Below are 115,343 nucleotides of genomic sequence, written 5' to 3'. Positions count from 1 at the left end.
GAGAATCCGGGATGCCAGAGTGGAGATCAACCCGCAGGTATACGGCAGGATCCGGGATGCGGAGCTCCCGTAAACGGAGCGTGCCCGGCAGCCGAACTCGTCACAAAAAGGTGAAGCAGGTCACATCCCTTCGTAGTGGGGCGCGGGAGCCTCTCCTATAATGAAGATATCCCGATCCTACAAGCGAGGTGGCATCAATGGTACCAATTGTGGAGCCCCGGCGGAAGCCGTTCTGGAAAGTCCTGATTCGAGAACGCCATTTCCTGATTATGCTGCTGCCCGGGGTCCTCTACCTGCTCTTGAACAATTACCTGCCCATGGCCGGCACGGTCATCGCCTTCAAGAGCATGGACTACAGGGGAATCTGGGGCAGCCCGTGGGCAGGCCTGGAGAACTTCGAATTTCTATTCAAGACGACGGATGCCTGGGTCATTACCAGGAACACGATTCTGTACAACCTGCTCTTCATCGTTCTCATTACGACCTTCGCCGTGCTGCTGGCCATCATGCTGAATGAACTCCGGAACCGGTTCGCGGCCAAGGTGTACCAGAGCGTCATGTTTCTCCCCTACTTCCTGTCCATGGTGGTGGTGGCCTATCTGGTCTTCTCCATGCTGAGCGAGGAGTACGGGTTCGTGAACAAGTCTATCCTGGAGCCACTGGGCTATGAAGGAATCTCCTGGTACGGCGAACCGAAGTATTGGCCGTACATTCTTCCGATGGTGCATGTCTGGAAGAACGTGGGGTACTCCAGCGTCATCTACCTGGCCGCCATCATCGGCATCGACCATGAATACTACGAGGCGGCACTGATCGACGGGGCCAGCAAGTGGCAGAGGATTACGAGAGTCACAATTCCGATGATCCGGCCGGTCATCATCATCATGACGCTGCTGGCCGTAGGCCGTATCCTGAATGCCGACTTCGGCTTGTTCTACCAGGTGTCGCTGGATGCGGGGGCGCTGTACCCCACCACCAACGTCATCGATACGTATGTGTACCGGGCGCTGCTTCAATACTCGGATATCGGGATGTCCTCCGCAGCAGGCTTGTACCAGGCGGTCGTCGGATTCTTCCTCGTCCTGACCGTCAATGCGCTGGTGAGAAGATACAGCAAGGAGGACGCCTTATTCTAACGGGACCCCGGTCCATGTGCTAGGAGGTATAGAATGGAAACCTTGACCAATTCCACCCCGGTTACAGCCGCTGCAGCCAAGCGGAAAGGGTACCGCGATCCCCATGCCGTCTCCGGTCCGGCCCACGCGGCCTTGAACGCGGTCTTCATCGTCTACAGCCTGATCTGTCTGCTGCCCATCCTGTTGGTTCTGACCGTTTCCTTCTCCGACGAGAAGTCGGTGGCGATAGACGGCTACCGGCTGATCCCGGAGAAGTTCAGCCTAACGGCGTACCGCTTCGTGTTTAACGACTTCGACAAGGTGCTTCGGGGCTATGAGGTCTCAATCCTGGCCACCGTGATCGGCACGCTGGCCGGACTCCTCATCACTTCCTTGTTCGCTTATCCGCTGGCAAGGCACTCTTTTCGCTACCGGAGATTCTTCTCCTTCTTCATCTTCTTCACGATGATCTTCAACGGCGGACTGGTGCCCTGGTACCTGGTCTACACGAATGTCCTGCATATCAACGACACCCTGCTGGCCTTGATTATCCCGAACCATCTGCTGGGCGCGTTCTACGTCATCATGATGCGGACCTTCTTCCAGCAGACCATCCATCCGTCCATCCTGGAATCCGCCAGCATCGACGGCGCCAGCGAATACCGCATCTACTTCACCGTCGTGCTGCCGCTTTCCCTGCCGGTCCTTGCGACCATCGGCTTATTCTACACCCTGGGGTATTGGAACGATTGGTTCAACAGCCTGGTCTTCATGAACAATGACAAAATGGTCAACCTTCAATATCTGATGTATAAGGTGATGAGGAACCTGCAATTCCTGATCTCCACGTCCTCGGTCTCCAGCTCCGCCTCCGGTGAAATCGCCAAGCTGCCGAACGAAACCGTACGGATGGCCATGGCTATCATCGGAATGGGGCCCATCGTGCTGGCGTATCCGTTCTTCCAGAAGTATTTCGTCAAGGGTCTGACCGTTGGCGCCGTCAAAGGCTAGGCTAATACCGGCTGAAGCCGGATGGCATAGATACCACCATGAAAATGAGGAGGGTTCATCATGACCAAGAATAGAAAGACGCTCATACTCGCCATGATTCCCGCATTGACGCTGTCCCTGGCCTTGGGGGGATGCGGAGATGACGACAAGCCGGAGGCCGTTCCGTCGGGAAGCCCATCGGCGCCTGCAGCCAGCGCGAAGCCGGCAGAGACGAAGAAGGAGCTTCCTCCCTATACCATCAAGATGTTCGTTCCGGGGGGAAGCGTCCAGAAGGATCAGGAGCTGGTCAATCAGGAGGTCAGCAAGTACCTGAAGGACAAGATCAACGCCTCCTTCGAGCTGACGGTCATCGATTGGGGAAGCTGGCAGGACAAGATCAATCTGAAGTTCGCCTCCAACGAGCCCTTCGATCTTCTGTATACCGCCAACTGGGATAACTACAGCACCAAGATTCAGCAGGGCAATATCATCCCCCTGAACGATCTGATCGACAAGTTCGCACCGGAGGCCAAGAAGCAGCTGAACCCGGCCCTGCTGGAGGGCGGCAAGTTCAACGGAAAGAACTACGGCTTCCCGGTGAACAAGGAAGTGGCCAGCCAGTACGGAATCATGCTCCGCAAGGATCTGGTCGACAAGTATAAGATCGATACGGCGAAGATCAAGACATTGGAGGATCTGCCCCCGATCTTCGATATGATCAAGGAGAAGGAGCAGGGGGTAACTCCGCTCATGATGGATAAGGGCAGCACGCTGATCAACCGGTTCTTCGACATCCAGGATTATGAGAGCATGGGCGGACAGTTCGCCAAGGTGAAGAGAGGGGCAGCGGAGATCAAGGCCGTGAACGGACTGACCTCCCCGGAATACAAGATGAGCTTGGACGTAGCGCGCAAATGGTTCCTGGCCGGGTATGTCAACAAGGATGCCGCCACGCTGCAGGATCTGAACGGCGCCCTGAAGGCCGGCAAGGCCTTCTCCTATCTGGAGCAGCTGAAGCCGGGCAAGGACGCCGAGGTCAGCATGGCCACTGGCATCCAATGGGTTCAAGTGGAGCTGACCAAGCCGATCATCTCGACCTCCGACACGACCGGCTCCATGAGCTCCATCTCCCGGACGTCGAAGGATCCGGAGCGGGCGATGATGTTCTTGAATCTGCTGCATACCGACAAGTACTTGGTCAACCTGATCGCCTTCGGCATAGAGGGCAAGCATTACGTGAAGAAGGGGGACAATATCATCGATTTCCCCCCCGGTGTCGACGCCAAGAGCTCCGGCTACAATCTGAACCAGGCCTGGCTGTACGGCAATCAGTTCAATGACTATCTGTGGGCCAGCGAGAATCCGAAGAAGTGGGAGAACTTCAAGAAGTTCAACGATTCCGCTGAGACTTCTAAAGTATTGGGCTTCATCTTCGATCCGGCCAACGTAAAGAGTGAGGCTGCGGCGGGAAACAACGTGTACAAGGAATTTACCCCGGGTCTTCATACCGGATCGGTGGATCCGGACGAGGTGCTGCCGAAGTACATCGAGAAAGCCAAGTCTGTGGGCATCGAAAAGATCATCGCCGAGACCCAGCGCCAGCTGGACGAATGGCAGAAGGCGAATAAGAAATAAGCCGGGAGGCATAAGAAACAGGCGGAGCGGGAGCTTCCGCCTGTTCGGCGTGGGGACGGATCTATAACCCTTACGTCAGGATTCTCCTGTTTCTGCGGCTCCAGGCGTTGGTCAGGGAGAGGACGCCGAAGTAGACCAGCAGTGCGAAGCCTGCTGAACCGAGCATGGACCCGAGCATGGTCAGGCCCATTCCCTCCAGAACCCCCAGCGCCCACTGGCCGCTCAGGAGCATGACCATCATGGAAACGGCCACCTGCACGTAAGGGCGGATGTCCCAGTAGAAGCCGATGGTGCCGGAGATGGAGAAGAAGTCCAGCATCGTCTGAATGACGATGCCGATGCCTAATCCGACGGCGATTCCGACGATCCCCAGCTCGCCGCCTAGGACGAAGATGGCGATCACCTTGAAGATCGTGGTGACGATATAGTTCCATAGGGAGGAGCCCGCCCGGCCGAGCCCGAGGAGAATGGCATGGAGCGGCGCATCAAAATAGTGAAGGAAGAACATAGGCGCCAGGATCTTCAGCAGGATGCCCGCCTCCGGCGCATGGTAGATCAGCGTGGTAAGCGGAGTGGCCCAGACGAACAGAATGACCGTGGCCGGCGCTCCGATCTGAAGCCCCAAGCGCATGGCTTGATCCATCCGCTTGTGCATCAAGAGACTGTTCCGGTTCGCCGCCGCCTCGCTGATGGCGGGTATGAGGGCGGTGGAGAGGGACTGGGTGATGAAGCTCGGCATGAACAAAAGCGGGAAGGCATAGCCGGCCAGCATGCCGAACTGCTTGGTAGCCATGGCGGTGCTGACTCCGGCCGCCGCCAGGCTGGTGGTAATGAGCAGCGGCTGGAAGGCGCTGTACAGCGAGTGAATCACCCCGTGCCCGGTGGTAGGCAGTCCGATGCGAAGCAGCTCTGTTAGAGTCGACTTCCCTCTGCGAAGGGAATGAGCCCACGTTTCGCCGGGCAGCTTGGCTTCACCGCGCAGCTTGTAGCTGATGAGCAGGAAGGTCAGGCTGGAGGCTTCACTGATGACGGAGGCGGCCATGGCGCCGGCAGCGGCATAAGCCAGACCGTGGGGCAGCAGGAGATGCACAAGAGCCAGCACGCAGGCAATCTGTACGGTGTTCTCCAGCACGTCGGAGGCGGCGATGGCCTGCATCCGCTGCTTGCCTCGGAAGTAGCCCTTGAGCACGGCGGATATGGCGACGATGGGGGCAATGGGGGTAATGGCCAGCATGGCGTAATAGGCGCGCTGGTCGCTCAGCAGAATGGAGGCGATCCACTCCGAGCCGAGCAGCGAGACGGTGGTGAGCAGGACGCTCAGGAAACCGGTCACGAGAAGGGAGACGTGCAGAATGCGTCTCACCTTCGCGTGTTCTCCCCGAGCGTCGGCTTCTGCGACCAGCTTGGAGATGGCCACCGGCAGCCCCAGCTCCGTGATCGTGATGACCAGCGGGACCAGCGGGTGGGCCATCATCAAGAGTCCGATTCCTTCCGCGCCCAGCATGCGGGCCACGAACATGCCGCTGATAAACCCGAGAATGCGGTTGACGAACGCGGCGACGGACAAGACGAACGTACCTCTCATGAAGGATTGGGACGGTTGCGGCATCGGCATCATGTCCTCCTGTCGATCAAATACTTCATTGTATTGCCGGACCGGAGAAAACATGCGAACAGGCCTGAAAAAGCAGGATTGGCTCAGGATCTGACCAACAGGACGACGCCGATCATAATGATGGAGATGCTGCCGGCCTTCTGCAGGGTGATGGGGGACTTGGGTACGCCGAACCATCCGAAGTGGTCCACGACGGCCGAGAGAATCACCTGGCCCAGAATCAAGAGCACATAAACGGATAGGCTGCCGATGGAATTGATGGACGTCGTGACGGCCAGCATGATGATGACTCCGAGCAGGGCGGAAGTGCCGATCCAGCCCCAGGTAGGCCCGCTGAGCGACCGGAAATCGCCGCGGAACAGGATGAAGACGAGACTGATGGCCACCTGGACCAAGGAGACGTAGGCAATCATGTTGAACTGGCTGGCCTGCTTGCCGATCATGGTATTGATCGTGGCCTGGGTGGAGCCGAAGGCACCGGCGAGGAAGGCGAGAAGGATGCTGAAGATGTTCATGGGTAGGCTCTCCTTTTGGTTGAAGTCAAGTATGTTGCTCCTGTACCGCGGTGGAGGTGGAGCTTCGAATGACAAGCTCGGGGCGCAGCACGATCCGCTGCTGCACACCTGCCCCTTCGCCCTTCATCTCCTGAAGCAGCGTGCGTACGGCCAGCTTCCCCATATGGGCGATGGGCTGGGCCACGGCCGTCAAGCCGGGGAAGCTGACGGAGGCAAGAAGCGTATTGTCGAAGCTTACCACCGACACGTCCTCCGGAACGCTCAGGTTCAGCTCCCGGGCCGCCTGAATGGCGCTGATCGCCAGAAGATCGTTGCAGGCGAACAAGGCGGAGGGACGGTTCCGGGAGGACAGCAGCTGGACAGCCTGCTGCCTGGCATCCTCCAGGCCTCCCGTGCAGGGAAGGATTCGGTCAGGGTCCAAGCGGAGGTCCGCATCTGTCCAAGCTTCCGCAAAGCCCTGGACCCGCTCCTTGCTGCTTGTAATCCGGGCGTCCTCCGCCAGCACGGCGGCATTCCGGTGCCCCAGCGAGAGCAGGTGCTTGGCGGCCATCCGCCCCCCTTCCCGGTCGTCTGCGAGAATCGCATGGGCCGGCACCCCGGGAATTTCCCTGGCCAACTGGACGACAGCGGTTCCCTTGGCCAAGATACCGTCCAGGCTGCTTCCGTCCAGAATGCCCGTGGCGAGAATGATGCCGTCGACGCTCTTTTGTTGAAGGAAATGGAGGTATTGCCCGATCCGGTCCTTCTGGTGGTCCGTGCTGCACAGGATCAGACTGTAGCCTGCGAGACGGCACTCATCCTCCACAGCCCGGGAGATCTCGGCGAAGAAGGGGTTGGAGATGTCCGGCACCATCATGCCGATAGAGTAGGTTTGTTTGCCCATGAGGGCGGAAGCCAGGACGCTGGGGCGGTAATCCAGCTTCTCCATGGCGTCCAGCACCTTGGCTTTGGTCTTGTCGCTGACCTTGCGTTTGCCGTTGATGACGTAGGAGACGGTGGCGATGGAGACGCCGGCCGCTTCCGCCACGTCATAGATGGTTGCATTCATGGTTCTGCCTCCGTCTATTGTTAAGCGCTTAACCCTTCAAGCGTCGAACGCCGAGAGTCTATTTATTCAACAGTATAGAAGGTCTGAAGTAAATAAACAATCCCTCTGCCGAAAAAAGTTAAGCGCTTAGATAGTCCCAAACAACAGCCGCAGGATGGATTCCTGCGGCCAAGCTGCTTTACTTCGCATCGTAATAGACCCGGAACAGCAGGTCTTGATCGTAATTGCCGAAGCCCTTGCCGAACAGCGTCAGGCCCCCCCGGTTCTTCCCCGTATCCTCCGCGCTCATCCGGAAGGTCCAGGAGCCGGCGCTCCAATCCAGATCCTGCACCCTCCGCTCGGAGATGCGCTGGCCGTCGATGAAGGTGCCGGAGCCATTGATCCGAAGCACCTTCAAGAGTCCATACTGGTTCACATCCGGCGGCCACCAGTCCGGCGTGAAATTCCCTCTCCGGTCCCCGTAGTCGCCAGGGCTCGTCCATATGCCCAGCTCGGTCCCATTGAATGCGAACCGGATGTCGGAGGGCCATTGCTCACGGGTATGGGGCGCTTCGGAGCTGATCTCCATGGATACCTCCAGCTCGTTCAGCACCTGATTCTTGAACAGATAATTCGGGACCTTGTATTCCACATAGCCTCGGGCGAACCAGAGAATCCCCGCCTGCATCCGTTCCGGATCCATGAAGAAGCGGGGAGCGTCGTACTGTCCGATCAGCTGTTCCCGGGATGCCAGCCCGCAGGTGGGATGGGCCTCCACATCCGTATAGTGGCCGATAGGTACGGAGATCTCCACCAGCTTCCGGGAGCTCTCGGGTGCAGGAGACAGATTGATCTGGAGATGGTGGGCGGACAAGGAGCAGAACTTGTAGGTGCCGCTCTGAATCCGCTTGTTCCTGCAGCTGATCAGGCCCGCCTTCTGCAGCTTGCTGACGTGGATGCTGGTGATGGCGCTGCTCAGGCCTAGAGCGGCGGCCAGGTCCTTAACGCTCATCTCCTCCTCCTGGAGCTGCCGGATGATCTGAAGACGGACCGGACTGGCCAGCGCCTCGTAAACCCGCAACGATTCCGAATCGGTGTGAAGCTGCTGCATGGGTATCCCCCTTCTGAGCTGTTGAAGTGAACTTGAATTTATGTATTGATTACACCGATATTATATGCTAAAACTATGGTGCCAAAAAGAGGTTCATCAATTAATGCATATATTAATTCAAGGAAGGCGAGTGACCCTATGACACTGAAAGCTTTCATGGCCATCGATAAGGATTTCATCCTAGCCGAGGTGGATCCGCGGATTTACGGCTCCTTTATTGAGCATCTGGGACGTGCGGTATACGGAGGCATCTATGAGCCGGGCCATCCGACGGCAGACGGGCAGGGCTTCCGGCAGGATGCCATGGAGGCGATCCGCAAGCTGCAGGTGCCGATCATCCGTTACCCGGGGGGCAACTTTGTCTCGGGCTACAACTGGGAGGATGGCGTTGGCCCGCAATCGGAGCGCAAGCGGAAGCTGGACCTGGCTTGGTGGACCACGGAAACCAACCAGGTCGGCACCAATGAATTCGCCGATTGGGCGAAGAAGGCGGGCAGCGAGGTGATGATGGCGGTCAATCTGGGGACCCGGGGTGTGGATGACGCCCGGAATTTGGTGGAATACTGTAACCATCCCTCGGGCTCCTATTGGAGCGACCTCCGCATTTCTCACGGCTATAAGGAGCCGCACCGGTTCAAGACCTGGTGCCTGGGCAACGAAATGGACGGCCCTTGGCAGATCGGCGCCAAGACGGCGGTGGAATACGGCCGGCTGGCCAATGAGACGGCTAAGGTGATGAAATGGGTGGACCCGGCTCTGGAGCTGGTCGTATGCGGAAGCTCCGGCAGCGGAATGCCCACCTTTGCCGAATGGGAAGCCACGGTACTGGATTTGACCTACGACCAGGTGGATTATTTGTCCCTGCATACCTACTACAATAACAACGAAGGCGATACGAAGAACTTCCTGGCACGTTCGCTGGACATGGACCGCTTCATCCGCAGCGTGGCCTCCATCTGCGACTACATCCAAGCGAAGAAGCGGAGCAAGAAGAAGATCCATCTCTCCATGGACGAATGGAATGTATGGAAGACCATCGGGTCCAGCCGCGCCAATGAGCGCTGGCAGATTGCGCCTCCCGAATTCGAGGACACGTACAACATGGAGGACGCCCTGGTGGTCGGCTGCTGCCTGATCACGATGCTGAAGCACGCGGACCGCGTGAAGATGGCCTGCCTGGCCCAATTGATCAACACGATCGCTCCCATCATGACGGAAACCGGCGGAGACCTGTGGCTGCAGACCACCTATTATCCTTTCCTGCATGCCTCGATGCACGGCAGGGGGACAGTGCTGCATCCGGTCATCCGTTCGCCGAAGTACGACTCCAAGGACTTCACGGATGTTCCTTATCTGGAAGCGGTCAGCGTGTACAACGAGGAGCAGGGACAGATCACGGTATTCGCAGTCAACCGCCATCTGGAGGAAGACCTGCAGCTGGATATGAACCTTCGCAGCTTCGGCAAGGCCCGGGTGCTGGAGCATCTGGTGCTGGAGCATGAGGATCTGAAGGCCTCCAATACCAAGGAACACCCCGGCCGGGTACTGCCGCATAACCGCGGAAACGCAGCTGCGGAGGACGGACTTGTGCGGGCAGTGCTCTCCAAGGCCTCCTGGAATGTGATCCGGTTGGAGGTTCAACCGGTTTAAACGTATTAAGCCTTACAGCCACTAGATTTGCCGGTGAAGTCGCAAACCGTCAGCTCTAGTGGCTTTTTTGCACCAAGCAGGATTCGGCCGATCCATGCCGAATCCACTGGTAAAGCAGGGCCTTAAAGGACGGCCCGTTCCATGGCTATTGAAGGAGGCTTTCGCTACATGAGACTTACATTCTCCAGGAAATCCCTGTTGTCCTATATGCCGATCTTCCTTCTGACGGTCACGGTGCTGATCTTCATGTCATTCCTGATCGTGAATGACATCTCGCGCGGCGAAACCGCCAAGGCCAACCGCATCTCGACCGGTTATATCGTGGATACCGTGGACCGTACGTTGAGCGAGATCGAGATGAAGGTGCTTCAGGAGCTGGAGCTGACCCAGTCCTATGATGAATTTCTTTATGCGCCCGACGGAGAGAAGACGAGAGAGCGCTATTATGATGTCGTCCGGAACCTGAACAGCCTGCTCCAGAAGTACAGTCTGATCGATTCCATCTATCTCTACCGCAAGCACGGCGATATCGTGCTGACCCAGAGCGGCCTCGCAGAGCTGAGCGCCTTCTCTGACAACGGCTTCCTGAAGCAGCGGCTGAAGGAGCCCGATAATATGGGCTGGAGCGACATCCGCCCTTACGCGTCGGCGAACGCCCAGAGCCCGGTGCAAGTCATCTCCATCTCCCGCCCCCTTCCCCTTCCACTCGGGCAGGACGGCATGATCGTGGTCAACGTCAATCTGTACCGGCTGGAGAAACAGATCAATGATCTCCTGAAGGGGAATCTCTCCTACCTGGACGTCTACGACGGCAACGGCAAGCCGGTATTCTCCTTTACGGGAACCGGCAATCTGGAGAAGGGCAAGATTCTGACGGAGATCCGGGCCAAGCAGCTGAACTGGACCTATCGGAGCGGCATCCAGGCTGGCCAGCTGTTCGCATGGGTGTCCTTAATCTCCTACATCTGGATCGTCATCGGGATCGCGGCCGTCATCGGGGGCATCGTCTATACCGTCTACATCACGAGGCGGAATTATCGGCCGATCCTGAAGATGATGAAGCGGGTGCAGGTGCTCCAGCTGCTGGGCCCGGATTCGCAGCTCTCCAAGCAGGACGATCTCAGTCTGATCAACCGTGCGCTGGAGAACCTGATCGAGCAAACCATGGATTATGAGAAGGAGCGGAGAAACAACGAGCAGGTACTGCGGAGACAGCTGTTCCGCGATCTGATCGAGGGGGAGCGCTTGGAAGGCGCAGAGGAGCGGCTCGGGAACCTGAAGCCCTTCACCGGAGGGGACAAGCCGAACGGATATGCCGTTATGATCATCGAATTGAACCGGTACGGACAGTTTCAATCCCACTTTTCCCGTTCCGATCAGAATATATTGAAGTACGCCCTGATGAACGTGCTGAACGAGGTGGTGAGCAATCACCAGATGGGAGGCTGGTACGAGTGGATCAGCAGTGAGAAGATGGGCTGCATCGTCAGCTACGCCGGAGAACGGCCGGAGAATGCGGACTTCCGGTCCATCGGGGAGCGGTGCCACAGCTGGATTGAAGCCCACCTGCGCCTGTCCTTGACCATGGGTATCGGCCATGTGGTCCGGGAGCCTGCGGAGATCCACCTTTCTTACCAGGCCGCCGATTCCGCCCTGCAGCATAAGCTGTCGTTGGGACAGGAGGCGGTGGTCTTGAGCGATGAACTACCGGAGCACTCCCATTTCCACCGGTACCAGTATTTTCAGTCCATGTCCCAGTTCGTCCGCGAATTCCGGCTGGCCGGAGAGAGCTGGCGCCAGCGCCTGGACGGAATCTTCCAATCCTTCGTCACGGAGAAGCTGAAGAACGAGGAGATCCACATGCAGCTGGAGACGCTGATGAAGATCCTGGAGCGGGAGGTGGGCGAGCTGTCGGAGAGTCTGGCCAACAAGTTCACGGGCAAGCCCTGGGAGGAGGTATGGACCTCCATCCGGCAGGCCTCCAGCCTGGAGGAGATTCAGAAGCTGGTCACCGATTGGCTGACGGATCTGTTCCAGACCTACGTCTCCGTGAACGAATCGAAGAGCTACAAAGCGTTGATCGAGGAGATCAAGAACTATATCGAGCAGCACTATTCCAATCCGGACCTGTCCCTGAAGCATCTGAGCGACCAGTTCCAGATCTCGGGGAAGTATGCCAGCCACCTGTTCAAGGAAGAGTTCAACACCAAGTTCGTCGACTTTCTCGTCCACCTGCGGATGAAGCGGGCGGAATCGCTTCTCGAGAGCACCGGGGATACGATTCAGGATATCGCCACCAAGGTGGGGTATGCCAATGCGATTACCTTCGGCAGAGTATTCAAGAAGGTGGTCGGGGTGACGCCCGGAGATTACCGGAAGCTGAAAGGCCCGGACCGCAAGTAGCAAAATCCTTATTCAATAGGGGGAAACCCTTGTGGAATAAGGCTTTTTTTTACCGGCGGATACAATTTGGTTTATCGGGAAAAATGTTTAGTTGCGGTGGAAATCGCCTCTCGGGGGCTCGGGTTTATGCTCGGAAACTAGTTTATTGCGGGATGTGGCCCGGGGTGGAATAATCGGTTCCAGAGGCAGACGACCCCGAACGGACGGGGCGGGCTTCTAGGGTTGACAACTAAAAAGAGGGTAAGGTGAGGCATTCATGCAAAAGGGAAAAACGAAAAAGGCCTTCGTGGTAAGCTTGTCCATGATGATGGCCGGCATGACGCTGTTGTCCGCTTGTTCGACCGACAAGAATGAAGGGAAAAGCGCGGGCGAAGCGTCGGCGTCTTCGGCGGCCGGTTCAGCTGCCCCGGCCAAGGCCGGCAACCTGAAGGTGGAGATCTGGGACCGCGGCAACGCGCCGCAGGGCATGACGATCACCAATTCATTCCTCACCAACTTCGTGAAAGAGAACTTCGGCAAGCCGAACAACATTAATGTGGAATTCGTCCCGGTCCCGCGCAGTGAAGAGGTATCGAAGCTGAACATTCTCATGGCCAGCAATACGGAGGTTCCTGATATCGTCATCACATATGATGCGGCAACCTTCAATAAATACGCTTCCCAAGGGGGGTTGACCGAGGTCTCCGACCTGTTGAAGCAGTACGGGCCTGATCTGACCAAGTTCCTGGGCAACGACATTCTGAAGTTCGGCCAGTATAAGGGCAAGCAGTACGCCATTCCTGCCAAGCGCTCCACCACCGGCAAGTACGCCTCCTTCGTGCGCCAGGATTGGCTGGATAAGCTGGGGCTGAAGGCTCCGACCAACACGGATGAGCTCTACAACGTTCTGAAGGCCTTCAAGGAGAAGGATCCGGGAGGCACAGGAGGCAAGGTAATTCCCTTGGGCATGAGCATTGCTCCAGCCCAATACGAGTCCTTGGTCTGGTCCTTCATCGGCAAAATCAGCGAGCAGGAACGCTTCGAGCAGACTCAGACGCTGGCCTCCCGCGAATACCCGATTCTCCTGCCGGGCTTCAAGGATGCGGTCCAGTTCATGAACAAGCTGTACAACGAAGGCCTGATGAGCCCGGACTTCGCCCTGGACAAGAAGAAGGAAACGCTGGTGAAGGACATCGCCAACGGCAAGGTCGGCTTCTTCAGCGAGGATAACATCAACATCTTCTACAACGACGGAACCTACGATTCCCTGAAGAAAAACGTGCCTCAAGCGGTTCTTACCCCAATCGACGCTTATGCGAATAAGGAAGGCAAGCATACCAAGCCGATCTCTGCGCCCAACGGCATGTACATCATGATCCCCAAGTCCAGCAAGAGCGGAGTGGAAGCCATCAAGTATCTGAACTGGATGGCCTCCGGCGACAACCTCTTGACCATCCAAAAAGGCGTGAAGGGCCAGAACTACAACCTGGACAGCAACGGCATCCCGATGGTCATCGACAATCAGTCCGATGCGGTCAAGAACAACACCTACAGCGGAGGCGACCTGGGCATTCTGGCCAACGGTCTTGTGCTGGACACCCAAGAGAAGAGCGATGAAGCCTTCGTCAAAAATTTCCCGGAGCGCTACCATGCGGATGCGCGCAAAGCTCTGAAGATCTCCGGCACAGACGGAGTCGGTCCGCTCAGCATGCCTCGTCCGATCGAAGCGGAGAGCAAGTACGGCACCACGCTGCTGGAGAAAGCGGAGGAGCTGATCGTCAAATCGACGATGGCCAAACCGGCGGAGTTCAGCTCCGTGTTCGATTCGATGATGAAGAGCTATATGTCCAGCGGCGGCCAAGCGGTGCTGGATGAGCGCAAGGCAGCCTGGAAGGAAGCACAGGCGAAATAATCTCGCCGGTCTTAGGTCAAAGGAGCGTCAAGCGGCGCTCCTTTGATGGCAAGATACAGCGGTTTTGGGGGGATGGAGCATGAAATCCAAGGTTTACCTTCGACGGTATTGGCAGTTATACGCCTTGATCGCCCTGCCGATGGTTTACTTTATCATCTTCAAGTACGGCCCGATGTACGGCGTACAGATTGCATTCAAGGACTTCAACTTCTTCAAGGGCATCAGCGGAAGCGAGTGGATCGGTTGGGACGCGTTCCGGGAGGTGTTCGCGAATCCCGACTTCGTCAAGACGCTGCGCAATACGTTTATGCTGAACTTCCTGGATCTGGTGGTCTCCTTCCCGGCCCCGATCATCCTGGCCATCATGCTGTTCGAAATCAAAATCGTTTGGTTCAAGCGGCTCTCCCAGACGATTCTCTATATTCCCCACTTCATCTCTTGGGTCATCATCGGGGGCATCGTCTACCAGGTGTTCGGCACCCAATCGGGCATGATCAACAACATGCTGGCCAATTGGGGCTATTCGGCCATTCCGTTCCTCTCCGACAAGAACTATTGGCTGGTGACCTACCTGTTGGCCGGTGCCTGGCAGAGCGCAGGCTGGGGGACGATTCTCTACCTGGCCGCCTTGACGGGCATCAACAAGGAGCTGTTCGAAGCCGCAGAGGTGGACGGAGCAGGCAGGATGAAGCGCATCTGGCACATTACCCTGCCCGGCATTAAGACGACGGTGGCCACGCTGCTCATCATCAACCTGGGCCACATGATCTCCATCGGCTTCGACCGTCCGTATATTATCGGCAATCTGGTGGTCCGCGAGTATTCGGACGTCCTGAGCACCTTCGTCTACCGCGTCGGTCTGGAGTCGGGCCAGTACACGCTGGCGACGGTCGTGGGACTGTTCCAGGCGGTCGTGGGACTGTTCTTCCTGCTCGGGGCCAACTACGCCTCCAAGAAGCTGACAGGCGACGGCATCATTTAAGCGTGACAGAAGGGGGACATCGAAATGAGCGAACGGGCGCTTAACCGCATGTACGATACGGTATTCATCACGATCGTAGCCATTAGCGTAGTGCTTTGCCTGGTTCCGTTTATGCATATCATTGCGGTCTCGTTGAGCGGGACCGTGCCCATTACCTCCGGCAAGGTATCCTTGTGGCCCATGGACGTGAATATGGAAGCCTATAAGAAGGTGTTCAGCAATCCGGCCATGATCCATTCTCTGTTCTTCACCATCGGGTTGACTGTACTCAGCACCGCCTTGTGTATGGTGATGACCGTAGCGGCAGCCTATCCGCTGTCCAAAAAGGAGCTGAAGGGGCGCTCCCTCTTCATGATGGTCATCATCTTCACCATGTTCTTCAGCGGCGGCATGATTCCGGAGTATATTCTGATCCGCAGCCTGAATCTGTTGAACAGCATGTGGAGCCTGGTGCTTCCGGGCATGATCAGCGCCTTCAATCTGATCATTCTCATCTCGTTCTTCAACAGCATCCCGAAGGCGCTGGAGGAGTCCGCCGAGATCGACGGCTGCAGCTACTTCGGCATCCTGGTCCGCATCACGCTGCGCTTGTCCATGCCGGCGCTGGCCACCTTGAGCCTGTTCTATGCTGTCGGGCGGTGGAACGGCTTCCAGGACGCCCTCATGTATATCACGAAGCCGACGCTGTACCCGCTGCAGCTGAAGCTCTATCAGATGATCCAGAACAGCCAGGTCACCGACCTCATGAGAATGGAAGGCAGCCAGAGCCAGATGCAGGCGGTGGTGCCGGAGAGCCTGAAGGCGGCGACCGTCATTTTCTCCACCGTGCCGATTCTGATCGTGTATCCGTGGCTGCAGCGGTATTTCGTGTCCGGGGTTATGCTGGGCGCGATTAAGGAATAGGGAGGAATTGCAATGATACCGACAGATAAAGGCGTATATTCCTTCTCCACCTGCTGGAATATCAAGCGCCACAACGAGGGCCGCGCCATGATCGAAGAGATCCGGTCCTTGGGCTTCTCGCGGGTGGAATTGAACTATAACGTCACGAAGGAGCTGCTTGAGACCATCGAGCCGATGATCGAGCAGGGGGAGATCGGCATCTCCAGCGTGCACAATACCTTCCCCCATGTACCGGATCCGGATTACGGCACGGACTCGGTACTGCTGGGATTCGAGGACGAGGACCGGCGGCGCGAGGCTGTCCGGCTTCTCCTCCGTTCCGCCGAATATGCCCACCGCTACGGAGCCGAAGCGGTGGTGGTGCATCCGGGGGAGGTGCCTTTTGACACCCAGGTGGACCACGAGCTGAAGAAGGTGTATCACGAGCAGGGGCCGGATTCCCCCGCGTACCGCAGGATGTGGGAGGAGATGCTCGGACGCAGGGAGGCTCTGAGCGGTGCTTACATCCGTACGATCGAGCGAAGTCTGGAGGAGGTATGCGGGGAAGCGGTCCGGCGAGGGTACAAGGTCCAATTCGGAATCGAAACCCGGTCGCGCTGCAACCAGATTCCCACCCTGCGGGAAGCGGATACGATCATCGGCCGGCTGGCCGGAGCGCCTCTCGGCCTGTGGTATGACATCGGCCACGGCATGATGATGGAGCGGATGGGCCTGTATGCGAATGCGGCCGAGATCCAGGCCATGACCGGCCGGATCGTCGGCGTCCACATCCATGAGACGGTAGGGCTGGCGGACCACTGGTGTCCGTACGTCCACAGCGGGGACACGGAGTTCTTCGACGTGTTCCTCCCGGCCATAGCGGCCGCCCCCGTGAAGGTGTATGAGCTGAAGGCTGCCTGTACGCCGGAGGACATCGAGAAGAGCCACCGCATCCTGACCGGCAAGCTGGAGGCCCGGGCCGGAGCGGCGAGGAATGCGAGAGAAGGGATGCAGCCATGATCTATGCCAAGCTGGTGAACATCAATGACCATTGGGCGCAGGAGGCTCTATCCCGCCAAGTGCTAGACCCGGCGAGCCGCTATTTCGGTGGCGTCACCGACCCGGCGACGGGTATCCCCTGGCCAAGCCATACCAATTCTCTGATGGTACTGGCTCTCTGGACGGCGGCTGTCGTGAACCCGGATTCCGCCTATTATCAGGACCTTCAGCTGCTGGACCGTCTGGAGAAGCTGGTCCGGTTCATGCTGAGCCACCAGCATGAGGACGGCACCATCTCTCCGGGATGGACCAATTACCATTCCCCGCCGGATACGGCCTTCAACGTCGTTGGGCTGTCCCAAGTCTACAAGCTGCTTCAGCGGTGCGGATGGGAGCCGGCCCAGCCCGTAGCGGACGGAATCCGCCGATTCCTGGAGCAGGCGGTGCCTGCCATGCTGACGGGCGGGGTGCATACGCCCAACCACCGGTGGGTCCTCTCCTCGGCTCTCGGCGCGCTCTATGACCTGTTCGGCCTGGAGGCCTTGAAGGAGCGGGCCGGAGAATGGCTGGCCGAAGGCTTGGACATTACGCCGGACGGCGAGTGGACGGAACGGAGCAACGGCATCTATAACGCGGTCAGCGACATCAATCTCTATTATGCGGCCCGGTATCTGGACCGGCCGGAGCTTCTGGAGGGCGTGCGGGCCAATCTCCGGATGATGGCCTACCTGATCCACCCCAACGGCGAAGTGGTGACCGATTACTCCGGACGTCAGGATTACGGCCATCCGGCCACCCTGGAAGGGTACTACTCCATCTACCGGATCATGGCCGTGCATGACGGGGATCCCTTATTCGCCGCCATGGCCGAGCTGGCCGATGAAGCGCTGACTCATCCGGGCGCGCTTCCGAACAACGCCATGCTGAACCTGCTCCTTCACCCGGAGCTTCGGGAGCGCGTGGTGGAGCCGGGGCCGATTCCGACGGAATACCGGATCATCCTGAACGGCGGCTTCGACCGCTCCGACTACCTGTCCCGGATGGAGCAGGCAGGACACCATGGCAAGATCTCGCACAGCAGCCTCCACCCGGAGTTTGGCGCACCCGTGCTCCGGTACCGGTCGGGAGCGGACAGCGTTACGGTGATGACGGAGGCCATCTCCTTCTTCTCCTTGTGGCATGGCCGCGCCAAGCTGCTGGGCGTCCAGATCGGCTCCACCTTCGAGCCGGGAACCGTCAGGTTCAAGACGCTGGAGGAAGACCATGGCGTCTACCGGCTCACCGCCCGGGAGGAGAAGGGCTATTATGGGCCCGTTCCCAAGGACCAGCTCCCCGCAACCGCGTCGGAAGCGGTCAGTCCGTGGTACCTGCTTCCGCATCATCGGCGGTCCGTGACCCACCTGCAGACTCACGAGCCCTCGGTGGAGGCGGCCGTCACCGCGGACGGCTGGACCCTTCGCATCCGGTCGGAGCATCCTGAGAACGTGCTGACCCAGGTGATGTTCCTGTTCGGCGCGGAGGGGACGCTGGAAGCCGATGGTGCGCAGCCCGCCGGAGAAGACCGGCTCCTGTGGAGCGAAGGGACCGCCCGGTATACATGCGGCGAGGACTGGATCGAGGTGGAGGGGGGAGCGATGGAGCATACGTCCGCCTTCATCCGCAATATGGCCTATCCGAAGGGCTGCCGCCAGCTATTGGTCCATCTGGTCAGCCCCATCGATCATACATTCATCATCCGCTGCTCGCCGAAGTCGGCGCCGGGAGCGTAGGGAGGAAGCGAACATGACGGTCTACTTTCAAGAGCAGGAGAGCGCCCATTACCGTTATGGGGACGATGAAACCGAAATCTTAAAGGTGCTGGCCCAGCGGTACGTAGGTGCCAATCCTCCCTCCGGCTTCGTCTTGCGCACCTTCCTTGCCGGCGGCGTGCTGCAGAATGCGGAGGGGCTGTACGACCTGGACCTGGGCCGCCGCTTCCCCGATGCCCGGCCGGGGCAGTGGGCATATGGAGCGGGGCTCGTCTGGAGCGATGAGGAGCGGAATCTGGATCTGGTGGTCCAATGTCTGGGACCGGTCCGCTTCTACTTCAACGGCGCTATGGCGTACCGGTCCTCGGTCATCGAGGAGATCACGCCCGGAGCCGGCGTGAAGCTGAATGTGACCTTCACGAAGGGCTGGAACCGCCTGTTCCTGAAGCTGAAGCATACGCCTGCCGGCTTCGGCTGCCGGATCGGCTCCGATGAGGCGAAGGTGCGCATTCTGAACGTGCTGGCCCCGTTCGAGGAGCGGAAGGGCCAAGCGGGCTGGGTCTTCTCAGCCCCGGTGGACCGGGATGCCGTGCCGGAGGAGGCTGCGCTGCCGGACTTGTACGCCTCCGAGCATACGGCCGGACTGCTCTGGCACCCCATATGCGGGTGGACCGGGGAACAGCAGGCCCTTCCGGCGCTGGAGCGGATCTACGGGGTGATGCCGGGCCATGCGGCCTACGCCTGGACTCGGTTTCGGCAGGAGGCTCCGTCGGCGCAGACGGTCACCCTTGATATCACGGCCCGCGGACCGGTGACGGTATGGCTGAACGGCCGGGAGGCGCTGGCTGAAACGGCTGCCGGGCACCATGTGGTGGAGCTGCCCTGCCCGCCGGGAGACTATCAGCTCCTGGTCCGAAGCGTCTGCGGCCAAGAGAGCTGGGGAGCCGACGTGGCGGTCGCCGCCGGCGGCAAACCGGTCCGGCTGCAGGTGCCGGTGCAGGTTCACGGCCCGACCGGAGGACCATACCTGTATGCCGGTCCCTTCCAGCCTGGATCGCCGGAACCGGATATCAGGGACCTGCAGCGGACGGACCGGCTCTATCCGGCGGCCGGAGGCTCGGAGGACCGGCCGGAGCCCACTTATTGGAGGCTGGATCTTCCTGATGCCTGCCTGCGGCCTTACTACGAGAACGCCATGCTGAGCAACAAATGGACCGTGGGCAGCACCACCAACTATGCCCGCTGGGACTACCCCCTGGGCGTCACCATCTACGGTCTGCTGCGGACGGGCCGCTTCCTGGAGCGGCCGGATCTGGTCTCCTACGCTGTGGAGCACGTCCAGGCCTGCACGGATTGGTACGACTACTCGCTCTGGGATAAGGAGCGGTACGGCTTTCCCTCCGTCAACCAGCAGCTGGTGCTGATGAAGATGCTGGACAACTGCGGCTCCTTCGGCTCGGCCATGCTGGAGGCCTACCGGGATTGCGGGGATGCCGCCTTCCGCCCTATCGCCGACCGGATCGCAGACTTTATGCTGAACCGGCTGGAGCGCCGGGAAGACGGAGCCTTCTACCGCACGTGCCCGGGAGAATATTCCGCCGATACGATGTGGGCGGACGATCTGTACATGAGCACGCCGTTCCTGTGCCGCTATGCGGCGCTGTCGGGGCGGCCCGGGGTATTGGATGAGGCGGCGCGGCAGTTTCTCCGCTTCAAGAAGTACCTGTACATGCCGGCCGAGCGGATTATGTCCCACGTCTACGATTTCAAGTATGACCGGGCGACGGGGATCCCGTGGGGCCGGGGGAACGGATGGGTGCTCTTCTCCTTGACGGAGGTGCTGGAGCATCTGCCTCTGGAGCATGAAGACAGGCCGGCGCTGCTCGATTTTTACCGGGAGCTGTGCGAGGGTTACCTGGCCCTCCAATCGGACACCGGCCTGTGGCATCAGGTGCTGAATCGTCCGGATACGTATCTGGAGGCCTCGTGCACCGCCATGTTCGCCTACGGCTTCTCGCGCGGTGTCCGCTTCGGCTGGCTGGAGGAGCCTGAGCGGTTTGCCGCCGCCGCCCTACGGGCCTGGGAAGGGCTGACCCGGATCGCCATCGACCGGCAGGGCAACGTGCACGGCGTGTGCAGCGGCTCCCGGTATTCCTTCGCCCCGGACTATTACAACGAGGATCTCCGGACCGTGACCAACGACAACCACGGGATCGGCATCATGATGCTGGCCGGAACCGAGGTCGCCAAGATGAAGCGGAGCGGGAAACCCGCGGATAGACAGTAAACCATAGAAGCAGCCTTGGGCCGGAGAGCCTGGGCTGCTTCTTTGGTGCGTTTGGCGGAATCGAATGGTACAATACCGCTATCAGGAGTGATGAGGGTCTTTCGATCCCACAGGAGGAGGCGTGTCCGTGACATTCGGACAGAAGATCGAACAATTGCGCACCCAGCGGAACATGACGCTGCGCAAGCTGGCGGAGAAGAGCGGAATCAGCTATTCCCTTCTCCCCGCGATGCTCAGGGGGGAGCGGGTCCCTGCCAAGGAAGCGGTTCTGTCCTTGGCCAGAGCACTGCAGGTCGAGGACGCGGACGAGCTGCTGAGGCTGGCCGGCTATACCGGCACAGGCGGGGAGCGCTGACATCCGTCCATACGTGAACGGCGGCCGGACTCGCTGCCGCGACAAGAGGCGCCTGCCATCCGGCAGGCGTCTGTTCGTCATGGACGGATCGGTTGCATAAAGTGCCGGAACCTTCGTTTTGTGCCGTGGATGGGATCCGCTGCCTCTTCTACAATGAAAGATGGGGATTCCCCCGGCGAATAAGGATTGAGCGGACCCGCCGGATTTCCTACAATAGAAGGACGACAGACGAAGGGACGGAGGGCCGGTGCCGCATGCCGAAAATCAACATGTACTCCAAAATGATCACGCTGCTCCTTCTCATGCTGCTTCCGATCATCGGCTTATACTTCTATTCCAACAAGACGAGCACCGACGTATTGGGAACGGAGCTGAACCGGTCCAATACGAACCAGCTGGCCTTCTTCCAGAATCAGGTCAACACCGCCGTCGACAACGTGGCGTTGTGGCCCACCCTGCTGCTGCACGACCCTGACATTATGGCCTTCAAGGATGAGGTCGCGAGCAGTCCCTATTTCGACCTGGATACGATCAACCTGGTGAAGCGGATCCAGAGCAAGCTGAACATTCAGGAGAGCTCCTCCAACTGGAAGAGCAAAATCTATATCTACTCCCCCTCCCTGGGCCGGGTCCTGTCCGACAACGATGCCGGTTATTTCGAGCCTGCTCGTCTGCAGGACCAGATCAAGCCGGGCTGGCAGGTGGCGAAGGAGGGGGAGCCGGGGCAGACCAAGTACATGTTCTCCCTATTCACGGTGTATCCGTACAATATCACCCAGACCTTCAGCCATGCCGGGTTGATCATTGAGGTCCGGTTCGACAGCACCAACATCGAGGATCTGCTGGACCGCTTCAAGAGCGACGGCAGACGGGACCCCCTATTCTACAAGGAGGATACGGGGGTCATTTACAACCGCTCCGCCAACCGGGACGTAGCGGACGGGATCATCGCGGAGCTGATGAAGGCCGGCCCGGATTCCGGCGGGCATCTGACGCTTACCGTCGGCGGGAAGCCGTACATGGTCAATACCGTGTACTCCGCCGTCACCGGGTGGAAGCTCATCGATTATATCCCGATGTCCGACATCATGAAGCCGATCCAGACCACGAACCGTCTGTTCTATGTCTCCGTCACCGGGCTCCTGCTCATGTGCAGCGTGGCGGCCTATCTCTTGTACGCCCAGGTCCAGGTGCCTCTGAAGAAGCTGGTGCAGGGCTTCCAGAGGCTGAAGAACGGAGATTATTCCGTGCGGATGAAGACCAAGGGCAATAACGAATTCACCTTCGTGTTCGACCGGTTCAACTCCATGGTGGTCCAGATCGAGGAGCTGTTCCACAAGGTATATCTGGAGCAGATCCACGTCCGGGAGGCGAAGCTGAAGCAGCTTCAGTCCCAGATCAACCCCCACTTCTTCTATAACTGCTTCTCCTTCATCTCGAGCATGGCGAAGCTTAGGAATGTGCAGGCGGTGGTGGCCATGTCCCAGAGCCTGTCCCACTATTACCGCTATACGACCCGGCAGGAAAAGGAGATGGTGACCCTGTCGGAAGAGGTGGTCTTCGTCACCCACTATCTGGAGATCCAGAGGATGCGGATGAACCGTCTTCAATTCGAGATCGACATTCCCCTGCGGATGACCAAATGGATGATACCGCCGCTGGTCCTCCAGCCGCTGGTGGAAAATGCGGTCCTCCACGGCATCGAGAAGCGCGCGGACGCGGGACGGATCCGAATCCGGGGCGAATACGGCGACGGATGGGCTTCTTTGACGGTGGAGGACGACGGAAACGGCGTGAACGGCCTGGAGCTTCCGGTGCTGGAGCAGAAGCTGGGGCATCCCATGGACGAGCAGATGGGCTGCGGCCTCTGGAACGTGCATCAGCGGATGAAGCTCCGGTACGGCAGCGAGTCCGGATTAAGCTTCGGCTCCTCGGAATGGGGAGGCTTCAAAGCGGTACTGCAATGGAGGGTGACCTTGCCCCAAGAGGAGAAGGGAGAACCGGGATGATTGAGATTCTGCTGGTAGACGACGAGACGTATGTAACCGAATCTTTGGCTGAGACGATCCCCTGGACGGAGATCGGCGTGGCTTGCGTGCATCAGGCGGCTTCCGCCCGGGATGCTCTGTCGATTCTGGAGGAGCAGTCCGTGGATATCCTCGTGACGGATATCCGGATGCCGGAGATGGACGGCCTGGCGCTGATCCGGGAGGTCTCCGCCCGGTGGCCTCATGTCCGCTGTCTGGTACTGACCGGACATTCCGACTTCGAATACGCCAAGAAAGCGATCCAGCTCCAGGTGTCGGACTATATCCTGAAGCCGGTGGACGACGGCGAGTTCGTGACCTCCGTCACGAATGCCATCGGGTCTCTGAAGGACGAGTGGGAGCAGGCGGAGCGGTACAACCAGCTGCTCTATCACCGCAAGTCCGACTTCAGCGTGCTGCGGGCCAATCTGATGCACGAGCTGGTGCTGGGACGGCGGCTGTCTCCGGGCAGGCTCCGGGACAAGCTGTCGGAATATGAGCTTCCGCCCGTCATGGACGAGCATGCGGTGCTGCTTCTGATCCGGCTCGGGCGCAGCTTCACCTCCCTGGATTCCGGCTCGGTTCCCTTGATGGAATATGCGGTGGGCAACATTGCCGAGGAGGTGTTCGGCGGGACCTTCCATGCCTGGTCCTGCAAGGCGCCGCACAGCTGTCTCCTGGTTCTGCTCTCTCCCAAACCCGCTGCCGCCGGCCTTCCGGACTCGGAGCAGGCGAGGAAATCCGCGCTCACCGCCTTGGTGAAGGAGTTTCGCCGGAATGTGAGCAATTATCTGAAGGGGGAGCTGTCGGTGGTCATCACCGATTGGTTCTCCTTCCCAGACGGCATCTCCGGCGCTTATAGGACCGGACTGAACGCCGTCTTCCTCTCGGCGCAGGATGAGGCGGGAAGCGTTCAATTTCTGAACGACCGGGATACGAGGGAGATGCTGGTCCCCTCGGCGGAGATTCTCTACAAGCCGCCGACCCTGCTGCATCTGCTGGAATCCCTCCAGTGGGAGGCGGCCCGGAGCAAGGTAGGCGAGGTGTTCGGCGATCTGGAAGCCAAGCGGTACACGATGGAGCAGCTGTACGGCATCTTTTTGTCCGTGAGCAACGCTATCATCTATATCGCCCACAAAAGAGGACTGTCCATGGCCCAGCTGGACGCCTCCGGTTTCGATCCCATCCTGAACCCCAACATGATGCATTCCCTGGAGCAGGTCCGGGCCTGGACGTTCCGGATGCTGGATACGCTTCAGGAGGACGTGTCGGTCAGCGATCTGCACACGAAGAGCTATATCGTGAAGCAGGTGCAGAAGATGGTGGCCGTGGAGCTGGGGCAGGATCTGTCCGTCAAGACCATCGCCGACCGCGTCTTCCTTCATCCCGTCTACCTGTCCAAGATCTACAAGGCCGAGACGGGGGAGAGCCTGGGGGACTACATCATCCGCATGAAGATGGACAAGGCGCTCTACCTCCTGCGCCACACGAACAAGAAGATCTATGAGATCACCACCGAGCTGGGGTACCAGAATCCGCAGTATTTCAGCAAGATGTTCAAGAAATACACCGGCATGACCCCCAACGAATTCCGGGACCAGTAAATCTTCGGTGAAGAAGAGGTTGGCAAAGGTGCAGAAATCTTATGATCCTGTCATATGTTCCGGAAGCGGGTCCCTTTATACTGAAGATGCAAAGAACGTATCGCCACAAAGGGGGAGCACGATGAAAGGATCAACGCAAAAAGGCTTGGCCGCCATGTTGGGCGCCGCCATGGTTCTGGCCTCATTCACCGGCTGCAGCAGCAAAAAAGAGGACGCCGCCTCTCCATCACCGGCAGCGGGCACACCCGCCGCTTCAGCCGCCGCAAGCGGCGGAGCGAAGACCAAGTACGATCCGCCGGTTACCATCACCACCGTGTGGGGCGTGGATCCGGCGCTGAAGTTCAAGAACAACGAGACCATCGAGAACAACGTGGCCACCCGCTGGGCCAAGGATTCCTTGGGGATTGAGATCAAGTCCCTCTGGTCCGTCACCGATACCAACAATGCCTTCGCCACCAAGCTCCGGCTGGCCATGTCCTCCAACCAGGAGATGCCCGACGTCATTACGGTGGGAGACGCCAAGCTGGCCCAGGATCTGATCGATTCCGGCATGTTCCAGGAGGTCGGGCCGCTGTTCGACAAGTATGCCTCCGACACCTGGAAGAAGGCCATGGCGGTGGACTCCAGCGTATGGAATCCATATATCCGCAACGGCAAGAAGATGGGCATCCCCGTCCTCGATTATGCGTACAACCACGACCATCTGCTGTGGATCCGGCAGGACTGGCTGGATAAGCTGAAGCTTCAAGGGCCGAAGACGATGGCGGATCTGGAGAAGATCATGGACGCCTTCAAGAACCAGAATCCGGACGGACTGAAGCCGGATCAGGTCATTCCGCTCAGCGTCGGCTTCAAGGAGAAGACCAATACCTGGATGTCCAGCATCTCCTGGATCTTCGGCGCCTACGGCACGGTTCCGCAGCAGTGGAACAAGTCGGCGGACGGCAAGCTGGAGTACGGCTCCATTCAACCAGCGATGAAGCAGGGTCTGACGAAGCTGACCGAATGGTACAACAAGGGCTACATTCCGAAGGAAGCCGCCCTCTGGGATGAGAACAAGACGGCGGAGCCTGCGGTTGCAGGCAAGGCGGGCATCATGGCCGGACCGTACTGGATGAGCGGCTGGCCGCTCCAGGATACTGCCAAGAATGTGCCCCAAGCGGTGTGGAAGCCCTATCCGATTCCGGCGGGTCCGGACGGCAAGGCGGGGCGCCACGGCACCGACTTCACCAACGGGGTGGTGCTGATCAACAAGAAGATGAAGAACCCGGAGATTCTCTTCACGTACCAGAACTACATGTTCGAATATCTGGCCGATCCGAAGCCGGGCGGTCCGTTCGATCTGGGCTTGTTCAAGGGCTATGACTATGATCTGGACGCCGCAGGCAAGCCGGTCTATGGAGACAGCATTCCCGGCGGCACGGTCAACGCGGTCCGCTACCTGCTGGTTCGCGACGGCGCCCGGATCCCGGACGCCCAGATGAAGGCGCTGATGAACCTGGCCGACGGCAAGGAAGCCGCCACCCGTCTGGAGAAGGAAGTCAAGAACAACTACGGCAAGGAGACGCCGGCAGCCGCTAAGGTGCTCATGTCGCAGCCCAGCATCTCGCTTAAGAATCTGTATACCGGTCCGACCACTGAGACCATGAAGTCCAAGCAGGATTATCTCCAGAAGATCGAGATGCAGATGCTGAACGAGATCGTATACGGCAAGAAAAATGCCGATGCCTTCGATGATTTCGTGAAGACCTGGAAGTCCTCCGGCGGTGACCAGATCACCAAGGAAGTCAACGATTGGTTCACCGAGATCAATAAGGCTTCTCAGAAATAAGCTCTAGATTATCGTATGACCAGGCCGCCCAAACCGGGCGGCTTTTGATTTTTTGGGGGGGACACAGTCACGATGGAAAGTAGCTAAAATAATGCCATTTATGTTGGGTTTGGTGTCTACTGCGGCGCGGAGGGGCCTTGCTATAATCAGGCTATAACCAACGGAGAAAGCGGGGATTCCCATATGAAACTGAAATCATGGCCCTTCCATCTGATGCTCCTGCCATCGCTGATCTTCCTCCTCGTCTTCAGCTACGTGCCTATGGCGGGGATCATCATGGCCTTCCAGAATTACAAGCCCTGGCTCGGCTTCACCGGCTCGGAGTGGGTGGGCTTGGACAACTTCCGGTACCTGTTCGACCGGCAGGACAGCATGGAGGTCATCTGGAACACGCTGTTCATCGCCGTCTTCAAGATTCTGTTCAACCTGGCGGCTCCGTTCCTCTTCGCCATCCTGTTGAATGAAATCCGGCGGAACGGCTTGAAGCGGTCGATCCAGACGCTGGTGTATCTGCCCCACTTCCTGTCCTGGGTCATCCTGGGGGGGATCCTGCTGGACATTCTGTCCACGGACGGAGGCTTCGTCAACCGGATGCTCGGCTCCGCCTTCGGCATCGAGCCCATCCCCTTCCTGATGGATGGCAATTGGTTCCGCTTCACCGTCATCCTAAGCGACATCTGGAAGGAGTTCGGCTTCGGGGCCATCGTCTTCCTGGCGGCGCTGTCCAACGTGAATCCGTCCCTGTACGAAGCGGCGGAGGTGGACGGCGCCAACCGGTGGAAGCAGACGCTGCACATCACCGTTCCCGCGCTGATTCCCATCACCGTCGTCGTCGGTACGCTGGCTCTGGGCAACATCCTGAACGCGGGCTTCGATCAGATCTTCAACCTGTACAACCCGACGGTCTATGAGAAAGGCGATATCATCGATACCTTCGTGTACCGGACGGCCATCATCAGCGGAGAGATGGGCTTCGGTACCGCCATCGGGCTGTTCAAATCCGTCATCAGCCTGATCCTGATCCTGACATCCTACCGGCTGGCTTATAAATGGGCCAACTACCGGATTTTCTAAGAAGGGGGAAGAAGCATGTATTACAAAACCGTCCCATACCGGATCTTCAATGCCATCAATACGGCGCTCCTGCTGGTGCTGTCCATCCTGTGCGTCATCCCTCTGGTCCATGTGCTGGCGGTCTCCTTCAGCGCCAAGTCAGCGGCGGACGGGAACCTGGTCGGCCTCTGGCCGGTGGACCTGTCATTAGAGGCGTACAAGACCACGCTGGAGACACCGCTGTTCCTGCATTCCATGTGGGTGTCGGTGGAACGGACGGTGCTGGGAACGGCGCTGACCCTGCTGCTGGCTTTCCTGGCGGCCTACCCGCTGTCGAAGGAGACCCAGGTCTTCCGGATGCGCAACGTATACTCCTGGATCTTCGTCTTCACCATGATCTTCAACGGAGGCTTGGTGCCGTTCTACATGGTCATCCAGAAGCTGCATCTCATGAACCATTTCTGGGTGCTGGTGCTGCCGGGGGCGGTCAACGTGTACCTGACGGTGCTCCTGATGAACTTCTTCCGGGGGGTGCCGAAGGAGCTGGAGGAGGCGGCGCTGATCGACGGGGCCGGCCACTTCAAGACGCTGTTCCGCATCTACCTGCCCGTGTCGCTTCCGGCCATCGCCACCTTGGCGCTGTTCAGCGTGGTGTTCCATTGGAACTCCTGGTTCGACGGGCTTCTCTACATCAACAACAAGGAGGACTATCCGCTGGCGACCTTCCTCCAGACCATCATCATCGGACATGACATGAGCTCCATGAGCATTGATCCGAAGCAGATGGAATTGATCTCGCAGAAGACGGTCAATGCAGCCCAGATCTTCATCGGAGCGGTTCCGGTGCTGATGGTGTACCCGTTCCTGCAGAAGTATTTTGTCAAGGGCCTGGTGCTGGGATCGGTCAAAGAATAGACGGACAGGAGAGATTTTCATATGGCAAAAGCGGTGATCCATGGGATGGACGTCTCGTTTCTGGATGAGATCGAGAGCGAAGGGGGCATATTCCGCGATGGAGAGGGGCCGGCCGATTGTCTGGCCATTCTGAAGCAGAGCGGCGTCCAGGCGGTCCGCCTGCGGATCTGGAATGACCCGCCGGGAGGCTACTGCAATCTGGAGCGGACGCTCCGGATGGCCAGGCGGATCAAGGAGCAGGGCCTTCGCTTCCTGCTGGACTTCCACTACTCGGACGGTTGGGCGGATCCGGCGAAGCAGACCAAGCCCCGGGCATGGGCGGAGCTCGCCTTCCCCGAGCTGGTCCATGCGGTACATGCCTATACGGCGGAGGTGCTGACAGCGCTTCGGGACCAGGGCACCCTGCCCGACGAGGTCCAGATCGGCAACGAGATCACGCCGGGCCTGCTGTGGGATGACGGCAGGGTCGACGGCGAATGGGATACGGATGAACAGTGGGAGCGGCTGGCGGTTCTGGTGACGAGCGGGATCCAGGCGGTCCGGGAGGCAGATTCTTGCATCCGCATCATGATCCACATTGACCGGGGCGGCGATAACAAGGGGAGCCGGAAGTTTCTGGACCGGTTCTGGGAGCTGGGCGTTCACTACGACACCATCGGGCTGTCGTATTATTCCTGGTGGCACGGGGATCTGGAAGCGCTGCGAGAAAATCTGAACGACCTGGCCGAGCGCTACGGGAAAGATCTTGTCGTGGTGGAAACTGCTTATCCTTGGACGCTTACACCCCGGGAAGGATTCGCCTTCATCGTCTCCGGCGAGGAGCAGCTGCATGAGGGCTATCCGGCCACGGTGGAGGGTCAGGCGGCTTATCTTCGGGACTTCCTCTCCATCCTGCGGGAGGTACCGGACGGCAGAGGAGCAGGCTGGTACTGGTGGGAGCCCGCCTGGATTCCCTCCAAGCCGGAGTGGTCCGTAGGCCACAGCAACGGCTGGTCCAACCTGACGCTGTTCGACTTCGACGGCCGGCGGCTGTCCAGTCTGGATGTGCTGAAGGAGTAGGAGGAGCATTCAGGAACACAAAGAGGCTGTCCAGCATACGAGAAGTGTCGTCTTAGCTTGCAGAGAAGCCCGGAAAACCGGGCCCGCTCGACTTGCATCCAACGACACATCCTCATATGGGACAGCCTCTTTTGTGTGAAAATCCCCAGTTCGTCATCTCTCAGGACGGAAGGATCTCAGCCCGCTTCCCAGACCTGAGGGGGCGTCTTAATCCTTATAGGGATCGATGGTGATGATGGTGCCATCCTCGTTGTAATGGAGCTCGGTGTATTTCACACACCGCTGATTATCCACCCCGCCGGACAACGAGCTGTCGTGGTAGAAGAGGTACCACTTCTCGCCGACCTGCACGATGGAATGGTGGGTGGTCCAGCCGATGACCGGAGTCAGGATCGTTCCCTTGAACACGAAGGGACCCTGTGGATTCGGGCTGACGGCATAGACCAGGCAATGGGTGGAGCCGGTAGAATAGGAGAGATAATAAAGTCCGTTATACTTGTGGACCCACGGACCTTCGAAGTATCGCCGGTCCTCGTCTCCGGCCAGGAGCGGGTTGCCTTCTTCATCGACGATGAGGATCTCCTTCGGCGTCTCGGCGAACGTGAGCATGTCGTCGCTCAAGAGAGCGACGCGGGGGCCGAGAGCGGGTGCCGCAGCATCGGGACCCTCGGCATCTGCGACGAAGGAGCCGGTCTGCCATTTCTCCAGCTGGCCGCCCCACAGTCCCCCGAAGTATATATACGATTGGCCGTCGTCATCGACCAGAACGGCAGGATCGATGCTGAAGCTGCCGGGGATATAGTTCGGCTCCGGCTTGAAGGGACCGGAGGGGGAAGAGCTGGTCGCAACGCCGATGCGGAAGATGCCGTCGTGGTCGCGGGCGGGGAAGAACAGATAGTAGGTGCCGTTCTTGTACGCGGCGTCCGGAGCCCAGAGCTGCTTCGAGGCCCACGGGATGTCCTTCAGGTGCAGCGCCACGCCATGGTCGACGCAGGGCGAATCGAAGCTGTCCAGGGAGAGGATATGATAGTCCTCCATGGCATATTGGTCGCCGTTGTCGTTGCTCTCCAGAACCTCGTCCACATCGTGGGAAGGATAAATGTAAATCTTGCCTTCAAAAACATGGGCGGAAGGATCGGCAGTATAAATGTGGGTGACTAACGGCTCTTTCGGTTTCACGGGAGGGGTCACGGTAAACAGCTCCTTGTTATATAGTTAGTTTAATAAACAAACTATCAATATAAATTATATCCGGTTTGCCGGAAACATCAAGAGATTTTATCCGTTTGGCCGGTGAAAGAGCTGGAACGGGCGAGCAGAACCCAAGACGCTTCCCATACCACGCTGGAAGCGGGCAGGGAAGCGTCTTGGTACATCAGGCGGCGCTCTTCACGGGAGCCGGATAGATCCGGGTAAACAGCAGCCGGGTTACGGGACCCACCACGAGAAATTGCAGCGGGAGTGCAAAGATGAAGTTCAATCCGAACGTCCGGGGGTAGTGGCGCAAGCTCTCGGGGGCGAAGCCGTAATGGGCTACCGTTCCGAAGAGAGACATACAGGCCGCCATGCCGCATACCATGAAGAAGGAGATCAGAAGGATCTTCTTGATCAGCGGATCCGAAGGACGGAGCAGCCGGTGGGCCAGCCCCTTGGCTGCCTTCCCCACCACGAACAGGTCAAGGAGCAGAGCGGCCGCCAAGGCGGGGAAGAACCCCGTCATAAACTGTCGGATGAAGGTATCCGAGAAGCCGCCGAACAGCGCAATATTGTAGAAACTCATCACCAGCACCATCAAAAAGCACATGATCGTCGTAAAGACAAACGATTCTTTCTTATTTTTGCCCATCGTACGCTCCATTTCTATCCTATTGGGTTTTGACTTATAATAAGGTAACGGACCGCACTTTGTCAACTTGGTTGACAAAATAGAGCGAGTCAACAACCAAGGATGTGGATACGTATGGAGGATAAGCTGTCGCCGTTAAGCTTGATCGACCAGATCAGCGATAAGCATATGGAGCTTCGGGCGAAGCTTCATGAAACGGACGGACAAGGGATTAGTAAAACGGAAGCCCATATCCTGACGGTCCTGCGCCTGCAGGGTAAGTTGACCGTATCGGAGCTGGGACGGAGCATTCATATCTCGCGCCAAGGAACCCATAAGTGCGTTCAGGGTCTGCTGGAGCTGGAATTGGTGGAGACGGAGCATTCCGGAGGGAACGTGCGGGACAAGCCTATCGTTCTTACTCCGAAAGGCCTTGCTTGCTGCGAGAAGCTGGAGGATTCCAAGAGGAAGCTGGAGCAGCGGATTGCGGAGCACCTGGGGCGGGAAAGAATGGAGACCCTGAAGAGGTGGCTGAGCGAGGATTGGTTCGGCAAGCTGGAGTCGAAGGAATAGTGGATCGCGAGAGGGGACGCCTAACATAGGGCGCCCTCTTCTTTTTAATAAATTTTAAATAGAATTGATTATTAGATTAGAGGAATTATGTCGAAAGATGACGAAGAATATAGGCATTCGTACCCGTATCGATATCGGGGCGAGTTCCCCAACCCACAATACCAATATGCTCCCCATACATGGTCAGGAGGAATGGTTCTTGAAGCAGAATTTACCCAAATGGCTCGTCGCCACCATGGTGCTGACAGCTGCGGTCACACCCCACGGAACAGCGGCCAAGGCTGGCGGTGCCCTTGCGGACCCGGCCAACACCGTCGTGCGGTTCAGCGATATTGAAGGCTTGGATCCCGCATACCAGTCCGCCATCCGGCAAGCTGTGGAGCTGGGCTGGATCAATGGTGACACCGATGGACGGTTCCGCCCCGCGGATTCGTTATCCCGCCAGGAGCTGGCCAAGCTCCTGACCACCGCTTTGCATCTTCCGAAGGAGCCGAACGAATCCAACTTTAGGGATGTCAGCCCGGAGTCCTGGAGTGCTCCCTACATCGAGGCGGTGCGCAAGGCAGGCCTCATGACCGGAGATACGGGGAACACCTTCCGCCCACTGGACCCCGTGAACCGGGAGGAGCTGGCCGCCATTCTGATCCGGGCCTCGAAGGACCGGCCGCCAGCCGAGCCCAACCGGCTGCTGGTTGCGGACCGGGCGGAGATCTCCGGGTGGGCCGGTGGCTATGTGGAGCAAGCGCTGGTGCGCGGATTGTTCGACGCGCCGGATCTATTCCATCCCCTTCTTCCCGTGGAGAGAAAGGATGTCGCCGAGGTGCTCCTGCGTGCGTATGCAGCGGGCTATTCCCCTGATCTAGAGCTCCAGGCCGTTACAGCCGGGCATGTCCGGATCAACGGCATTTCTTATACGGTGGCGAAGCCGCTCCAAGGGATCTTCGCCGAGAGCAACCGGGACATCCTGAAGGGAGCCCGTATCCGCTTTGAGGCAAGGGACGGGCAGCTGCTTGCCGTCAAGGAGCTGACGATCACCGCCGGGGGAAAGGCTCCGGCCGAAGGGGAGCCGGAGTTTTCCCGCAATCTGATGCTGGACGGCCAGGGCACCGTCTTGGACGGGTCTCTTCGAATCGCCGGAGACTACACTTCGGTGAAGCGTCTGGACGTATTGGGCGATCTCGAGATTACGAAGAGAGTCGAGAATGATTTTTGGATGGATGACGTGACGGTGGCGGGGAAAACCGTTGTGAATGGCGGGGATTCCCATACGGTGGTCTTCTCGAACTCCCAGCTGGGACAGGTGGAGGTGAACAAGGAGAACGTCCGCGTCGAATCGTTGGGCACAACCTCCGTTGATGCCATGCTGATCTCCAGCAGCTCGATGATCGTTGGCTCAGCCGATGCCACCATCGGGCAGGTAACCTTGAAGGATGGTGCCAAGCAGGTGGATCTGAGCGCCGCTGTGGGGACGCTGGTTATTGCCGGCACGGATCCGACCGTGCTGACCGGAACGGGAAACATCGGCGTGCTGAAGCTGGATTCGACAGCGCCGGTGACCTTGAACAATCAAGGAACGGTGGGAACCCTGACCGTTGTCTCCCCCTCCGCCAGCCTGACCGTCGGCACAAGCGCCAAGATCGATAACCTGACGCTGCCGGCCGGTGTATCCGCCAGCAACGTGATTCCGAATTACAGCAGCACGCAGACGCAGATTAGCCAGATCAACGGGGTGTCCACGGCACCGCTGAACTCTTCTCCCGTTCAGGTGGCGGCCATTCCGAACCAGACGATCCAGCTCACCGGCGGTCCGGTGACCATCGATATCTCGGGCGTCTTCCTGGATCCGGATGGGGATACGCTTACGATAACCCCCAATTCCCGGACGAGAACGGTGGCCACCGTGAAGCTGGAGGGCAAGCAGCTGATCATCACTCCGGTAGCTGCCGGCTCCAGTGTGATTCAGCTGTCGGCCTCGGACGGAAGCTTGTCCGGCGCTTCGAGATTTACGGTCTATGTCAATACGGCACCCACCGTCAAGCCCAATATCGATCAGACGGTAGTGACGCTGGGGGCGGACCCGGTGAGCGTGAATCTGGCCGCGTTCTTCAGCGATGCGGACCCGGATGTGTTGACCTACACCGCCGTCGCTTCGGATCCCGGATTGGCGGGGGCATCCATTTCCGGCGGCAGCCTGCTGCTTAGTCCGGTGAAGGAAGGCACGCTCACGGTATCGGTCACTGCTTCGGACGGAAGGGGCGGGTCGGTGACCGGAACGCTTCCGGTACTGGTCAACCGTCCGCCTGAGCTCCAGAATCCGCTGCACGATACGGTGGGCACCATCGGCCGTCCGGATGAGATCGTGGAGCTGATGAACGTATTCTCCGACCCGGATGGGGACGCTCTAACCTATGAGGCCGCCTCCCAGAACACCGCACTTGCGGACACATCGGTTCTCGGCAGCAGGCTCAGCCTGGTCCCGAAATCGGCAGGAATGTCTGTCATCACCGTGAAGGCCAAGGATGGAAAAGGCGGCGTACGTGAGACCTCGTTCCGCTTCACCATCAACCGGGCGCCGGCTGTCGCTTCCGTTCCGGACCAACTGGTCACGCTGGGGACCGGACCGCTCACGCTGGATCTGCAGAACTCCTTCCGGGATGAGGACCACGACCTCCTGACCTTCCGGGCAGAGGTTCAGGATCCTTCCGTCGCGGCGGCTTCCTTAGCAGGCTCCGTGCTGACGCTTACCCCTGCGGGGGCTGGCAGCACGGCCATTACCGTGACAGCGCTGGACGGCCGTGGCGGGGAAGCATCCACCGGCTTCCGGATGACCGTCAACCGGGCACCGGAGAGCAGCACGGCCTTCGGACAGCAGACCGTAACCATCGGCGGGGACCCGGTCGTGCTGACCCTCACCGACTTCTTCCGGGACTTGGACGGGGATGGGCTAAGCTTCGAGTGGAGCACACCGGATACGCAGCTGCTTCAAGCGGCAGCCGAAGGCGCCCGGTTGACCTTTACGGGAATCTCTCCCGGAACGGCGGGTATGACGGTCAAGGCCAAGGATGGCCGCGGCGGTGAAGCGGCCGCTTCGTTATCCGTTCTAGTGAACCGTGCTCCGGAGACGTCGGCGGTGCTGGCAGACCGGATGGTTACCGTTGGCGATGCGCCGGTCCGGATTCCGACGGACGGTCTGTTCACGGATGCAGATCAAGACACGCTGGTTCTGGATGCTGTGATTGGCAATCCCGCCTTGGCGGACCTTGCTCGCAGCGGCAATGAGTTCATTCTTACTCCGCGGACCGGAGGAACGGCGACGATCACCATTACCGCGACGGATGGAAAAGGCGGCAAGGCGGCCATTCCGTTCACCCTCACGGTGAATGAGCCTCCCCGGATGAAGGCGGTGCCGGATCAGACGATTCAGCTGAATGGGCCGGAGCGGAACGTGGAGCTTATGGATTACTTCAAGGATCCGGATGGGGATCCGATCGTCTTCACCCTCGGCCCGAATGCAGCGGATATAGCTTCCGCTACCCTGACCGGAACGAGTCTGGTCCTCCAACCGGTTGGCGCCGGAACCGTCCAGTTGACGTTGTTAGTGGAGGATGGCCGTGGCGGAGCCTACACCGGAACGCTCCGGGTAACGGTGAACCGTTCGCCGGAGGCAACGGGTACCTTGGCGGACCATACGGTGACCATCGGAGCTGTTGACTCTCCTATGGATCTGACCGGTCTCTTCCGGGATCCGGATGGCGACCCGGTCACCATCGAAGCGAAGATTCCTGACGGAAACGACGGCAGCAGAGGCTTGGCGGTGATGGAAGGCAATCTGCTGAAGCTCACGGGGCTGGCTCCGGGGCTGACGGCGGTGGAATTGACGGCCCATGACGGCCGCGGTGGCTCCGCAAGCCTAAGCTTCGCCTTGTCGGTCAACCGCGCTCCGGCAGCGGACCAAGCCCTTGCGGACCAGGGCATAACGCTGGGACAAGGGGACCTGTCCGTTGATGTGAGCCAGGCTTTCGTGGATGCGGACGGAGATGCTATCACCCTGGGAGCTGTGAGTCTTGATCCAGGACTGGCATCGGTCAGCTTGAACGGAACGATGCTCACGGTCCATCCGGTAGCAGGCGGTTCAGCCGGGATCCGGGTCACGGCCGAGGATGGCAGAGGGGGTAAGGGAGAGCAGCAGTTCAAGGTTCGGATCAACCGGAACCCCTCCTCGGGTACCCTTGCCGACCTCACGGTTGTGCTGGAGAAGGGTGAACAGGACCTGAATATCCTCAGCTTGTTCCGCGATGATGACGGGGACTCGCTAACGTTCACGGCTGTCTCCTCCGATCCGACTATCGCTGCGGCTGCCGTTAACGGACAGCAGCTCAAGGCGGTTCCGGCAGCGACCGGATCAGTCAACGTCACCGTAACGGCCGCGGACGGGTATGGAGGCTCGCTGGAGCGGACCTTCCGTCTTACGGTGGAGCTTAACCAGGCTCCTCAGGCGGCTGTCGCCATTCCGGATCAAACCGTCACCGTAGGAGGTACGCAAGCGGTTGAGCTGTCGGGAGCTTTCGCGGATGCGAATCACGATGGGCTGACCTATACGGCGGTTTCCGCTTCGGAGGGCGTGGCGGCGGTGAGCATATCCGGCCATACCCTGACCTTGACAGGGATCACGGACGGCACCAGCGTAATCACGGTTACGGCTAGTGACGGCATTGCCGCCTCTGCGGGAATGACCTTTACCGTAACGGCTTCCTCGAACCAAGCGCCCACCGTCGCCGGCAGTATCCCGCTTCAGGTGATCGGCGGCTCCGTCGCTCCCAACCGCTTCTCTCTGTCGGGCTTGTTCGCGGATGCGGACGGCGATTCCCTGACGTATTCGGTTACGGCGGCGGACAGCGGTAAGGTTGCGGCTACGATCCAAGGGGACCAATTGACGCTGGCACCGGGCTCCGCTGCAGGCGGAAGCACCGTAACGGTGACGGCTGCCGATGGTCGGGGAGGCAGCGTCAGCGCGGACATTTCCGTCCTGACCGCCCAGGTGGTGCATTCCCGCCAGATCGTCACGAAGCTTGGCGTATCCGATGTGTCTTACGATCTGTCGGCCTATTTCCCGGCACAGAGCGCGTTTACCGTATACCGGCAGGAGCAGGGGGCCATGACCCAAGACGGAGTCCAGGCCATGAACGGCAAGATCTTCAGGGTCTTCCCAGGCTCCCTGGGAACCTCCAGGTATTGGGTTGTGGCAGCTGATCATACCGCCGCATACGTGGAGGTTACGGTGGAGGCTCAGCAGGGGGCCGGCGCCTTCTTCTCCGAGTACACCCGGGGAAGCGATGGCAGAATCGCTCTGGAAATCTACAATAAGAGTGAAAACTCGACGGACTACCAGGTGGTCGGATACCGGTACAACACCAAGACCAGCCAGCTGGAAGTAATGAAGAACCGGGATATCCCGCAGAAGTCCTATGCCGTCGTCGGTCTGGTCTATCCGGGGACCACAGGCATCGTGATCAACTACACCTTCTACGACCTGATGGATATTACGCCTGTTCAGTACTATCAGGATGAGCTGGAGATGACCGCAGACGGCAACGACGGGTATGTCATCTGTGCCTTTGAGTTGGTGAAGGGCGGTCAAGTGGTGGATGTCATCGGCGACAAAGCCTGGACGCCATCCTCCGGCAATCCCTATCCGCTTCCGGTCTCGGGCACGCTGATCCGGAAGCCCGGCATTGCCAAGGGCTCCCTTACGTACCATCCGAACGGGGAATGGGAGATAAGGCCGGCCGGGTATCAGGATTTGTCCCGCCATACCCCGTAAGGGGGAAGGGTCCGCTCTCCTGAAGGAGGGCGGACTTTTTAAACTAATAAGATAATCATTCTTATTTAAGAAGGAATTTTGTATTTGTATGTCGAAATAAATTAGGGTCAAAAGTCACGTATTACAAATCTAATTTGTCAGGGGCAGTGAGCAGGATGAAGGTAAATTGGAAAGTCTGGTTGCTGGCGAGTCTGGTCTTGACTGCCGCCATGCGGCCTGAGCCCGTGCAAGCGGAGACACCGACCGATACCGCTACGGCGCAGGGACCGATCCGCTTCAATGATATCGGACAGGTAGATCCGGATAAGCAAAAGGCGATTCAAGAGGCGGTTCGGCTCGGCCTGATCAACGGGTTCTCGGATGATGAGTTCCGGCCGCAGGATCAACTGTCCCGTGCGCAGTTGGCGGTTCTGTTGGCCAAGGCGCTGAATCTGGACGTGGCAAACCCGAGAGCTTCCAGCTTTTCCGATGTTCCGCAGGATCATTGGGGTACCAAGTACATAGAAGCGGTCAAAACAGCAGGTCTCATGAGCGGGGATAACGGATTCCGTCCCGGCGACCCGATCTCCCGTGAAGAGCTCGCGGCCGTCTTCGTGCGTGCCGTCCACGGGCAGAATACCAAGGGCGGCCATACCGTCCAGCTGACGGATCTGGAAAAGGTGAGCGGCTGGGCGGAGAACGCGGTGCAGACGGCGGTCCGGCTGGGACTGATGGATTCGGCGGACTCCAGCTTCCGTCCGGCTACACAGGTTCAGCGTCAGGATATCGCGCAGTTCCTGATTGATATTTTTCCAGAGAAGGAGCAGAGAGCGGTTGTGACCAAGGTGGAGGGCGACGTCATCACGATTAACGACACCCCGATGCTGGTAACGGAGCCCCTGAAGGCCTTGCTGCTGAATGGCTCCAACGTCCAGGCCCTGCAGGGGGCGGTGCTGAAGTTTAAGTCCGCCGTCCGAAGTGTCAAGGACTTGTCCGGTGTGGAGATCGTCCGGGGCGGAAAGGACGGGGCGCCTGTCACGCTGGATACGACCGGCATGCCCAAGGAGGCCTCCCTCCGTATCGACGCCGACCATGTTGCCCTGCAGGGTGGCCAGGTGACCAAGGTGGTTCTGGGTGAACAGGCCGGCCACGTCACCATCGACGCTCCCATCGGCAAGGTGGAAATTGACGGCTCCAAGCCCGTTACCTTGAAGGGCGGCGCAAGTCTCGGCGAGATCTCCATCACGAAGCCTACCGCGAAGGTGGAATTGGGGCAAGGGATCAAGATCGACAAGCTGGTGCTCCCTGAGAATGTGAAGCCCGCCGACGTCATCCCGAATCTGAGCCAGCTGCAGCAGCCGATCAAGACCATCGTCACGGAAAAAGGCGGCCCGGTTCAGACGCCGATCACTTCGGCTCCCGCACCGGCACCGGTTGCGTCCAGTGGATCGGAATCTCAAGCCAACCAAGCGCCGGTGGTTGCTAACGCCATAACGGACCGGACGGCTACCGCAGCTGACGCGCCGTTCACCGTGGATCTGAGCAACGTGTTCACGGACGCGAATGGCGATGCGCTGACCTTGAGCGTGTTGTCGTCTACGCCGGGCGTGGCAGGTGTCAGCGTTACCGGTACGACGCTGACGGTTACGCCGGTGAACGCAGGCACCACGACGGTGACCGTGACGGCTGACGACGGCCGTGGAGGGACGAAGAGCGACAGCTTCACGGTGACGATCAGCGCTGTAATGCCGCTGAACCAAGCGCCGGTAGTTGCCAACGCCATAACGGACCGGACGGCTACCGCAGCTGACGCGCCGTTCACCGTGGATCTGAGCAACGTGTTCACGGACGCGGACGGGGATGCGCTGACCTTAGGCGCGGTGTCGTCTACGCCGGGCGTAGCGACCGCCAGCGTCACCGGTGCAACGCTGACGATTACGCCGGTGAACGCGGGCACTACAACGGTGACCGTGACGGCTGATGACGGCAACGGAGGGACGAAGAGTGACAGCTTCACGGTGACGATCAGCGCTGTAATGCCGCTGAACCAAGCGCCGGTAGTTGCCAACGCCATAACGGACCGGACAGCTACCGCAGCTGACGCGCCGTTCACCGTGGATCTGAGCAACGTGTTCACGGACGCGGACGGGGATGCGCTGACCTTGAGCGTGCTGTCGTCTACGCCGGGTGTAGCGACTGCTAGCATCACCGGTGCAACGCTGACGATTACTCCGGTAAACGCAGGCAACACCACAGTGACCGTGACGGCTGACGACGGTCGTGGAGGAACGAAGAGCGACAGCTTCACGGTGACGATCAGCGCTGTAATCCCGCTGAACCAAGCGCCGGTAGTTACCAACGCCATAACGGACCGGACGGCTACCACAGCTGACGCGCCGTTCACCGTGGATCTGAGCAACGTGTTCACGGACGCGGACGGGGATGCGCTGACCTTAGGCGCGGTGTCGTCTACGCCGGGTGTAGCGACCGCCAGCGTCACCGGTGCAACGCTGACGATTACGCCGGTGAACGCGGGCACTACAACGGTGACCGTGACGGCTGATGACGGCAACGGAGGCACTCAATCGGACGCCTTCTCGGTGACGATCAGCGCCGTGAACCAAGCGCCAGTGGTTGCCAACGCTATAACGGACCGGACGGCTACCGCGGCTGACGCGCCGTTCACCGTGGACCTGAGCAATGTGTTCACGGACGCAGACGGGGATGCACTGACCTTGAGCGCGCTGTCGTCTACGCCAGGCGTGGCGACCGTTAGCGTTACCGGTGCAACGCTGACGATCACGCCGGTAAACGCAGGCACCACCACAGTGACCGTGACGGCCAACGACGGCAACGGAGGCACTCAATCGGACGCCTTCACGGTGACGATCAGCGCCGTGACGCCGCCGAACCAAGCGCCGACAGTCTCGAGCACAATCTCCAACCAGAACTACACCCTGGGCGACTCGACCTCTCCGATAAGCCTGACCGGAATCTTCTCGGATGCCGACAATGATATGCTGAGCATCAACGCCAACTCCACGGATAACGGCATTGCGACCGTTATGATCATGGGTAATGATCTGTTAATCACTCCCGTTACAGCCGGTATGACGACCATAACGGTTATCGCGGATGACGGTAAAGGCGGAACGGTGAATACCAACTTCACGGTACAAGTGAATCAGCCGGCGGCACCCGGATTATTTATCTCCGAAACCTTCTGGGGGAGCGCGGATTTAGCTCTGGAGATCTTTAACCCTTCAGGTTCTGCAGTGGACTTATCGAAGCTGAAGCTGGTGGTGGGAAGTACCGAAATCAACCTGTCTTCTAGCTCTGTTCATACGCTTGGGGCTGGGAGTGTACTGGCCGTTCTCGATAATATGTTCATGTATATGGATGATAATGACATTCCCTCCTCCTTCCTCCGGGTCACCTTTGGTATCGATCCGGAGAATGGGCCGTCAGACGTGTCGGTCAAGCTGAAGTATGACGGTCAGATCATCGACAGCATCCTCTACAAGAAGGCAAAAACCATGGCGCGGCACAGCGGCATTCAGCAGGGCTCCTCATCACCGGACAGCAGCCAGTGGACGGAGTATCCGGTGGACACCTTCGGTGACCTCGGCTACTACATCCCGTAATAACCCCATATTCACCCCAAAGCCCCCAATTCGCGAACTACGCGGTGTTGGGGGCTTTTACGTAATACGATGGAAGCGGATAAAAAGTTAAAGGCCATGGATGGCCTTTAATCCGCGGAGATGCTAGACGCGCCGAAATAAAGGCCATGGATGGCCTTGAAGCGCCCCGTCGGCCAACAACTCGGCGCCGGGAGGAAATCAAGGCCACCGGTGGCCTTCAATCCGCGGAGAAGCTAGCCGCGCTGGAATAAAGGCCATGGATGGCCTTGAAGCGCCTTGCCGCCCCGCGCCTTGCCGTCCCTCCGTCCCGGCGCCCCGCGCCCTGCCAGCCCGCCGTCCCGCCGCCTCACGCCCCGCCGCCCCGCGGCCCCTGCCTTACCGGTCCGTGACGGCTAGCGCGGCCTTGTATTCCGTCGGGCTGTAGCCTGCGTATTCCTTGAACACCTTCGAGAAGTAATGCTGATCGTGGAAGCACAGGGCATCCGAGATCTCCTTGATCTTCATCTCGGGACGGGCCTCCATCAGCCTACGGGCTTCCCGGATCTTCAGCTCCAGGTAATAGCTGACGAACGTACTCTGGGAATACCGCTTCACCACGCGGCTGATGTACGAGGAGCTCACATGGAACCGGGCGGACAGATCGCCCATGGTCACTTGGGCGTACAGGTTGGTCCGCAGATGCTCGTCGATCTTCTCGAACAGCTCGGTGCCGCTCTTCTTGTTGGCGTTCTGCACGAAATCGAAGCACTCCCCGAACAGACGCAGAAGCCGGGTGCAGAACTCCTCATAGCCGGTCTGCCCGGACCCGGACCCGCTCTGCCCGGACCCGGACCCGGTCTGTCCGGCCCCTGCATGCCCGAACAGTAGCCGAACCTCCTCCCGGACATCCCAATCCTTGCGGCCCATGTGGGCCAACGCCATGGACTCGAAGGCCTCCGCCAGCCGGTAGACGAAGCGCTCCAGCTCTGCGGCGGTCACGGCGCTCCGCCGCCACTTATTCAGCTGTTCATTCAGCTGAAGAAGAAACCGCTCCTTCTGAAGCCGGTGAATCATGGCCGAATAGGGCTCCGCCAGCCGGTCGGACGTTTCCCCCGGCGGGGAGGCACGGCTGTCGCGGGGAGGGAGACTGCCATCCATCAGCGCCGGTACAAAAAGCGGTCCCGACTCCACCAGTAGCAAGGAAAGATCACGGTACCGCTCGTGCAGCCTTGCCGCCTCTACGGGCGCAGGGTGATAAGCTAGAGAAACGGAGGGGTGGAGCGTCAAGAGCCGGGCGTGAATCCTTTTGGCCGTCTCCGGAGTGCCGCTGCGGTCCGGTACGTACGAAGCATGGGCAAGGATCAAGGTGTGGGAAATATCCCGTGCAGGGAACACCCAATAAGGATTCCCGGCAAATACGTCCCCCAAGACGGATCGAAGCATCAAGGCGGAGCCCCCCGCTTCCGGCACGGCTAGAGGCGGAAAAGGGGGCCAGTACGCAACCCACAGCAGCTTGGGCTGCTCGAAGAAGTCCGGCCCAGGAGGTGTATCCGACTCCAGCTCCACGATTCCGTCCAGCACATACTCTCCGCCGGACTGTTCCTCCCGAAGCAGACCGATGATCCGTTCCATCACCTCCGACAGCTGGCTGGGCTCTACCGGCTTCAGCAAATAATCGTTCACCTGCAGGTTCAGAGCCTTCCGCGTGTACTCGAAATCGTTGTAGCCGCTGATGAGAACCGCCTTCAGGCGGGGGTTCAGCTTCTTGGCCTGCTCGATCAAGGTAAGTCCGTCCATCCTCGGCATCCGGATATCCGTCAGCAGGATGTCGATGGCCTGGCCGCCCAACAGCTCCAGCGCCTCCTCCCCGTTGGAAGCGGTGGCCGCCACCTCCACCGGCAGTCCGGAGGCTTCCACAAGCGCCCGGATATTCCGCTGGATCGGCTTGCTGTCCTCCGCGATAAGCGCTTGATACATCCGCAACACCCCCTTCAGCTAATAGAAATCCCGGGTCATGGAGGCGATGATCTGGATCGTCGCCCCTTGGCTTCCGGTATTGTTGTACAGATTGAAGAATAGCCGGTTCCGGTACATCAGCTTCAGACGGTTGACCGTATTGACGATGCCCATGTTTCCGATGGCCACCGCCGCACGTTCTCCCTCCGGGGCAGCCGGATCCAGCGTCTCCACGTTGGTCAGAATCTCCTTGATCTTCCGTTCCTCGAATCCGCACCCGTTGTCCGTGATCTCCACCGCCCACAGCCCGTTGTACAGCTTGGCCTTCACCTGGATGATCCATGGAGGGCCGGTGCGATCGAAGGCGTGCTCGATGCAGTTCTCCACGAACGGCTGGATGACCAGCCGGGGCAGAAGCACCGACTCCACTGTGGGATCGATATCCAGCTCCCACCGAAGATCGTCCTCATACTGCTGTTGGATCAGAGCCAGATACCGGCGCGTATGCCCGATCTCATCCAGCAGGGTCACGTGCTCATAGGGAGAGGAGACGACGTACCGCAGATTTTCGGAGAGGTGCTTGCACATGTCGCTGACCGTCTGCTGCTTGCCCTCCTGGGCGGCGATGCTGATCAGATAGAGCACATTGTGGATGAAGTGTGGGGCGATCTGCGCCTGCAGGGCGGAATGCCGGGCCATAGCCTCCTTGTGCACGGCCAGCTTTTCCCGTTCCAGGGATTCCTGGAGACGGTCGAACAGCTCGTGGAAAGCTTCGTTCAGGAGCAGCAGCTCGTTGTTGTACAGGCGGCTGTCCATCTTCATGCTCAAGTTGCTGTAGTTCATCCGGAGGATGGCGCTGCGGAGCTTCTTGATGGGCAGCACCAGGCTTTTGGAGGTGAAATAGATGTAGAGGAAGGAGAAGAGCGTCAATGCTACGATCAGTACGATGGCGATGTTCTTGACGGAATTCACGGAGCCCAGGATGGACTTGCCGGGCGTGACCACGTAGACCATCCATCCAGCCGACGAGGTCGTCTGATAAGCGATGTAGTGATCCGGCGGGGCCTTATAGATGCCATTGGCGGAGGAGACATCCTCCCCGATGCGGAAGGGGAGCCCGTCGGTCCGATCCGAGGACCGGAAGATCACGCTTCCGGCCGCATCGGTCACATAGACGCTGCCGATGTTCCCCACGTCGATCAAGGTCTGGATGTCCCGCTGAACGAGCTGAATCGACAGGTAGCCGTAGAGGGTACCGTTCACATCGACGATGGAGCGAATGAAGGAGACGGGCGAAACTTCATCGGTATAGAGGAGGTAGGTGCTGTTCTCCAGCTTCCGGCGCGATGATTCGTCGGCGAGCACCGGTGAGAGGGACGGCATATCCCCAAACCCGATATAAGAGGCCAGCTCCTGCCCCTGCAGACTGTAGATGACGATGTCGTGGATATTGAGACTGGGGCCGACGGCACGGAACATGATATCGCTAAGGATTCGCTTCCGGTTCAGGTCTTCGAAGGCGGTGGAGGAGGCGCCGGGCTTGGAAGCGGATTCATCCAGGAAGGTGAAAATATCCCGATTGGACAGGATGCGCTGGGACAGCTGGTTCTGCATCGTCACATAGCCGTCCAGCTGGTTGGCCACCTTGGCGGCGGTCAGCAGGGTATCGCGTATGGTCCGCTCCTTAAGCGGCTTCAGCACCCCTACATTCACATAGATCAGGAAGCTGGCGAGAAGGATGATCAGGAGAACGAAGAAGGTGGCGAACAGCTTGGTCTGAAGATTGATCTGCAGCGGCTTCTTGCCCAGCATGGGATTCATCCGTACCCGCCTCCTTTCTTTTGGAAGAATCAGGAATACCCTTACTATAGCATCCGGTTTCGTCCCGTCACAAGGACCGTTCGGTTCAGAATTATACACGGCAACTGTCAACCACGAACATGTACTTCCCTGGAAGCGTTCCCTATAATCGGAAGTGTAGCCGGTTGCAACGGGACGATGAATAAACGGAGGGATTCCATTGAAGACATTATGGAAAAAGATCGTGTACGGAACGGTTGCGCTCACGACGGCGGCTGCCGTAGCCGGATGCAGTTCATCGGGCAGCGGCCCGTCGGCGTCCCCGGCGGGAACGGAGAAGGCGCCGTCCTCCCAAGCCTCCAAGGTCACCATCGAATTCGCCTTGGGCAAGAGCTCCGAGAACGCCGCCTTCGCCAACAAGGATCTGCTGGCGGAGTTTGAGAAAGCGACGAATATTCATGTGAACATCCAGATGCTTCCGTCCGAGCAGATCTCCACCATCATGCAGACCAAGCTGGCCGTCGGAGAAGTGCCGGATGTGATCCTGGCCAACCTCGTCAGCGCCGAGAGGGAATGGAACCTGGAGAAGAACTTCGAGCCGCTGGATAACGAAGCCTGGGTTTCCCGGCTGTCCAACAAGGACGTGCTGTCCTCCAAGGGACATATTTACGGCTTCCACCTGAACCAGGATGCGGGCCAGCAGGGGTTGGTCTACAACCAGGATATCTTCAAGGAGCTTGGGCTGTCGGTTCCCCGTAATTTCAACGAGCTGCTGGCCGCCTGCGAGAAGATCAAGGCTGCCGGAATTACGCCGATCTTCATGCCCTTCAAGGATTCCTGGTCCACCAACATCTGGACGGCGGCTGCCATCGCGGACTACGCCAAGAAGAACGACCCGAAGCTATGGGACGATCTGAACGCCAATAAGCGCAAGTGGACCGAGGTACCCTATCTGGAGTCCATCACCCAGCAGCAGCTGGACCTGTTCAAGAAGGGGTATACAAATAAGGACGTGCTGAGCGACAGCTACGATATGGCCGTGAACAAGTTCCTGAAGAAGGAAGTCGCCATGATGGCCATGGGCGACTGGCTTATCAACGACGCCTACCAGAAGGATCCGAACGTGCACCTGGGCTTGACGGCCATTCCTTACGCGGACAATGCGGATCTGGGAATCAGTCCCCTCGGCGGCCAGCTGTTCGTGCCCAAGAAGGCGAAGAATCTGGCGGCGGCCAAGAAATTCCTGGATTACCTGACCTCCAAGGAAGTCGGGCAGAAGATCGTCACCGCCAACAAGTGGATCTCCAACTTCAAGGATATCGAGACGCCGGAGCTGCCGCCCTTCAAGCAGCAGATCGTAGACACCTATATCAAGACCAACAAGACCGCCACCACGATGGATGCCTATCTGTCCATCGATATCTCGGAGCTGTGGAAGGGGTACCAGGATATGTTCGCAGGCGGCAAGACGCCGAAGGACGTCTATGCGGCATGGGATAAGAAGTACGCCCAGCTCATGAAGGATAAGAAGGCGGCGGGCTTCTAAGGCCCGAGGAATACGATGAGAATATCCAAACGACTGTATTCCTATTATCTCATCCTGCCCGCCCTCCTCTTGTACGCCGTCTTCTACGTGCTGCCTGCGGTCATCGGGCTGTTCTACTCCTTCACGGACTGGCGCCTGGACACGGAGGAGCTCTCCTTCAACGGCCTGTACAATTTCGAGCGGATCTTTACGGATGAGGTGCTGCTCCTGGCCATCAAGAATACGGTGATCTTCGCCGTCGTAACGGTAATAGGCAAAAACCTCCTGGCCATCCTCCTGGCCGTGGCCTTGAATATGAATCTGAAGACCAGAAACTGGCTCAGGGCCATTTTCTACTCGCCGTCCATCATCAGTGTGCTGGTGGTTAGCCTCTTGTTCACGCCCATGCTCCGCTCGGAGGGCCTGATCAACCGGATTCTGGATACCATGGGACTCGGTTTCCTCCAGCAGGCGTGGCTCACCGATCCCTCCATCATCATGCTGACCATCAGCGCGCTGTCGATCTGGCAGCATACCGGCTTCCAGATGGCCATCTATCTGGCGGGTCTCCAATCGATCCCGAGGGATTATTACGAAGCGGCGCGGATCGACGGCGCAGGCGGATGGAAGGGCTTCATCCATATTACGCTGCCGCTCCTACTGCCGGCCATCAACATCAATGTCATGCTGACCTTGATCGGCGGACTGAAGGTATTCTCGGAGGTGTTCGTGCTCACGGCCGGAGGACCGGGGAACTCCTCCCAGGTCATCGGAACCATCATTCTCCGGGCCTTCGGGGAAGGCAATTGGGGGCTGGGGACGGCCGTGAACACGCTGCTCTTCGTCACGGTGACGCTGATCGCCATTCCGCTCCTGCTCTATATGCGCCGAAGGGAGGTGCAGGAATAATGGCCGTGTGGCGCAAGACCGATTGGAGGGCCCGGTTCGTGGAAGCCCTCTTGATCCTGCTGGCCTGCACCATCATCGGGCCGATGCTGATCATGCTGCTCGGCTCCTTCAAGACCAGTGCGGAGGTGCTGGATTTCTCGCTGGCGCTGCCCAAGCGGTGGATGTTCTCCAACTACCGTCAGGTGGTGGAGCAGGGAGGCCTGCTCCGTGCCTTCTGGAACGGGGTCCTGATCTCCGGCGTATCGGCGCTCTTGAACATTCTGACCACCTCGATGGCGGCCTTCGTCATCGTGCGGCGGGACACGAAGCTATCCAACCTGATCTACCTGTTCTTCTTCATGGGGCTCATCGCGCCGGTCTCCATCATCACCACCATCCGGGTGGTGCAGTTCCTGGGCCTGTACGGAACGATCACCAGCGCGATCCTGATCTATGCTGCTCTGAACAGCGCGTTCAGCGTCTTCCTGTACGCCGGCTTCATGAAGTCCATCCCACAGGCCTTGGATGAGGTGGCTTTTTTGGAGGGGGCCCATCTCTTCGACATCTTCCTGAAGGTCATCTTCCCCCTGATCGTGCCCGTCAACGCCACGGTAGCGATCATGGTGTTCATGTCGGTCTGGAACGACATCACCATTCCGATCTACTTCCTGACGGACAGCACCAACTGGACCATGCCGCTGTCGGTCTACAACTTCTATGGCCGGTTCAGCCGGGACTGGAATCTGGTCTTCGCGGATCTGACCCTGACCTCTCTTCCGGTGCTCATCCTCTACCTGTTCGCCCAGAAGTACATCGTCAGCGGCTTGACGGCCGGGGCGGTGAAGGGCTGAACCGGAGCCGGTTCAACTTCTATAGTTTCTAGGGAAACGTCTAAGCTTTTTCGGGTGACCGGACCGCGAAGATTGTGTAATGCTGTTCGTGTAACCCATTGCGAAGAAACGGGGCATTCGGACATGAATCAGAACATTCTTTTCAACGAGGGCTGGGCGTTTGCCAAGAGCGGACTGGATGCCGTATCCTGCGACGGCCTGAGCTTCGAGCCGGTGGATCTCCCCCATGACTGGCTCATCTACGATACGCTTCAGCTGTATGAGAACAGCATCGGATGGTACCGCAAGTCCTTCGCTTACACTCCGGACGGACGGCAGGTGCTGCTGCGTTTTGACGGCGTTTACATGGATTCGACCCTGTACGTGAACGGGCAAAAAGCCGGGGAATGGAAGTACGGCTATTCCTCCTTCGAACACGAGATCACCGGCCTCCTGGCCGCCGGAGACAATGAAATTCTGGTTAAAGTCATCCATCAGAGCCCGAACAGCCGCTGGTACTCCGGAGCGGGCATCTACCGCAGCGTGTGGCTGAAGCTTCGGGACAGGACCCATATCACCTCGGACGGGATCTATATCTCCACCCGGCAGGAAGGGGATACCTGGCAGGTGGAGGTGGATGCCGGACTGAGCGTTCACGAGGACGTGCGGGTGATTCATTCGATTCAGCAAGGGGAGGAGACGATAGCGGTCTCCTCGCAGCGCGTGTATGCGGCGGATGGGCCCGGATTGGCGAACCGGCAAACGCTCCAGGTGGCCAACCCGCAGCTCTGGAGTCCCGACGAGCCGCACCTCTACCGGCTGGTCACCCGGCTGGTGAAGGAGGGCAACGATCAGGAAACGATCGAAACCGTTTCCGCTCCGCTGGGCTTCCGCACGGTCGAGATGGCCCCCGGGACGGGATTGCGGCTGAACGGCAAGAAGCTGAAGCTGAACGGGGTATGCGAGCATCACGATCTGGGCGCCTTGGGCGCCGCCTTCAACCCGGTCGCCTTAAGAAGAAGATTCAAGCTGCTGAAGGAGATGGGGGTCAATGCCATCCGGACCGCCCACAATATGCCGGCCCCGGAGCTGATGGACCTGGCGGATGAGATGGGACTGCTGGTCGTATCGGAGGCCTTCGATATGTGGGAGCGGGCCAAGACCCCTTATGACTACGCCCGGTTCTTCAAGGACTGGGCCTTGGCCGACGTGCGGAGCTGGGTCCTGCGGGATCGGAACCACCCGAGCCTCTTGATGTGGAGCATCGGCAATGAGATCTACGACACCCATGCGGACGAGAGGGGCCAGGAGGTCACCCGGATGCTCATGGAGGCGGTGCAGGCTTACGATCCGAAGGGGAACGCCAGGGTCACCATCGGCTCCAACTACATGCCCTGGGAGAACGCCCAGCGGTGTGCGGACATCGTCAAGGTGGCGGGCTACAACTACGCGGAGAAGTATTACGGGAAGCACCACGAGGAGCATCCGGACTGGATCATCTACGGTAGCGAGACGGCCTCCGTGGTTCAGAGCCGGGGCGTCTACCACTTCCCCTTCCGGCGCTCCATCCTGGCCGATGACGATGAGCAGTGCTCTGCCCTGGGGAACAGCACCACCAGCTGGGGAGCCAGATCGGCGGAGGCCTGCATTCTGGCGGAGCGGGACACCCCGTTCTCCCTCGGCCAATTTCTGTGGACCGGGTTCGACTATATCGGAGAGCCGACGCCCTATCATACGAAGAATTCCTACTTCGGCCAGATCGATACGGCCACCTTCCCCAAGGATTCGTACTACATCTACCAATCGGCCTGGACGGATTACCGCACCCGCCCCATGGTGCATCTGTTCCCGTATTGGGACTTCAATCCGGGCCAGCTCATCGATGTCCGGGCAGCCACCAACGCACCCCGGGTTGAGCTGCAGCTGAACGGCCGGACCATCGGAGTCTGCGACATCGACCATGAGCGCGGCACGGAGCTGGTGGGCTGGTGGCGGCTTCCTTACGAGGCCGGGGAGCTGAAGGCCATCGCGTACGACGAGGAGGGCCGGGTCATCGCGACGGATATCCGGAGATCCTTCGGTGACGCCCGGAGAATCCGGCTGAATCCGGATAAGGACCGCTTGCAGGCGGATGGGACGGACCTGATCTTCGTGGAGATTACAATGGAGGATGAGTCGGGGAATCCGGTGGAGAATGCGAACAACCGGGTTCATGTTCAAGTGACCGGCGCAGGGCGTCTGCTCGGTCTCGATAACGGAGACAGCACGGATTACGATCCGTACAAAGGCTTCAGCCGCAGGCTGTTCAGCGGCAAGCTCATGGCGGTGATCGGGGCGTCGCTGACCCCAGGCCCGATCCGGGTGGAGGTCATCTCCCATGGCTTGGAGAGCGGCGTGGCCGAGTTCGAATCCGTTCCGGCAGAGGTCGCCCGTGTGGAGGGCCTATCCGCCCACACGGCTAACCGGGAGCTGCCGTCCGTGACGGGGACCCTCGATGAGGTTCCCTTGCGGAAGCTGGAGATCGTAAGCGAGGAGGGACAGCTCTTCGAGGAGGGCCGGAAGGAGATGACAGTCCGCGTCCGGCTGTATCCGGAGAACACGTCCTACCGTGAGGTGGAGTGGAGCGTGACGGACGATGCGGGCATTCCCTCCAACATTGCCAAGGTGGAAGCGGAGGGCTTAACGGCCAAGCTGACGGCGCTGGGAGACGGAGAATTCCGCCTCCGCTGCACCAGCCGCAACGGCACGGACAAGACCAAGCTGATCTCCCAGCTGGAATTCAAGGCCGCTGGTCTAGGCACCGCGTATCTGAATCCGTACGGCTTCATCTCGGGAGGACTCTATGATTACAGCCGGGGCGAGGTTTCCAACGGCAATGAGCGTGGCGTCGCCACCAGCAGGGACGGGGAAACCCAGGTGGGCTTCCACGGGATCGACTTCGGCCCGTATGGGTCGGATACCATTACTCTCCCCATCTTCGCTTTATCCGGCGAAGCGTATGCCCTGCAGATCTGGGAAGGGATGCCGGAGGAGGCGGGCAGCACGCTGCTCGCGGACGTCATCTATCAGAAGCCGTCCATCTGGAACGTCTACCAGGAGGAGACCTACCGCCTGTCGAAGCGGCTGACCGGCATTACCTCGATCTGCTTCGTTCTACGGCAGAAGGTCCACATCAAGGGCTTCTCCTTCCAGCCCGCCAACCGGGCCTATGAGCGCAACGAGGCAGGGGATTGCGACCGGATCTACGGCGATACCTACTCTATAGCCGGCAAGCGGGTGGAGGGGATCGGGAACAACGTGTCCCTCGTGTTCGAACAGATGGATTTCGGAGCCGCTGGCGCGTCGCGGCTGACCGTTTGCGGCAGAACTCCCCTGGATAAGAACACCATCCATGTCCGCTTCGCCGGTCCGGAGGGAGAGAGCAACCAGCTGGTGGAGTTCGCCGGCACCGGCGAGTATGCGGAGCGGACCTTCGAGCTGGAGCGGGTGACGGGGATCCAGACGGTGACCTTCATCTTCCTGCCGGGCTCCAGCTTCGACTTCGGCTGGTTCCGGTTCGAGTCTTAAGCGCCTAGCCACTGAACGATAGCAGCAAGAAACCCGGCCTGTATCCCAGGCCGGGTTTCTTTCTCTTTCCGTTTAAGCGGCCGCCTGACGGATGCGCTTGCGGCGGATGCTGATCAGCTTATCCAGGTAATAGGTGATTCCGGCGAATACGGCCATGATGCCGAAGTAGGTGAGAATCACGGAGTAGAAGCTGGGGCTCGCCATGCCTCTGCCCGGTGCTCCACTCGGTGCTCCACCCGGTGCGCCTCCCGGTTTGCCGGCCGGTCGGCCCCCTGCGCCGTTGGCTGAAGCACCGGACGCTTGGCCTCCTGGTTGCTGACCCCCCTCTTGGCCTCTCATACCCTGGGGACGCCCACCCTCCATTCCTGCATGACCGGCAGGGACGGAAGAGACCTGGAACACATTTTGGACCATCTGGAGCTTGTTCAGGAACTGGTTGTCGTACATCTGGTAGCTTCCGTAACCCAGGACCAGCACGGCCAGGGCAATCATGACGAATCGGGCGGCAAGCTTGGGCATCTTCAGATGCAGCAGCCGCTGGAACATGCTCATGACCCAATGCCAGTGCAGGCCGATGTGGACGCCGATCAGGACGAGGGTCAGGTACGAGACGCCCATATGCGTCAGCTTGAACCAATTCTCATTGCCATATCGGAAGCCGGGCAGCACCACCTTGGAGATAAGCAGGCCGCTTATCATGACGAAGCCCATGCAGATCAGGAGCAGCAGGTTCAAAAAGTAGCTGAGCCGGGTTTTGCCGGGCAGTTTATTATCGAACAGGCGCATGGTGATTTTCTGCACGAACCGGTAATTCAGAAGAATGTGCATCAGGATGGCGAAGCCGATGGCGATTCCGGCGATCTCGTGGAAGGCCAGCCCGCCCAGGACCCTTTTATTGAACAGCAGGGCGAACGTAACGCCCATCGCCATATCGAGCACCAGCTTCACGACATTTTTCCTCTTCGTATTCATGTTCATCCCCCTCTTCGTATGGACCTTATTATGGCAGAGCGAATTGAAGGGGGGCTGAAGAGTTCCTGAAAAAAGGCTGAATGCCGGTCGAACCGTTCGTCCGTCACACCGGAAGGTCAAAATATTACACATCCCGCCCTACGAATTCTACCCCGTCAACCCGGCGTCCGGGCCCTACAATAGGAGCATAAGCATGGTGCAGAGGAGAGATGAGAATGAAACCGTCCCTGGCAACGCAAGCAACCGCGGCGGCGATCACCAAAAGGACCAAACGGATCTATTGGAACAAGCGGCGGCGGGAGCAGCTGGCAGGCTGGATCTTCGTAGCCCCCGAGGTCATCGGAATGCTGCTGCTGTCTGTCGTTCCCCTGGCGTTCAGCCTGTTCCTGAGCTTCACCGAGTGGAATCTGGTCGGCGGGCTGAAGGCTATCCACTTCATCGGCCTGGACAATTTCGTCGAGCTGTTCCACGATGACAAGTTCCTGAAGGCCTTGAAGAACAACTTCATCTTCACCGCTGTGACGGTGCCGCTCGGCATCGGCTTGTCCCTCTTGATGGCGGCAATCATTCAGGCGCGGATCCATTTTAAGGAGTACTTCAAGATTGCCTTCTTCATCCCGTACGTGTGCTCGACCGTGGCCGTAGCCGCCGTCTGGTCCGCCTTGTTCCATCCGTCCCAAGGGCCGCTGAACCAGCTCCTGATGCAGATCGGCGTGGATAGTCCGCCTAAGTGGCTGGTGGACACGACCTACTCGCTGGTGGCCATCATGATCATCTACGTGTGGCAGCTGCTGGGCTACCAGATCGTCATCTTCATCGCGGGCCTGTCCAATATTCCGGACGAGCTCTACGAATCGGCCAGCATCGACGGAGCCACCGCCATCCAGCAATTCCGGCATATTACGATGCCCCTGCTGGGACCGACTACCTTCTTCCTGACGATTACAAGCATCATCTCGTCCTTCAAGGTGTTCGACATCATCAAGTTCCTGACAGGCGGCGGACCCAATTACGCCAGCACCGTGCTGGTCTACCAGATCTACGAGGAAGGCTTCCAGAAGTTCAATATGGGCTATGCCGCAGCCATGTCCTGGGTCTTGTTCCTGATCATCGTGGTGGTCTCTTCCGTCACCTCCTATTTCCAAAGCCGCAAGGTTCATTACTAATAGAAGGAGGCGCACACCATGACGCGCAAATACGACTGGGGCAAGCTGGCCAATACGCTGGTCTTCGGCGCCCTATCCCTCTTCTTCCTCGTTCCGTTGATCTGGATGCTGTCCTCCGCCTCCAAGCCGGAGAATGAGGTGTGGACGTATCCGATCCAATGGATTCCCGAGAAATGGAATTTCGTGAAGAATTTCAAGGAGGTCTGGCTGGGCAAGGTGCCGTTCTACGAGTTCTATCTGAACTCGATCAAAATCTCCGTGGTGGTCACGGCGGCCACCATCCTGTTCTCCTCCATGGCGGGCTTCGCCTTCGCCAAGCTCCGGTTCAGCGGCAAGAACTGGCTGTTCGGCCTGCTGCTGTCGTTCATGATGATTCCGGAGCAGGCGACACTGGTGCCCCGCTACCTGATGATCAAGTACATGGGCCTGTACGATACCCACAGCGCCATCTACTTCCTCTTGATGTTCTCCATCTACTTTACCTTCTTGATCCGCCAGTTTATGATGGGGATTCATAACGACTTCCTGGAGGCGGCGGAGCTGGACGGCGCAGGGTACTTCCGGACCTTCTGGCAGATCATCCTGCCCTTGTCCAAGCCCATTCTGGCCACCGTGGCCATCATCAAGTTCATCTGGTCGTGGAACGATTACCAGACTCCGCTGATCTTCCTGTACACCAAGAAGCTGTTCCCCATCCCTCTGGGCATGCAGTACTTCAAGGAAGAGTTCGCGACCAATATCTCCGTCATGATGATGGCTTCCTTATCGGCCATCCTGCCGCTTCTGATTCTGTTCCTGGTGCTGCAGCGACACGTGATCAAGGGCATCTCCCTGGGCGGGGTAAAAGGATGACACATAAAGTCAAAAAACTACACGCACCGAAGGCAATGGACTACACAGGGTCTCATCCGCACCGTGACTATAATGGGAAGTGTAAACCACAATAAGTTCGAGGGGGAAGCAATATGAAAAAAGGATTGACCTTGGCCTTGACCCTGGCTCTGACCGCCTCTCTCACCGCCGCCTGCGGAGGGAGCAAGGAAGAGAGCGCCCCATCCGCCAGCCCGGCCGCATCGGCGTCCGGCACCGCGGTGAAATCCGGTGAACCGGTGAAGATCAAATTCTATACCTTCAAGGCCAACAAGCCCGAGGAGCCGTTCGTGCAAGCGGTCGATGCCTTCAACAAGGCACAGAAGGACGTTCAGGTCGAATACGTCGGACTGGTTCAGAACAACGACACCGTCGAATTCATGAACAAGCTGGACGTGCTGATGGCTTCCGGCGAGACGGTGGACGTCTTCCATACGGGCAACATGGATCATCTGATCGCCAGAGCGGCCCGCGGCGTTGTGGAGCCTCTGGATGCCTACTATACGAAGAACAGCTTGAACCCCAAGGACGAATATGTCATAAACCCGTCTATCAACGGGAAAACTTATGGCATGATTGCCACCTCCAACCAGATGCTGGTCGCCTTCAACAAGAATCATCTGGCCGAAGCGGGCCTGAAGCTCCCCGAGATGGGCTGGACCTGGGACGACTTCCGGGAGTACGCCAAGAAGCTGACCACCAAGGACCACTACGGCACCTACTTCCACAACTGGGGCGAATACCCCAATATGATCGCCTATAACGAGCTGCCCCATCCGCAGCTGAAGGAAGACGGCACCCCGAACTTCGACCACCCGAGCTTCAAGTACTTCTTCGAGCTTCGCCGGACCATGGAGAAGACGGACAAGTCCGTTCAGCCGTATGCCGATATCCTGGCCGCCAAGAACCATGTGCTGCAGCCGTTCTTCGCCGGCAAGGCCAGCATGATACCGGTCGGAAGCTTTATCATCCGTGCCGGCACCCTGTTGGATAAGTTCCCGCACGACTTCCAGATGGTCTATGCGCCCATGCCTCGCTCCTCGAAGGACGCCGAGATGGGACTGACCAACATCTCCGGCAGCTACCTGTCCATCGGAGCCACCTCCAAGCAGAAGGAAGCCTCCTTCAAGTTCATCCGCTGGATGTCCACCGAAGGCGCCAGCTACCTGAAGGACATCCCGGGCTGGAAGAAGATTGACGGCAAGAAGGTCCTGAACGAGTACTTCGGTGAATATTCCAAGCTGATCGACGTGGAATCCCTGTCCAAGACCTTGTTCGATCCGAAGGTGAAGATGCTGCCGACGAGCGTCTCCGTATCCTATGGCGCCGATCTGAAGACGGTCGTGGAGAATGCGTTCACGAAGTACATTTTGGAAGGCGTTTCCTTCGAGGAAGCCCAGAAGATCATGACCGACGAGAGCAACAAGATCATCAAGAAGAACCAGAAGTAATAGCGCCTCATCCAGAGAGAAGAAGAGGGAGCACCCTCTTTTTCTCTCTCTTTGTTCCCCGTATAATGAGAGGATCATGGGACAGGAAGAAGGGGACCCGCGGATGTTCAAGAACTGGATGAGTCAGATCTCGTTATACAAGCGCATACAGCTGTCCTTCCTGCTGCTCATCCTGCTGCCGTTCGCGGTGGTGACCTTCAATTCCTATCAATCCATTCAGAAGAATGTGATGCAGAGCATCGAAGGCTCCAACGCCAACGTGCTGGACCTGATCTCGGATCAGCTGAGCCAGCTTATCGACAGCATCTCCTTCTCGTCGGTTTACTTCTCCAACACCAAGGACTCCCAGCTGATGGACAGTCTGCGGGTGCTGAGCGAATCCCAGTCATTCAGCAACTACGAGAATTACTATCATTACGGAAGAATCAACTACCTCTCCAGCATCCTTATGATCCAGACCACGGATGCGGAGATGCGGCTCTTCCTGCTGAACCCGTCGTACCAGCTCATTGCGGGGAATCTGGAACAGCCTGTCTTCTCCGAGGTGAAGGATGCCGCTTTCCGGCAGGCGGCCCGGGTCGATATCCGCAATGACATCACGCTGCAGTGGTTCTATGTGAAGGATCCGGAGAAGGGCTCATTCTATTATGCGGCCCGGGTGATTAAGGATCCCGTCAACAACGAGCATCTGGCCACCATGTTCATCGGGATTCCCCAATCCTACTTCGACAAGCTGTTCGGCATTCCCGGCGGCGGCGTCCTGAGCCTCTATGATCCGGAGGGTACGAAGCTTCTGAGCAACCGGGAGGGACCGGCTCCGGAACCGGACGGGATGATCCGTTCGGAGACGGTCATTCCGAAGGTGGGCTGGAGGCTGGTCTACGAGACGCCGCGGTCCCAGGTGGCCGGACAGATTACCAAGGAATTCGCGGTTTCCGCCTATACCATCGGGGGTTTCTTCCTCGTCTTCCTTCTCTTCTCCATGTACCTGGCCAAAAGCATTCATACCCCCGTGCTCCGTATGCGCGAGACGGCGAAGGAATATGTCCGGGGCAACCGTTCCGTCCGGCTGCCCGTGACGGGGAAGGATGAGATGGCGCTGCTGGCCACCGCCTTCAACAAGACGCTGGACGACATCAACCGGCTCATCGAGCAGGTGGAGCAGGAGCAGGAGGAGAAGCGGGTGCTGGAGCTGGAGGCGCTGTTCTCCCAGATCCGCCCCCACTTCCTGCTCAATACCTTGAACTCCATCAAGGTGAAGCTGATCATGTCCGGCGACAAGGTGCACAGCCCGATGATGGAAGCCTTGATCTCGCTGCTCCGGGCTTATGTGCGAAGCCATGAGCCGGCCAGCCTGGCGGAGGAATGCAAGCTCCTGGACGATTACCTGCAGGTCATGCAGATCCGCAGCCAATTCCAGGTGGAATTCCGTCTTTCGGTTCCGGAGGAGCTGGCCGGCTTCCGGATTCCGCGGCTTCTGCTGCAGCCGATTGTGGAGAACGCGGTCATTCATGGCTTTGCCCTTCATCCGGAGGATGCGCGGGTAGAGCTGCAGGCCAGGATCGAGGACGACGTGTTGACGATTGCCATCGAGGATAATGGCAGAGGCATGACCGACGGGAAGCTGGCGGAGTTAAACGGCAAGCTCCGGCACAGGGAGGCGGGGGAATTCGCATCCAACCGCGGCGTGGGGCTTGTGAATATCGCACGGAGGCTGAAGCTGAGCTATGGACCGGGGGCGGAGCTCCTGGCCCGCCATGGAAAGACTGCGGGCTGCGTCTTCGTGCTTCGAATCCCGCTGCAGGATGACAACAAGGAGGAGGAGCGCCATGTATAAAGTGATGCTGGTCGATGATGATGTTCCCATGCTGGATTATATCGGCGGGATGCTTGACTGGAGCAGTCACGGCTTGGAGATCGCGGGCGAGACCTTCTCCAGCGAGCTGGCGCTGGACCTGTTCCGGCGGACGAAGCCGGATCTGGTCATTACGGACATCGGGCTGCCCGTCATGGACGGGATCGAGCTGGCTCAGCGGATGCGAAAGATCCATCCGGAAGTCCGGATCATCTTCCTGACCTGCTACGAGGAAGCCTCCTACCTGAAGAAGGCATTCCAGCTGGATGCGGATGATTACCTGATCAAGGATGAGCTGACGGAGCGAATGCTCTCGGAGGCGGTAGGCAAGTCCCTGAAGTGGGTCCGCGGCAGGGAGGAATCCCTGGAGAAGATCGCATACCGGAGCGATATCGAGCGGAACAAGGATGTGCTGAAGCAGCAGTTTTTCGAGCAGGTGCTGAAGGGCGGCAGCCAGAGGGAGACCCTGCAGTTCGGCGAGCGGTTGGGTATCCGCTGGACCGGGGAGCAGCTCTTCATGCTGCAGATGGTCCATCCCGATACCGGGGCGGTGGCGGAAGCCTACGACTTGGCGGACCTGCCTCTGCTCTTGTACGCCGTGTACAACATCGCCCTGGAGCTGGCGGTTCAAGACGGCCATATCACCCCCTTCCTGTATAAGGACGACCTGTATCTGGTCTGCCACGACCGGGCCGGGACGAAGGCGGACAGCACCCGGTACTTCACCTTCACGGAAAGGCTGATGGAGAAGACCAGGCAGTTCCTGAAGATCGGCTTGTATCCGGTCCAGACGGCGGAGTGGGTCGGTCTGGGAGGCATCGGCACCTTATATAAGAAGCTTCACCGGATCAAGGAGATGTGGTTCTATTCCGACAACGGCCGCCTTCCGGCTCCGGCGCAGGAGGCCCCGCCCCTGCCGGAACCCGAGGAATTCAAGAAGGAGCGGGCGATGGCGGCCAAGGCCTTCGAGGACGGGAACCCCGTCTTCCTGGATCTGGCGGTGGACGGCATCCGGGCGAAGGCCAAGCACAAGCGGTACCAGCCGCCATCCCTGCTGGGGGCTTGCGAGGAGCTGGTCCGGTACTTGGCCGGAGAGTTTCACTTCCAGCCGGCGCAGACCCTGTTCGGCACCCTGCAGCGGACCGTCCGGCTGGAGGAGGCGGTTGGTGTTCTGAAGGGGGAGCTGAAGAAGGGCTTGAAGCAGACGCTCTCGACCGAGCCTGTGGCCCAGGATGCGAGCCTGGCGCATATCAACCGGTTCATCGAGGATCATATTCATGAGACCGTCACCTCCATTGACGCCGCCAACCATCTGCGATTGAACTCGAGCTATTTCTCCCGCTTGTTCAAGAAGAAGACGGGGATCAATTTTACCGAGTACGTGCACCAATATAAGATGAAGATGGCCAAGCGCCTCTTGGACGACCCCGAGGAAACCGTCGAGAACGTGGCGTATACCCTGGGATATTCGGACCGGGCCTATTTCTCCAAGGTGTTCAAGAAGGTAGTGGGAACCAGCCCCAGCGAATATAAGCATTCCCGGTAAACCAGGAAGCCGAACGGGAAGCCGCATACAGTGGCCGGCGGGGAAGAAAGCATGAAGGAAGTGAACGAATGGTACGCGAGCAAGAAGAAGTAAGAGAATATGTTATCGGCCCGAAGGCCGTTCCCCTGGACGACCGGTGGGACGTCATCGTGGCGGGTGGAGGCCCGGCAGGCTGTACGGCAGCCGCAGCGGCCGCCAGGGAGGGGGCCCGGACCTTGCTCCTCGAGGCGACGGGCAGCCTCGGGGGGATGGGAACCTCCGGCCTGGTGCCGGCTTGGTGCCCCTTCTCCGATAAGGAGAAGATCATCTACCGAGGCATGGCCCTGAAGGTATTCGAAGCGCTGAAGCGCGCCATGCCTCATGTGCCCGGAGACGCCATGGATTGGGTGCCCATCGATCCGGAGAAGCTGAAGCGGGTGTACGACGATCTGGTGGTGGAAGCCGGAGCTACGGTGCTGTTCAACACGGTGCTGGCATCGGTGGAGACGGATGGGGCAGGCCGCGTGCAGACGCTTCTCGTGGCCAACAAGGGAGGGCTTCAGGCGTTGTCGGCCAAGGTCTTCGTCGATTGTACGGGAGACGCGGACATGGCGGTCTGGGCCGGGGCCGAGTATGACAAGGGAGACGACGGCGGAGACCTGATGCCGGCCACCCACTGCTTCAGCCTGGGCAATGTGGACGAATACGCGTACCGGCACGGACCGAATCTGCACGGAGAGAATGCGGGAAGTCCTATCTATGAGATCGTCCGGTCCGGCAAGTACCCCCACATTCCCGATTACCATGCCTGCAACAACCTGACGGCTCCGCGAACCGTAGGCTTCAACGCCGGCCACCTGTGGAAGGTGGACAATACCGACCCGTACTCCGTATCGGAAGCGCTGATCCAAGGACGGAGGATGGCCCACGCTTACCGCGACGCCCTGGCTGAGTATCAGCCCGCTGCCTTCGGCAATGCCTATGTGGCCGTGACCGGAACCCTGATGGGAATCCGGGAGACGCGCCGGATCCGGGGGGATTACGTGCTGACCGTAGAGGATTACGTAGAGCGCCGGAGCTTCCCGGATGAGATCTGCCGCAACAGCTACTTCATCGACATCCACCGCAGCGAAGCGGAGGAGAAGCAGGAAGAGGTGAAGAAGCCGCCGGTGCAGCATTACGGACCGGGAGAATCCCACGGCGTGCCTTACCGGTGTCTGGTGCCTCGAACGCTCCGGAACGTGCTGGTCGCCGGCCGGTCCATCTCCTGCGAGCGCCAGGTCCAGGGCAGTGTCCGGGTCATGCCCGTCTGCCTGGCCATGGGGGAAGCGGCAGGGATGGCGGCGGCTATGGCAGCCCGGACCCTCGGCGGCGAAGTCCGCTCGGTGGATACGGCGGCGCTCCGGCGGCGGTTGACGGAGGAAGGTGCCTACCTGCCGGAAGTGCCGCAGGTCTAGGTGTGGAAGACCGCGCGTGCGATTATGCGCTGCGCGTGAAGTAAACGCAGACCGCCCTGGCGGCTGCGTTTATTTTTTGTGGCGGCTGCCGATGCAGAGGCGATCCCGCTGCTGCTGTGGATCCTGGCGGTCAGCAGGATGGCGCATGCCCGACCTTCGCGTATAGGCAGTTTGGCGCTGATGGGCAGAGGTGGCCTTCGTGCTTGCGTGCAGCCGGTGGATGCTAACGGTTCTGAGCGTAGTTATTTGGCTCTTCGGGGCTCGAATGGTGCGCTAACGGTTCTGGGAAGCGTTATTCGCCGGCTCGGGCAAGTCTGAGCGCCCATCTTGCACTAATAAGCGCTGCAGCAACCGTTAGAAGGCGAATCTGCCTTCAAGCCGCCGAATAGCGTTTCTCACAACCCTTACAGTTTCTGTGCAGAGTGTGCTGGCTGCTGGGATGCGTCAACGCGGAACAAGGGATCAAGTCTCACGGCGGTTGTGGTTGCCGCCGTCGCCTTTATTCCCCCACCGGTTGGATGTATAGTGTAGATGGAATGGACACGATACTTCGAAACTTCTCTGTCCGGAGGGGACGTTGCCGGGGAGGAGACGGGAGGGACAAGATGTTTTGGACCTATGAGAAGCTCCAGAAGCAGCTGGGCGAATTGGCGCCTTACCGCTACCGGGAGGCCTTGGAGATCGGGGAGCTCCGGTTCCGGCCGGATGAAGAGGGTCGAATTGGGGCTTATCCCCCGGATCAGGGAACCGGAGAATGGACAATCCTGAAGCGGGGGGAGGCATGGTCGGGTTATGACCAATATGCCTGGCTGGCGGCCTCCGTACCGGTTCCTGCGGAGTGGGAGGGCCGCCGGATCGTCGGCTTGTTCGATTTTGGCCAGACCGGAGGCGGCAACAACAGCGGCTTCGAGTCGCTGCTCTTCGTAGACGGACAGCCGTACCAGGGAGTGGACAGCAATCACCAGGAGGTCTTCTTCGACGGCCGGTACGCGGGACACACGCTGGAGCTGGTCTTCCGCCTATGGTCCGGACTCGGCGGTTATGATCCGACTCCGGCTCCCCTGCGGCATGTGCTGCAGACGGCCCGGCTCTGCCTCCTGGACGAGGCGGCGGACGATCTATACTTCACAGCCAAGGCCGTGGTTGAAACGGCGGGCGAGCTGTCGGACAACCAGCCGGAGAAGCATACTCTCCTGTCGATGGCGGATAAGGCCTTCCTGAGGCTGAATTGGGCCAACCCGGGCTCCGAGGAATTCTACGCTTCCGTAGCGGAGGCGCGGACCTACCTGAGCTCGGAGCTTGGCAAGCAGCGCAAGGCAGCCGAGGTGGTGGTCCGATGCATCGGCCATACGCATATCGACGTCGCATGGCTGTGGCGCCTGGCCCACACGCGGGAGAAGGCCGCACGGTCCTTTTCCACGGTGCTCCGGTTGATGGAACAGTATCCGGACTATATTTTTCTCCAGACCCAGCCGCAGCTGTATGCCTATATCAAAAAGGATTACCCCGATATTTACCGGGAAATAATCGGGCGGGTCCGGGAGGGACGCTGGGAGGCCGGCGGCGCCATGTGGCTGGAGGCGGACTGCAATCTGAGCTCGGGGGAATCGCTGGTTCGGCAGCTGCTGTACGGCACCCGGTTCCTGAAGAGCGAGTTCGGGACGGACTGCACCTACCTCTGGCTGCCGGATGTGTTCGGCTACAGCTGGGCGCTGCCACAGATCCTTAAGAAGTCGGGCATTACCGCCTTCATGACGACCAAGATCAGCTGGAACCAATACAACCGCATGCCGGCAGACACGTTCTATTGGCGGGGCATCGACGGCTCGGAGATCCTGACCCACTTTGTGACGACGCCGGAACCGGGGGCAGGGGAGGGCGCGTTCTTCTACACCTACAACGGGGGTGTAACTCCCTTCTCCGTCAAGGGGATCTGGGAGGCCTACCGGAACAAGAGCCTGAACCGCAAGCTGCTGCTGGCCTACGGCTACGGCGACGGGGGCGGCGGGGTGAACCGGGAGATGCTGGAGATGCGGCGCCGTCTGGACCGGATCCCGGGTCTGCCGAAGGTGGAGACGGGGCGAGCGGACGAATATTTCCGGGAGCTGGAGGAGACGGTGGCCACAACCGAAGAGTACGTCCACACCTGGGACGGAGAGCTGTACCTGGAGCTCCACCGGGGCACCTACACCAGCCAGGCTTATAGCAAAAGAATGAACCGGAAGCTGGAGCTTCTCTTCCGGGAGACGGAATGGCTGGATGTCCTCTCGAGGGTGAAGGACGGCGTCAGCGGGATGCCGGACGAGGCGCTGCAGGAGGGCTGGAGGATCATCCTCCGCAACCAGTTCCACGATATCATACCGGGCTCCTCCATCGCCCCCGTCTATGAGGACAGCAAGAAGGAATACGCGGAGGCGGAGCGGCTGGGACGGTCCGTCTGGGAAGCGGCAGCCGTACGGTTGACAGCGGACGGCGAGCCGGACACGGAAGGGATCACCGTCCTGAACGGCTCCTCCTGGGAACGGACGGACCTGGTGGAGATTCCGGCGGACGCGGCTGCTCCGGGAGGGACGCCCTGGGTTGGTCCGTCGGGTGAGCCGTGCCATGCGCAGCGGACGGAGGAAGGCTGGCTTCTCCAGGTAAGCGGCCTGCCGCCGATGGGAAGCCGTTCTCTGCACCCGGCGGATCCGAGCTTGGATCTGCCCTCGGACCTGCCAGTCGCAGCACCGCTCTTCCACAGCGGGCCGGCCTACCTCGAGTCGCCGTATTACCGGCTGGAGTGGGACGGAAGCGGCCGGCTGACCCGGATCTATGATTTGGAGCATCGGCGCGAGGTGTTGAGCCCCGGAGCATTCGGCAACGAGCTCCAGGTGTTCGAGGATAAGCCCAAGAGCCGGCACGAGGCATGGGACATCGATATCTACTATACGCAGAAGCGGAAGACGGTCACCGACTGCCGTCAGATCCGCCTGCTCGAGAGCGGCCCCCTGCGGGCGGCGGTGGAGTTCACTTGGGTCTACGGCGGCTCCGTTCTCGTACAGAAGCTGATGCTCTATGCCCACAGCCGGCGGATCGACTTCGAGACCCGGGTGGACTGGCGGGAGCGGCGCCAGCTGCTGAAGGCGGCCTTCCCCGTGGCGGTTCGTTCCACAGAGGCCACGTACGACATTCAATTCGGCAACGTCAAGCGGCCCACCCACTGGAATACGAGCTGGGATTATGCCCGCTTCGAGACGGTCGGACACCAATGGGCGGACCTGTCGGAGCGGAACTATGGCGTCAGTCTGCTGAACGACTGCAAGTACGGCTACGGCATCAAGGACCATGTCATGCGGCTGACGCTGATCAAGTCCGCTATGGTTCCGGACCCCAAGGCCGACCAAGGGGAGCATCGGTTTACGTATGCCCTCTTGCCCCATGCCGGGGATTGGTACGAGGGGGGCACCGTCCAAGAGGCATGGGCGCTGAACAACCCTCTCACGTACATCCGGCGCTCCTCTGCACGCCGAGAGAATAAGGATTTCTCCCTCCTTCGTCCGTCCGTCCCGAACGTCATGATCGATGCGGTCAAGCGGGCGGAGGACGGCAGCGGCATCATCGTCCGGGCACACGAGTACGCCGGGATGCGCGGCGAGCTCCGGCTGGAGGCCGGTTTCCCCGTCACGGAGTGGCAGGAGACGGACCTGATGGAGCGGCCGGCCGGCGAAGCGCAGACCGGGCCGATCCGATGCGAGATCCGGCCCTATGAGATCAAGACCTGGCTTCTTCGCTGAGAAGACGCCTGCGAATCCCAGAATAACCAAAAGCCCAAGAATCTGGACGGTACTGTCCGTCCAGATTCTTGGGCTCTTACTATTTCACACCAGCCGCTTGAACTGCTCCCGGTATTGGCCCGGGGTTATGCCTTCCTGCCGCTTGAAGGAGCGGATGAAGCTCTGGGGGTTCAGATACCGGAGCTTATCCGAGATCTCCTTGACGGGCATGGACGTTTCCTTCAGCCAGATCTTGGCCTGCTGGAAGCGGTAGAGGATCAGGTATTCGCTGAAGGTCAGGTTCGTCTCCTTCCGGAAGACGCCGCTTAGGTAGTTGGCGTTGTAATGCAGCTCCGAGGCGCATTGCTCGATCGTCAGGTCCGTATCGTACCTCGCATGGATCAAGGTGATGACCTCCTCGGAGATGCTCCGGTACTGGGAGTCCTGCCGCTCCCGGTAGAGGGCGATTAGACCGGAGATGACGCTGGACCAGAACCAGCTCTCGATCTCCGCGGTCATCTGCAGGGTGCCGAGCTCCTCGTACAGGGAGGTGCCGCCGGCCTGGAGACGGTTCAGGGGAATGCCCGATTCCTGCATCCGGACCATCAGATTGTTGAGAAGCCGGACCATGAGCACCTGGTACTCCTTCGGGCCGAGATCATGCTTGAAGACGTTCGTTACAAATTGCTTCAGCAGAAGCCGCGCCCGGACCTCATCCGCCAGCACGATGGCATCGAACAGCTCGCTCTCGGTCAAGTGGGGATAGTCCAGGTGCACCTGGTGCCGTCCTTGGTTGACGGCCGAGTACGGGATGATCACCCGTTCCCCCAGGTGCATCCGGTGCCGGAGCGCCTCCAGCCCTTCCTGGTAGGCGCGGGAGGCCAGCTTCGGGTCCTCGAAGGGAAGGCTGATGCCGATGCTGACCGCAAGGCCCAGCAGTCGGTGGACCTGCTGCTGGATCGTCTCCGTCCATTCGTAGAGCCGTTCCTGAATCGGACCTCCACCATCGCTTTTCCAGCCCAGCAGCACCACCAGGGTAATCTCCACGACGACGGGAGGCAGCCGGTACGCGGCGGGAATGATCTCCTCCACCATATTATGAACGGCGAACAGGAGCAGGTCCCGGTCCTCCTTGCCGTAGGCGGTGTTCTCCAGCGTGTCGATCTGGACCGTCAGCACCGTCATCTTCTTCCAGCCGGCCAGCTGGTCGGTGAACCCGAACATCTCCATCTTCTCCATCATCTCGCTGCGGCGCATCCTTCCCTGATACAGCTTCACGAGGAAAAAACTCCGGGCCTGCTGCACATACTGGAGCGTCTCCCGCTCCAGCTTATCCTTGGACCGGGACAGTTCGTGCAGCCGGGCGCCGATCAGCTCGAACTCCCGGGGATCCTTGCCGCTCCGCGGCGGCTCCTGTCCCTCCGACTGCTTCAGCAGCCGACGGACCGGATGGTACATCTGCCGGGAGGTGCGCCAGGCGATGAGGAGGAAGACCCCGGCCAGGGCGAGGCAGATGACGAGCGTATAGTTGCCGATCTTCTTCGAGTCCCGGGTCAGGCTGCTGATGGAGAGCACGGAGATATAGGTCCACCGGTTAAAGTCGGACTTCATATAATTGGCGCTGTAGCTCCGCCCGCCGACGCTGACCTTATACCGTCCGGACATCTCGGTGAGCTGCGACGGATCGGGGATATAGCCGGCTTCACCGGCATCACGGCCGATCTTGGAGGCATCGGAATGGTAGATGATGCGGTTATGCTCATCCAGAATGATGACGCTTTCAGCATCGGACGGGGTGAAATTCAACAGCTTGCTGATGGTGCAGGCGGAGATATTGGCGTACAGCTGGCCCTTCTTCGCCAAGCTCCGTTCGGGCTGCTTGCGGACCAGACTGACCGTATAGGGGCACCGGGACGCAGGCGTTCCGTCCATATAGAACCAGGAGGTGGGATTCAGCACCCAGGAGCTTCGATCCGGAAGGGCCATCAGGCTCTGAAGCTCGGGGAGGTGGGAGTAGGAATCCAGATCGGTGAAGCCCGTATTCTTGATGATCCAGTTGTCGTCGAAGTTCACGAGCACGATGTCGTCCAGCTTGTTGTAATTGGACTGGGTGTTCAGAATTTCCCGGCGGAGGTCGTTATACAGCAGGAAATTATGAGCCGTCATCGGCTCCTCGAATACCTTCTGCATGATAGTGGAGAGCGCCAGCTGATTGAAGGAATGGTAGATGGTCTGCAGCGTCTGGTCTACATTGGACTTCATCTGGATCAAGAGCTGGACTTGGCCGCGCTCCACCTGCTTCTGGATCTCCTGCCGCGCCTGGGCATACGAGAGGATCCCCAGCAGAATGACAGGCAGGGTGCAGAGCATACATCCGAATAGCGTAAGCTTGGTTAAATAGCTGGTCCGGAACATTCGAATGCCTCCCGACGGGATGGTGGATGATTGTTTATTGTAGCAATGGGAAGGTTGGGCTTCAATGGGCGGAGCCGCCTAACAGGAAGGAACTGGGATAGGGATCATCACCGCCCGGTCCATGATTATCCCTTGCTTCCGAACGCCCTCTTCATAATCGGCATGAACCTTATCTCAGGTTGCTCCTGCATCGGCTGCGGATGCCGGAATACGAGCAACTGTTTATTTCGATTACAGTCTGCACGATCTATGCTGATCCTAAGCCGCCGGGGAAGCCGGCAGGATTCAGAAGGAGGAAGAGAGATGGGGAACGGAATCAAGAACGGACACATGGACCGCGGGATACGCTGGACAAGGTGGGGAGCGGCGGGATTATCCGTCGCACTGGCGGGATCGCTTCTAGCCGCATGCGGCAAGGAGGAGGGCGAAGGGGGAAGCGGTTCGGCGCAGGAGGCGCCGCTCAAGCTGACCGTTATGGCCAACCTGAGCACGCCGGAGGTGCCGGCGGATAAGATCGAGAAGCTCATCGAGGAGAAGACCAATACCCAGCTGGAGATTCAATGGGTGCCCGACGGCAGCTACGACGAGAAGTTCCAGGCCGCCCTGGCCACCGGCGCGCTGCCGCAGGCAGCCTATCTGAAGAACAACGCCTCCTTCGCTCCGCTACGGGAGACGATGAAGAACGGCATCTTCTGGGAGATCGGGCCTTATCTGAAGGACTACCCGTATCTAAGCAAGCTGAATCCGGAGACGCTGCGCAACATCTCGGTAGACGGGAAGGTCTACTCGCTGTACCAGGAGCGTCCCTTGGCCCGGCAGGGCATCATCTACCGCAAGGATTGGGCGGATAAGCTGGGGCTGCCTGAGCCCAAGACCACCGATGACCTGTACAATATGCTGAAGAAATTCAAGGAGGCCGATCTGGGAGGGGCCGGCAAGACCATCCCGCTGGCGGACCGGAGCGACCTGGTTTACGGCTCCTTCAAGACCTTGTCCTCCTACTTCGGAACGCCCAACGGCTGGTTCGAGAAGGACGGCAAGCTGGCCCCGGAGTTTACGTCGGAGGGGTATTTGACGACCATGAAATTCCTGAAGAAGCTGCACCAGGAGGGGCTCATTAATCAGGACTTCCCCATCACGAGCAAGACCGACCAGCAGAATCTCATGTATACGGGAAGATCGGGCATGTATATCGGCTCTATGCCGGATGTGGAGTCGATGATCGAACGGACGCTGCCGAACGTGAAGGAAGCCCGGTTCGACGTGATCAACCGGATCACCAGCCCGGCGAATGCCAAGCCGTCGACGTGGGCGCTGCCCGGCTTCGGTACCATGGTGCTGTTCCCGAAGTCGGCCGTGAAGTCGGAAGCAGAGCTGAAGCGGATTCTGTCCTTCTTCGACAAGCTGTGGTCCCCGGAGCTGGCCACCATGATGCGTTACGGGGTGGAGGGAGACCATTACACCTTGAAAGACGGCAAGGTCGTCGTCACGACCGACGCCAAGATCAAGGACAAGGAGCAGCGGGCCTATACCACCATGGCGCTGGCGGATACCACCAACGTGAAGCCGGCTCTGTACGCTACCGAAGCCCGGGAGAAGGCCGCCAAGCTGGAGCTGGAGGCCGTGTCCTTCGCCGTATCGGATCCGACCTACTCCCTGAATTCCAAGACCTTTAATGAGAAGGGCGGCAGGCTGCAGGAGATCATCAAGGACGCCACCTACAAGTTCATCCTGGGCAATATCGACGAGAAGGGCTTCAACGACGCCGTCCAAAAATGGAAAAATGACGGCGGAGCCGCCATCATCGACGAATTCAACCAACAATACAAGAAGCCGGCACGCTGATGCCGGCGAGGAGGAGAAGACGGGCGATGAACCAAACGGTGATTCATCCCGAACGGGCGGTCCGCCGCCCGGCTTGGACCGCAAGCCCCGCGTGGAAACGGTTCGTCCGCAACCGGTATATGTATCTGATGGTTCTGCCGGGGCTGGTTTATTTTATCGTGTTCCGCTATATCCCCATGTACGGCTTGGTCATTGCCTTCCAGGATTACCTGTCCTACAAGGGCATCCTGGGCAGTGAATGGGTGGGGCTGAAGCATTTCAACCGCCTCTTCGGGGATCCGGAATTCTGGCATGTCTTCGTCAACACCCTGGAGCTGTTCGTGTATAACATTCTCTTCTTCTTCCCGGTGCCCATCCTGCTGGCGGTCATGCTGAACGAGGCGGCCAGCGCCCGATTCAAGAGAGCGGTCCAGACCATCATCTATATTCCGCACTTCCTGTCCTGGGTCATTGTCGCCTCGATCTCCTTCGTCATGCTGACCTTGGACGGGGGGATTATTAATCAGCTTTTGGTCTATATGGGACATACCAAGGTGAACTTCATGATGAACCCGAACTGGTTCTATCCGGTGTATATCGCCCAAGTGGTATGGAAGGAGGCTGGCTGGGGAACCATCGTATACCTGGCGGCCATCGCCTCCATCGACCCCGGCTTGTATGAAGCGGCCCGGATGGACGGAGCCGGTCGGTTCCGGCAGATCTGGCACATCACCCTGCCCTCGATCCGGAGCGTCATCGTGGTCCTCCTGATCCTGCGCATCGGCAATGTGCTGGACATCAGCTTCGAGCACGTGTACCTGCTCTTGAACTCCATGAACCGGCAGGTTGCCGAGATTCTGGACACCTACGTATACACCATCGGCGTCAAGCAGGGGCAGTTCAGCTTCAGCGCCGCCGTCGGTTTTTTCAAATCCTTCGTTGCGCTCTTCCTGGTGGTCACCGCCAACCGGTTGGCCAAGAAGGCCGGGGAAGAGGGAGTCTATTAATCGTAAGCGGAAGGAAGGAACCTCCATGTTTCATGAGAAAAATTGGGGCAGCCGGATCTTCGATCTGTGCAACGTGCTGCTGCTCACCGTCATCGCGGTCGTCGTATTCCTGCCGCTGTTCCACGTCCTAATGGCTTCCTTCACCACGGCGGAGGAGCTGGCAAGGAAGCCCTTCATCCTGATCCCGGCCGAGTTCACCCTCTCCGCCTACCGGTACGTCATGTCCACGGACACGATCTTCCGGGCCATGACCGTATCCGTCGGGGTGACCGTCATCGGCACCTTGACCAGCATGGTGCTGACCTGCCTCATGGCTTACGGCCTGACCCGGAGAGACATGGACGGGAGGAAGGTCATCATGTTCCTGGTGGTGTTCACGCTGCTGTTTAACGGCGGCCTGATCCCCACCTTCCTGATCGTCAAGAATCTGGGGCTGATCGATTCCTACCTGTCCCTGATCCTGCCGACGGCGGTCAACGCCTTCAATCTGATCATCATGCGGACCTTCTTCCTGAACCTGCCGGAGGGAATCGAGGAATCCGCACGGATGGACGGCTGCAACGACCTCGGGGTTCTGTTCCGTATCGTCATTCCGTTATCGGCCCCCGCCATCGCCACCATCTCGCTCTTCTATGCGGTGAACTATTGGAACACCTTCTTCAACGCCATTCTCTACATCAACGACACGCACAAATGGCCGATCCAGGTGCTGCTCCGCCAGATCGTCATCGTGGCAAGCCAATTCCAGGGAGACTCCAGCGGACTGGGGGAGGACTTCGTCAAGCCGCCGGAGCAGACCATCAAGATGGCGGTCATCGTCATCTCCACGGTTCCCATTCTCCTGGTTTACCCGTTCATGCAAAAATACTTCGCCAAAGGGGCGCTTGTCGGCTCGGTGAAGGGATAAGGGGCTCTGGGTGTTCCAAAGATTACTTTGGACACCCTCTTTTATTTTGGCTATTGGCGAACGGCAACAAACAAACCGACATCCTTCGTAATCGGAATCGTCCCATCCTGTCTGATCGATTCGTTCAGCATGGTCTCAAGCTTGGACAAGCGGCTGTCGGTAAAATTTTCTCGCCCCTCGGGAGTGGTTCGTATGTAATCCAGGAGCGGCTTGGCATCGGTTACTCTCAAGGCATCCTCATAACGCAATAACCGGATCTCTGTGAAACCTGCTGCTTCTAGTTGGTCTTGCCCATTCTCCAATCCGAATTCGCAGGCGAAATCCTGGCGTCCATGCTCATAATGGGGGTTCAATTTACTTAGGAAGCCCTTGACTTCGATCATGTGGCGGCTCCCCATTGTGGATGCGAACAGCTTGCCTCCGGGCTTCAGAACACGTCTGATTTCCTTCAAGGCTTGGTGGCGTTCGCTTACATGGTAGAGCATATGATTGGCTAAGACGGCATCAAAGCTTGCATCCGGAAACGGGATGGAATGGGCGTCTGCAGACATAAAGCGAAGCCTGTCAGGGGACAGGTACGGCTTCAGCCCTTGCTTGGCGTCATTCAATATCCCTTCGGATAGATCCGTCAATGTAACGTCCCAGCCATCCGGAATCCGGTCCGCATTCCGCTGCCATAGGGTTCCGTCGCCGCAGCCCAACTCGAGGATGACACTCTGCTCCGGGATCATCAATTGATCGAATAGCCAATGGTGCCATTTGTACGGATTGACGCTGAAGCGATCGTGCATTCGGATTCTCGTTTGCAAGTTGAACGCGCTCTCGTATTCTTGATTCACAACCCGGATGATGGAAGCGAACAGCTCCCAAGCCGGATTGCTTTCATCGTACCTTTCCGTGGGGCCCGGCCGTTCATGCTCAACCTGCTCCAAGCTTTCCAGGAGCGAGAGGGTTTCCTTTACCGTTTTTTGGACGAGGCGGAGATGCTCCATCTTCTGCCCGATAATCGTACTCTGAATTCTCAAGGATTCCTTAAAATCCTCTTCATACCCGTCTCGATGAATGATTCCTCTGATCTCGTCAATGGTCAGGCCAATATACTTTAGCGTCAATATCCTTTGTAGTCGGGCCAGGTCCAGCTTGGTGTAACACCGGTGTCCCGATTCGGTTCGATAACTGGGATTCAACAGTCCCACCTTATCGTAAAATTGCACCGTGCGTTTGGTTACACCCGCCTTGGCGGCAAACTGTCCCGCGGTCATCCATTCCCCACGCTGCTCCATGATAAACCTCCACTGACCCTTCATTTCTCAGATATTAGAAATTCCTCGGGAAGCTCGGACTCCCATCCAAAATGATGGGAAATAATCTGTACGATTCGTTTCGAGGCCAGCCCGTCTCCAAAGGGATTGCGGGTGTGGGACATCGAAGCATAATAGGCTTCGTCCGTAAGAAGTCTGGCTGCGACCGCATGGATCGCTTCTTCCTCGGTACCGGCAAGCACGACGGAATTCGCAGAAACGGCTTCAGGCCGTTCCGTGTCATCACGCATCAAGATCAGGGGTTTATGAAATACGACCGCTTCCTCCTGAAGACCTCCGGAATCGCTCAATACGAGATAGGAACGTGACAACAAGTTAATCATATCAGGATAATCGATCGGATCAAGCAAATGGATTCTCTCATGTCCATGAAGGACTTGAAAGGCGGTCTCCCGAACGATCGGACTCAGATGAACCGGGAAAATCACGGATACATCCGGGTGCTCATCTGCAATACGCCGTATGGAACGGAACATTCGGGTCATGGGATGTCCATAGTTTTCTTTCCGGTGGGCGGTTATGGTCAGGATTCGGCGGTCCTTCTGTTGTTCTAGTATGTCATTTAACTTTGCTTCATGAAATACATAATCCGGTCGATGGGTCATTAGCGCCGCATCAACGGCAGTTTGTCCTGTCACATAAATGTCCTTCGAAGGGAAACCTTCTCTTAACAGGTTATCTCTGCTGACGAATGTAGGCACGAACAGAAAATCAGCTACCACGTCAATGATTCTTCTATTGATCTCTTCAGGCCAAGGAGAGTACTTATGGTGGGAGCGTAATCCCGCCTCAATATGGCCGACGGGTATTTGGTGAAAGTAGGCAACCATTCCCGCACAGACAGCCGTTTGAGTATCTCCATGAACGAGTATGAGATCCGGGTTCTCCTCACGGATCACCTGATCTAATCCGCTTACCGCCGAAGAGGTGATATAAGCAAGGGTTTGATTCTCTTTCATGAGGCTCAGGTCGAGGTCTGGAACCAAGTCAAAATGAGATAGAGCTTGGTACAGCTGCTCCCTATGCTGGCCAGTGACGATGAGCTTGGTTTCGAAATAATCCGGATGCCGTTGTAATTCTTGCACGACCGGACCCATTTTTGTAGCCTCTGGGCGTGTGCCGAATATCACCATTATTTTTTTGCGAGTAGCCATCAGTAACCATTCCCCTCTTGTATATGTGCTGCAGTACAAATGTAAGGGATGACGTTACGTCATATGCAAGAGATCGTTTTTCTTACCCAAAATTTTAAAATTAGGGGGTGTTTTCCATTTTATAGCATGTTAGCATACGAAGCAGTAAGGCATTCCAGAAGAGAGGAAGAGGTTGGATGGATATTCGAATGGAGGTATTCCCCGAATACCGAATCGTCTATATGAGGCGAACCGGGCCCTATGGACCCGCTAACGGCGAGGTGATGGAGGCCATGAAGGAATGGGCGCGGGGAAGAGGCTTGCTTACGGAGTCAGCGGTCTTATTCGGCGTTCCCCAGGATCCTCCCGGAACCACACCGCCCGAGGCGTGCAGGTATGACGCCTGCTTGGTCCTGCAGAAGGATGAGCCCCTGGATGAGTCGCTTCACGAAGGGAAGCTGGGAGGCGGAGAATATATGGTGTTGCCCATCCCGCATACGGCGGAAGCGGTTCAAGAAGCATGGGCGTCCCTTATGCCGACCTTGCACCGTTTGGGGCTTCAGCTTGACTTCCGGCCGATCCTGGAGAGATATAGGGGAGATTTGGTGAGCCATGGCTGGTGCGAGCTCTGCGTACCTGTCAAGCGGTAGCGGCCAACTTACACTGATTATTATCCAAGCAGGCCGGAATTCTTGATTCCCCTTGTGGAAGCGAACAGGATACGATAGGGGGAAGAGTGTCTAATTCTCAATTAAAAGGATGGGAACAGCATGTCTAATCCGCAAGATCTCCAGCTGGTGCTGAACGGAAGCAGCCGGGTCAGCCTTCCGGGCGGCTCCGGAACCCCGGTGGCGCATGCCATCCGCATGCTTAAGAGAGACTGGCTCCAGGTGCTGGAGCAGGAATGGGAGCTAGCGGCGGCTCCGGATCGAGCGGATCTGGTGATCCGATATGCCGGGAAGGAGGACGGCTTGGATCCCAGACCGGAGGCGTTCGGGTTCCGGTTTCCGGTGAAGAGCGATGGAGGCCGCCGGTTGGAGATCATCGGGTCGGATGATCTCGGGCTGGTCTACGGCATCTTGGAGTTCAGCAGGCGAATGCTGGGCGTGGAGCCCTTCTGGTTCTGGATGGACCAAGCCCCTGAACCGCGCAGAGAGCTTGTCATCCCGGTCGCAGAGTACGACGCGCCTGCACCGGCGGTTCGCTATCGGGGCTGGTTCGTCAACGATGAAGTGTGCCTGATCGGCTGGAAGGAGGCATATCCGCCCTCCCGTGAGATCTGGGAGCCGGTGTTCGAGACCCTGCTCCGATGCGGAGGGAATATGGTCATTCCCGGCACGGACCTGCCGAAGCACGGCATCCACGCGGATCTGGCGTCTGAGATGGGGCTGTGGGTCACCCATCACCATGCGGAGCCGCTGGGGGCCGAGATGTTCCTGCGGGCGTACCCCGACCGGATGGCCAGCTACCAGCAGGAGCCGGAGCTCTTCGAGGCCCTGTGGCGGGAGGCCATCGAGAAGCAGAAGGATCGCCGCATCGTCTGGGTCCTGTCCTTCCGGGGACAAGGGGATAAGCCGTTCTGGGAGAACGATCCGTCCTTCGATACGCCGGAGAAGCGGGGGGCCATGATCAGCCGGGTCGTCCGGCGGCAGTATGAGATGATCGGGGAAGAGGTGAAGGAGCCGGTCTGCTGCGTGGCCTTGTACGGCGAGATTGCGGAGCTGTACAAAGGAGGCTATCTCGATCTGCCGGAAGAGATCATCAAGGTCTGGGCGGACAATGGGTATGGCAAGATGGTGTCCCGGAGACACGGCAGCATCAATCACCGGGTACCCTCCCTGCCCCGGTCCGAGGATGCGGGGAAGCACGGCGTGTACTACCATGTGACCTTCCATGACCTGCAGGCGTCCAACCATCTGGCCATGTTCCCCGGCCCGGCGGACTTCATCCGCAGTGAGCTGGAGCAAGCGTTCCGGTCGGGCGCCTCCGAGTATCTGCTGGTGAACTGCGGCAATATCCGGCAGCATGTGTACCCGCTGGATCTGATCCATCGGCTGTGGATGGAAGGAACGACGGACAGCGAACTTCACCTGTCCGACTTTGTGGACCGGTATTACAGAGCCGAGGGACCTGCCGGTGCGGAGGCGTCCGGGCTGTCTGAGCTGCTGGAGCTGTACCGGACTTATCCGGCGGCGGCCATCTCCTACGGTCCGAATATAGACGATTGGGCGGGCGATGAGTTCTATCACCACCCGGCGCGCCGGATCATCGGCCACTGGCTGAGAGGAGAAGGGGATACTTCTGCCCGGGGATTGATCTGGGCCGCAGGCGAGCGGCCGTTCGCCGGACAGGTGGAATGGTTCGAAGGGAAGGCCAGGGAAGGGGCGGAGCGCTGGGAGGAGTGGACGTCCCGTTGTGAGCGGGTGATCCGGCAGCTGGAGCCTGGTCTTCGGCAGCGGGCCGCCGACCATCTTCTCTTCCACGGCACCCTGCACCGTTCCGGAAGCGATGGCCTGTACCGGCTGTGCCAAGCTTACCGGGCGTACCGGGAAGGGCGTTACCCCCAAGCCTTCGTCCGTGCATCCCAAGCCCTGTGGAGCTACCGGGAGGGGCAGCAGGCATTGGCAGCCGCCGAGCACGGCAAGTGGGCGGGCTTCTACAGGGCCGATTGGCTGACCAACATCGCGTCCACGATCGAGAATGTGGACACCCTCCGGAGATGGCTCCGGATGCATGGGGACAGCCCTGACTTTTTCCTGTGGTACAAGGAGTACCTGATGCCGGAGACGGAGAAGCATATCTACCTGGAGAACACCCATCGCAACCCGCTGTCCGACGATGATCTGGCGGCGAGGCTGAAGGAGTATTTCGAGGAGCGGTCTATTTTGTAACAGCAGGATTTGCAGGAATCCCGTATAATGGATGAAATGGTCCGTATTGGAACGGACCCTAAACTTCCGTTACGGAGTTGATCGGCATGGGGATGATGGATGAGCGCCAGCCAGAGGCACAGGCACAAGTAGAGGCACAGGCACAGACAGTGGGGGCCTTCGTGGGATTTGGGACCAGGGTGAAGATGTATGTCCTCGATCTCTTGATCCTCATGATTCCGGCATTTGTTCTGTATGAGGTTTCCTTGAATGTCTCATCCCGGGTCCGGTCAATCCTTCCTTTCGTTCTCTATTGGGCCGTGCTGTACGGCCTTCTCGTCAGCATGACGGTATGGTTCGGAGGCACACCCGGCAAGCTGTTGGGAAAATCAAGAATCGTCCGGGAGGATGGCCGATATTTATCCGTACCGCAGGCTGCGGCTCGAAACCTCTGGTACTTGCTGTTGTCGGGGCTCATGATCTTCGTCCTTGCGGAGCCGTTCGGGGATGGTCTTGCGGCCCTGAAGATCCACGATTATCTGGGCAACAGCCTGATCTTCCAAGCGTCGAAGAAGGTGCTGCTGCTGCTTCTGTGGATCGATTGCGGAACGGCCTCCTTCCAGGGACAGCGCAGAGCCGTCCATGACCTTCTGGCCGGAAGCTACGTGGTTACCCGCGATACGGCCGCCCGGCTTCACAGCGGACAGGCAGGGCTGACGCAGCTTCCTGCCGAGCGGGATCGCGTCTCCGCCAAGAGCTTCGTATGGGTGACGGCGGGAATCGTTGTGTATGAACTGCTTGCCGCCGTTCTTCGCGCTCATCCGCTCGTTATGTTTCAATAGATAAATCAAGGAGTTGAACCAGATGTCGGACATTTTCATTCCCTCTGCCCCCTTGTTCCGGGATCCCGTGTATGACGGGGCGGCGGACCCGACCGTGATCTGGAACCATGTGGCGAAGGAATGGTGGATGGTGTACACCAACCGCCGTGCTACGGCCGAAGGGCCTAAGGTCGCATGGGTACACGGCACGGACCTGGGGGTGGCCACCTCCCCGGACGGCCGAAATTGGCTGTACCGGGGAACCCTGGCCGGACTGGAGATCGAGTGGGGCCGCAATACGTTCTGGGCTCCGGAGATCGTCTTCCACGAAGAGACGCAGACGTATCACATGTACGTTAGCTATATCCGCGGAGTGCCCGTGGATTGGCCGGGGCATGCCCGGCGCATCGTGCATTACACCAGCCCGGACCTGCTGAACTGGACGTACCGGTCCGTCTTGGAGCTCAGCTCGGACAGGGTCATTGACGCCTGTATCCACCGGCTGCCGGACGGACGGTTCCGGATGTGGTACAAGGACGAGGCCAACGGCTCGCACACCTATGCCGCGGATAGCACGGACCTGTATCATTGGGAGGTGGCGGGTCCGGTCCTTACAGACCGGCCGCATGAAGGGCCCAACGTGTTCGAGCTGCAGGGCTACTATTGGATGATCGTGGACGAGTGGAGGGGACAGGGCGTATACCGCTCCAACGACGGAGTGGCCTGGGAGCGCAACGGAATGATCCTGGACCAGCCGGGCACACGGCCGGACGATGGAACCATCGGCCTTCATGCGGATGTGGTGGTGCAGGACGGGTACGCCGTCATCTTCTACTTCACACATCCGGAGCGTGTCCCCGGACAGATGGGATCCTTATCCTCCTATGCGGACCGGCGGTCCTCCATTCAAGCGGCGCGGCTTGATGTGGCGGACGGGGTCCTGGTCTGCGATCGGAATCAAGCATTCGAATGGAATCTGAAGGGTTGAAGCATCGACGGTTGGCCGGAATCCGGTCAGCCGTTTTCTTTTTGCCGGGGATCGAAGACGGATGCTTGCTGGGCGAACTCCTTGGGAGAGATGCCGTATTCGGCCTTGAACGAGCGGTAGAAGTTGCTGTAATCGCTGAAGCCGCACTTCTCGTAGAGGCTGGTCGGGTGGTGGCCGCCCGCCATCATCTGCTTGGCGATGACAAGACGCTTCTGGATGATATACCGGTAGACGGAGGTGCCCACCAGACGGCGGAACTCCCGGGACAGATGATACTTGCTGACGAAAAATTGGGCGGCCAGTTCATCCAGGGTGATGGTGCTCCGGTAGTTGTCGTTGATGTAGCGCAGGACGCCTGCGATCATGGGACTGGAGCGGTCCTCCAGCTCATAGCGCTGGGACTGGCGCTGGGCCAGGCGGTTCAGGACGGTCAGAAGAAGGGGGATCATGCTGGAGGCGATGATGTCTCCGCCGTAGGCATCGCTGTAATGCTCCTCCAGGAGCTCCTGCAGCTTGGGCTCGATATACTGCCGGCTCTGGGGATCGGGGCGGAGGAGATTAGTATGCCCCGGCGCCCGGACGTTGAAGCATTGGGTCAGGTCGGTCTGAGCCGTCCGGAGGGAATCCATATACTCCTTGCTGAGCCAGATCACGATCCGCTCGTAGGGCTTCTTCTCGGGTACGATCATAGGCTGGTGCAGCTCCATGGGGGAGATCAGCAGGATGTCCCAGGGCTGAAGCTGGTAATTCTGGCTCTCGATGATATACTTCACGTTCCCGGACAGGAAGAAGTAGATCTCGTAGAAGTCGTGATGGTGGAGGGCCACCTCCCGCAGGTAGGAGTCCCGGTAATGATGCACCTCGTAATCCGGGGCGTTCATCTTCTGCCGTTCGCTGAAGGGATGGATCAGATCCGTCATGGGAGAGGTCCTTTCTGGAATAGCCCGATGGGAAGAGCAAGATTCGCAATATCGAGAGCAATAATCCCAATTCATATTGTTATTTATTATTGTATGATAGACCTATGAGTTCGTGCAAGTTTTCACAAGCATTGACGCAGGAACCGAACTTCCAATCCGATGACAGAAGGAGAATACCTGAAGTATGAAGCTTTCCTTTCGATGGTATGGTCAAGACGACCCGGTAACCTTGGACAAGATCCGCCAGATTCCCAACCTGTACAGCATCGTGACGGCCGTATATGATGTGCCCGTGGGCGAAGTATGGAGCCGGGAGAGCATTGCTGCAACCAAGAAGCAGGTGGAGGACCACGGCATTGTATTCGATGTGATCGAGAGCGTGCCCGTTCACGAAGACATTAAGCTGGGCAAGCCTGCACGCGAGGTCTACATCGCGAATTACCAAGAGAATATCCGCCGGCTGGCCGAGGCGGGCGTGAAGGTCATCTGCTACAACTTCATGCCGGTCTTCGACTGGACGCGCACTCAGCTCGACAAGCTGCTGCCGGACGGCTCCACCGCCCTGGTGTACTACAAGGACCAGCTGGAGAAGATGGACCCGCTTACCGGCGAACTCAGCCTTCCCGGCTGGGACAGCAGCTACAAGAAGGAGGATCTGAAGAAGCTGTTCGACGAATACGCCCAGCTGACTCAGGAGGATCTGTGGTCCAACCTTCAATATTTCCTGGAGAAAATCATTCCCGTCGCCGAGGAATGCGACGTCAAGATGGCCATCCACCCGGACGATCCGCCGTGGAACATCTTCGGCCTGCCCCGCATTATTACCGGAGAGGCGGCACTGGACCGCTTCCTGAAGCTGGTGGACAGCAAGTACAACGGCTTGACCTTCTGCACCGGATCCCTCGGCTGCACCAAGGACAATGACATCTACGGCATGCTCGAGAAGTACAGCAGGATGGGGCGCATCCACTTCATGCATGTGCGCAACGTGAAGATCCTGGAGGACGGCAGCTTCGAGGAATCCGCCCACTTCTCCCCTTGCGGATCGCTCGACATCGTCAAGGTGCTGAAGCCTCTGGCCGAGAACGGCTTCGACGGCTATCTGCGGCCCGACCACGGCCGGATGATCTGGGGAGAGACCGGCCGTGCGGGCTACGGATTGTTTGACCGCGCGCTGGGAGCCTCGTATCTGACGGGCATTTGGGAAACGCTGGTTAAGACCGGCGCGAGAGAGGCGGTTGAGTCCAAGTGATCGCCTTCGATCTTAAAGATAAAGTGATCGTCATCACCGGTGCCGGCGGCGTACTGTGCAGCGAATTCGCCCGCGTCCTGGCAGAGTGCGGCGCCAAGGTCGCCCTCCTGGATCGCAACTATGAGGCGGCTTCCCAATGCACCGAGGCCCTGGTGGCCAAGGGCTATACAGCCAAGGCATATGGCTGTGACGTGCTGGACAAAGAAAGCCTCCTGAAGGTGCGGGAAGAGGTGCGCCGGGACCTGGGCACCTGCGACATCCTGATCAACGGAGCCGGCGGCAACAATCCGCGCGCCACCACCACCAAGGAGTATTACGAGCCGGGTGATGAGGAGCGGGAAGACATTACGACCTTCTTCAACCTGGATAAATCCGGCGTGGAGTTCGTCTTCGATATCAACTTCATGGGAACGCTGCTGCCGTCCCAGGTTTTCGCGGCAGATATGCTGGGGAAGGATGATACCAGCATCCTGAACATCTCCTCCATGAACGCTTTCACACCGCTGACGAAGATTCCTGCTTACTCCGGAGCCAAGGCGGCGATCAGCAACTTCACCCAGTGGCTGGCCGTTCATTTTGCCAAAGAGGGCATCCGCGTGAACGCCATCGCTCCAGGCTTCTTCGTTACCAATCAGAACCGGAGCCTGTTGTTCGATGCCGATGGCAATCCGACGGCCCGGACCGAGAAAATTCTGAACAGCACCCCCATGGGCCGCTTCGGAGAATCCAACGAGCTGATCGGTGCCCTGCTGTTCCTCCTGAGCAAGCAGGCGGCCGGCTTTATTACCGGCGTCGTGCTGCCGGTAGACGGCGGCTTCTCCGCTTATTCCGGCGTATAAGACCAGACACCAAACGGTGCAGCGATTCCATTCCAATCGCTGTGCCGTTTTTTTTGTTGTGCCTGCAGGCGCTGTGTATGTGGGGCGCTATGGAATTTTTGGGAATACCCTGTATAATATGGGTCAAAAGATCAGGGAGAGAGAGCAGAATGGGACACTTGTATTTCCGGCAGGACGGCACGTTTACGATCGCGCAGTTTACGGATATTCATTGGAAGAACGGGGAAGAGCCTGACCGGCGGTCCCATGCGCTGATGAAGCGCATCCTGGAGACGGAGCTGCCGGATCTGGTCCTGTTCACGGGAGATGTGATTCACGGCGAGGCGTGTCGGGATCCGTTGGAGTCTTACCAAAGCGCCGTTCAAGCCGTGGAGGAAATGGGGATTCCTTGGGCGGCCGTATTCGGCAACCATGACGCCGAGCATCCCCGGGGCACCAAGGAGCGGCTGATCCGGCTCCAGGAGCAGCTGCCCTGCTGCATCACCGAGGCCGGTCCCAAGCTGGACAACCGTCTTGGCAATTACACGCTGCGGATTCATGCGAGGGAACAGGAGCGGCCCTCTGCCGTTCTGTATCTGCTGGATTCGGGCGGGAGCCTGGAACGTTCGCCAGGCGGCTACGAATGGATCACCCACAGCCAGATCGGCTGGTACAAGGAAGAGTCCGCCCGGCTTATGAAGGAGAACCATGGCGAGCCGGTCTTGGGACTGGCTTTTTTCCATATCCCGCTGCCGGAGTACCATGAGCTGTGGAATTATTATACCTGCTATGGGCACAACTTCGAGGGAATGGGCTGCCCCAAGGTCAATTCCGGTCTGTTTGCCGCATTCCTGGATATGGGGGACGTATGCGGCGTCTTCACGGGACATGACCATATCAACGATTTCTGGGGCGAGCTACACGGCATCCGCCTTCACTACGGCCGGGCGACGGGCTATGGCAGCTACGGCAAGGAGGACTTCCACCGGGGGGCTAGACTGATCCGTCTTACGGAGGGACGCCGCTCCTTCTCCACCTGGCTGCGTCTGGAGGACGGCACAAGGGTCGAACGCCAGCAGGAGCACCCGCCGGAGCACGTATGGAGACGGATCTGATCACCGAACAAAAAGCCGAGGGAAATCCCTCGGCTTCACTTTTTAAGTGGGTATTAAATGGATCTGTCTGCGCTCCATCTCTTCCTCCAGGAGCTGGAGGAAATTGGCAATATCGCGGTCGCTTCGGTATGGAAGGGCAGAGCGGTAAATCTGAACGAGCAGGTCGTCATCCACGTTTAAACGGTAATCGCCGGTTCCCATATGTTGTCCCTCGCCGATGTATGACGTTTGTTTCACTACTATTAGTATAGAGGATGATATATCGAAATTAAAGGAATTTACTTATATTTTAGCTGCTTTTAATGGAGAAAAATAGATGAAATTCCAATATCACACGAAACGGATATATAAGCCAACTACCACTGCGGTATCGTGGATGAAGAGTCGCAGAGGGCACAAGGTTGCATTCAAATCAGCTTGTGCTTATACCACTTGTCCCCCCGGTAACGCCACAGGAAGATGGCTCCCCGGACGCCCCATTCGCAGTTCATGGCCACCCAGACTCCGATGATGCCGAAGGGGAGGACGATGCCCAGAATGTAGCCCAAGATGACGCGGAACAGCCACATGGACAGCATGGACATGAGAGACGTGAACTTCGAGTCTCCCGCTGCCCGAAGCGCGGCAGGGGTGATGAAGCTGATGGACCAGAGCGGAATCTGTGCGACCAGATTGATGAGCGTCAGAGTGTACAGGTCGTCGACGATGGCGGCCGGCGGATCGAACAAGCTGATGAGCGGGTGGAACAGCGGAATCAGGAGGGCCGCCATCAGCACGAAGGTGGAGGAGGCCAGCCAGAGGAAGGAGCGGATGAACTTCCGGGCATCCTCAATGTCCCGCCGTCCCATGCATTGGCCGACGACGGTGACCAGCGTCAAGGAAAGCGCCACCCCCGGTATCTGAGCGACTCCGGCGATGGTGGAACCGATGGCGTTGGTGGCCAGGGCGTAAGTGCCCAAGCTGACGATGAAGACCTGGGTCAGCAGCTTGCCCCCGTTGAAGAACAGCTGCTCGGCTGCGAAGGGGACGCCGATGAAGAGGATTCTGCGCAGCATCGTCCATTGCAGTCGGAACAGATCAACCAAGTGCAGGCGCAGCGTGGTCTCCATGCGGAAGAGATAGTACAGGGCGCAGGCGGCGCCCGCATACCTCGCGATGTTGATGGCTACGGTCAGACCGTTGACGCCCCAGTCCATATAATGAATGAAGACCACATTCAAGAGAACGTAGGTCAGGTTCATGATCAGGGAGAGCATAAGGGATGCGCGGCTTTTGCCTACGCCCCGCAGGGCGCCGCATACGGCCTGGACGATGCCGATGCCCGCGTAGGAGATGCCGCTGCCGATCAGATAGGTCCGGGCATTATCCAGTACCTCGGGGTCCGCGTTGCCGAAGAGGAGCTGAAGGATCGGGGTGTGCAGGACGGCGAGCACCAGCCCGAGGCCGGCCGCCGCCAGGAACACGGCCGCTACGGAAGCGGCGGCGGCCTTGGAGACCGACCGGTCGTCTCCGCTGCCCTTGTATTGGGCCACGACCACCGTACCGCCGGTGGCCATGGCAATGAACACGCTGATCAGGAACATATTCAAGGAATCGACCATGTTCACGGCGCTGACCGCATCCACGCCGGAGGAACTAACTAAGGCGGTATTCACCAGGTTCAAGCCGACCACGAAGATCTGATCCACCAGAATGGGGAGGAATAAGGCGATGATCTGCCGGTAGTGCATGGACTCGCCGGAGAAGTGCCGCTCCAAGAGGCCGGGCTTATGTTGCGGCTTGGTAAGCTGCTCCATGTCATCACATTCTTTGCTATAGGATGGAAGTAAAGCAAAAGGGTATCACTGCCAGTAGGTTCTGTCAACCACCTTTTGGCGAATAGAGATGGCGAAACAGGTAACGCTATATCCAACAAATGGAGGTGCTGCCATGCGGATGAACAAGATCAATCTGGCTCTGGCTTCCCTGCTGCTGACGCTCCCGGCAACCCCTGCCGCGGCTTATGCCGGGGCCGAGCCACCCCGTGAGAAAGTCCAGTCCCCTTGCGCCGTGGTGCTGAAGCCGGTCAAGGAGCTGCCGAACGCGGTTGGGGCCGCGCTGGTGAGCCATGTGAAGCAGCCGTACACGGACAAGCCGGACAGCCCGGTCTGGGAGCGGGAGGCCGTGAGCATCCATGCGGATTGGCTGCCGGCTCCATCCTCGTTCGGCGACTACGACCGGTATGAGGGCTTCGCTCAAGTGCCGGGACAGATCAGCTGGCGCTTCGTCCTGCAGCCGGCTCCGCCGGTGGAGTCCTTCGTCAAGGGAAGCACGTGGGTGGGGAACATTCATGACATCTCCTACAGCCTGCCGGATTACACGCGGGTGGAGGTCCGGTTGTCCAGCTCCAAGACGGACCAGCTGGGGCCGGCGGTCTTGGCCAATACCCTGCAGGGCTGCCGGTAAGCGGCAGGACAGGCCCCGAAGCGGGGAGCGAAGCGCAGATTTGGAGCAATTCAACATCGGTTTGGCGAAATCGTCACGGCATGGTCGGGAATTGACCATGCCGTTTTGTTTTTTGACCATATCGGGGGAGAACGGGCGTCCTTTATGGTGGATGTGGGAGAACCCTCCCGCCAACCTATCAACCATGGAGGTACCGGAAATGAAAAAATTCATCCTTCTTCCCCTGGCCGTCGCCATGATGGGAAGTATGGCCGCCTGCTCCTCAAGCTCCGACAACGATGCGAAGCCGGCCGCCGCAAGTCCCGCCGCCTCGCAAGCCGCAGGCGCCGCCGTCACCTATCCGCTCAAGACGGATAAGACCCTGACGTATTGGGGCGAGCTGAACGGCAACCTGACCGGCGTCAAGGCTTCGCATACGGAGGTGCCCTTCTTCCAGGAATGGCAGAAGCGAACCGGCGTGCCCCTGAAATTCGTCGCTCCGCCGACCGGGCAGGCTAAGGAAGCTCTGAACGTCATGCTGGCCTCCGGCGACCTGCCGGACATGATCGAATTCAACTTCCTGAACGACTTCCCCGGCGGGCCGGAGAAGGCGATCAAGGACGGGTATATCCTGAAGCTGAACGATCTGATCGACAAGCACGCGCCGAATCTGAAGCAGTATCTGAAGGAGCATCCCGAAGTCGACAAAATGGTGAAGACCGACTCCGGCAGCTATTACGCCTTCCCGTTCATCCGGGGGGACGAATACCTGCAGGTGTTCCAAGGGCCCATCATCCGCAAGGACTGGCTGGACGACCTGGGCTTGCCCGTACCGGAGACCATCGACGAATGGACGGCAACCCTTAAGGCCTTCAAGGAGAAAAAAGGCGCGGCCGCTCCGCTGTCCTTCATCAGCAAGCCGCGGTTCTTCAATGAATCCTACAACGGCGCGTTCCTGGGAGCCTACGGCGTCAACCGCGGGTTCTATCTGGAGAACGGGCAGATCAAGTTCGGTCCGGCGGAGAAGGGCTTCAAGGATTATCTGGGCCTCTTCCGCCAATGGTATGCCGACGGTCTGCTGGATAAGAACATCGCCACCGTGGATACCAAGGCGCTGGACGGCAGCTTCGCCGGAGGCGGCACCGGCGCCAGCATCGGGAACGCAGGCGGCGGTATCGGCAAGTGGCAGCCTCTCGTTGCGGCCAAGGATCCGAAGGCGGTGCTGGTGGCCGCTCCTTATCCGGTGCTGAAGAAGGGCGACATGCCTAAGTTCGGGCAGAAGTCCTCGGCCTTCGACGCCGGCGGCATGGTGGCCATCACCGCCAAATCCAAGAACGCGGAGCTGGCCGTAAAGCTCTTGGACTACGGCTACAGTGAAGCCGGCCATATGTTCTTCAACTTCGGCACGGAGGGCGTCAGCTACAATCTGGAGAACGGCTATCCGAAGTATACGGATCTCTTGATGAAGAATCCGGATAAGCTGGCCCCGGCCCAGATGATCTCCCAATATGCGCGCGGCAGCTATAACGGGCCGTTCGTACAGGATAAGCGCTATGCGGAGCAGTTCTTCGCCCTGCAGACCCAGCGCGACGCGGTCAACGTCTGGAAGAAGACGGAGGCCTCCAAGTACAACCTGCCGCCGCTGACTCCCACTCCGGAGGAGAGCTCGGAGATGGCGAAGATCATGAACGACATCAACACGCTGGTGGATGAGATGACCTTGAAGATCATCCTGGGCAACGAGCCTGCGGACCAGTTCGATTCTTATGTGGCCAAGATGAAGTCCCTGAAGCTGGACCGCGCCATCGAGATCCAGAAGGCGGCTTTGGACCGGTACAACAAGCGGTAGAACCGCACCTTGACGGAAGAGGACGGAGCACCGCCCTCTTCCGATCTTGATCCAACGGAGGGAAGGAAATGGCAGAGCCCATGCCTCTGGAGCGGACGCGCGGCATCCGGACCGCATCCGGCACGAGACGATTCGTGCGCGACTTCAAGCTGAATAAATATCTGTATCTCATGATGGTGCCCGTCCTGGCCTACTACGCCATCTTCCACTATGCGCCCATGTACGGAGCGCTGATCGCATTCAAGGAATACTCCCCGATGAAGGGTATTATGGGAAGCGAATGGGTGGGATTCCAGCATTTCCAGGATTTCTTCAGCAGCTATTACTTCTGGCGGATTCTGAAAAATACGGTGGTCATCAGCTGCTTCTCGCTGATCTTCGAATTCCCGGCGCCCATTATTCTGGCGCTTCTGATCAACGAAGTGCGCAGCAAGATGTTCAAGCGGGTGGCCCAGACCATCACCTATATGCCGTATTTCATCTCGATGGTGGTCATCTGCGGCATCATCACGGATTTTACCAACGCTGACGGCATCATCAACCGCTTCTTCATGCTCTTCGGCTACGACGGTCAGGCCATGCTGCAGAAGCCGGAGCTGTTCCGGCCCATCTACATTCTGTCCGAGATCTGGCAGCGGGTCGGCTGGGAATCCATCATCTACATCGCGGCGCTTATGGCCATCGACCAGGAGCAGTATGAGGCGGCCCGGATGGACGGCGCCAGCCGGTGGAAGCAGATCTTCCACATTACGCTGCCGGGTATTATGCCGACCATCGCCATCATGCTCATTCTGCGGATGGGCAACCTGCTCAACGTGGGCTTCGAGAAGATCATTCTGCTCTACAACCCGGTCACCTACGAGACGGCGGACGTCATCTCCTCCTTCGTCTACCGCAAGGGTCTCCTGGAATTCGGGTGGAGCTACAGCTCGGCGGTAGGTCTGTTCAATTCGGTGATTAATCTGATGCTCTTGATCACGGCGAACTATGTCAGCCGCAGAGTCAACGAGAGCAGTCTATGGTGAGGTGGAAGGTATGAAAAGAGAAACCAGCGTCTGGGACCGGCTGTTCGACACCGGCGTCTACGCCATCCTGCTCGCTCTGATCGTTGTCACACTGTATCCCCTGCTGTACGTGGCCATGGCCTCGCTAAGCGACGCCGGCCGCCTGGTGGCCTACAAGGGCATCCTGTGGAAGCCATTGGGCTTCAGCCTGGCCGCCTATAAGAGCGTCATGGGCAACCCGGGCATTATGACCGGCTACCGGAACACCCTCTTCATCCTGGCCGCAGGCGTTACCGTGAATCTGCTGATGACGGCTCTGGGCGCTTATGTGCTGTCCCGGCGCAACGTGCTCTGGAATAAAGGCTTCATGATGATTATCGTGTTCACCATGTTCTTCCATGGAGGGCTGATTCCCCTCTATCTGGTGGTGAAGAACGTCGGGCTGCTGGATACCCTCTGGGCCACGGTAATTCCCTTCTCCGTCAGCACCTTCAACCTGATCATCATGCGAACGGCCTTCATGGGTATCCCCGAAAGCCTGGAGGAATCGGCCAAGATCGACGGGGCCAGCCATGCGGTCATTCTGTTCCGCATCATCATTCCGCTGTCCATGCCGGTCATCGCCGTCATGATTCTCTATTACGCCGTAGACAAGTGGAACGGCTGGTTCTACGCCTCGGTCTTCATCAAGACCCGGCATCTGTTCCCCCTGCAGCTGGTGCTCCGCGAGATCCTCATCTCCAATTCCACGGACAGCATGTCCGCTGGCGCCAGCGCCGGCGACCGCTTTCAGATCGCAGAGACGATCAAATACGCCACCATCGTCGTGGCCACCCTTCCCGTGCTCTGCATCTATCCCTTCGTACAGCGCTTCTTCGTCAAAGGGGTTATGGTGGGCTCCCTGAAGGGCTGACGGAGCCGAAGTGGAGGTTTTGTGCATCGGATTGTCCATTTTCGTCATTCCTCGGGCGGCATCCCTTGCTATAATAAGAGAAGTGGAAGCAGGCTGCCCGTGCGCCTGCTCCATCCTTTCTTAGGGGGAGATCCGATTGACCTTGCGTACGCTGTGGCAGAAGCGCAAAAGCATCATGACCGCCTGGCTGATCTCCTACAGCGCCGTGCTGATCGTGCCGGTCATCATGAGTGTGGCGGTATACCTCCAGTCAAGCCATGCCCTGGAGAGCGAGATTCACCGGGCCAACGATTCGCTCCTGAAGCAGGTCCGTTATTCCATCGACATGCAGATCGACCTGATGAAGCGCCTGAACATGGAAATCACCTGGAACGGGAAGCTTCAATCCCTGATGTATTCCAACCGTCCTGCCAGCGAGGCCCAGTTCCTGGCTTACCAGCTGGTGAAGGACTTCCAGACCTATAAAACCTCCTACGCTTCGGTGGATGAATTCTATGTCACCTGGAACGAAGGCGACGCCGTCCTGCGTCCGGGCAATGTGCGAAGTAAGGAAACCGCCTTCGATACGATCCACAACACTGGGACCCTCCGGTACGAGCAGTGGCTCGATGCCATCCGGAGCTCCTCGGGCAACGGGTTCAGCCTGCTGCCCCACGGGGATTCGGGCGGCGGGACCCAGACCTCCATCTCCTACATCACCCAGCTGCCGAAGGATCTGAACGGCAAGGAGACGGGGACGGTAGTGGTGATGGCCGACCTGGAGCGGTTCCAGAAGGCGCTGGAGGCCGTATCCCTCTACCCGGGCAGCCAACTGCTGCTCTTGAATCAAGCCAATCAGGTGCTCATGTCCAACCTGCCGGTCACCGGTCGCGACAACCTCCTGCTGGAGTCTCTCCAGGAGGGGGATCGGGTTATGGTGAAGCCGTCCGGCAACGGGGACTCCGAGCTCTTTTATATCCAATCGGCCGTCTCCGATCTGAAGTACGTGCTGGTGATTCCAAGCCGCATCTACTGGGAGAAAGCGGAATACGTCCGCAAGTTTGCCACCATCAGCATCCTCATCGCCTTGACCGGAGCGGGCATGCTGACCTGGTTCTTCCTGCGGCGCAACTACACCCCGATCCGGCAGCTGGTGAATTCCTTGGCCGACGGCGTCTCGCCGGCAGGGGGGACCGACGGCAACGAGCTCAGCTTCATCGAGCAGGCCATCTCCAGCACCCGAAGCGAGAAGGAGCGCATCGCTCTTCAGCTGAAGAGCCACCGGCATGTGCTTCGCTCGAATCTGTTGAACCGGCTGATGAAGGGAAAGCTGGAGATGCTGGTCTCCTATGAAGAGGCCTTCGATTCCTTCGGGATCGAATGGGTGTCGGACCAGTTTGCCGTGATCCTCTTCGCCGTGGAGAATCCGGAGAGCCTGTACACCAATCTGCCGGGCATCGATCTCTACGAGCGGCGCAGGCTGATCCAGTTCATCATCACGAATGTGGTGGAGGAGCTGGCGGTACAGCGGGGGCATGGGGGCTATGTAGCCGAGATGGACGACATGGCGGCGTGCCTCGTGAACCTGCGTGAAGGCGGCGAGGACAGCTGGAGGGAGGATCTGCGTTGGATCGGCACCGAAGCCCAGCGCTTCCTGCTCCGGTTCCATATGCATCTGACGGTATCCATCGGCGGCATTCACGATTCGCTGCCTGGCGCGGCGCGGGCGTATCAGGAGGCGCTGGACGCCATGGAATACAAGATGGTGGTCGGCAAGCAGGAGATCATCACCTACGACGATATCCGCGGCATCTCCGGCGATGCGGAGCTGGGCTATTATTATCCGCTGCAGCTGGAGCAGCAGATCATCAATGTGATCAAGGCCGGGCATTATCCCCAAGCGGTGGCTCTGATGAATGAGATCACGGAGCGCAATTTCCATAAGCCTTATGTGTCGTTGACGCTGGTCCGCTGCCTGCTGTTCAATCTGGTGGGCACCATGATGAAGGCGATGAACGAGCTGGGAGACACGACCGGGAGCATCCTGGGGGACAATCCGCTCTGGATGGAAAAAATCATCGCCTGCGACACCCTCTCCGAGATGCAGGCGGAGCTGCAGACCCTGCTGCAGGAGGTATGCGCCTTCGCAGCGGCCAAGGCGGAGTCCCACGCCTCCAAGGAGCGGGTGGAGACGCTGCGCCACCTGACAGACCGCGTCATCCGCCATATCGAGGAGCATTACCAGGACTTCAATCTCAACGTGAACAGCATCGGGGAGCACTTCGAGCTGAAGGGCAGCTATCTCTCCAAGCTGTTCAAGGACCAGACGGGCGAAGGACTCCTGGATTACATGGCCAAGTACCGGATCGGCCAGGCCAAGAACCGGATGCAGGCCAACCGGCAGGAGTCCGTAGCGGACATCGCCCGGCAGGTCGGATACACGGAGGTGGCCACCTTCATCCGGGTGTTCAAGAAGTATGAGGGGATAACGCCCGGCAAATTCAAGGAGATGCTGTGACCGTCTGTCGTTCGGGCGGGTTCATGCGAAGAGGGGGTTCGGCGGGGATGAAGCGAATTCACATAAGGGTCCGGTGCCTCCTGGCGGCTTGCCTTCTGTCTCTGGCGGGGTGTTACGGGGGAGACGACAAGCAGAGTGCCTCCGAGTCTTCGACTGGAGCTCCGGGTGGGGTCACCATGACCTATTGGGCGGAGCTGAACGGCAATGCGGGGAGCGTGAAGCCCACCTTCCAGGAGGTACCCTTCTTTCAGGAGTGGCAGAAGCGGACCGGCGTCCGCCTGAAGTTCATCCAGCCTCCCGCCAACCAGGCCAAGGAGGCGCTGAACGTGCTGCTGGCCTCCGGGGAGCTGCCGGATATGATCGAATACGAGTGGAACCGGTTCCCGGGCGGACCAGTCAAGGCGATCAACGACGGCTATATTCTTCGGCTGAACGATCTGATCGACAAGCATGCGCCTCACTTGAAGGCGTATCTGAAGGAGCATCCGGAGATCGACAAGCAGCTGAAGACGGACGACGGCAGCTACTACGTCTTCCCGTTCATCCGGGGCGACGATCTTCTGCGCACCTACCAGGGGCCCATCCTCCGGAAGGACTGGCTGGATGAGCTGGGGCTTCCGCTGCCCGAGACCATCGAAGATTGGCACACCGTGCTGAAGGCGTTTAAGGAGCGGAAGGGCGTGCTGGCGCCGCTGACTTTTTTGGGGGTGCCCAATACGCTGTTCGGCGTGGAGCACGGCGGGTTCGTCGGGGCCTTCGGCGTGAAGAAGGGCTTCTACCAGGAGGACGGGAAGGTCAAGTTCGGTCCCCTGGAGGCGGGCTACAAACAGTTCCTCCTGACCTTCCGGCAGTGGTATGCCGAAGGGCTCATCGACCGCAACTTTGCTACGTCCGATGCGAAGACGCTGGATTCCAGCATGGTGACGGGCCGGAGCGGGGCCACCATCTGGAACGCGGGAGCGGGCATCGGCAAGTGGCAGCCGCTGCTGACGGAGAGAGACGCCAAAGCCCAGCTGGAGCCGGCTCCGTATCCGGTGCTGAAGCGGGGAGAGCAGCCCAAGTTCGGCCAGCGCAGCTACTCGTATGAGGGCACCGGCGGCGTGGCCATCTCGCGCAAGAGCCTCCATGCGGAGGAGGCGGTCCAGCTGCTGGACTACGGCTACAGTCCGGAGGGGCACATGCTGTTCAACTTCGGAGTGGAGGGCGTCAGCTACCGGATGGAGGACGGGCAGCCCAAGTATACGGAGCTCATCACGAACCATCCCGACAAGCTGGCTCCGGCCCAGGCGCTGGCCATGTACACCCGGGTCAGCTACTTCGGTCCCTTCGTGCAGGACCTCCGCTTCATGGACCAGTTCTATACGCTGCCCCAACAGAAGAAGGCGGTTCGGATCTGGTCGGACACCGATGCCGACCGCTACATGATGCCTCAGATTCCAATGACGGAGAAGGAGAATGCAGAATTCTCCTCCATTATGAACGACGTCACCGCCCTGGTGGACGAGATGTCCCTGAAGCTCATCCTGGGGATGGAGCCTCCGGAGAGCTTCGAGGCTTACAACGCCCAGATCAAGCAGCTGAAGATAGACCGGGCCATCCAGCTTCAGCAGATGGCCCTGGACCGGTCGCGGTCGCGGTAGGAGCCGGTGGTCGGGCTTAAAGGGCTGGCCTGCCGCGCGAAGGCGAGTCAATCAGAATGAAGGCCACATATGGCCTTAACTATTCAACCGGCCCAATGCCCTCTCTATACGAAAAGCCCCTTCTCAATAAAACCTTGAGAAAGGGGCTTTTTGGACATTAGTATTGAATCGTCACGGAATCCGTGGCCGCATCATACTGCACCTTGGCGCCGAGCGCTTCGGACAGCAGCCGGACCGGGATTACGGTCAACTCATGATACAGCTTGGCCGGAGTGGCCGTCTCTTTCACGGTCTCCCCAACCGCATAGGCCTGCTTGTCGGTGAAGAAGGTGATGGTCTTGCCGTTCTTGGTGAAGACAGCGGCCTGGCGGGCATCATCCCAGGTCACCGATGCGCCCAACGCGCGGGCCAAGTCGCGGACCCACAGATAGGAGGAATCGTCGATGACGACGGGCTTCATCTTCGCCTGCAGCTTGACATCATCCAGCGTGAAGGAGGCTTCTCCAAGGGAGAATTTCACCGTATGGGAGACGGGCCAATTCAGCGTCGCTTGCTTGGCGTAGAAGTCCGAATCGGCATGCAGCCTTTCCTTGCCAACGGTCGGAGCCGGCTCGGTATGGAAGCTCCAGTCCTTCTGCATGCTCTTGGGCTGTCCCCTATCGGTGAAGGAAATCTTGACATGGGCGGCATACTGCATATCCGGCTGCAAGGGCTTAACCGGGATCAGGATGATCGCCTGGTCCAGATGAGGGTCTTTGCCTGGTGTATTCTGCAGCAGCGTAACGGGTTGACCGCTGCCGTCGGTCAGTGTCGCCTCGTCCAGCTTGATCCCCTCGATCTGCTCGCCCGACAAGTGAATCATCAGGGGGTAGCCGACCGGATAGGACGCGCTGCTGCCGGAATGGATGGCCAGCGGGTCCGGTGTTTCGTGTCCGTTGAAATCCAGAGGAACGTAATGGTCACCGTGAGCGGGAGATACCGTCATCTGGGTCGTCTGGGAGCTTCGCAGGCCGAATTCAAGGACAACGTAGCTACCTTCCCGGGCAACGCCGATCTCGGTGGACGACTGCATCAGGAAGGGAGTCCGGTGGTACGGGGCATCGAACAGAACGTCGATGGCCTGTGTAATGTTGCTCCAGCCGAAGGAGACATCCTCGCCGACCCCCTCACCCAGATAATTAGCATAGAGAGCGCGTTCGGAGGGCTTCGTTCCGGAGAAGCCGGGTTTACCGGATGTTTCCGAGTGAAGGGATTCCGAGTCCCCATCCTTCCGGTTATTCTGCAGATAGGAGGCATGGAATTGGGCGGCTTGCGTCAGCTCAGCGCTCCAACGAAGCGGGTCGAGTCCGAAGAGCTTCCGGTAATCGTTGATGTTGTCTATTGCCTTCTTCTGCTCTGCGGTTGGAGCGGAGGGCAGGGTGGAGACGGTACGCTCGTCCACCTTGAAGGTCCAGTTCATCGTGATGGGCTGATAGCCCTGTACCGTCAGAGTCACGTTAACCTGATGGTCTCCGGGCTTCAGATTCTCTTCAGGGGTGTAGGTATACGTCCAGGTTCCGGTATCCAGCTTGCCGGTCACTTTTTTGTTATCCAGAACCATCTGGAAAGTATCGCTGGCTGTGACGTGGACATCGCTTCGGAACGTGACTCCGATCACCGGCCGGGCAATGCCGACCGTACCTTGAGGATACTTTTGATAGCGGATGCTGGAGTCCGCATGGGCGACTTGATACGGAAGCAGGCCGCCGAAGAGCATGAGAATGAGCAGCAGCGGTAATAATCTGGCCGTATACTGCATGGGCTTGGTAGGCATAGTTCGGAATTCCTCCTGGACTGGTATGTAGAGCAGGTAGAAAGGAAGGGCGAATTTACACAATTCTACAAAAATTGCAGAATTCCTCCTGAATGAAAAAAAATGAGCATGTAAGATGAAGAGGCTGCTTCTCCTGCATGCTCATAAATGCTTACGGTTGCTTAGAGTTCAAAAAAGATGAAAGTTCCAAAGTGGGGCTGCCCTCAACAAACAGACAATCCTGATGATGGAATCCGTCTGCGGATGTCCAGTCTACTTGAAGGGAGATTCTGTTGTACTGGTTCATGAATACCTCATCGACCGCTGCTCCGCTTAAAGGAAGAGCCAGAAATACTTCGTATCGATTGACCTTAACCGGATCCAGGTTGATTACCCTTTTCTCACCGGTTGGAGCATACATGATGGTTGGTGTCTTTAAACGAGTCGCCATTTGCTCTTGTAATAGATAACTTATCTTAACGTTCTTCATCTCATAAAGGGGATTCAATAGTGCAACGTTGTACATGATGTAGGGGACCTGATTCTGATCCTTCTTGTCGATGACCAAGCTTGCTGTGAAAAGACCGGATGGTGTAGAGCAATTGCTCAGGCTTCCTGCTATCGGTGCAAGCTCTTTGGAGGATTCCTGCAAACAAACAGCACTGATCAGAAGAACGAGTAACACAATCGTTATCTTTTTCACAACGCCATAACTCCCCCTTACACCGTAGGATAATTCGCCACCTATAGAATATAACTCTCAGCAAATAGCGGTTATGACATGTGATTCATGTCGTAAATATGAACGGTTCCCCGCAGCCTTGTCTTGCAACCGCCTCCAAAGAAGACAATACAAGACCAGAAATCACATTCCAGCCTCCTTAAACCTCCAGGAAGAACCTCTTATAATGGGACCTGTAAGCGATATCATACAGGCACAAACCATAACGAGAGGGGTAATACCGAGATGAAGAAAATTGTACCCATGGCTCTGGCCGCCACCATGTCGCTCTCCTTCCTGGCCGCATGCGGCAACGGCAGCGACAGCGCCGAAGGCTCCGCCAAGCCGGCTGCTACACCGGCAGGCAGCGCGGCAGCCACAGCTCCCGCAGCCGGCGGCGCTAACGCCAACATTAAGGGCAAGGTCACGTTCCTGACCAACCGGACAGATATGGTCGACAAGGAGTACAAGGACTACGCCAAGCGCTTCAAGGAGAAGTATCCCAACGCGGACGTGGAATTCGAAGCCATCCGCGATTACGACAAGAACGTGAAGGTTCGCATCTCCTCCGGCGATTATCCCGACATCGTTCTCATTCCGACGATCCCGAATTCGGATTTGCCGAAGTATTTTGCTCCGCTGGATGATATGGGGTTGGGTGATAAGATCTACTTCAAGGATTTCAGGGCTACAGGAGGAAAAATGTACGGCATCGCCTCCGGCGCCTCTACGGTCGGTCTCGTCTACAACAAAAAAGCCTTCAAGGACGCCGGCATCACTGCCGTTCCGAAGACGCTCGACGAGCTGTACGCCGCCATGGATAAGCTGAAGGCGAAGGGCATCGTGCCGCTGGCCTCCAACTTCAAGGACAAGTGGCCGCTGCAGTCCTGGGTCTACGACCTGCCGCCGGTTATCGCCGGTAACGCCAACGTAGCCAACGACCGCATCAAATCGGAGACCCCTTATACCCTGGACGGCGCCTTCGGCAAGTCCTTCAGCATCCTGAAGACCATGCACCAGAAGGGCTATCTGGAGGCGGACATCAACTCCACCAACTGGGAGCAGTCCAAGAAGGACGTCGCCACCGGCAAGTTCGCCATGTACCTGCTCGGAAACTGGGTTATCAACCAGGTCATCGAGAACGGCGCCAAGTCCGAGGACATCGGCTTCTTCCCGATGCCGTATGACAACTCCGGCAAGATCAACTCCCCGCTGAACCCGGACTGGTTCTACGCCGTGAACAAGAACAGCAAAAACCCGGAGACCGCCAAGGCGTTCCTGAAGTGGTTGATCGAGGAGTCCGGCTATGACAAGTTCGCCGGCTTCATCCCGGTCCTGAAGGACAAACAGCCGGACCTGCCGCAGCTGGCCGAGTTCAAGTCCTTCAACCCGACCTTCTTCGAGGGCGTACCGGACAATGACCAAGCCATCGCCACCCAGAACAAGGCGCAGATCGATCCTCCGGGCCTGGTGCAGGAATTCGTCCTGGGCGACGGCAAGGCCATCTTCGACAAGTTCAACAAGCAATGGGCGGATGCCAAAAAATCCCTTGGTTATTGATCCGAATCAACCGTTATAGAGAAACAGGCTATCCCTGAACCCATGGGGCATAATGGAGAATCCTTAACTCGGGAATCCATCTTGCCCCTGCCGGGGGACGGTCCGGAGGAAGGAGAGAGCACCATGTTCAACCCCCTATCGTACAAGACCCAAAAGTGGATCATCGTCATCGGCTTCCTGCTGGTACCCATGACGCTCCTATGCACATTCACGTTCTACCCGGCGGTGAAGCTCGTCTATCTCAGCTTTACGGATTGGGACGGCATCAGCCCGGACAAGAAGCTGATCGGCTGGAGCAACTATGCGGAGGTATTCGACAACCCCAAGATCTTCGGCGTCTTCCTGCACCAGATTCCCTACTTCCTGGTGGGAGTGGTGCAGAATATGTTTGCTTTGCTTTTTGCAGTTCTTCTGAATGGCAAGCTGAAAGGACGGAATTTCTTCCGGGTTCTGCTGTTCCTGCCGTTCATTATGAATGGGGTGGCCGTGGCGTTTATGTTCCAATTCGTCTTCGACACCACCAACGGGTCGCTCAACGCCTTGCTTGACGCCATCGGACTGGACGGATGGAAGATGAGCTGGCTGGGCAATAAGGATATCGTCAACTATTCTCTGGCATCGGTAGGATTCTGGAGATTCATGGGATACAACATGGTCATCTACATCGGCGCCCTGCAGGCCATCCCCGGAGACATGTACGAGGCGGCCACCATCGACGGAGCCAGCGGCGTTCAGCAATTCTGGTACTTGACCCTGCCGCATCTGACCAAGATCATCGAGCTCAATATGTTCCTGACCATCAGCGGGGCTCTGTCCGTCTTCGACCTGCCCTTCGTCCTGACGGCCGGCGGTCCGGCCGGCGCCTCCACCACCTTCGTCTTCAAGACGGTGGAGACGGCGTTCCAATTCAATAATTACGGCCTGGCATCGGCCATGAGCGTGGTGCTTCTCCTGATCACCGTCGTGATCCTCGGCATCCAGAGCAAAGTCATCAACCGGAAGGGGGAATAACCCATGAAGCGAAAGAGTGTCTTCCTGAACAGCCTCCAATACCTGATCCTGCTGGCAGCCGCCTTCGTGGTGGTATTCCCGCCTTATGTGGTCTTCGTCAACGCTTTCAAGAAGAAGGAGGAGTTCGGCTCCTCCGGGCCCTTCACGCTGCCGAAGAGCTTCGGCAATTGGGAGAATTTCCGGGGGGTCTTCGAGCGGGCGCATATGGACCAGGCTTTTGCCAATACCTTCGTCATCATCATCGTCTCCCTGATCGGAAACGTCCTGCTCGGCACGATGGTGGCCTATGCCATCGGAAGGTTCAACTTTCGGGGCAAGGGGATCATCCTGGGCTCTTTCCTGGCGGCGACCATCATCCCGACGATTACGACCCAGGTGGCCGTTTTCTCCATCATCCAGAAGCTGCACCTGTTCAACACCCTGTCCGCGCCCATCATCCTCTACATCGGAGCCGACGTGGTACAGATCTACATCTACATGCAATTCATCAAGAACATCCCATATGAGCTGGACGAAAGCGCCATGATCGACGGCGCCTCCCTGTTCCGGATCTACTGGAACATCATCTTCCCGCTCTTGACGCCGGCAACGGCCACGCTGGTCATCCTGAAAACCATCAATATCTACAATGATCTGTACATCCCTTATCTCTACATGCCCAAGTCCAAGCTGGGCGTCGTCTCTACGGCCATCATGCGGTTCGCCGGCATCAACCAGGCGGAGTGGAACTATATCTGCGCGGCCATCCTGATCATCATGATCCCGACCGTCGTGGTCTATCTGGTGCTGCAGAAATATATCTTCTCCGGCGTGACCAGCGGAGCGGTCAAGTCCTAAGCCCGGGCGGGAATATGATATGATGGAGCTCAAAGGAGTGATCCGGCGTGAACCTCATGATCGTGGACGACGAAGAAATGATCCGGCTGGGTATCGCCAAGATCCTGAGCAAATCGGAGCTGCCCGTGCAGGTGACGGGGCTCTACGCCAACGGCCTGGAGGCCTGGACCGAGCTGTCCAAGCTGGCGCCGGGGGAGCTGGACGTGCTGATCACCGACATTAAGATGCCGGTCATGGACGGCCTGAAGCTCATCGAGAAGGCGAAGGAACGGATGCCGGGGCTGGCCGTCATCGTGCTGAGCGGCTTCAACGAGTTCGAGTATGCCCGCCAAGCCCTCCGGTTCGGGGTGACGGATTATTTCCTGAAGCCGTTGGACAAGTACGATCTCTTCCAGGCGCTCTGGAAGCTGTACCATGCGAAGGAGGAGGCTAGAGCGCCGGAGGAGACCCCACAGGTAGAACGGGGACAGGAGCATTACGTGGTGGAGCGGATCCGGTATTTTCTGGAGAAGGAATACGACAAGCCCTTTGATCTGGAGAAGCTGGCGCTTCGGGTGGATCTGAGTCCGAGCTATGTGAGCAAGCTGTTCCGGCAGGAGACGGGCACCACCGTGACGGACTACCTGATTGCTCTAAGGGTGGAGAAGGCGAAGCAGTTTCTCCTGGATTTTCCGGAGCTGAAGAACTATGAGATTGCCGGTATGGTCGGGTATTCCGACCCGGTATACTTCAATAAGCTGTTTAAGAAGATGGCGGGTGTCACCCCCAAGGAATACAAGGAGCAGCATTCATAAGAAGCAGGAGGAGAGCGGAACGATGGGAGAGGCAAGCATGGTGCTGGGGACGGAGTACGTGTGCGGCATGACCTGGGGCTGGACGGGAGTGCGGGGAACCTGGAGCACCCCGGAGGCGGAAGAATCCTTCGCCCGGATGTCGGAATTGGGCGTCAATTGGGTGACGCTGGCCTTCGGGGCTCTGCAGGATCATCCGCAGGCCACGGAAATCCGATTCCGTGAAGAGCCGACGGTAACGGACGAGGAGATCCGTGCGGCAGCCGCCATGGCCCGCAAGCATGGGCTGAAGATCTGTCTGAAGCCGGTGGTCAACTGCCGGAACGGCGTGTGGCGGGCCCATATCTCCTTCTTCGAGCAGGATGTACCCGGAGAGCCGACATGGAAGGAATGGTTCCGCTCCTACGGGGCATTCATGGTTCATTATGCCGAGCTGGCGGAGGAGCTGGGCTGCGAGCTCTTCTGTGTGGGCTGCGAGATGGTGCAGATGGACCGGTATGCAGACGCCTGGAGAAGCCTGGTGGAGGATGTGCGGGAAGTCTATTCCGGCCCGGTCACCTATAATTGCGACAAATATCAGGAGGACCGGGTTAGCTGGTGGGATGCGGTGGATGTCATCAGCTCCAGCGGATACTATCCGGAGGGTTCCTGGGAGGAGCAGCTGGAGCGGATCGGACGTAACGTCCGCGCACACGGCAAGCCCTTCCTCTTCCTGGAAGGAGGCTGCCCCAGCCGGACCGGATCGTCGCGGATGCCGAACGACTGGTCTCTTCCCGGGCAGGCCGACGAAGAGGAGCAGGCAGCCTACTACCGCAGCATGTTCGGGGCGGTGGCGGAGCATGCGGATTGGCTGCGGGGCTTCATGCTGTGGGATTGGCCCGCTCGCTTATATCCATTGGAAGAAGCGGCAGCCAACCGGGATTACTGCATGTACGGCAAATCTGCGGAGCCGGTGGTCCGGGATGCGTACGCCCGGTTGCGGACCGCTACGGCTGCAGAGGGCTGACGCTAGAGCGGGAGCGGCAAGGCCATTACCTATATCGAGGATGCTCCATTATCATCCGCTTATGTCCCACACCCCGGGTAGCTCATACCCGGGGTTGCCGCTATTGACCGGTATGGCCTATAATCGGGACATATCGTTGTAACCCCTTTCATGAGAGGAGCTGCGGACACATGATATCCGGCATCTTGCGGGCAGGCGCTCTCCTGACCGTCTTCCTGACGGTGCTCACCGGCTGCTCACCGGGCGGGAGGACTAGCCAACCCTCCACCCCGCGGGTGGAGGCCGATCCGGACTGGACCGGTACCTTGACGGTGGTCACCAACCGGACGGATCTGATCGAGACCAAATACAAGGAGTACGCCCAACAATTCCATGCCCGGTATCCGGGCTTAACAGTTCAGTTCGAGGCGCTCCGGGATTACGATAAGAACATCAAGATCCGGCTGGCATCGGGAGAGACGCCGGACGTGATGCTCATTCCCACTATCCCCACCTCGGACCTGCCGAAGTTCTTCCTGCCGCTTGGAACGTTGGGGCTGGACAAGGACAAGCTGGTCTTCTCCGACTTCAAGACCTTCCGCAGCGAGAATTACGGCATGCCCTCCGGGGTGGCCGTCAGCGGCGTGGTGTACAACAAGACGGTCTTCCGGCGTGCCGGCATCCCGGAAGCGCCCCGGACCCTGGACGCCTTCTTGGAGGCTTGTGCCAAGCTGAAGCGGCTCGGCTCCGTGCCCTTGGCCTCCAATTTCAAGGACCGGTGGCCTCTTCAGGTGTGGACCAATGACGTGCCGCTCCTGCTCTCCGGCACAGGTGCCATCAAGAATGAACTGGCGGCCAAGGATGCTCCGTTCCAGCCGGATTCCCCCTACGTGCAATCCATGTCCATCGTGAAGAAGCTGTACCAGCTGGGGTATCTGGAGCCTAATCTGAACGATACCAACTGGGAGCTGTCCAAGCGGGATCTGGCTGAAGGAAGGACCGCCATGATCCTGACGGGCAATTGGCTGGTGAACCAGGTCATCGAGAACGGGGCCCGTCCGGAGGAGATCGGCTTCTTCCCGTTTCCGGCGGACAATTCCGGCGTGCTGCGGGCCACGCTCTACCCGGACCGCTATTATGCCGTCGGCAAGAATACGAAGCATGCCGCGGCCGCCAAGGCTTTTGTGAAGTGGATGCTGGAGGAATCCGATTATGAGGCGTACTCCGGCTTCATCCCGGTGCTGAAGGACCGTAAAGCCACCCTCCCCCAGCTGCAGGAGCTGGAATCCTTCCATCCGCAGTATGTGGAGATCGTGAAGGATACGGATGTGTACAGCCAGATTCTGAACAAGGCCCAGCTGGAGCTGCCGGCACTGGTCCAGGAATATATGCTGGGGGATTCCGATCAAGTGTTGGACAAGGTCAACAAGATGTGGGCGCAGATCCGGGCGTCGCTGCACCCTAATCCGCAGCCATAGAAGGGAGGGATGCGCGTGCGTTACGGAATGAAGGGGACATGGACCCGAATCTGGCAGAAGTTCGCCGATGCCAGCATGAAGAAGAAGCTGATCGTGGTGTTTGTCTTCCTGATTACGCTGCCGCTCACGCTGACCGGCGCCATCTCGTACCAAAGCTACTCCCGCTCCCTCCAGGAGACCGCCACAACCTACGCTCTGGGCACCACCTCGGAGCTTCTGGACAAGCTGGACGGCTACATCATGGACATCAAGCGGATCTCCGCCCTGCCCCTCTTCATGCAGGAGATGCAGGTGAAGCTGAACGAGCCCGGCCAGAGCTTCGACAAGCTGAAGACCGTGGAGCTCTCCATCCTCTCGATCAACAATATCAAGCAGGAGCCCTCCAACGTCTACATCATCGATAACTTCAACGAGCTGTACTACAACCTGAAGACGGATGGGGTGCGTCAGGATATCCGCGAGAAGATTCCGTACTTCCGGCAGTTGGCCAAGGAGGCTGACGGACTTCCGGTGCTGCTGCCGGTACAGGAGGTGGAGTATTCTTCGGGCAAGAAGGATTATGTGTTCTCGGTCGTGCGGGAGATCCGCGACTCCGCCTCCATCACTCCCATCGGGATCATCGTATTCGACACCTCAGTCACGGTCATGGCCAAGACGGTGCAGGAGCTGGACGCCATCACCAAGGGCAAGTCCATGATCCTGGATCAGGAGGGCCACGTGGTCTACGACAGCGACCGGGCCTATATCACGCAGAGCGTGGAGAAGCGGGAGTTCGCCTCCCGGATGACCGGCGCCCAGGGCAGCTTCGAGGTGGAGCTGGACGGGCAGGCGTACATCTGCACCTATACGACCTCCTCCAAGTCCGATTGGAAAATGGTGGCCTTCGTCCCGGTGAAGGAAGTGACGGCCAAGGCCAAGCTGAACCGAAACGTGACCATTCTGGTCACGATTGCCATTACGGGCTTCGCGCTCCTGGTCTCCATCGTCATCTCCCACTTCCTGACGAAGCCGCTCAGCAAGATGTCCAAGATCATGAAACAGGTTCAAGGCGGCAATCTGAACGTGAGGCTGCATGTCCGGTACGCGGATGAGGTGGGGCTTCTGGGCAAGCACTTCAACCAGATGATCGGACGGATCGAGGAGCTGATCGGCGAGGTGACCGACAGCCGCCTCCTGAAGAAGGAGGCGGAGATGAGGGCGCTGCAGAGCCAGATCAACCCTCACTTTATCTACAACACGCTGGAGACCATCCGGATGATGGCGGAGCTGAACGACGATGACCGGGTAGCCGCCATGACCTACAATCTGGGGCAAATGCTCCGGTACAGCTTGACCAAGGGCCACGAAATCGGTACGGTAGAGTCAGAGCTGGAGCATCTGGAGCATTACCTGTACCTGCAGAACATGAGGTTCAGCGGCAAATTCCACCTGAAGGTGGACGTTCCGAAGGAGCTGATGCAGCTGCCCATGCTGAAGCTGGTGCTGCAGCCTATCGTCGAGAACGCCATCTACCACGGCCACGAGAAGCACGGCGGGTCCGGAGAGATCTGCGTGTCGGCCTATCATCTGGGGACGGACACGTTTTTTGTGCTGACGGATGACGGGGTGGGCATGAGCCGGGAGATGGTGGACAAGCTGAACGACCGCTTCGAGAAGATCACCTATGAGCCGGGAACGGGCCGCGGCATCGGACTGGCCAATGTGAATGAGCGGATCAAGCTGCATTACGGCAAGGAATACGGGCTCCATGTGGAAAGCCAGCTGGGCAAGGGTACCAAGGTGATGATGAAGCTCCGCAATACATTGGCCTAAAGCCGGTTCCCGGGGAGCTGCCCGGTGCCGGACGGAGAGAGGAAGGTCCGCATGACGGAGAGACTGTATTACGATTCGCCCGAACGGATGGAGTGGGAAACCCGGATCACCCAGGTGTGGGAACGGGAGGACGGATTATACCTGGAGCTGGAGCAGAGCGCCTTCTATCCCCATGGGGGTGGCCAGCCCTGCGATACGGGCAGGATCCAAGGGATCCCGGTGCTGGAGGTGGTCAGCGAGGGGGAAACAGTGCTGCACAAGGTGGCGGAGCGGCCGGAAGCCTCCGGGATGGTAAAATGTGCGATCGATGAGCGGCGCCGCTTCGACCATATGCAGCAGCACAGCGGACAGCACCTGCTCTCGGCGGTCTGCCTGAGCCTGCTCGGCGCTATGACGGTGAGCTTCCATATGGGAACTGATGAATCAACCATCGACATCGAGCGGCCGGGGATTACACCGGAGGAGTGGGAGCAGGTCGAGCGGGAGGCCAACCGGCAGATCTATCTGAACCGTCGGATCCGCAGCTATTTCGTCACGCCGGAGGAGCTGGAGCGGCTGCCACTGGTGAAGCCGCCCAAGGTGACGGAGGACGTCCGGATCGTCGAGATTGAGGGCGTGGAGTACAATGCCTGCGGCGGCACCCACGTGGCCTCCACAGGCGGAATCGGCATGATCAAGCTGATGAAGCAGGAGAAGATGAAGGGCAACGTCCGGATCACCTTCCTCTGCGGAGAACGGGCGCTGCGGGAGTTCAACGCCAGCTTACGGATTCTCGGCGCCTTGGCCGCCCGCTTCAACACCGGCCGGGAAGAGATTCTGGACCGGATCGAGAAGGGGGACCAGGAGCAGCGGGCGCTGCAGGCGGAGCTGGCTCAACTGAAGGAGCAGAATGAGGAGTATCTGGTCCGGGAGCTGCTGCGGAGTTGGAGCGGCGGCGTGTTGGTGAAGGTGTTCGACGACAAGCCGCTGAAGGATCTGCAGAGCCTGGCGGTGAAGCTGGCGGAAGCCGGGAAACGGCCGGTGCTTGCGGCGTCCCGGGCGGACGGCAAGGTGGTGTTTGCCGCGCCTGGCGAAGGAGGAGGGGGCTTACCGGCCTGCGGCGCGTTCTTCAAGTCGCATCTGGCCGCCTATGGCGGCAAGGGCGGCGGCAGCGACAAGCTGGCCCAGGCGGGCTTCGGATCCTGGGAGCAGGCGGAGGCCTTCCTGGCCTTCGCACAACAAGAGCTGGCCCTGTAACGGGGCCGGCTTTTTGTGCTGCCGGGTGTTCCGCCGAGGGGCCATTAATCTATACTTTCCCGGGGAAAGCCTATAATTTATGGAATTGGAAACGCTTCATCGTTGCGCCATAATGGAGGGTAGACGATCACTTGGGACCGGCGCTTCGCTGATCCCCAAGGGAGGAAGCGAGGGAGTATGGACATGCAGGAGAGAGAGAAGCGCGAGTGTGATTGCGGACGCACCCTTCGGCTGCCGCGGATTCTAAGCGACGGCATGGTGCTGCAGCGGGAGGCCCTGGTGACGATATGGGGATGGGCGCAGGCTGGAGTGGACGTCCAGGTGAAGCTTGGCGGAGCAAGCGGCTCCGTACGGGCCGGCGAGGATGGAAGGTGGCAGGTCGTTCTGCCTCCCTGCCAAGCAGGGGGGCCTTATACGATGGAGATCTCAGCAGGAGCAGAAAGGACGGCCGTCGGGAACATTCTGTTCGGCGACGTCTGGGTATGCTCCGGGCAATCCAACATGCAGATTCCCATGGCCCGGGTCAAGGAAAAATACGCGGAGGACATCTCCCGTTCGGCCAACCCGGCCATCCGGCAGTTTTCGGTGCCGGAAACCTACGATTTCCGGGGACCAAGGGATGACCTGGACGGGGGGGAGTGGGTGCCCGCAGATCCGGAGCGGGTGCTGAGCTTTTCCGCCGTGGCGTATTTTGCCGCCTTGGAGCTGCATGAGCGGCACGGTGTGCCCGTCGGAATTCTCCTATCTGCCGTAGGCGGGTCGCCCGTAGAGTCCTGGATCGGCAGGGATGCGCTTCAAGCATACCCGGAGCTGCTGCAGCAGGCGGCTCCCTTCGAGGATCCGGCTCATATTGCCCGGGTGAAGCAGCGAGATGAGGAAGCCGCCGCTGCTTGGTACGGGCAGGTGGACCGGGAGGATGCAGGCTTGACGGCGGCTCCGCCCTGGTATGCATCGGAGGTGTCCGATCATCCGGCGGACGGCTGGTCCGCCATGAGCCTGCCCTCGGCCTTCGCCGATGAAGGTCTGCCCGGCTTCTGCGGCTCCGTCTGGTTCCGCAAGACCGTGGAGGTGCCCGCGGAGATGTGCGGCCTTCCCGCCAAGCTGAGGCTGGGCACCATCGTGGACAGCGACGCCGCTTATGTGAACGGGACGCTGGTCGGCACGACCGGCTACCAATATCCGCCGAGGATCTATGACGTTCCTGGAGAGGTGCTCCGCGAAGGCCGCAACGTCATTGCCATCCGGGTGATCTGCAACAACGGCCAGGGGGCCTTCACGAAGGATAAGCCGTTCCGGCTGGAGGCGGGGAACCGCTCCATCCCGCTGGCCGGCGAGTGGAGCTGCCGGGTGGGAGCCATTGCCGGCAGGCCGCTGCCGGCGACGACGTTTATCCAATGGAAGCCGACGGGCCTCTATAACGGGATGATTGCGCCTCTCCTGAAGCTGGCGGTCAAGGGCGTGTTCTGGTACCAGGGGGAGTCCAATGCCGAGCGGCCCGGATCCTATCGGGACTTGTTCACTACCCTTATGCGGGAATGGAGAAGACGATGGAACCGGGAAGACCTCCCCTTCCTCTTCGTGCAGCTGCCGAACTTTATGGAGGCCCGGCCGGAGCCCTCGGAGAGCCATTGGGCCGAGCTGCGGGAGGCGCAGCTGCAAGCGCTGGAGCTTCCGCATACGGGGATGGCCGTCGCAATCGACGCGGGGGAATGGAATGACATCCATCCGCTGGACAAAAAAACGGTCGGCCATAGGTTGGCCCGAGCCGCCGGACCCCTCGCCTACGCTACGGACGAAGCCGGAATGGGTCCGCTTCTTCGGGGCATGCGCCGAGAGGGAAGGAAGCTCCTGCTCTCCTTCGCCCACGCCGGCGGAGGGCTGGTGGTCCGGGGCAGCGGGAAGCTCAAGCATTTTGCAGTGGCCGGAGACGGGACACCGTTCGTCTGGGCGGAGGCGGAGATTCATGGTGACGAGGTGGCGGTATGGAGCGACCGGGTGCCGGAGCCGCGCGCTGTGCGGTACGCTTGGGCCGACAATCCGGAGGGCGCCAATCTGTACAGCCGGGAGGGGCTGCCGGCTTCGCCGTTCCGGACGGATGCGGTCCGCAGGTAAGTCGGGAGGGGGAGGATCCCGAAGAATTTTTGGCAGACCCCCATTGACAGCGGTTTCACCTATCGGCTATTATGAGAGTGTTCCAGCACAACCCCATATGCATATGGCGTGTTACCTTGATTGAAGAGGGCATGAGCCGGGAAAGATCTAGTATACGGATCTTTTCGGGCTCTTTTTTGTGTGCCTTTTGAGTTGGATTCGTGAAACGGGGAATATCGGAGGGATAAGGTTGGAGAAGGAGCACGTTCTCAAGATCGACCGGGTGATCGGCAACAATGTCGTCCTGGCCAAGGACGGTGCGACGGGTCAGGAATACGTGCTGCTCGGCAAGGGCATCGGCTTCAATGTCAAAGGCGACGGACGCATCCAAGCGAAGGATCCCCGCATCGAGAAGCGGTTCCGTCTGGATGAGAGCATGCCGATCCGCCATTATCAATCGCTCCTGGAGGATGTGGATCCGGACGTGATCCGGATCTCGGAAGAGATCATCGCCGATATTTCCGCCGATTTCGCCGTTTCCGTAAGTCCCAAGGTGTATCTGGCTTTGCCGAGCCACATTCAGTTTGCAGTCTACCGGTTGAAGAATGCCATGGATATCGTCAATCCGTTCCTGTACGAGACGAAGATGTGCTTCCCCAAGGAGTACAACATTGCACAGAAAGCGGCGGCCCGGATCTCCAATGCCTTCGGCGTCGAGATCCCGGAGGATGAGATCGGCTTCCTGACCTTCCACGTTCATGCCGCCGTGTCGAATGTATCCGTGGGGCAGCTGGTCAAATTCACGAGCCTGATCAACGATCTAGTCCAGCTCATCGAGACCCGCAAGAGCCTGTCCATCCCCCGGGAGAGCATGGATTACATCCGCCTCATCACCCATCTGAGGTATGCGGTAGAGCGGGTGCTCCAAGGGAATGTGGCTCATAACCCGTTCCTCGCCACGATTCACAAGGATCACCGCAAGGAATACGAATTGGCGCTGGAGATGGGACGCGTCATGGGCGATTACCTCCACATGGAGATTCCCGACGACGAGATCGGATATATGACGCTTCACCTGTACCGCTTGTTTCAAACTTACGTCCCGGGTGGGAACCGCTAGGAGGAAGAACCATGTTCGGCAATTGGTTGAAGCAAAAAAACACGAAGCTGGAGATCCTATCCCCGCTTACAGGGGAATCCGTGCCCCTGGAGCTGGTGCCGGATGACGCCTTCGCCGGCAAGCATATGGGCGACGGTGTGGCCATCGAGCCTTCGCAAGGGGTCTTGACCGCTCCCTTCGACGGAACCGTGGCTCATCTGATCCAAACGAAGCACGCGCTGATTCTCGAGCACGAATCCGGGCTGCAGCTCTTGGTGCACATCGGCATCAACACGGTGGCGCTCAAGGGCGAGGGCTTCCGGGCAATGGTCGGGACCGGCGACAAGGTGTGGGCGGGACAGCCGCTGATTGAGTTCGACATGGACTTCATCCGCGCGAAGGGCTTTCCGCTCATTACACCGGTCGTCCTTGCCAACGGCGAGGAGAGATCCGCTTCCCTGGAGGAGCCGGTGTTCGCCCAAGTCCGGGCGGGACAGAGCCGGCTGCTGACTGCGGAGCTGAAGGCATAGACCGGGTCTCAGACAGACATGATGGACGGTCAGGCAATTATCCATTCCTAATATGAACGATCGAGAGGATGATGATCATGTTGGCAGCATTGCAGAAGCTGGGCAAAGCCCTCATGCTTCCCGTCGCGTCTTTGCCGGCGGCGGCCATACTGCTCCGTTTCGGAGCCATTGATTATGTGAAGGATTTCCATATGGGGGACGGGGCCGGCGGCTTCCTGAACCAGTACATCGCCCCCTTCCTGCTGGCCGGCGGCTCGGCCATCTTCGATAACCTGCCGCTCATCTTCGCCATCGGGGTGGCTATCGGCATCGCCGGCGACGCCGTTGCCGCACTGGCGGCTGCAATCGCTTACTTGGTGCTCTCCAACGTGTTGACCAAGATTCCGGTGGCCTTCTCCGGCATCGTCGATGCGGATACCAAGCTGAATATGGGGGTCATCGGGGGCATTCTGGCCGGACTGGTCGCCTCGTACTTCTATAAGAAATACCACAACATCAAGCTTCCCGATTGGCTCGGCTTCTTCGGCGGCAAGCGCTTCGTGCCGATCATCACCTCCTTGACCATGGTTCTGGTGGGGATCGTCTTCGGCATCATCTGGGGTCCGATCCAGCACGTGCTCGATGAGTTCGGCCGCTGGGTCGTGGATCTGGGCGGCATCGGAGCCATGATCTTCATGATCGGCAACCGTCTTCTGATTCCGTTCGGGCTGCACCACGTGCTGAATTCCATCGCCTGGTTCCAGATCGGCGACTACACCGATGCAGCCGGCAAAGTGGTTCACGGCGACCTGACCCGCTTCTTCGCAGGCGATCCGACGGCGGGCATGTTCATGACCGGCTTCTTCCCGATCATGATGTTCGCTCTTCCGGCAGCTGCCCTGGCCATTATCCATACGGCCAAGCCGGAGCGGCGCAAGGCGATCTCTTCCATCTTCATCGGGACGGCCTTGGTATCGTTCCTGACCGGCATCACGGAGCCGCTGGAGTTCTCCTTCATGTTCCTGGCACCTGTGCTGTACGGTATTCATGCGGTTCTTACCGGCATCTCCGGCTATATTACGACCAGCATGGGCATTCAGCATGGCTTCGGCTTCTCCGCGGGCATGCTGGACTACGGCATCAACTATTCGCTGGCCACCAAGCCGCTTCTTCTCATTCCGATCGGTCTCGTATTCGCGGTCGTCTATTATTTCCTGTTCCGCTTCGTCATCGTGAAGTTTAACCTGAAGACGCCGGGCCGGGAAGACGACGATGTGTCGGGAACAGCAGCGTCGGGCCGCTCCACCTTAACCGACAAGGCCGAAAAAGTGCTGGCCGCCATCGGAGGCGCCGGCAACATCAACGGGCTGGATGCCTGCATCACCCGTCTGCGCCTGGTTGTGAAGGATGAGAAGGCCGTCAACGATCAAGTGCTGAAGAGCCTGGGAGCAGCCGGTGTCATGAGGCTGGGCCAAGGGGCGGTACAGGTCATCTTCGGCACCCAATCGGAGTTGTTGAAGGATGAGATTCAGAAGATGATGTGATCCGCGAGCGGGTTATAGAGAGATCCATGAAGAGAGGGAGAGCCATATGCTGCAACACACTTATGTGATCCAAAATCTGCTGGGCATCCATGTCCGCCCGGCCAAAAAAATCGTGGAATGCGCCAGCAAGTATCCCTGCAGCGTCTATCTGGAGCTGGACGGCAAGCGCAGCAGCGCCAAAAGCCTCGTCGCCGTCCTGTCTGCCGGCGCCAAGCTGGGGGACGCGGTGACGCTCGTGACCGACGGCGAGCAGGAGGAGGAGGCCCAAGCGGTGATCGGCGCGCTCTTGGCCTCGTCCATCGATTCGCCCGCGAAGGAGTGAGCCGCATGACAGGCGAATGGAAAGGGGTCGGCGTCTCCTCCGGCATCGCCATGGGGCCGGTGCGCCGACTGCTGCCGGCAGGTCATGCTGCGGACGGCGCAGCTGTGGAGCGGGATACCGTAGTGGACCCGGACCAGGTCCCGGAGGAGCTGGAGCGTCTTGCCGCAGCCGTCACGGATTCCGGAGCGGAGCTGGCTGAGCTGATCGAGGCGCTGGTACAGCAGGGGCGGCCGTCAGAGGCGGAGATCTTCGAGGGGCACCGGATGTTCCTGCAGGATGAGGAATGGATCGGCCGGGCTGAAGGGCTGATCCGGGAGGAATGCCGGAGTGCGGCACAGGCTCTGACACAGGCCACGGACGAGGTGGCGGCGGTGCTGGAAAGCTTAGACGACGCCTATATCCGGGAGCGGGCCGCCGATATCCGGGACGTAGCCCGGCGGATCGGACGCAAGCTGAGCGGAGAGTCCGTAGAGAACCGGGACTGCGGCTTCGGAGGAACCGGTCCCGTCATCCTGGTGGCAGAGGAGCTGAGCCCATCGGAGACGGCTGGGCTAAAGCCGGAGGAAGTAGCCGGCTTCGTGACGGCCGCAGGAGGGCGGAACGGACATTCCGCCATCTTGGCCCGGGCCTTGGGCATCCCTGCCGTGGCCGGCGCCGGGGAACGACTGTCGGACCTGCGGGACGGACAATTCTTAATCGTGGACGGCGACACAGGGAGCCTCTGGGTGGATCCGGATGCGGACATCGTGGAACGCTGCCGGGAGAAGCAGGCTCAGGAGCGTGCCCGGGTGGAGCGGGAGAGGCAGTTCCGCAGCGGACCGACACTGACGGCCGATGGGCACCGGGTGGAGCTGGCCGCCAACATCGGCAGCCCGCAGGATGCGGCTGTTGCCGCACAGGAGGGCGCGGAGGGCATTGGCCTCTACCGGACAGAGTTCCTCTATATGGGAAGGGACACCCTTCCCACGGAGGAGGAACAGACGGAGGCCTACCGGGCTGCAGTCCAGGCCTTCGGGCCGGGAGCGCCCGTCGTCATCCGCACGATGGACATCGGCGGGGACAAGGAGGTGCCGCTCCTGGGGCTGGCCAAGGAGGAGAATCCTTTCCTCGGATACCGGGCCATCCGGATCTGCCTCGAACAGACGGGCCTCTTCAAGACCCAGCTTCGGGCCATCCTCCGGGCCAGTGCCTACGGGAACGTGAAGATCATGTTCCCGATGGTGGCGACCCGGAGGGAATGGCGCCGGGCCCGGGAGCTGCTGGAAGAGGCGAAGCGGGAGTTGACGGCCGAGGGGCACCCGTATGACGCCGCGGTGGAGACGGGCATCATGATCGAGGTGCCGGCCGCCGCTCTGATGGCAGACCAGCTGGCCGCCGAGGTAGACTTCTTCAGTATCGGCACCAATGACCTGTGCCAGTACGTCATGGCGGCGGACCGGATGAATCCGGCGCTGGCGGAGCTGAACGATCCGCTGCATCCTGCCGTGCTCCGGCTGGTGCACCGGGTGCTGGAGGCGGCGGAGCGCCACGGCAAGTGGGTGGGCATGTGCGGCGAGATGGCCGGCCAGCCCCATGCCGTGCCCCTGCTGCTCGCCATGGGACTCCACGAGTTCAGCATGAGCGCCAAGGCCGTCGCCCGCACCCGTCGCCTTCTCTCGCGGCTGGACCGAGCCGCCTTAGGCGGCCTGACCGAAGAGGCCCTCGACTGCAGCGAAGCGGACGAGGTCCGCCGTCTGGTGGAGGCCCGGGTGCCGCAGATTCTGGAATAGCGCGTTATAATCGTGAAGGTTGGACAGAGATGCTTCTGTCCGGCCTTTCTTTGCGTTGGGGAGGGGGACATCAGAAAGTGCATGGGCGGAAAAGGGGATATCTGGAAGACTGTCGAATCTTTAAAACCATCAGCATAATGGAGGATTCAGCTTATGATATCCACTACAGCGGCCAAACTTCTACAGATTCTCCCCCACTCTTGGGTCAAGTCCATCTCGAAAAAGATGATCGACAGATACCTGGATAAATACGCCAATATCCAACTAGTAGGCAGTGAAAACCTACAAGGCATCATGACGCCAACAATCTTTGTATGTAACCACTTAAGCAATGCGGATGGCTTGGTTCTGGACAAGGTTCTCAAAGAGATTGATCCCACATTCGTGGCAGGGGAGAAGCTATCCACTAACACTGTGACGAGCATTGGGGTTCATGCAATAAAGACGACGAACATTAAACCCAATTCGGCCGATAAAGAAGGTCTCGAGAAAGTGATTCAGCTTGTAAAACAAGGGGAAAGCATCTTGATTTTCCCGGAGGGAACGAGAAGCCGATCCGGCAGCTTAGCCGAAGCCAAAAAAGGCATCCTGCTTATTGCCAGAATGACAGGAGCTCCCCTTGTCCCGATTGGATTATATGGGACGGAACAACTGCTGCCGATCCATCAAGATGGAGAGATGCAGGCAGAGACCTTTCATCCTGCCGATGTTCATATCCGCATCGGTCAACAATTTGAGCTTCAGAAGAGAGCAAAGGACCAAGATAGAAAAGAATATGAGGAGTACACGCTAAGATGGATCATGATGAAAATAGCCGAGCTGCTTCCGGAGGCCTATCGAGGAATATATAAATAAGGGGATAGGTGTTGGAGGACTTTATATTTTAGAGAGGATTTGTTCATTGAAGCCACTTATAGGTACATTAGCAGTTGCGTTTACTCACTTATTCTTGATTTTGTTATTTGGTATTAGAGTGGAAGGGTTCGACTCGGATACAAAGAATACGTTCATAACGGTATATACGATCCTATCGGCTCTCATTCTTATCAATGCTATTTTAGTATTCAAAATTAATAACAAGAAATTAATACGGGTTTGTTATTGGTTGAGTTGCATTCCCGGCTGTTTGTTTATTGTTTTTACGAAATATCAAGGAAGGGAACCGGGAGGATTTAATATATTCCCTGACAATCAATTGGAATTAGGCTTGGTCCTACCCATTATTATTGCATTTATACAGATTATGATCTTTTTTGGGCTCCTTTCAGAACTACGGTTTCTACCAAAAGGTAAGAGGTGATTTTTACGCAGATCTTGTTATTCATCTTTCTGCTAATCACAAATATACATCAAAGTCAAAGTGCTGTTGATAATGGAATCGGCACTACTAAATACGTGAATTCAAAGATAGGATTTACTATCGAGTTTCCATCATATTGGAATGACAAGATGTATATTCATGATTCTGGATCGAAGGTTTCTTTTATGTATAAGTCCATTTCCGGTAATGACGATGCGGAGTTATTTGATATTTTTTTGATATCAAGAACTCAGTTCAAAGTACATGAAAAACATGCTGGTTTCTATAGATACCTCGGTCAAAAACAAGGTTTAGTTATTGCACAATTTTCTCCAACTGGAGTTCCTTATGACAACTTAAACCCATCACAGATACAAGATTATAAGAACTATTTTGATATACATAAAGATCTGAGTTCGGTACTAAACACATTTACACTCATGGAAGATTACGATTTAGAGCTTTATGAACAAGTAGTGAAGGATAGTTTATTAAAAGATGAAGAACTCAAAGACGAGTATGAAAGAATTATCAATGAGGAGAATAACCGCTGAGGGTAAATGATGACTCAGAACAGAACGCCAAAAATCCAATAATAGGAGATCCGAAACTTGACTGACTTAATTAAGGCAATACTATCAGACCCCATATCAAATCAATATCAGAGATTCCATGAATTCTGTACTCTGAAGGACAAAGGGTTGCGCAAGAAATCTTTTGAGAGTTTACATATGTTTATAGCTGAAGTAAAGCAGTGGGAGGAAGAGGAACAAAGGAAATTTGTTTGTTGGCTATTTCATTTATTTGAAATCACAGATAATCATCATCAAGTACTCGTTCATCCACTAGAAGAACAGCTATTGAAGCCAATTCTGGAATATTGGATGAATAGTTATAACGATGCAAGACCGTATAGATGGTTTGGGTTATTTCTAAACAGTTATAATCGGATGGATTACTTAAAAAAAGCCATAGAACTTGGTGGTTTACTAGAGCAAAAAGCGTTGGAAAAGGTTATTGATTTAAAGTTAGATTGGTTATGGTACGTATTCCATCACATAAATGAAGATATATACTTGGGAAGGATCAAAGAGGATCGAAAGATAATTGATGAGATTGGTGACTTGTTATCTGATATTCAAGATGTGGAAACAAAAAAAGGCCTAGAAAATGCAATAACATATTACAAAAAGTTAATGGATGATTGGGAAGAGTTCGGAACATCATCTAAGTCGAACTTTGTAGAGTGGTGTACAGAAAAAGGAAGACAGTATCATTGGGTGAAGGCATTTTATTATAAGTAATGCTGTACAGGTGAGAACGTTTTAACACTATTGCATGGCTTCGTGAAGAATATTAGGTGGGATTTAAGGGAAGCGGGGGGCTAATCATGAACGATAATAAAATAATCATTGGCGTTCCAGGAAAATGGAAAGATAGAACGGATATCGTTCAATCCATTGCAAGACTTAGTGAAGGTTACATCTTTGCGGGCAACGGGTCTGTCAAGAATTTTGTGTAAACTCATTTATAGGGAACTCCCCCGGGGAGGGGGAGTTGGCCTGTCTAGCGTAAATGTTGACCGACCCGATCCGGGAAAAAGACAGACAGTTGCAGCAGCATTTGTCCCCAGTTTTG

General features: G+C 58.5%; 84 protein-coding genes (1 of these 84 running past the window's edge). 67 read left to right on the top strand and 17 right to left on the bottom strand.

What is annotated here, in order from left to right:
* The 4 genes from ACSEXW_RS00420 to ACSEXW_RS00405 all read left to right on the top strand — a co-directional run.
* Positions 1-73 carry the 3' portion of a peptidylprolyl isomerase gene (locus ACSEXW_RS00420; protein ID WP_438444111.1) on the top strand. 983 nt of this gene lie to the left of the window's left edge, so 73 of the gene's 1,056 nt are visible here — the last part of the coding sequence; its start codon lies off the left edge, out of view; its stop codon occupies positions 71-73.
* Between the two features lie 124 nt (positions 74-197).
* Entirely contained in the window at positions 198-1,136 is a 939-nt protein-coding gene (locus tag ACSEXW_RS00415) for an ABC transporter permease (RefSeq protein WP_438444110.1), read from the top strand.
* Between the two features lie 33 nt (positions 1,137-1,169).
* Positions 1,170-2,126 carry a carbohydrate ABC transporter permease gene (locus ACSEXW_RS00410; RefSeq protein ID WP_438444109.1) on the top strand — a complete coding sequence of 319 codons (957 nt, stop codon included), beginning with the start codon at positions 1,170-1,172 and terminating at the stop codon, positions 2,124-2,126.
* A 60-nt stretch (positions 2,127-2,186) separates the two neighbouring features.
* Complete coding sequence (locus ACSEXW_RS00405; protein WP_438444108.1) at positions 2,187-3,740, top strand: ABC transporter substrate-binding protein; 1,554 nt, start codon at positions 2,187-2,189, stop codon at positions 3,738-3,740.
* Positions 3,741-3,810: 70 nt separating this feature from the next.
* Here the strand turns inward: ACSEXW_RS00405 and spoVB are convergent, their stop codons facing one another.
* The 4 genes from spoVB to ACSEXW_RS00385 form a co-directional block, all read right to left on the bottom strand.
* Positions 3,811-5,349 (bottom strand): stage V sporulation protein B, encoded by a 1,539-nt coding sequence (spoVB, locus tag ACSEXW_RS00400; RefSeq protein ID WP_438444107.1) that lies wholly within the window; start codon positions 5,347-5,349, stop codon positions 3,811-3,813.
* An 89-nt stretch (positions 5,350-5,438) separates the two neighbouring features.
* The gene (locus ACSEXW_RS00395) at positions 5,439-5,870 is read right to left on the bottom strand and encodes a DMT family transporter (protein WP_438444106.1); all 432 of its coding nucleotides are present in this window, start codon (positions 5,868-5,870) and stop codon (positions 5,439-5,441) included.
* A 25-nt stretch (positions 5,871-5,895) separates the two neighbouring features.
* Positions 5,896-6,918: a LacI family DNA-binding transcriptional regulator gene (locus ACSEXW_RS00390; protein WP_438444105.1), complete on the bottom strand. Its 1,023-nt coding sequence runs from the start codon at positions 6,916-6,918 to the stop codon at positions 5,896-5,898.
* 178 nt (positions 6,919-7,096) lie between these two features.
* Complete coding sequence (locus tag ACSEXW_RS00385; protein WP_438444104.1) at positions 7,097-8,008, bottom strand: ArsR/SmtB family transcription factor; 912 nt, start codon at positions 8,006-8,008, stop codon at positions 7,097-7,099.
* Positions 8,009-8,146: 138 nt separating this feature from the next.
* Between ACSEXW_RS00385 and arfA the strand changes: the two genes are divergently transcribed.
* The 15 genes from arfA to ACSEXW_RS00310 all read left to right on the top strand — a co-directional run bounded on the left by arfA (position 8,147) and on the right by ACSEXW_RS00310 (position 29,694).
* Entirely contained in the window at positions 8,147-9,658 is a 1,512-nt protein-coding gene (gene arfA / locus ACSEXW_RS00380; RefSeq protein WP_438444103.1) for an arabinosylfuranosidase ArfA, read from the top strand.
* Positions 9,659-9,826: 168 nt separating this feature from the next.
* Positions 9,827-12,061 carry a helix-turn-helix domain-containing protein gene (locus ACSEXW_RS00375; RefSeq protein WP_438444102.1) on the top strand — a complete coding sequence of 745 codons (2,235 nt, stop codon included), beginning with the start codon at positions 9,827-9,829 and terminating at the stop codon, positions 12,059-12,061.
* Between the two features lie 256 nt (positions 12,062-12,317).
* Entirely contained in the window at positions 12,318-13,952 is a 1,635-nt protein-coding gene (locus tag ACSEXW_RS00370) for an extracellular solute-binding protein (protein WP_438444101.1), read from the top strand.
* Between the two features lie 79 nt (positions 13,953-14,031).
* Positions 14,032-14,934: an ABC transporter permease gene (locus ACSEXW_RS00365; protein ID WP_438444100.1), complete on the top strand. Its 903-nt coding sequence runs from the start codon at positions 14,032-14,034 to the stop codon at positions 14,932-14,934.
* Positions 14,935-14,958: 24 nt separating this feature from the next.
* Positions 14,959-15,837, top strand: a complete 879-nt coding sequence (locus tag ACSEXW_RS00360) for a carbohydrate ABC transporter permease (protein WP_438444099.1) — start codon at positions 14,959-14,961, stop codon at positions 15,835-15,837.
* A gap of 12 nt (positions 15,838-15,849) precedes the next feature.
* A complete protein-coding gene (locus ACSEXW_RS00355; protein ID WP_438444098.1) occupies positions 15,850-16,836 on the top strand; it encodes a sugar phosphate isomerase/epimerase family protein in 987 nt (328 codons plus the stop codon).
* Positions 16,833-18,584 carry a prenyltransferase/squalene oxidase repeat-containing protein gene (locus ACSEXW_RS00350; RefSeq protein WP_438444097.1) on the top strand — a complete coding sequence of 584 codons (1,752 nt, stop codon included), beginning with the start codon at positions 16,833-16,835 and terminating at the stop codon, positions 18,582-18,584. The genes ACSEXW_RS00355 and ACSEXW_RS00350 overlap by 4 nt, the downstream gene beginning before the upstream one ends.
* Before the next feature lie 13 nt (positions 18,585-18,597).
* The gene (locus ACSEXW_RS00345) at positions 18,598-20,850 is read left to right on the top strand and encodes a glycoside hydrolase family 88/105 protein (RefSeq protein WP_438444096.1); all 2,253 of its coding nucleotides are present in this window, start codon (positions 18,598-18,600) and stop codon (positions 20,848-20,850) included.
* 127 nt (positions 20,851-20,977) lie between these two features.
* On the top strand, positions 20,978-21,205 hold the full coding sequence (locus tag ACSEXW_RS00340) for a helix-turn-helix domain-containing protein (RefSeq protein WP_438444095.1): 228 nt from the start codon (positions 20,978-20,980) through the stop codon (positions 21,203-21,205).
* 254 nt (positions 21,206-21,459) lie between these two features.
* The gene (locus ACSEXW_RS00335; RefSeq protein WP_438444094.1) at positions 21,460-23,214 is read left to right on the top strand and encodes a sensor histidine kinase; all 1,755 of its coding nucleotides are present in this window, start codon (positions 21,460-21,462) and stop codon (positions 23,212-23,214) included.
* A complete protein-coding gene (locus ACSEXW_RS00330; protein ID WP_438444093.1) occupies positions 23,211-24,836 on the top strand; it encodes a response regulator in 1,626 nt (541 codons plus the stop codon). The genes ACSEXW_RS00335 and ACSEXW_RS00330 overlap by 4 nt, the downstream gene beginning before the upstream one ends.
* Before the next feature lie 121 nt (positions 24,837-24,957).
* Positions 24,958-26,667 (top strand): type 2 periplasmic-binding domain-containing protein, encoded by a 1,710-nt coding sequence (locus tag ACSEXW_RS00325; RefSeq protein WP_438444092.1) that lies wholly within the window; start codon positions 24,958-24,960, stop codon positions 26,665-26,667.
* A 183-nt stretch (positions 26,668-26,850) separates the two neighbouring features.
* Positions 26,851-27,741 carry an ABC transporter permease gene (locus ACSEXW_RS00320; RefSeq protein WP_438444091.1) on the top strand — a complete coding sequence of 297 codons (891 nt, stop codon included), beginning with the start codon at positions 26,851-26,853 and terminating at the stop codon, positions 27,739-27,741.
* A 15-nt stretch (positions 27,742-27,756) separates the two neighbouring features.
* Positions 27,757-28,635: a carbohydrate ABC transporter permease gene (locus ACSEXW_RS00315; protein WP_438444090.1), complete on the top strand. Its 879-nt coding sequence runs from the start codon at positions 27,757-27,759 to the stop codon at positions 28,633-28,635.
* 21 nt (positions 28,636-28,656) lie between these two features.
* Complete coding sequence (locus ACSEXW_RS00310) at positions 28,657-29,694, top strand: glycoside hydrolase family 53 protein (protein WP_438444089.1); 1,038 nt, start codon at positions 28,657-28,659, stop codon at positions 29,692-29,694.
* Between the two features lie 207 nt (positions 29,695-29,901).
* Here the strand turns inward: ACSEXW_RS00310 and ACSEXW_RS00305 are convergent, their stop codons facing one another.
* A complete protein-coding gene (locus tag ACSEXW_RS00305) occupies positions 29,902-30,885 on the bottom strand; it encodes a glycoside hydrolase family 43 protein (protein WP_438444088.1) in 984 nt (327 codons plus the stop codon).
* A gap of 184 nt (positions 30,886-31,069) precedes the next feature.
* Positions 31,070-31,540 (bottom strand): DUF2798 domain-containing protein, encoded by a 471-nt coding sequence (locus tag ACSEXW_RS00300; protein ID WP_438444087.1) that lies wholly within the window; start codon positions 31,538-31,540, stop codon positions 31,070-31,072.
* A 114-nt stretch (positions 31,541-31,654) separates the two neighbouring features.
* Here ACSEXW_RS00300 and ACSEXW_RS00295 point away from each other — a divergent pair, with 114 nt between their 5' ends.
* From ACSEXW_RS00295 to ACSEXW_RS00285, 3 genes are all read left to right on the top strand, one after another.
* Positions 31,655-32,092, top strand: a complete 438-nt coding sequence (locus ACSEXW_RS00295; RefSeq protein ID WP_438444086.1) for a MarR family transcriptional regulator — start codon at positions 31,655-31,657, stop codon at positions 32,090-32,092.
* 199 nt (positions 32,093-32,291) lie between these two features.
* The gene (locus ACSEXW_RS00290; protein WP_438444085.1) at positions 32,292-37,913 is read left to right on the top strand and encodes an S-layer homology domain-containing protein; all 5,622 of its coding nucleotides are present in this window, start codon (positions 32,292-32,294) and stop codon (positions 37,911-37,913) included.
* Between the two features lie 155 nt (positions 37,914-38,068).
* Complete coding sequence (locus ACSEXW_RS00285; RefSeq protein ID WP_438444084.1) at positions 38,069-41,536, top strand: Ig-like domain-containing protein; 3,468 nt, start codon at positions 38,069-38,071, stop codon at positions 41,534-41,536.
* 375 nt (positions 41,537-41,911) lie between these two features.
* Here the strand turns inward: ACSEXW_RS00285 and ACSEXW_RS00280 are convergent, their stop codons facing one another.
* Together ACSEXW_RS00280 and ACSEXW_RS00275 are read right to left on the bottom strand one after the other, a co-directional pair.
* The gene (locus ACSEXW_RS00280; protein ID WP_438444083.1) at positions 41,912-43,492 is read right to left on the bottom strand and encodes a response regulator transcription factor; all 1,581 of its coding nucleotides are present in this window, start codon (positions 43,490-43,492) and stop codon (positions 41,912-41,914) included.
* Between the two features lie 18 nt (positions 43,493-43,510).
* Complete coding sequence (locus ACSEXW_RS00275) at positions 43,511-45,292, bottom strand: sensor histidine kinase (RefSeq protein ID WP_438444082.1); 1,782 nt, start codon at positions 45,290-45,292, stop codon at positions 43,511-43,513.
* Between the two features lie 199 nt (positions 45,293-45,491).
* Between ACSEXW_RS00275 and ACSEXW_RS00270 the strand changes: the two genes are divergently transcribed.
* The 4 genes from ACSEXW_RS00270 to ACSEXW_RS00255 all read left to right on the top strand — a co-directional run bounded on the left by ACSEXW_RS00270 (position 45,492) and on the right by ACSEXW_RS00255 (position 52,081).
* Complete coding sequence (locus ACSEXW_RS00270) at positions 45,492-46,817, top strand: ABC transporter substrate-binding protein (RefSeq protein WP_438444081.1); 1,326 nt, start codon at positions 45,492-45,494, stop codon at positions 46,815-46,817.
* A gap of 15 nt (positions 46,818-46,832) precedes the next feature.
* Positions 46,833-47,705, top strand: a complete 873-nt coding sequence (locus ACSEXW_RS00265; RefSeq protein ID WP_438444080.1) for a carbohydrate ABC transporter permease — start codon at positions 46,833-46,835, stop codon at positions 47,703-47,705.
* Entirely contained in the window at positions 47,705-48,535 is an 831-nt protein-coding gene (locus ACSEXW_RS00260) for a carbohydrate ABC transporter permease (protein WP_438444079.1), read from the top strand. The genes ACSEXW_RS00265 and ACSEXW_RS00260 overlap by 1 nt, the downstream gene beginning before the upstream one ends.
* A gap of 123 nt (positions 48,536-48,658) precedes the next feature.
* Positions 48,659-52,081 (top strand): glycoside hydrolase family 2 TIM barrel-domain containing protein, encoded by a 3,423-nt coding sequence (locus ACSEXW_RS00255; RefSeq protein WP_438444078.1) that lies wholly within the window; start codon positions 48,659-48,661, stop codon positions 52,079-52,081.
* Between the two features lie 72 nt (positions 52,082-52,153).
* Here ACSEXW_RS00255 and ACSEXW_RS00250 read toward each other — a convergent pair whose 3' ends face one another.
* Positions 52,154-53,053: a DUF4405 domain-containing protein gene (locus tag ACSEXW_RS00250; protein ID WP_438444077.1), complete on the bottom strand. Its 900-nt coding sequence runs from the start codon at positions 53,051-53,053 to the stop codon at positions 52,154-52,156.
* Between the two features lie 215 nt (positions 53,054-53,268).
* On the opposite strand from ACSEXW_RS00250, the gene ACSEXW_RS00245 reads away from it, so the two are divergent.
* From ACSEXW_RS00245 to ACSEXW_RS00215, 7 genes are all read left to right on the top strand, one after another.
* Complete coding sequence (locus ACSEXW_RS00245) at positions 53,269-54,219, top strand: carbohydrate ABC transporter permease (protein ID WP_438444076.1); 951 nt, start codon at positions 53,269-53,271, stop codon at positions 54,217-54,219.
* Positions 54,220-54,237: 18 nt separating this feature from the next.
* A complete protein-coding gene (locus ACSEXW_RS00240; protein WP_438444075.1) occupies positions 54,238-55,071 on the top strand; it encodes a carbohydrate ABC transporter permease in 834 nt (277 codons plus the stop codon).
* 113 nt (positions 55,072-55,184) lie between these two features.
* Positions 55,185-56,540 (top strand): ABC transporter substrate-binding protein, encoded by a 1,356-nt coding sequence (locus ACSEXW_RS00235; RefSeq protein WP_438444074.1) that lies wholly within the window; start codon positions 55,185-55,187, stop codon positions 56,538-56,540.
* Between the two features lie 103 nt (positions 56,541-56,643).
* Positions 56,644-58,377: a sensor histidine kinase gene (locus tag ACSEXW_RS00230; RefSeq protein ID WP_438444073.1), complete on the top strand. Its 1,734-nt coding sequence runs from the start codon at positions 56,644-56,646 to the stop codon at positions 58,375-58,377.
* On the top strand, positions 58,370-59,941 hold the full coding sequence (locus tag ACSEXW_RS00225; RefSeq protein ID WP_438444072.1) for a response regulator transcription factor: 1,572 nt from the start codon (positions 58,370-58,372) through the stop codon (positions 59,939-59,941). Before ACSEXW_RS00230 ends, ACSEXW_RS00225 begins: the two co-directional genes overlap by 8 nt.
* A 68-nt stretch (positions 59,942-60,009) precedes the next feature.
* Positions 60,010-61,377, top strand: coding sequence for an FAD-dependent oxidoreductase (locus tag ACSEXW_RS00220; RefSeq protein WP_438444071.1), 1,368 nt, complete (start codon positions 60,010-60,012; stop codon positions 61,375-61,377).
* 605 nt (positions 61,378-61,982) lie between these two features.
* Positions 61,983-65,150, top strand: a complete 3,168-nt coding sequence (locus ACSEXW_RS00215; protein WP_438444070.1) for an alpha-mannosidase — start codon at positions 61,983-61,985, stop codon at positions 65,148-65,150.
* Between the two features lie 84 nt (positions 65,151-65,234).
* On the opposite strand, the gene ACSEXW_RS00210 is transcribed toward ACSEXW_RS00215, so the two are convergent.
* The gene (locus tag ACSEXW_RS00210) at positions 65,235-67,544 is read right to left on the bottom strand and encodes an AraC family transcriptional regulator (protein WP_438444069.1); all 2,310 of its coding nucleotides are present in this window, start codon (positions 67,542-67,544) and stop codon (positions 65,235-65,237) included.
* A 303-nt stretch (positions 67,545-67,847) separates the two neighbouring features.
* On the opposite strand from ACSEXW_RS00210, the gene ACSEXW_RS00205 reads away from it, so the two are divergent.
* From ACSEXW_RS00205 to ACSEXW_RS00195, 3 genes are read left to right on the top strand one after another with little or no spacing between them, the layout of a single operon-like run.
* Positions 67,848-69,389, top strand: coding sequence for an extracellular solute-binding protein (locus ACSEXW_RS00205; RefSeq protein WP_438444068.1), 1,542 nt, complete (start codon positions 67,848-67,850; stop codon positions 69,387-69,389).
* 26 nt (positions 69,390-69,415) lie between these two features.
* Positions 69,416-70,375, top strand: coding sequence for an ABC transporter permease (locus ACSEXW_RS00200; RefSeq protein ID WP_438444067.1), 960 nt, complete (start codon positions 69,416-69,418; stop codon positions 70,373-70,375).
* Between the two features lie 25 nt (positions 70,376-70,400).
* Entirely contained in the window at positions 70,401-71,282 is an 882-nt protein-coding gene (locus ACSEXW_RS00195; protein ID WP_438444066.1) for a carbohydrate ABC transporter permease, read from the top strand.
* A 50-nt stretch (positions 71,283-71,332) separates the two neighbouring features.
* Here the strand turns inward: ACSEXW_RS00195 and ACSEXW_RS00190 are convergent, their stop codons facing one another.
* Together ACSEXW_RS00190 and wecB are read right to left on the bottom strand one after the other, a co-directional pair.
* Positions 71,333-72,565 (bottom strand): MerR family transcriptional regulator, encoded by a 1,233-nt coding sequence (locus tag ACSEXW_RS00190; protein WP_438444065.1) that lies wholly within the window; start codon positions 72,563-72,565, stop codon positions 71,333-71,335.
* Positions 72,566-72,585: 20 nt separating this feature from the next.
* Complete coding sequence (gene wecB / locus ACSEXW_RS00185; RefSeq protein WP_438444064.1) at positions 72,586-73,758, bottom strand: non-hydrolyzing UDP-N-acetylglucosamine 2-epimerase; 1,173 nt, start codon at positions 73,756-73,758, stop codon at positions 72,586-72,588.
* Between the two features lie 176 nt (positions 73,759-73,934).
* On the opposite strand from wecB, the gene ACSEXW_RS00180 reads away from it, so the two are divergent.
* From ACSEXW_RS00180 to ACSEXW_RS00165, 4 genes are all read left to right on the top strand, one after another.
* Positions 73,935-74,387, top strand: coding sequence for an AraC family transcriptional regulator (locus tag ACSEXW_RS00180; protein WP_438444063.1), 453 nt, complete (start codon positions 73,935-73,937; stop codon positions 74,385-74,387).
* Between the two features lie 120 nt (positions 74,388-74,507).
* A complete protein-coding gene (locus ACSEXW_RS00175) occupies positions 74,508-76,628 on the top strand; it encodes a glycosyl hydrolase 115 family protein (protein WP_438444062.1) in 2,121 nt (706 codons plus the stop codon).
* A gap of 86 nt (positions 76,629-76,714) precedes the next feature.
* Positions 76,715-77,449, top strand: coding sequence for an RDD family protein (locus tag ACSEXW_RS00170; protein ID WP_438444061.1), 735 nt, complete (start codon positions 76,715-76,717; stop codon positions 77,447-77,449).
* A 22-nt stretch (positions 77,450-77,471) separates the two neighbouring features.
* The gene (locus tag ACSEXW_RS00165) at positions 77,472-78,416 is read left to right on the top strand and encodes a glycoside hydrolase family protein (protein ID WP_438444060.1); all 945 of its coding nucleotides are present in this window, start codon (positions 77,472-77,474) and stop codon (positions 78,414-78,416) included.
* Positions 78,417-78,442: 26 nt separating this feature from the next.
* Here ACSEXW_RS00165 and ACSEXW_RS00160 read toward each other — a convergent pair whose 3' ends face one another.
* Complete coding sequence (locus ACSEXW_RS00160) at positions 78,443-79,336, bottom strand: AraC family transcriptional regulator (protein ID WP_438444059.1); 894 nt, start codon at positions 79,334-79,336, stop codon at positions 78,443-78,445.
* Positions 79,337-79,520: 184 nt separating this feature from the next.
* Here ACSEXW_RS00160 and ACSEXW_RS00155 point away from each other — a divergent pair, with 184 nt between their 5' ends.
* The 3 genes from ACSEXW_RS00155 to ACSEXW_RS00145 all read left to right on the top strand — a co-directional run bounded on the left by ACSEXW_RS00155 (position 79,521) and on the right by ACSEXW_RS00145 (position 82,521).
* Positions 79,521-80,588 carry a mannonate dehydratase gene (locus ACSEXW_RS00155; RefSeq protein ID WP_438444058.1) on the top strand — a complete coding sequence of 356 codons (1,068 nt, stop codon included), beginning with the start codon at positions 79,521-79,523 and terminating at the stop codon, positions 80,586-80,588.
* The gene (locus ACSEXW_RS00150) at positions 80,585-81,427 is read left to right on the top strand and encodes an SDR family oxidoreductase (RefSeq protein ID WP_438444057.1); all 843 of its coding nucleotides are present in this window, start codon (positions 80,585-80,587) and stop codon (positions 81,425-81,427) included. Before ACSEXW_RS00155 ends, ACSEXW_RS00150 begins: the two co-directional genes overlap by 4 nt.
* A gap of 149 nt (positions 81,428-81,576) precedes the next feature.
* Positions 81,577-82,521: a metallophosphoesterase family protein gene (locus ACSEXW_RS00145; protein ID WP_438444056.1), complete on the top strand. Its 945-nt coding sequence runs from the start codon at positions 81,577-81,579 to the stop codon at positions 82,519-82,521.
* Between the two features lie 42 nt (positions 82,522-82,563).
* Here ACSEXW_RS00145 and sda read toward each other — a convergent pair whose 3' ends face one another.
* On the bottom strand, positions 82,564-82,722 hold the full coding sequence (sda, locus tag ACSEXW_RS00140; protein WP_438444055.1) for a sporulation histidine kinase inhibitor Sda: 159 nt from the start codon (positions 82,720-82,722) through the stop codon (positions 82,564-82,566).
* 206 nt (positions 82,723-82,928) lie between these two features.
* Complete coding sequence (locus ACSEXW_RS00135) at positions 82,929-84,317, bottom strand: MATE family efflux transporter (RefSeq protein ID WP_438444054.1); 1,389 nt, start codon at positions 84,315-84,317, stop codon at positions 82,929-82,931.
* Between the two features lie 133 nt (positions 84,318-84,450).
* Here ACSEXW_RS00135 and ACSEXW_RS00130 point away from each other — a divergent pair, with 133 nt between their 5' ends.
* The 6 genes from ACSEXW_RS00130 to ACSEXW_RS00105 all read left to right on the top strand — a co-directional run bounded on the left by ACSEXW_RS00130 (position 84,451) and on the right by ACSEXW_RS00105 (position 92,848).
* A complete protein-coding gene (locus ACSEXW_RS00130) occupies positions 84,451-84,966 on the top strand; it encodes a YoqH family protein (protein ID WP_438444053.1) in 516 nt (171 codons plus the stop codon).
* 199 nt (positions 84,967-85,165) lie between these two features.
* A complete protein-coding gene (locus ACSEXW_RS00125; RefSeq protein ID WP_438444052.1) occupies positions 85,166-86,794 on the top strand; it encodes a type 2 periplasmic-binding domain-containing protein in 1,629 nt (542 codons plus the stop codon).
* A gap of 80 nt (positions 86,795-86,874) precedes the next feature.
* Positions 86,875-87,819 carry an ABC transporter permease gene (locus tag ACSEXW_RS00120; RefSeq protein ID WP_438444403.1) on the top strand — a complete coding sequence of 315 codons (945 nt, stop codon included), beginning with the start codon at positions 86,875-86,877 and terminating at the stop codon, positions 87,817-87,819.
* A 10-nt stretch (positions 87,820-87,829) separates the two neighbouring features.
* Positions 87,830-88,711, top strand: coding sequence for a carbohydrate ABC transporter permease (locus ACSEXW_RS00115; protein ID WP_438444051.1), 882 nt, complete (start codon positions 87,830-87,832; stop codon positions 88,709-88,711).
* Between the two features lie 136 nt (positions 88,712-88,847).
* Positions 88,848-91,208, top strand: coding sequence for a helix-turn-helix domain-containing protein (locus tag ACSEXW_RS00110; RefSeq protein WP_438444050.1), 2,361 nt, complete (start codon positions 88,848-88,850; stop codon positions 91,206-91,208).
* Positions 91,209-91,255: 47 nt separating this feature from the next.
* Positions 91,256-92,848: an extracellular solute-binding protein gene (locus ACSEXW_RS00105; RefSeq protein ID WP_438444049.1), complete on the top strand. Its 1,593-nt coding sequence runs from the start codon at positions 91,256-91,258 to the stop codon at positions 92,846-92,848.
* A gap of 157 nt (positions 92,849-93,005) precedes the next feature.
* Here the strand turns inward: ACSEXW_RS00105 and ACSEXW_RS00100 are convergent, their stop codons facing one another.
* Both ACSEXW_RS00100 and ACSEXW_RS00095 read right to left on the bottom strand, forming a co-directional pair.
* Positions 93,006-94,661, bottom strand: a complete 1,656-nt coding sequence (locus ACSEXW_RS00100) for a stalk domain-containing protein (RefSeq protein ID WP_438444048.1) — start codon at positions 94,659-94,661, stop codon at positions 93,006-93,008.
* A gap of 151 nt (positions 94,662-94,812) precedes the next feature.
* Positions 94,813-95,343, bottom strand: coding sequence for a hypothetical protein (locus tag ACSEXW_RS00095; RefSeq protein WP_438444047.1), 531 nt, complete (start codon positions 95,341-95,343; stop codon positions 94,813-94,815).
* A gap of 264 nt (positions 95,344-95,607) precedes the next feature.
* On the opposite strand from ACSEXW_RS00095, the gene ACSEXW_RS00090 reads away from it, so the two are divergent.
* The 18 genes from ACSEXW_RS00090 (at position 95,608) to ACSEXW_RS00005 (ending at position 115,227) form a co-directional block, all read left to right on the top strand.
* Positions 95,608-96,921, top strand: a complete 1,314-nt coding sequence (locus tag ACSEXW_RS00090; RefSeq protein ID WP_438444046.1) for an ABC transporter substrate-binding protein — start codon at positions 95,608-95,610, stop codon at positions 96,919-96,921.
* Positions 96,922-97,044: 123 nt separating this feature from the next.
* The gene (locus ACSEXW_RS00085; protein WP_438444045.1) at positions 97,045-97,932 is read left to right on the top strand and encodes a carbohydrate ABC transporter permease; all 888 of its coding nucleotides are present in this window, start codon (positions 97,045-97,047) and stop codon (positions 97,930-97,932) included.
* A 3-nt stretch (positions 97,933-97,935) separates the two neighbouring features.
* Positions 97,936-98,769 (top strand): carbohydrate ABC transporter permease, encoded by an 834-nt coding sequence (locus tag ACSEXW_RS00080; protein ID WP_438444044.1) that lies wholly within the window; start codon positions 97,936-97,938, stop codon positions 98,767-98,769.
* A gap of 56 nt (positions 98,770-98,825) precedes the next feature.
* Positions 98,826-99,563, top strand: a complete 738-nt coding sequence (locus ACSEXW_RS00075) for a response regulator (protein WP_438444402.1) — start codon at positions 98,826-98,828, stop codon at positions 99,561-99,563.
* Between the two features lie 22 nt (positions 99,564-99,585).
* Complete coding sequence (locus tag ACSEXW_RS00070; protein ID WP_438444043.1) at positions 99,586-100,566, top strand: glycoside hydrolase family 113; 981 nt, start codon at positions 99,586-99,588, stop codon at positions 100,564-100,566.
* Positions 100,567-100,736: 170 nt separating this feature from the next.
* The gene (locus ACSEXW_RS00065; protein ID WP_438444042.1) at positions 100,737-102,023 is read left to right on the top strand and encodes an ABC transporter substrate-binding protein; all 1,287 of its coding nucleotides are present in this window, start codon (positions 100,737-100,739) and stop codon (positions 102,021-102,023) included.
* A 15-nt stretch (positions 102,024-102,038) separates the two neighbouring features.
* Positions 102,039-103,835: a cache domain-containing sensor histidine kinase gene (locus tag ACSEXW_RS00060; protein WP_438444041.1), complete on the top strand. Its 1,797-nt coding sequence runs from the start codon at positions 102,039-102,041 to the stop codon at positions 103,833-103,835.
* Positions 103,836-103,886: 51 nt separating this feature from the next.
* Positions 103,887-105,071: an alanyl-tRNA editing protein gene (locus tag ACSEXW_RS00055; protein WP_438444040.1), complete on the top strand. Its 1,185-nt coding sequence runs from the start codon at positions 103,887-103,889 to the stop codon at positions 105,069-105,071.
* A gap of 183 nt (positions 105,072-105,254) precedes the next feature.
* The gene (locus ACSEXW_RS00050) at positions 105,255-107,183 is read left to right on the top strand and encodes a sialate O-acetylesterase (protein WP_438444039.1); all 1,929 of its coding nucleotides are present in this window, start codon (positions 105,255-105,257) and stop codon (positions 107,181-107,183) included.
* A gap of 229 nt (positions 107,184-107,412) precedes the next feature.
* Positions 107,413-108,282 (top strand): PRD domain-containing protein, encoded by an 870-nt coding sequence (locus ACSEXW_RS00045; RefSeq protein WP_438444038.1) that lies wholly within the window; start codon positions 107,413-107,415, stop codon positions 108,280-108,282.
* Positions 108,283-108,293: 11 nt separating this feature from the next.
* Positions 108,294-108,791: a PTS sugar transporter subunit IIA gene (locus ACSEXW_RS00040; protein WP_438444037.1), complete on the top strand. Its 498-nt coding sequence runs from the start codon at positions 108,294-108,296 to the stop codon at positions 108,789-108,791.
* A 77-nt stretch (positions 108,792-108,868) separates the two neighbouring features.
* A complete protein-coding gene (nagE, locus tag ACSEXW_RS00035) occupies positions 108,869-110,314 on the top strand; it encodes an N-acetylglucosamine-specific PTS transporter subunit IIBC (protein WP_438444036.1) in 1,446 nt (481 codons plus the stop codon).
* A 46-nt stretch (positions 110,315-110,360) separates the two neighbouring features.
* Positions 110,361-110,636, top strand: coding sequence for an HPr family phosphocarrier protein (locus ACSEXW_RS00030; protein WP_438444035.1), 276 nt, complete (start codon positions 110,361-110,363; stop codon positions 110,634-110,636).
* Positions 110,637-110,641: 5 nt separating this feature from the next.
* Positions 110,642-112,405, top strand: a complete 1,764-nt coding sequence (ptsP, locus tag ACSEXW_RS00025; protein WP_438444034.1) for a phosphoenolpyruvate--protein phosphotransferase — start codon at positions 110,642-110,644, stop codon at positions 112,403-112,405.
* A gap of 153 nt (positions 112,406-112,558) precedes the next feature.
* Entirely contained in the window at positions 112,559-113,260 is a 702-nt protein-coding gene (locus ACSEXW_RS00020; RefSeq protein WP_438444033.1) for a lysophospholipid acyltransferase family protein, read from the top strand.
* Between the two features lie 630 nt (positions 113,261-113,890).
* Positions 113,891-114,259, top strand: coding sequence for a hypothetical protein (locus tag ACSEXW_RS00015; protein WP_438444032.1), 369 nt, complete (start codon positions 113,891-113,893; stop codon positions 114,257-114,259).
* A gap of 57 nt (positions 114,260-114,316) precedes the next feature.
* Positions 114,317-115,009, top strand: coding sequence for a hypothetical protein (locus ACSEXW_RS00010; protein WP_438444031.1), 693 nt, complete (start codon positions 114,317-114,319; stop codon positions 115,007-115,009).
* An 86-nt stretch (positions 115,010-115,095) separates the two neighbouring features.
* Positions 115,096-115,227, top strand: a complete 132-nt coding sequence (locus tag ACSEXW_RS00005; protein WP_438444030.1) for a hypothetical protein — start codon at positions 115,096-115,098, stop codon at positions 115,225-115,227.
* The last annotated feature ends 116 nt before the right edge of the window (positions 115,228-115,343 follow it).

It is taken from the genome of Oryzibacillus soli (assembly GCF_051594765.1).
In the GTDB taxonomy this organism is placed as follows: Bacteria; Bacillota; Bacilli; order Paenibacillales; family NBRC-103111; genus Paenibacillus_AR.
This window is presented reverse-complemented; position numbering and strand designations above follow the sequence as displayed.

Bases quoted from the DNA above. Each gene is read 5' to 3' on its own strand.
- ACSEXW_RS00120 (WP_438444403.1), top strand. From the start codon at position 86,875: ATGCCTCTGGAGCGGACGCGCGGCATCCGGACCGCATCCGGCACGAGA.
- ACSEXW_RS00050 (WP_438444039.1), top strand. From the start codon at position 105,255: ATGCAGGAGAGAGAGAAGCGCGAGTGTGATTGCGGACGCACCCTTCGG.
- ACSEXW_RS00370 (WP_438444101.1), top strand. From the start codon at position 12,318: ATGCAAAAGGGAAAAACGAAAAAGGCCTTCGTGGTAAGCTTGTCCATG.
- ptsP (WP_438444034.1), top strand. From the start codon at position 110,642: ATGACAGGCGAATGGAAAGGGGTCGGCGTCTCCTCCGGCATCGCCATG.
- ACSEXW_RS00100 (WP_438444048.1), bottom strand. From the start codon at position 94,661: ATGCCTACCAAGCCCATGCAGTATACGGCCAGATTATTACCGCTGCTG.
- ACSEXW_RS00205 (WP_438444068.1), top strand. From the start codon at position 67,848: ATGGGGAACGGAATCAAGAACGGACACATGGACCGCGGGATACGCTGG.
- ACSEXW_RS00020 (WP_438444033.1), top strand. From the start codon at position 112,559: ATGATATCCACTACAGCGGCCAAACTTCTACAGATTCTCCCCCACTCT.
- ACSEXW_RS00250 (WP_438444077.1), bottom strand. From the start codon at position 53,053: ATGAATACGAAGAGGAAAAATGTCGTGAAGCTGGTGCTCGATATGGCG.
- ACSEXW_RS00385 (WP_438444104.1), bottom strand. From the start codon at position 8,008: ATGCAGCAGCTTCACACCGATTCGGAATCGTTGCGGGTTTACGAGGCG.
- ACSEXW_RS00360 (WP_438444099.1), top strand. From the start codon at position 14,959: ATGAGCGAACGGGCGCTTAACCGCATGTACGATACGGTATTCATCACG.
- ACSEXW_RS00235 (WP_438444074.1), top strand. From the start codon at position 55,185: ATGAAAAAAGGATTGACCTTGGCCTTGACCCTGGCTCTGACCGCCTCT.
- ACSEXW_RS00145 (WP_438444056.1), top strand. From the start codon at position 81,577: ATGGGACACTTGTATTTCCGGCAGGACGGCACGTTTACGATCGCGCAG.
- ACSEXW_RS00260 (WP_438444079.1), top strand. From the start codon at position 47,705: ATGGCCGTGTGGCGCAAGACCGATTGGAGGGCCCGGTTCGTGGAAGCC.
- sda (WP_438444055.1), bottom strand. From the start codon at position 82,722: ATGGGAACCGGCGATTACCGTTTAAACGTGGATGACGACCTGCTCGTT.
- ACSEXW_RS00075 (WP_438444402.1), top strand. From the start codon at position 98,826: ATGATCGTGGACGACGAAGAAATGATCCGGCTGGGTATCGCCAAGATC.
- ACSEXW_RS00160 (WP_438444059.1), bottom strand. From the start codon at position 79,336: ATGACGGATCTGATCCATCCCTTCAGCGAACGGCAGAAGATGAACGCC.
- ACSEXW_RS00240 (WP_438444075.1), top strand. From the start codon at position 54,238: ATGACGCGCAAATACGACTGGGGCAAGCTGGCCAATACGCTGGTCTTC.
- ACSEXW_RS00265 (WP_438444080.1), top strand. From the start codon at position 46,833: ATGAGAATATCCAAACGACTGTATTCCTATTATCTCATCCTGCCCGCC.
- arfA (WP_438444103.1), top strand. From the start codon at position 8,147: ATGACACTGAAAGCTTTCATGGCCATCGATAAGGATTTCATCCTAGCC.
- ACSEXW_RS00030 (WP_438444035.1), top strand. From the start codon at position 110,361: ATGCTGCAACACACTTATGTGATCCAAAATCTGCTGGGCATCCATGTC.
- ACSEXW_RS00300 (WP_438444087.1), bottom strand. From the start codon at position 31,540: ATGGGCAAAAATAAGAAAGAATCGTTTGTCTTTACGACGATCATGTGC.
- ACSEXW_RS00255 (WP_438444078.1), top strand. From the start codon at position 48,659: ATGAATCAGAACATTCTTTTCAACGAGGGCTGGGCGTTTGCCAAGAGC.
- ACSEXW_RS00310 (WP_438444089.1), top strand. From the start codon at position 28,657: ATGGCAAAAGCGGTGATCCATGGGATGGACGTCTCGTTTCTGGATGAG.
- ACSEXW_RS00135 (WP_438444054.1), bottom strand. From the start codon at position 84,317: ATGGAGCAGCTTACCAAGCCGCAACATAAGCCCGGCCTCTTGGAGCGG.
- ACSEXW_RS00005 (WP_438444030.1), top strand. From the start codon at position 115,096: ATGAACGATAATAAAATAATCATTGGCGTTCCAGGAAAATGGAAAGAT.
- ACSEXW_RS00085 (WP_438444045.1), top strand. From the start codon at position 97,045: ATGTTCAACCCCCTATCGTACAAGACCCAAAAGTGGATCATCGTCATC.
- ACSEXW_RS00065 (WP_438444042.1), top strand. From the start codon at position 100,737: ATGATATCCGGCATCTTGCGGGCAGGCGCTCTCCTGACCGTCTTCCTG.
- ACSEXW_RS00395 (WP_438444106.1), bottom strand. From the start codon at position 5,870: ATGAACATCTTCAGCATCCTTCTCGCCTTCCTCGCCGGTGCCTTCGGC.
- ACSEXW_RS00090 (WP_438444046.1), top strand. From the start codon at position 95,608: ATGAAGAAAATTGTACCCATGGCTCTGGCCGCCACCATGTCGCTCTCC.
- ACSEXW_RS00280 (WP_438444083.1), bottom strand. From the start codon at position 43,492: ATGTATCAAGCGCTTATCGCGGAGGACAGCAAGCCGATCCAGCGGAAT.
- ACSEXW_RS00115 (WP_438444051.1), top strand. From the start codon at position 87,830: ATGAAAAGAGAAACCAGCGTCTGGGACCGGCTGTTCGACACCGGCGTC.
- ACSEXW_RS00130 (WP_438444053.1), top strand. From the start codon at position 84,451: ATGCGGATGAACAAGATCAATCTGGCTCTGGCTTCCCTGCTGCTGACG.
- ACSEXW_RS00225 (WP_438444072.1), top strand. From the start codon at position 58,370: ATGTATAAAGTGATGCTGGTCGATGATGATGTTCCCATGCTGGATTAT.
- ACSEXW_RS00345 (WP_438444096.1), top strand. From the start codon at position 18,598: ATGACGGTCTACTTTCAAGAGCAGGAGAGCGCCCATTACCGTTATGGG.
- ACSEXW_RS00325 (WP_438444092.1), top strand. From the start codon at position 24,958: ATGAAAGGATCAACGCAAAAAGGCTTGGCCGCCATGTTGGGCGCCGCC.
- ACSEXW_RS00350 (WP_438444097.1), top strand. From the start codon at position 16,833: ATGATCTATGCCAAGCTGGTGAACATCAATGACCATTGGGCGCAGGAG.
- ACSEXW_RS00040 (WP_438444037.1), top strand. From the start codon at position 108,294: ATGTTCGGCAATTGGTTGAAGCAAAAAAACACGAAGCTGGAGATCCTA.
- ACSEXW_RS00190 (WP_438444065.1), bottom strand. From the start codon at position 72,565: ATGGAGCAGCGTGGGGAATGGATGACCGCGGGACAGTTTGCCGCCAAG.
- ACSEXW_RS00320 (WP_438444091.1), top strand. From the start codon at position 26,851: ATGAAACTGAAATCATGGCCCTTCCATCTGATGCTCCTGCCATCGCTG.
- ACSEXW_RS00245 (WP_438444076.1), top strand. From the start codon at position 53,269: ATGAAACCGTCCCTGGCAACGCAAGCAACCGCGGCGGCGATCACCAAA.
- ACSEXW_RS00215 (WP_438444070.1), top strand. From the start codon at position 61,983: ATGTTTTGGACCTATGAGAAGCTCCAGAAGCAGCTGGGCGAATTGGCG.
- ACSEXW_RS00165 (WP_438444060.1), top strand. From the start codon at position 77,472: ATGTCGGACATTTTCATTCCCTCTGCCCCCTTGTTCCGGGATCCCGTG.
- ACSEXW_RS00015 (WP_438444032.1), top strand. From the start codon at position 113,891: ATGTATAAGTCCATTTCCGGTAATGACGATGCGGAGTTATTTGATATT.
- ACSEXW_RS00070 (WP_438444043.1), top strand. From the start codon at position 99,586: ATGGGAGAGGCAAGCATGGTGCTGGGGACGGAGTACGTGTGCGGCATG.
- ACSEXW_RS00080 (WP_438444044.1), top strand. From the start codon at position 97,936: ATGAAGCGAAAGAGTGTCTTCCTGAACAGCCTCCAATACCTGATCCTG.
- ACSEXW_RS00210 (WP_438444069.1), bottom strand. From the start codon at position 67,544: ATGTTCCGGACCAGCTATTTAACCAAGCTTACGCTATTCGGATGTATG.
- ACSEXW_RS00390 (WP_438444105.1), bottom strand. From the start codon at position 6,918: ATGAATGCAACCATCTATGACGTGGCGGAAGCGGCCGGCGTCTCCATC.
- ACSEXW_RS00285 (WP_438444084.1), top strand. From the start codon at position 38,069: ATGAAGGTAAATTGGAAAGTCTGGTTGCTGGCGAGTCTGGTCTTGACT.
- ACSEXW_RS00200 (WP_438444067.1), top strand. From the start codon at position 69,416: ATGAACCAAACGGTGATTCATCCCGAACGGGCGGTCCGCCGCCCGGCT.
- ACSEXW_RS00195 (WP_438444066.1), top strand. From the start codon at position 70,401: ATGTTTCATGAGAAAAATTGGGGCAGCCGGATCTTCGATCTGTGCAAC.
- ACSEXW_RS00365 (WP_438444100.1), top strand. From the start codon at position 14,032: ATGAAATCCAAGGTTTACCTTCGACGGTATTGGCAGTTATACGCCTTG.
- ACSEXW_RS00170 (WP_438444061.1), top strand. From the start codon at position 76,715: ATGGGGATGATGGATGAGCGCCAGCCAGAGGCACAGGCACAAGTAGAG.
- ACSEXW_RS00315 (WP_438444090.1), top strand. From the start codon at position 27,757: ATGTATTACAAAACCGTCCCATACCGGATCTTCAATGCCATCAATACG.
- ACSEXW_RS00295 (WP_438444086.1), top strand. From the start codon at position 31,655: ATGGAGGATAAGCTGTCGCCGTTAAGCTTGATCGACCAGATCAGCGAT.
- ACSEXW_RS00125 (WP_438444052.1), top strand. From the start codon at position 85,166: ATGAAAAAATTCATCCTTCTTCCCCTGGCCGTCGCCATGATGGGAAGT.
- ACSEXW_RS00055 (WP_438444040.1), top strand. From the start codon at position 103,887: ATGACGGAGAGACTGTATTACGATTCGCCCGAACGGATGGAGTGGGAA.
- ACSEXW_RS00155 (WP_438444058.1), top strand. From the start codon at position 79,521: ATGAAGCTTTCCTTTCGATGGTATGGTCAAGACGACCCGGTAACCTTG.
- wecB (WP_438444064.1), bottom strand. From the start codon at position 73,758: ATGGCTACTCGCAAAAAAATAATGGTGATATTCGGCACACGCCCAGAG.
- ACSEXW_RS00330 (WP_438444093.1), top strand. From the start codon at position 23,211: ATGATTGAGATTCTGCTGGTAGACGACGAGACGTATGTAACCGAATCT.
- spoVB (WP_438444107.1), bottom strand. From the start codon at position 5,349: ATGCCGCAACCGTCCCAATCCTTCATGAGAGGTACGTTCGTCTTGTCC.
- ACSEXW_RS00105 (WP_438444049.1), top strand. From the start codon at position 91,256: ATGAAGCGAATTCACATAAGGGTCCGGTGCCTCCTGGCGGCTTGCCTT.
- ACSEXW_RS00415 (WP_438444110.1), top strand. From the start codon at position 198: ATGGTACCAATTGTGGAGCCCCGGCGGAAGCCGTTCTGGAAAGTCCTG.
- ACSEXW_RS00175 (WP_438444062.1), top strand. From the start codon at position 74,508: ATGTCTAATCCGCAAGATCTCCAGCTGGTGCTGAACGGAAGCAGCCGG.
- ACSEXW_RS00335 (WP_438444094.1), top strand. From the start codon at position 21,460: ATGCCGAAAATCAACATGTACTCCAAAATGATCACGCTGCTCCTTCTC.
- ACSEXW_RS00405 (WP_438444108.1), top strand. From the start codon at position 2,187: ATGACCAAGAATAGAAAGACGCTCATACTCGCCATGATTCCCGCATTG.
- ACSEXW_RS00410 (WP_438444109.1), top strand. From the start codon at position 1,170: ATGGAAACCTTGACCAATTCCACCCCGGTTACAGCCGCTGCAGCCAAG.
- ACSEXW_RS00220 (WP_438444071.1), top strand. From the start codon at position 60,010: ATGGTACGCGAGCAAGAAGAAGTAAGAGAATATGTTATCGGCCCGAAG.
- ACSEXW_RS00375 (WP_438444102.1), top strand. From the start codon at position 9,827: ATGAGACTTACATTCTCCAGGAAATCCCTGTTGTCCTATATGCCGATC.
- ACSEXW_RS00180 (WP_438444063.1), top strand. From the start codon at position 73,935: ATGGATATTCGAATGGAGGTATTCCCCGAATACCGAATCGTCTATATG.
- ACSEXW_RS00355 (WP_438444098.1), top strand. From the start codon at position 15,850: ATGATACCGACAGATAAAGGCGTATATTCCTTCTCCACCTGCTGGAAT.
- ACSEXW_RS00230 (WP_438444073.1), top strand. From the start codon at position 56,644: ATGTTCAAGAACTGGATGAGTCAGATCTCGTTATACAAGCGCATACAG.
- ACSEXW_RS00275 (WP_438444082.1), bottom strand. From the start codon at position 45,292: ATGAATCCCATGCTGGGCAAGAAGCCGCTGCAGATCAATCTTCAGACC.
- nagE (WP_438444036.1), top strand. From the start codon at position 108,869: ATGTTGGCAGCATTGCAGAAGCTGGGCAAAGCCCTCATGCTTCCCGTC.